Below are 115,343 nucleotides of genomic sequence, written 5' to 3' on the forward strand. Positions count from 1 at the left end.
AATGATTTCACCCTGTCAGCACATGAGATAAACGCATTCCATGCTTCGCTGACCTGATCCAAAATGTCATCGTAGTTGGCAAAGGTTCTGTTTGATAACTTATGTTGCCTCAGCCAGCTCCACACTTGTTCCATGGGATTTAACTCTGGGGAATAAGGCGGCAGCCTAATGATCACTACATTCTCTAAACCCTCTACCAAACCATCTTTGAAGTGCCAGGCTGCGCGATCCATGATGACTACTGCCATTCTTCCTGGTTGAGTCCTTTGTGATATTTGCTCCAGGTGAGAATACATGACTTCTTTATTCACTAAAGGTGAGATGAGTGCTTCTGTTTCGCCAGTCGTTGGACACACTGCGCCGAATAGATAGGTATATTCGAATTGTTGCTGCTTAACGACTCTTGGACGTGAGCCTTTTTCAGCCCATACCTTTGTTGTTGAAGTTTGCTGACCAAATCGCGCCTCATCCTGAAACCACACATCAATGCGCTCAGGAAGCAGGTGCCCCGGGGTGTGAAGGATCGTTTCCAGCTCAAAGTTTTTTAAAAGCTTCCTGGCGAGCTTGATCCGCTTTAGGGTGAATTGAACGACTGCTGATCCATGAGAAGTTTTGTCTTTTCAGCAACCTGTGGACGGCTGACAACTCGTATTCTATGTGGAAAGACTCAGAGATATACTGCTGAATATCTTCTAATGTTAGCCGACCACCTTCCGTGCGGTTTATAGAGTCGAGTACATATGCTTTAAGCTGCTTCAGCTGTGCACCATCCAGTTTACAAGGACGGCCCGAGCGAGGCAGGTCCTCCAGGCCCTCTAATCCATAGTCGAGATAGTCTTTGACCCATTTGTTCACGCTAGTACGACTGACCTTTAAATATTCAGCAATCTGATAGCGAGATTTACCTTCAAAGAAATGAGCCAGCGCAAGCATGCGCACTTTCTTTCTTGGATCTTTAGTTTGTTTGGAGAGCTTAATAAAATCAGAGGGCTGCAAAATCATTATCCCATCGATGGATATTAGATTTTGACATTAGATCATAAATTTAATCAATTTGGTATTACCTGTTACGTTGTGATGCGGCAATTTTCCGCCACTTAAATATTGGCCTTATTCTTGCTTTAATCTCATCAAGTCAAATTTTTGGAGTCGGGTTATGGCAATTAGTTTTGATAAAGCATTGGGGGTTCACCCCCACACTATGCTGATCCGCTCTCAGCGTGCGGAAATTTTGGCAAGCAACATAGCCAATGCTGATACCCCTGGATACAAAGCCAAGGATATCGACTTTGGTCAGGCTTTTAAAGCGGCAAAATCGGCACAGCTAAGCGGCAATAAGATGGTCAGAACCAATGAGAAACACCTTAGTGGTGGGACTCAGTTAAACAATGGCATTGAACAATATCGTACGCCAAATCAAGCAGATACTGGTGATGGTAACTCAGTCGATATACAGGTGGAACGAAACTTGTATGTACAAAATGCATTAGAGTACCAAGCTAGTTTGAGTTTCTTATCTGGTAAATTTAAAGGGCTTAAAAAAGCCCTTAGTGGTCAAGGTGGCTAATTATGAGTTTATATAATGTTTTCGATATAGCGGGTTCGGGCATGAGTGCTCAGAATGTTCGCTTGAATACGACCGCCAGTAATATTTCAAACGCAAACAGCGTAAGTTCAAGTCAGGACAAGGTATACAGAGCAAGGCATCCAGTTTTTGCTGCAGAATTAAATAAAGCTGCAGCTGCTCAACCGAACACTATGGGGTCGTCGGTGGGTGTTAAAGTTCTGGGTATCGTGGAAAGTGATAAACCTTTACAGGTTGAGTATAACCCCAATCACCCAAGTGCTGACAAAGATGGGTACATCTATAAACCGAATGTGAATGTGGTTGAAGAGATGACAAATATGATCTCTGCATCGCGTTCGTACCAAACGAATGTTCAGGTAGCGGATGCCGCTAAGCAGATGCTTAGCAAAACCCTGCAACTTGGCCAGCGCTAAGTGGGAGTATAGCCAATGAGTAACGAAGTCAATTCAGCAACCTCGACCTATGTCGATTCATTGCGTTGGCCTGACAAGCAGGTTCCGACAGAAAAGAATGACGAGTTGAAGCAAGAGGATTTCTTTGCGTTATTGACTCAGCAGTTGTCTTATCAGGATCCTAGTAAACCGGCTGACAACGATCAGATGATTGCGCAAATGACAAACTTCACTATGGCTGAGGGTATTTCAGACCTGAATACGAAGTTTGAAACATTGGCTGATTCTATGACCTCTAATTCTGCACTGCAGGCGTCGACTCTCATTGGCAAAAAAGCCCTGCTTGAGTCAGACACGATCGAACATGGACCGGACATGCAAGCGCGGGGCTCGATCATTGTGACCGAGCCTGTCGAGAAACTGACGGTCAGTATCCTAAATGACAAAAACGAACTGGTAAGAACCATTGATCTCAAAGATCAAAGCCCTGGTGCAGTGCGTTTTGATTGGGATGGCAAGAATAAAGAAGGCGAGATGCTTCCGCCTGGGGATTACACAGTAAAGGCTGAAGGGTCAGTGAATGGCCAGTTTACAGCATTACCAACGGCGACTTTCAGGAATATAGAAAGCGTCAATGTCAATGGTGCTAGCGGCATCGTTATTAACACTAAAGCAGGTGCCGTGCGGCTGACTGACGTCGCAGAATTGGCCTAATTAGAAAGATTTAACCTTAATAGCAAGAGGTGAGAGTATGAGTTTCAATATTGCATTAACAGGTTTAGCTGCGGCTCAGAAAGATCTGGACACGACAGCTAACAACATTGCCAACGTGAATACGACGGGCTTCAAGGAATCACGTGCTGAGTTCGCATCCGTCTATGCATCTTCGGTATTCAGTGCTGGTAAAACAAAAAATGGTGACGGTGTTCAAACCACTATGGTTGCGCAGCAATTTCATCAGGGTTCTCTGAACTTTACTCAGAACTCGCTGGATCTGGCGATTACAGGTGAGGGCTACTTTGCAATGAGTGAAGAATTGGGTTCTCAAGACTTTACTTACAGTCGTGCGGGAGCGTTTAAGCTCAATAAAGATAACTTTATTGTTGATGCCCAGGGTAACTTCCTGCAAGGCTTTCCTGTTGACCCAAGTACAGGTGATACGACATCGGTTAGTTTGAGTACGTCTGCTGCATTACAGATCCCAGATGCATCGGGTTCTCCCCGTGCAACAACAAACGTTTACACCTCGTTTAACCTGGACTCAAGAGTGACATCGCCTACATTGGCGTTTGATCCTACAGTAAGTGCTTCCTACAACAGCTCAACATCTACAACGATTTATGACAGCTTAGGTGAACCGCATACTCTCCAAATGTATTTTGTTAAAGAAGATCCTGCGACAAACCCAAATCAGTGGCAGGTTTATGCAACGCTGGGTGGGCAGTTAGTCGGTCCTGCGGGTGACGGCAGTGTCGCTGGGCCAATTACCGAGTTTGAGTTTGATTCTAATGGTAACCCTGCCTTCACAGGAGACCCGGGAGTACCAGTCTCTGGACCAACCTTTGACCCGTTCAATATCCCAGCAGGTGCTGGCGCAGGTTTATCAACATTATTGACCAATGGCGCAACCTTCCCGAGTAATATCCAGATGAACTGGCGTGATGAGGCAAACACCAAACCACCGACACAGTTTGCGAGCCGCTTTGAGGTTAAAGCGCTAGAGCAAGACGGTGCTACAACCGGCCGACTGGCAGGTATTGATATCGGCTCTGATGGTAAAATTGTTGCATCCTACAGCAACGGCGATTCGACTTACTTGGGTCAGGTGGCGATGGTCCGCTTCTCAAACTCCCAGGGCCTGCAGCAAGTGGGTAACACCGGATGGAAAAAGAGTTTAACATCGGGCGAGCCGATTGCCGGTGAACCTGGGTCGGGTACGCTGGGCACCATCAACTCATCAGCCCTGGAGCAGTCGAACGTAAATCTGACGAACGAGCTGGTAGACCTGATCAGCGCACAGCGAAACTTCCAGGCAAATTCACGGGCGCTGGAAGTCAACTCAACACTTCAGCAGAACATTCTGCAGATCCGATAATCTACTTCATCACCTCTCAAGGCCGCTCAACGCGGCCTTTTCATTTTCTTGACGATCATCTTGGCATCTATATTGCTTTAATCAGTATAGATTGAACAAGTTTAGGTCGTTCCCATGGATAAAATGCTGTATGTCGCCATGTCAGGCGCCAAACAAAACCTGGTTGGTGTCGGGCTAAAGGCAAATAACCTGGCCAATGCCAATACTACCGGTTTTAAAGCCGACTTTGCACAGGCCCGCTCAATGCAGGCATTTGGTGAAGGGCTGCCCACGCGTGTATTTGCGATGCAGGAGCGCCCGGGAACCATGATGACGAGTGGCGCTGTTACTGAAACGGGTCGCGAGCTGGATATTGCGGTGGACGAAAAATCCTGGATAAGTGTGGTAGATGGAGCTGGCGAAGAAGCCTATACCAAGGTTGGTACACTGAATATCACCGCAGATGGGGCACTGGTCACCAGCCATGGTCGTCAATTAATTGGCGAAGGTGGACCTATCATACTGCCGCTGCCGGTAGAAAAGGTGGTCTTCAGTGACGATGGCTCTATTCAGGTTCGTCCTCAGGGCGCACCGGCCAATTTTTTAGAAGTGGTTGACCGATTAAAGATTATTAACGCAGACAATAGCAAACTTGAAAAAGGCAATGATGGTTTGTTCAGGCCAAAGGAAGAGGCACTCGAGGATGGCGAGTGTGGATTTTGTGAAATTTCCCCAACCGCCAAAGTCATGAGTGGCTATCTGGAAATGTCCAACGTGAATCCGGTTCACGAGATGGTAGACATGATAAACCTTCAGCGTCAGTTCGAAATGCAGATGAAACTGATGAAAACCGCTGAAGAAATTGATGAGCGACACACTTCGCTCCTGCGTATCGTTTAAGAGAGTGAGGTATAGATTATGAACCCAGCATTATGGATCAGTAAAACCGGCCTAGATGCCCAGCAAACTGATATTTCGGTGATTTCGAATAACCTAGCGAACGCCAGCACCGTCGGATATAAGAAAAGCCGCGCTATATTTGAAGACTTACTCTATCAGAATATTAATCAGCCAGGTGGCCGCTCCTCTCAGGATACCGAGCTTCCGTCAGGCTTGATGTTGGGGGCGGGTGCCAAAGTGGTCGCAAACCAGAAAAACTTCTCGCAAGGCAATATGCTGAGCACAGAAAACTCACTGGACTGGATGGTTCAGGGGCCTGGCTTTTTTGAAATCCAGATGCCTGATGGCACCATTGCCTACACGCGAAATGGCCAGTTTACCACAGATGAAGAAGGTCGAATTGTGACCTCAGGTGCCGGCTTCCCGGTGCAGCCTGAGATGAACGTCCCGGACAATGCTAATTCCATTACCATTTCTCAGGATGGTGAGGTGTCTGTGAGTATCCAAGGGGAAGCCGCCAATACGGTCATAGGTCAGCTGGTTATCAGTGATTTTATTAACCCGTCGGGTCTGGAACCAATTGGTCAGAACCTTTACACCGAAACCGCTGTAAGTGGTGCGCCGGTTCAGGGCAACCCGGGCGTTGAAGGTCTGGGCTCAATTGTCCAGGGTGCACTGGAAACATCGAACGTTAATGTGACAGAAGAGCTGGTCAATCTGATTGAAACACAGCGAGTTTACGAGATGAACTCAAAAGTGATTAAGTCCGTTGACGAGATGCTTAGTTACATTAACCAACAGCTTTAAATGATTGGGGGTAGTATGGACAAGTTACGTACACTTGGCCTGGTAGCGGCAGGCTGTATAGCTCTGAGTGGTTGTACAACAACACAAAATAAAGATGTTAAGCGGGACGATCCTTACTACGCGCCCATGTACCCGGAAGCGGAAGCTGCACCCGTTGTGCCAACTGGCTCGTTATTTAATGCGTATGCCAACGATCTGTATTCAGATAAAAAGGCCCTTCGCACCGGCGATATTATTACGGTTGTACTGAGAGAGTCGACCCAGGCGTCAAAAGCGGCAAATTCCAAGCTGGATAAAGACAGCGAAGTGGATATCGATCCTATACTTGGGTTAGGTGGGGCGGCAGTCAACTGGGGTAATAAAAGTATTCAGCTGGACGCCGGGGCTAACTCCTCCTTCCAGGGCGATGCCCAGGCCAACCAGTCGAATAGTTTGATCGGTAATATTTCTGTCAATGTCATGCGGGTTTTACCCAATGGTAACTTGGTGATCCGAGGCGAAAAATGGCTGACACTGAACACAGGTGAAGAGTTTATCCGTCTTGAGGGCCTGGTCAGGCCGCAAGATGTGAATGCAGATAATACGGTGGAATCAAACCGTATAGCGAATGCGCGCATTCAGTACTCAGGTAAAGGCGATACTCAGGAAGTACAAAGTGCAGGCTGGCTGACGAAGTTCTTTATGAGCGCCATCATGCCGTTTTGAGGAAGCAGATTATGAAATTATTCAACATGTTCGTGCTGGCCATTGCGCTTATCGGCAGCCACTTTGCCCATGCTGAACGGATCAAAGATGTGACTATGGTTGAAGGCGTGCGCTCAAACCAGTTGGTCGGGTATGGCCTGGTGGTTGGTTTACCCGGCACAGGGGAACAAACGCGCTTTACTGAACAAAGCTTCAAAGGCATGCTCAATAGCTTTGGTATTACCATGCCCGCTAATCTCAAACCAAAGATTAAAAACGTCGCAGCGGTAGCCGTTCACGCTGAGTTGCCAGCGTTTGTAAAGCCAGGTCAAACAATTGACGTGACCGTGTCTTCCATTGGTAGCGCAGGCAGCTTGCGCGGTGGCACCTTATTGCAGACCTTTCTGAAAGGGGTCGATGGTAATGTGTATGCAATTGCTCAGGGCAGTATGATTGTCGGTGGCTTAGGGGCTGAAGGGCTAGATGGCAGCCGGGTTGTGATCAACACGCCAACCGTTGGACGTATTCCAAATGGTGGTACCGTTGAGCGCGCAGTCAGAAGCCCGTTCACACAGGGAGATCATATTACGTTCAACCTGAACCGTCCCGACTTTACAACGGCCAAGCGTCTGGCTGACACCATCAACGATCTGGTCGGGCCGCAAAGTGCACAGGCGATGGACGCAGCGTCGGTACGAGTGATCGCACCGCGAGATCCATCTCAGCGTGTCGCTTACTTATCGACTCTGGAAAATCTGGAATTTACACCGGCAGATACCTCCGCGAAGATCATCGTGAATTCACGCACCGGCACCATAGTCATTGGTAAGGAAGTCAAACTGCAACCCGCGGCCATTACCCACGGTGGTTTAACCGTCACTATTGCAGAGCAAGTGAACGTGTCTCAGCCTCAGCCCTTAGCAGAAGGCGAGACAGTCGCTACTCGTCAGAGTATTGTTGATGTTAACCAGGATGACTCTCGTGCGTTCGTTTTTGACCCCGGCTCCAGTTTGGATGATCTGGTCCGTGCTATCAATGCCGTAGGGGCAGCACCTGGCGACTTGATGGCGATCCTTGAAGCGCTAAAAGAGGCCGGCGCGATACATGGTCAATTAGTCGTCATTTAACGCTTCTTTTATAATCAAATAGTTAGCCCCATTTTATGGGGCTTTTTTTTGGCTCAATAATTGCATTGTTATTAGTTATGAATATTGATGTGTTTTTGAGCAATGAATACTGATCCGACTCGCAACCAAAGTTTCTATGACTTAACTGATTTGAACTCGTTAAGACAAGACGCGCTGAAAGGTGCTGGTGATGCCAATGCCTCTGAAGAAGCGTTGCGTAAGGCGGCTCAGCAGTTCGAATCTATTTTCACCCAGATGATGTTGTCCAGTATGCGTAAAGCAAATGAAGTACTGGAAGACAAAGACAGTCCGTTTAATTCCAGCAGCGTCAAGTTTTATCGCGATATGCATGATCAGCAGATGTCTATGCAACTGTCCAGTGAGGGGAGTTTAGGCCTTGCTGATCTCATTGTGCAGCAGCTATCGCCTAACCGCGATGGGTATATGCCAAGCTCGGTATTGCGCACTGGTGCCGAGTTGCAAAGTGATCGCATCGCCAATGCTGAAGCGAGTCAAGCGAATGTCGAAAAAGAACGCAAAGCCGAGAAGCAGCCTGAGGTGAAAGAGAGTGCGTCTGACGACGTGCGATTCGATGATCCTGAGTCTTTCATTAGTCAGCTATGGGATCATGCTAAATCTGCGGCTGCCAAGATTGGTCTGAACCCAGCGGTGATGGTTGCTCAGGCGGCGCTGGAAACAGGCTGGGGCAAGCATATTATTGCGCGTCAGGACGGTGAAAGCAGCTTTAACCTGTTTAACATAAAAGCAGACAAGCGCTGGCAAGGCGACAGCGCCAGTAAAATGACGCTCGAGTTTGAACAGGGTCTGCCCGTCAAAAAGCAAGCGAACTTCAGAGCGTATGACTCGCTTAAAGAGAGCATCAATGATTATGTCGATTTCCTGCAATCCAACCCCAGGTATCAGGAGGCCTTAACTAAGACAGACAATCCAGATCAATATCTGGATGCGCTGCAACAGGCCGGTTACGCCACTGATCCAGATTATGCAGAAAAAATTAAACGTGTGTTGGGCAGAGGAGAATTTCAGTCCATGTTGTCAGCGTCAGTGCATCAGGGAGTAAACTAAGATGTCATTTAACCTAATGAATATCGGGTCGTCAGGGATCAGAGCCAGTTCTGAGCTCTTGCAAACGACCAGTAAAAACATCGCAAACCTGAATACCAAAGGGTATGTTCGCGAACGGACTGAACATACTACCATGATCAACAATCAGGTTGGTCGTGGTGAAACCGTGCGCTTGCTTAATGAGTTTGCGCAAAGGCAGCTAAACCGGGACATTTCTAACAAGTCTTACTACGAGCAATTTGTGACTGAGGCTACGCGGGTAGATACCTTGTTTGGTGAGGAATCAAATAACCTGAATCAAAGCATCAATGCCTTGTTTAACAGCGCGCAGGAGGCGATGAACGTTCCCTCGTCGTCGGTTAATCGTTCTATATTTCTGACCAAAGCACAAAACATGCTGGATCAGATGGATAGACTGTCTGGGATCGTATTTGATCAAAACAACATTGTTAACGAACAGCTCGATATATACGCAGATGAGGCAAACAACCTGATCCAACAAATCGGCGACCTTAACACAGAAATTGCAGCCTACAACGGTAATTTTACCAGTGGTGAAGCTAATACTTTGCTTAATCAGCGGGATCAGGCAATTCGCGACCTTGCGGAGCTGGTGGATATTGAAACGCTGGATGGCGCCAACGGCAGCAAACAAGTCTTCCTTGGTTCCGGGCAATCCCTGGTGATGGAAAATGGCACCTTCAATTTGTTTTCCTTAGCTGGCGACCCTGATCCCAATCATAAAGCACTGAAACTGGATGTTCGGGTTGGTCAGGCAACAGCGTTAGATGTGGATCTCAACACATTGAAAGGCAAAGTCGGGGGGTTATTGGCATTTCGTGACGAAATCCTGGTGCCTGCGCAAACTAAGCTGGGCCAGATAGGCCTTGCGCTGACAGATGCGTTTAACCAGCAGAATCATCTGGGTATGGACCTGGATGGTAACATCGGAGGAGATATTTTTACCTTACCTACGGTGGGCGGATATCCCTATTCAGACAACACAGGCAGTGCGCAAGTGACCGCGACGCTGGAAGCTGGTATGGGAAGTAGTATACCGGCAGAGGATTTCCGGATTACTTTTACGGGGGCGAATACGGTGGAAATTGCCGCTGTAGATAGTAAAGGTAATGTGATAGGCACACCTTCTACCGCCAACGTGACCGCGGGCGTGATAGATTCAAACACCTTGCTCACTGGCGAGTCATTCGGGTTACAAATGGCGGTGACAGGTGCGGCCAATGTGGGCGACAGTTTTCTGGTCAAGCTGAATTCCGGGGCTGCGGGAAATCTTTCTCTGGCAACCAGTCGTCCGGAAAGCCTGGCGCTGGCTTCTCCTATCAGAACTTCTGCTGGGCTTAACAACACCAGTACCGCCACGATTTCTGCTGGTACGGTCACAAATACTGACCCTGCAACGAGTAACTTTGATGGTTTAAGCCCTCCGGGGCTGAGTAATGGTCAGATTAGCTTAGTTAAGACCGCCAATGCCAATGAATATCAACTTAACGACGGTAATGGTACAACGACTTTTACTATTACCCCACCGGCTGAAAATATGCTGGCTCAAGCCGGTAATCCTTATGATGCATACGGTTTTGACTTTAATATCGAAGGCACCCCCGCGACAGGCGATACCTTTGTGATTGAGTTCAACACTGGCGGATTTGATGATAACCGCAATGGTGCTGAGCTTAGCAATCTTCAGTCAAGCCAGTTGGTCAGACAAAATGTTGTGACCACGGCGACAGCCGATAACTTGAGTACCTTTAACGAGGCATATTCAGGTATGGTGACAGAAATCGGTGTCGTAGCAAATCAGGCCAAGACAAATGGTGATGCATTCAATGCGCTGGCCGCTCAGTCTGAAGCCTGGTACGAATCTATGTCCGGGGTGAACCTGGATGAGGAAGCTGCGAATCTGTTGCGCTTTCAACAATCTTATTCCGCGGCTGCACAGGTCATCACTGTTGCGCGGACCGTATTTGACACACTATTAAGTGCAGCGAGGTAATCATGCGTTTGTCTCAAAATATGATGTATCAGAATAACCTCAATTCGATACTGGATAACCAGCAGGAAGTGAACAAGGCCATGCAACAAGTCAATACGCAAAAACGCGTTATAACGGCTTCTGACGATCCTTCTGCGATGGCGCGGGCACTTTTATATACCGATAAAATACAGATCAATGAACAGCATGGTAAAAACCTGACCATGTTAAAAAACAGGTTAAGTACCCAAGAAACTGTGCTAAACGGTATTAAAGATGGGATAGACAGTGCTTACAGTAAGGCTATCCAGGCTGGTAATGGGTCGCTTGCAAATGTTGACCGTCACGCCATTGCTGACGAAATTGAGTCAATTCAAAGTGCTCTGCTGAGCCTGATGAACACTCAGTCGGAGGATGGACGTTATATCTTTTCCGGTTATCAGGACAACACCAAAACCTATCAGTTTAATGCCACCACCGGCAGCTATGATTATCAGGGCGATCAGGGGCAGCACAAGATTAAAATTGCCGAGGGAGTGGCAATTAAATCCAGTGATAACGGCTTTGATACCTTCGAGAATGTGGCTGCCCGGTTAAATGTGACCTCTAATACAGCAACGCCTGGCGCAGGGGTAACCGCAGGGACTGTGTATGTTGAAGATCAGGGCGCATTTGATGCATTCCATAAGGCCAATTATAACGCCGATCCAACAGCGCCAGCGACGGCAAATACCCTAACGTTAGACATGGCGCCAGGCACACCGAATACCTATCAGCTGAGTCAGGGCGGAACCGTTATTTCGACAGGCACTTTTGAGGGGAATGCCCTGGAAGTGGCTGGGATGGCGTTTGGGTTCAGTGGTACTTTGCCCGGCAGTATGGATTTTACGCTGGCAGCCCCGGAGAAAAAGAACATTCTGACCACACTGGAAGAGCTTACAACGGCATTGCGTGATGACACCTTAAGCGGTGACGATTATCGTCAGAGGCTGGCAGATGCTATGGTCGGGTTTGATAATGCCAAAGCAAAGGTCTCCTCAATTCAGTCCGCTCTGGGCGGGCGACTGAATACCGCCACTCTGATCTCAGACGCAAATGCGGATCAGGATATCAGTAATAAATCCGCTAAGGCAGACCTGGTTGAGCTAGATATGGCAGAAGCCATCACTGAGTTGACGAAACATGAGACCGCCTTGCAGGCCTCGCAGGCAACGTTTGGTCGACTATCTAATTTAACGCTGCTCGACTATATAAGATAGCCTTTCGTTACGAACGCCACCGACCCGGTGGCGTTGTTGTTTACAGAGGTGGCAAATTATTGCCTTAACGGCACGCAAAGTTCAGCTTTTATTCCTTTTGCCATTTGTACATCGAAATCTTCCTTAATTCTTACATTGACCATCAACTCATTGTTTATTAGTCATTAAATAATCCATAGTTTGGGATTACAGAGCGACTGAAGCAAGTCAAATAACCTCCCGCTGGCCCGCTATTTACAAATAAAAACCTATATAATTCATTTGCATATAAAAAAATCAAAAAAAATTCTAAAGGAAATTTTTGCCTGACCGATAACTTAAATAACCAAGCCGGAGAGTGAAACTGAACTCAAACGCTGAAAGATTGAAATTGAGAGTGTGAATACTCGTTTTAAAGTGGGAGAATCACCATGGCACTTTATGTAAATACTAACGTAAGTTCTTTGAACGCACAAAGACAATTAATGAATTCTGGTAACTCTTTGGATACGTCATTCAAACGTCTATCTTCAGGTTTCAGAATCAATAGCGCGGCAGATGATGCAGCAGGTCTACAAATCTCTGACCGTTTGACTTCACAGATCGATGGTCTGAACCAAGGTAACAGAAACGCAAACGACGGCATTTCACTGGCGCAAACCGCAGAAGGTGCAATGGAAGAAGTAACGTCTATGTTCCAGCGTGTCAGAACATTGGCACAACAGGCTTCTAACGGTTCGAACACAGATGAAGACCGTCTGGCAATCCAGGAAGAGATCCGCTCACTAATGAGTGAGGTAAACCGGGTAGCTGCGGATACTACTTTCGGTGGTACAAACTTGCTGGATGGTACCTATGAAGCCAGCTTCCAGGTGGGTGCAGACGCAGTACAGACCATCGGCTTCACGATGAAAGAAGTAGGCGGTACAGCGGCAGGTAACTCACTGACTGCTAATGGCGGATTTACACTGTCGGGTATCGCAGGTGCGGCTTCGACCGTAGTTGGTAAAGCACTGCACGGTGCACCATCAGTAGGTATTATCGGCACGGCACAACAAGCGACGTTGTCGGCGTTAGATTCAGCTTACACGGCATCAAACACGTTTGCTTCGGTATTCACTGAAACAGGTATCAGTGTATCGAGCCAGGTAGGTGCACAGCAAGTTATGGCAGGTATGGACGCGTTGATTGCGGTTGTTGACAAAAAGCGTGCTGAGCTAGGTGCGGTACAAAACCGCTTCCAGTCAACCATTCGTAACCAGTCGAATATTTCTGAAAACCTGTCAGCTGCGAAATCTCGGATTAAAGATACTGACTTCGCACAGGAAACAGCAAGCCTGACCAAAATGCAGATTCTGCAACAGGCAAGCCAGACCATTCTTAGTCAGGCTAACCAGCGTCCACAGGCTGCACTAAGTCTTCTGGGATAATAGGTAAAGAAAATGGTGTCTGAGCCCGATGGGGTATTTGACTCAGACACCGTATTGGACGATAAAGCGGAGGAGCTTAAATCCAATAGCGTTCATTCGAATATGAACACGTTTTTATTAATGCATAGTCCATGCCAAGTCTATGTACAAAAAATTGACTCACTCTCAATCTTAATAAGCCACCGCATTGCGGTGGCTTTTTTCCTTCTATACCTCCGCAATAAATTGTCCGGATGTTGTTAGCGCAAAACTGGCGCTGAGCCTGCATGTATAAATACTGACTTACTATCCGTAGGCGCCACTGCGTTTTCTCAGAGCCTGCGCCTTAGGTTAGCGGTTGACTCACCAACCAGGTAACTCAGGACTATAGAATGATAGGTATGACATGTTGGCACGCTATCTGCTTATTTATCGATAAGTACAATTTGGCGTCAAAGTGGCAACTGATTGCCCCCCGAAAGGTAGTCCAATGCTGATATGCCGCTTTGTCATTGTAGTGTCTAAGTCTCTTAGACCAATTTGACAAGTTAAGAGAGTGAATTATGGCTTTATTTGTAAATACCAATGTGAGTTCATTAAATGCGCAACGGCAGCTGATGAACTCAGGTAACGATCTGGATACGTCTTTCAAACGTTTATCTTCTGGCTTGCGGATCAACAGTGCGGCTGATGATGCGGCTGGTTTACAGATCTCTGACCGATTACAGTCGCAGATCCTGGGTCTGAATCAAGGCAATCGAAATGCCAACGATGGTATTTCACTGGCGCAAACCGCAGAAGGTGCCATGGAAGAAATTACCTCCATGTTTCAGCGAGTCAGAACTTTGGCACAGCAGGCGGCAAATGGCTCGAATACAGATGAAGACCGCCTGGCGATTCAAGAAGAGATCCGTCAGCTTGCTTCTGAAGTAAACCGTATCGCCAGCGATACCACTTTTGGTGGTCAGAACCTGTTAGATGGTACCTATGAAGCCAGCTTCCAGGTTGGCGCTGACGCAGTTCAAACCATTGGCTTCACGATGAAAGAAGTGGGTGGCACGGCAGCAGGCAATTCTCTTACTGCAAATGGTGGCTTTACGCTGTCAGGGATTGCCGGTGCGGCATCTACGGTTGGCGGCAAAGCGCTGCATGGTGCGCCCTCTGTTGGTATTATCGGAACTGCTCAGCAGGCCACGTTGTCAACGCTGAACTCTGCCTATACCGCATCAGATACCTTTGCAAGTGTATTTACCGAGACCGGGATCAGTGTATCCAGTCAGGTTGGCGCGCAGCAGGTACTGGCGGGAATAGATGCAATGATAGCCGTGGTTGATAAAAAACGTGCCGAGTTGGGTGCGGTACAGAACCGCTTCCAGTCGACCATTCGAAACCAGGCTAACATCTCAGAAAACCTGAGTGCGGCGAAATCTCGAATTAAAGATGCTGACTTTGCTTTAGAAACCGCAAACCTGACAAAAAATCAGATTTTGCAACAGGCAAGTCAGACGATTCTTGGTCAGGCAAACCAGCGGCCACAGGCTGCATTGAGCTTGCTGCAAGGCTAATTTCGACTTTTTTAAAATTTTTTAGAAAAAAAGCTAAAGTTTCTGCTTGTCAGGTCGATAGCCGAATTAGAGAACTAGGTTTAGAGCTCTAAATTGGTACTTGAGCAGGGTAGGGGTATCCCGCTCTCGTGCTATCACATAGATAAAGCGGAGGCTATTATGGCTTTATACGTTAATACCAACGTAATGTCCCTGAATGCGCAGCGTCAGCTGATGAATTCAGGGAACTCTCTGGATACATCTTTCAAAAGATTATCTTCGGGTTTCAGAATTAACAGCGCATCTGATGATGCGGCTGGTATGCAGATATCAAACCGTTTAACAGGCCAGATAAATGGTCTGGATCAAGGCATTCGAAATGCCAATGACGGTATTTCACTGGCGCAAACTGCAGAAGGTGCGCTGGATGAAATGACTGCGATGTTCCAACGTGTCAGAACCTTGTCACAACAAGCGGCGAACGGTACCAATACTGATGAAGACCGTTTGGCGGTACAAGAAGAGATCCGCTCTCTTGTCAGTGAAGTTAACCGGGTTGCAACGGACACCACCTTTGGCGGACAAAACCTGCTTGATGGTACCTATCAGGCAAGTTTCCAGGTTGGTGCTGATGCTGCACAAACCATTTCGTTCAGCATGAGAGAGGTGGGTGGAACCGCGGCTGGTAACTCACTCACTGCAAACGGTGGCTTTACGCTGTCAGGGATTGCCGGTGCAGCTTCTACAGTAACCGGCAAAGCTTTGCATGGTGCACCATCTGTAGGTGTTATTGGTACAGCTCAACAAGCTACATTGTCAGCGCTGGACTCTGCTTACACCGCATCAGACACATACGCATCGGTCTTTACCGAAACAGGTATCAGTGTGTCGAGTCAGGTGGGTGCACAGCTTGTAATGGCTGGTATGGATGCGCTTATCGCTGTGGTTGATAAAAAGCGTGCCGAGTTAGGTGCGGTACAAAACCGTTTCCAATCGACCATCCGTAACCAATCAAACATCTCTGAGAACCTGAGCGCAGCGCGTTCGCGCATCAAGGATACTGACTTTGCACAAGAAACCGCTAACCTGACCAAAATGCAAATCTTGCAACAGGCGAGTAGTTCAATTCTGAGTCAGGCTAATCAGCGTCCTCAGGTGGCTCTATCGCTACTGGGATAAGCAGGTAGGGCCAGGTCCAGACTTCTCGTCAGACTTGGCCTATACTTAAGGAAGTTAGATTTCAAGTGAGGTTTTTCGTATGAATGATCTAGCTTTATCACAGCAAAATGGTAACTTCTCTTCTGCTTCTCGGACGGAACTGGTAAATAACACGGAAGGTCGCAAGTTTACAGATTCTCAGCGTCCTGTAGAGCATGCGAATAAAGCAGAAGCGCAGGAACAGAAGCAAGCGCAAACGAGCGTAAACCAGCAGCTGGCTGAAGCGCAACAGGCACAAAGTGTTGACGTTAAAGCCAGTCTGGATAAGTTAAATGAAATTATTCCCGTCACTTCAACAAACTTGTCATTTGAGTTTGATGAATCGGGAGACCCACCGTTTATTCGGGTTATTGACAAAGACAGTGATGAGGTGATCCGCGAGATCCCCTCTGAAGATATCAGGGAAATTGCTAAAGCTCTGGATGACTTTGCCGATACCATAAAGGGTAAAGGGTTGATTTTTGATCACACTGCTTAATAAGCAGGAACTGGAGTATAGTTATGCCACTCATTACATCAGCAGGTATTGGTTCTGGCCTTGATCTGGAAAGCATTATTAGTGCGACCGTCAGCGCCGAAAGAAACCCAAAACTGCAGCGATTGCTGGAAAAAGAAGACTCTCTGAAAGTCGAACTTTCGTCTATTGGTGAAGTGAAGTCGGCGTTATCTAAATTACAGGATACGTTCGAAAAGCTGGCAAATATGGATAACTTTGGTAAACGTACTGCCAGCATTACTCAACCTAGTGGTGGGGACTTAATTTCAGCAACACCCACATCCAGTACTTCTACCGGTTCATTTAAGATAGAAGTACAGCAACTTGCACAGGGCAGTCGCGCCGTATCGGGCGACGGCCTGTTTACTTCTGGTGACGATGTTGTTTCTGCTTCAGGCGGCACTTTGACCTTTGAAGCGGGTGCTGATAAGTCGTTTACTCTGGACGTCACTGCAGGCATGACTTTGTCTGAACTGCGTGATGCCATCAATGATGCTGATACAAATTTTGGTGTGACTGCCAACATTGTTAATACCGGCATTGACGGTGTGGGCAGTAAGTTGGTGCTCACGTCGAATGTTACAGGAGCGGGCAATGATCTGAAGGTCACGAACGACAATGCTGAGCTGGATAATGTGTCTACCGATGCCAATGGCGGTGGGGCTGGTAGCGGTGGTATGGCCATCGACCCGGCGAATGATGCTGCGCAGGATGCCATTATTGTTGTAGATGGTATTACTATCAACAACAGCTCAAATACATTCAAAGATGCAGTACAAGATTTGACGATTAAGGCGGTGCGTGAGAGTGAGGCAGGGGAAACAGCCAAACTTAACGTAGATGTTGACCGTGAAAGTGTCACAAAATTAGTGGATGAGCTAATCACTAATTACAACAACCTGATCGGCCAGATCGGTTTGCAAACGCGGGTAGGTAAACCGCTCAATGGTGACGCCAGTATGCGCTCTCTGAGCGCGCAACTGATTAATACATTAGGGGGAACCCTCACTGATGCTGGGCCATTCGAAACGATTTTTGATATGGGGATCGGCGTTAAGAAAGATGGTTACCTGGAAAAATCGTCACTGGTGCGTAGCCTGAATGAAGCCATGGATGAAAATTTTGACGATATTGGCAAGGCTTTTGCAGGTGAAAATGGTATCGCAAAGCAGATGGAGTCCTTGCTCGAGGAGTATGTCAAGCCAAAGGGGTTGTTGAAAGAAAGAGAAAACAACCTTAATGAGCAGATTAAAGACATCGATGCAGACAAAATCGACTTAAATGAAAGAATGGGTGAACTGGAAGCAGGATTGAGAAAAAAGTACGCTGGGTTGGATGTGTTGCTTGCGCAAATGCAACAAACTCAGACTTATCTGGGTTCTCAGCTGGCCAGTCTACCAGGCTTTACCAGTTCTAAATCGTAAATAGAGAGTGTTGCCATGTATAATGCAAAAGTAAGAAATTATCAAAAAGAGGCGCTAAAAACGCGCGTAGCAGGTGCTGACCGCTACGAAATTATTCAAATGCTGATGGCCGGAGCACTAGAAAAAATGGTGCTTGGAAAAGTTGCGATTGAGAAAAAGCATTTTGAAGCAAAAGCTGAACATATCTCGAAAGCGTCAGCTATCATTGAAGCCCTCCGAGCATCTTTGGACTTCGAAGTCGGTGGCGAAGTGACAGAAAACCTGTATGCATTGTATAGCTACATGCTGGATCGCCTAGTAGATGCGACCATGAAAAACGATGCATCGATTGTCGATGAAGTGTCGGGTTTGCTCAAAGAGATTAAATCGGCGTGGGATGCCATTCCCGTTGATGTTCGCATGGAAACACTGAATCAACAGTCCAGTGAGTCAAGCTATGGTTGATATTGATGGCTTGTTTGTAAAGCTAGACGACGCAACAAAAGCCATTGAACAAGAAGAATATGGCAAGGCTCAGGAAGGAATTGTGGCAATTTCTGAGCTTTTGCATGCGATTGAGCAGCATCAATGGGTTGAGCACCAGGAAAAGATGGTGCGTTTTGAACAAGCCTTTCGAACTTTGCTCACTCAAGTTGCACAAGCGAAAGAGCAGACCAAGGATCAGTTAGGTACTTTTCGGCGCAACACTGGAAAGTTAAAAGCCTATAGAGCCAACCTTTAGAAAAAATTTGTTTTCTATCATTTAGTTGGCATTTTACTTGCTGGCATGTATGCTAATTTAAGTAAGTAATAGACAGGCTCACAACATGACCTCAGACGATAACCTCGATCTTCAACAAATGTTGAAGGCTGCAGAAGAGAAGTTGCTCGCGACACAACAGCAAAAAGAGCGTGAGCAAATCTTTGCCGACCAGGCTAATCCCCGTTTCGAGCGCAACCTTGCTGCATTTCGTAAATATTATCCAGAAATTGCCAACAGTATAGAGCGCTTTCAGACCCGCGAAGATTTTTGTATCCATGTCACGCAGTCCGGTCACGGTAACTTCTTTCCAAGAGGCAAGGATGTGCCCTTGTATGGTGACGATCCCGTTGCTCAGGCAAAAGAGCAAGTCGCACATTATACCAAGCATGCTAACTTTGGCAGGACAGATTACTTTGAGGCAACGCCCTGGCAAAGCACAGATAAACGTGTTCATGTACGTTATATGGTCAAACTGGTTGAAATACTCTCCAGTATCAAGCACACCGGTGGCAAACGTCTAGATTCATTACCCGAGGTATTTCCCAGCGCCATTGTGTTTGGCATAGGACTGGGGTACCACCTGACGGAGCTGCTGCAGCGTCATAAATTTGACTATCTTTTTATTTGTGAGCCAGATCTTGAACTCTTTTTTGCCAGTCTATTTTGTATTGACTGGGATGAAATCATTACCACCATTGATGATCAGGGTGGGTGCTTATTTTTGCACCTGGGCATAGATTATCAGGATTTTTTCAACGAAATTTTTAAAGTCGCTGAAGATATTGGTATTTTCTCTATCATTAACAGTTTCTGTTATCAGCATTATCCGTCTGATGAAATCACCAACCTGATAAAAGCATTTTTCGATAATTATTATCAGCTGCATCAAGGGTTTGGGTTCTATAATGATGCAATCACCGGCCTTGCACACGCTGTGCTCAATGCGGAGCAGGGCGCCAGCTTCTTATTTCCACGTATCAAAGGAAAGGAGCTGGCTCAGCAAATTCCGGTATTTGTTGTCGGCAATGGTCCGTCACTAGATGAATCCATTGAACTACTCAGGGCACACCAGGATGATGCGATTATCATTGCTGGTGGCACCGCGTTTCAAAGTCTGATGAAAGCGGGCATTAAACCCGATTTTCATGTATTGGTAGAACGCACCCAGGCAACCTACGATGTCTTATTGCATATCGAGCCTGAAGAAGGATATGGAGACACCAATTTATTGGCTGTCGATGTCATGCATCCCGATGTTCCTAAGCTTTATAAATGGACAGGGATCGGCCTTAAAGGCCCCGAAGCGGCTTCTGCATTTTTAACTATGGAAACGCTTAAGCGCTACGGACTAAGCGTGACCTCGTTGCCCGCCTGTGGTCCTCTGGTTTCAAACACAGCAGCGGCCTATGCCGTATCCATGGGTTTTGAAGATATCTATTTGATTGGTGTTGACAATGGCTATACGCAAAAAGGCAGCACGCACTCTAAACTCAGTATCTACAATGATGAACAGCTGAAATCCAGTTTTAAGCCAATGGCTGGTGCAACCATTAAACTGGAGGGTAACTTTGGTGATGATGTGCTTGCAACACCCTTATTGGCGCTATCTAAAGCAATGTTAGACAGACTGGCCCACAGCGCGCCTGGGTGTCGTATTTATAATGTCGGAGAAGGTGCGAAGATCCGTGATGCTATTCCACTGCGTGAAGAGCAAGTTTTAATCGCTAAGTCTTCTTTGGATAAACATCAGACTGTTGAAGCACTTAAGCAAGCACACTTTCAGCCGATCGACTTGCAGGATGCAGAGAAAAGCATGGCAATTGAAGAGTATCAAGAGCTGTGTGATTACCTCATTGAAATAGGCGAACGTCCGTTCGCAACTAGAGAAGAAGCCAATGAGCTGCTTAAAGCACAACAAAGAGTGGTGTATGCTTATCGCAAATCTGTACACCCTCACTTCTTTCACTTGATAAAAGGCACGTTGCTGTATTTCCACTGTCCGTTGATGACTATGATGTACTTTTTTGAAAACGAAAAAGAAACCATGGCGCACTTTAAACGCGGCTTTGCAATCTGGTTAGAGTTCCTCAAAGAGATCAGAGAGGACTTTGCCCTGAATTGGCATACCAAGTGTGATTTCACCTTGCCTAAGTACCGTAACGAAGATAAATAAATGGATACTTTACACCTGATTGGCCGCTCCAGCGGCCTGCTTGACGAAGATATATCGACACATCACGAAGCGCTCAGTAACCTGGTTCGCCAGTCAAGATTCTTGGTGCTGGGCGGAGCGGGCACAATTGGCCAGGCGGTGAGCAAAGAAATATTTAAACGCCAGCCAAAACTACTGCATATTGTTGATATTAGTGAAAACAACTTAGTGGAATTGGTGCGTGATATTCGTTCTTCGTTAGGATATATCGAGGGCGAATTTAAAACCTTCACATTGGATATTGGTTCACTAGAGTTTGCGGCGTTTCTGTCTGCACAGTCAGATTACGACTATGTACTGAATCTCTCTGCATTAAAGCATGTACGTAGCGAGAAAGATCCTTTCACGCTTATGAGAATGATAGAGACCAATATCTTTAACTCGCAGAAGACCCATGCGCAGTCCATTCAAAAGAATGCGAAAAAGTATTTCAGCGTCTCTACTGATAAAGCGGCTAATCCTGTGAATATGATGGGGGCGAGTAAGCGGATTATGGAGCTGTTTTTGATGCGTGGCAGTGCGAAACTGCCAGTGTCGATGGCGCGCTTTGCCAATGTGGCTTTCAGTGACGGCTCCTTATTACATGGGTTTGACATGCGACTCAAGAAACGTCAGCCGATCGTCGCACCCAAAGACATTAAACGTTATTTTATAACGCCGGAAGAATCGGGCCAGTTGTGCTTGTTATCTTGCTTGCTGGGTCACAACCTCGATATCTTTTTTCCAAAACTAAGGGATGAGCTACACCTGCAAACCTTTTCTGATATTGCCCAGCGCTATCTGGCATATTATGGCTATGAGCCTTACCTGTGTGACTCAGAGGAGCAAGCCAGAGCGCTGATGTCAGAGTTGCCAAAGGCGGGCAAGTGGCCATGTTTATTCAGTGAATCAAATACCTCTGGGGAGAAACCCCAGGAAGAATTTTTCACTGAGCAGGAAACCCTGGACTTAGCGCGCTTCACTAATCTTGGCGTGATAAAGCAACAAGCTTGCTTTGATGAGGCGAAATTAGATGCTTTTGCAACTGCAGTCAGCGATCTGCGACAATCCGGACGATGGACAAAAGCGCAACTGGTCACATTATTTGAACAATTATTGCCAGAATTTGCCCATCTGGAGTTAGGGCGCTCACTGGAAGATAAAATGTAATGTCGATTTCAAAAGAGCTGATAGCGCACATCCGCGCATACTATGAAACCAATGGCGTGATACCGCTACATCAACCTACCTTTGACCATCTCGAAAAGCAAAAGGTAATGGAGACAATTGAATCAAGCTTTGTTTCCAGTGTAGGGCAGTATGTCGATGCGTTTGAGCGGCAGCTTGCAGACTATTGTGGCGCCAGGCAGGCTATTGCGACGGTTAATGGTAGTGCAGCGCTGCATACAGCGCTTTATATGGCAGGCGTGCAACCAGGCGATCTGGTGATTACCCAGGCGCTTACCTTTGTGGCGACCTGTAATGTGATCCACCATCTGCAAGCTTCACCGTTATTCATAGATGTTAATCGTACCAGCCTGGGCTTATGCCCAGAGGCCATGGCAGACTATTTAACCCAGCATGCATTTTTGGATAGCGACGGCCACTGTCGTCATCGACAGACGAAACAGATCATTCGAGCTGTGGTGCCAATGCATACCTTTGGTCACCCCGTTCAGCTTAATGAGCTGGCGGCGCTGTGTGAACAGTGGAATCTGGTATTGGTTGAAGATGCGGCAGAGAGCCTCGGTTCCTGGTATAAAGGCCAACATACAGGCACCTTTGGCTGCCTTGCGGCGCTGAGTTTTAATGGCAACAAAATCATCACCACAGGTGGAGGCGGCGCTTTATTGTGTAATAGTGGTGAGATGGGGAGCCGCGCTAAACACCTGACCACGACTGCGAAGGTACCTCACCCATATGAGTATTATCACGATGAACCCGGATTCAACTTTCGGATGCCTAACCTTAATGCGGCGTTAGGATGTGCACAACTTAGCAAGTTGGATGCATTTCTAGCACAAAAAAGAGCATTGGCTGCGCGCTATGAAGCTTTTTTCCATGCGACTGATTATGAGTTTGTTACAGAGCCAAGCTATGCGCGCTCCAATTACTGGCTAAATGCTGTTATTTGTCCGTCCAGCGAGGAAAAAGAGGCGCTATTACGCTCGACCAACGCAGAGAAAGTATTAACTCGGCCTGTATGGCAATTGATGAATCGGTTGCCTATGTATCAAGGTTCATTAAGTGGTCCATTGACGGTGAGTGAGTGGTTGAGCGATCGCCTGGTCAACTTGCCGAGCACACCGGTACTGTAGAGCCGTTGCGTTTGGGAAGCGACTGTTTAAGTCTATTGTTATTCACAAGTCTTTGACAGGTATCAAGTTGCTTAAATGTGACTTAAGTTCTAATGGACTGGTTAAGATCATTACGAAAGGCTGTGAACAGTGATTTAAGGATTGGCTTGTGAAATGCATACCTTTGACATGACTTAGATGTGCTGTATTGCGACGTTAGGTGAACAGATGAAAGATAGTTACGACGATATTGTAGTAGGGGCTGGCATTGCCGGTATTGTGGCGGGCCTGGTAAAAGCGCAGCAGGGGCGTAAGGTACTGCTAGTCGACAATGCAACTGAGGCTGGTGGCCTGATGCGCTCGTTTCATACCCCACAAGGGCATACATTTGACTATGGCACCCACCTGCTGTGTGAATTGGGTGATGAAGCGCTGGACAACTTACTGTTTGCAGAAGTAAGAGACGGCGCGTGGATTGAATTTGATGGGCTCCAGTGTGGACATTTTGTGCATGGCCAGCTAGGGGAGGTATCTCCCGTTGTCGATGCCGCAGTTTTGCCAGAGGCCGATTATTTTCGGGGTCTTTATGAACTAACTGAAGCCACAGCATCACGCAAAGCGCACTATGCCAGCCTGGCTGAGCAGTTGCATTGCCAGTTTGGCAAAACAATCAGTGAACAACTCATGATCCCCGCTGCAGAAAAGCTATTCTTCCAGTGCGCCAGTCATTTGACCCCAGATTCGCATCTGCTATTCGGGCTGGCGCGAGTGCAGGGATACAGTGCGCAAGCGGTACGAATGCTTAAACAGTTACCCTTGCTGGATGAGGTATTGGCATATCGTTCTTTTCACGAGGGCAAAACGGGCCAGGCGCGGTTTTACCCCGAGTCAGGCGGTGTTGGTGCCTGGGTTGATATTCTGTTGGATAAGTTTGTTGCTTTGGGTGGTACTTTGTCTTTGGGAACTCAGATCTCAGACATTGAGTATCAGGAAGGGCAGATCTCCGCTTTGACCATTGGCGATCAACGCGTTGCCACACAGCTCGTGACCTGGACTGTCCCCTTGTTTGGTTTACTCAAGTTGCTACCGGTCACACTGAGCAAACCGGCCGAGCCGCTATTGTTTTTAGACTCTTATCTGATACACCTGATAGTTGACTGTCCCCCATCGACGGCAATGCATTATTATTGCAACTATGATCCGCAATATAGTCATTTCAGGACGACGCTGTATTCAAATATGCAGGGCCATGGAGATGCGGATGGCTACAGGGCAACGGTTGAGTTGTTTAGAGCTGCGGGCTCGTCTCAATCGGCACCGGATGAACAGGCGATCTTAGATGAACTTAAGGCCTGCGGCGTTTTTCCATCGGATAGCGAATTACGTTTTGCCACCACAGATTTTATCCCAAACAGCTTTCCTGTTCCGACACATGCATTCCGTGCGCTGCAAAAAGAACAACTGGAGACAGTCAAGTCTGCGGTGAGCAACATTCAGCTTTTTGGTAAAGCGCGTGGCGACATCTTTTTTATGAACGACGTGATCCTGGATGTTTATAAGCATGCCCAGAGATAAAGACAAGGTGCTTTTAGGCGTGAATAGTCGCGGTTTGCTTAATTCACGCCTGATTCGGTTTGCATTTTTTTGGTCTTAGCACAAATCTGTTAGAATAGATAAATAACTAAAAAAATTGGATTTATGTAAGCCATGAAAATCAAGCCGCCAACGCAGCTTCCGACAATCATGCTGATCACCAGCTCCCGAGCCGAGTTTGGCGTACTTTACTGGTTGATAAAAGCGTTACACGCATCTGAACACTTCAATTTTGAGTTGGTTGTAACGGGTAATCACCTGGTGCCCGAGCAGGGTTATACGCTCAACGAAATCGAAGATGAGGCAATCGAGATCACTGAGTGTGTCGATATTATGCTTGCCGGCAGCAGTCGCTGTGCGAAGGCAAAATCATCGGCTCTGGGCATGATGAGCTTTGCAGATGTGTTCGCGCGTCGCGAACCGGATCTGGTAATGGTCATGGGTGACCGATATGAACTACTGGGCATAGTGTCGGCAGCTGCGCTGATGTCTATTCCTGTGTCTCACTTCTCCGGTGGTGAAATCACCGAAGGGGTTATTGATGACACGGTTCGCCATACCCTGACCAAAATGTCGCAACTGCACTTTGTTTCTAACGAATCGCACCGCAACCGGGTGATCCAGTTAGGCGAGCCGCCCTCAACGGTGTTTAATGTTGGTGAGCCGGGGTTAGAAAATATACGCCGTTGCAGTACTTTGTCACAAACAGAGCTGGCAGAAAGCCTTGATTTTTCATTAGACAGCCCCTTCATTCTCTTTACTTTTCACCCAGTGCCTAAAGATGGTGCGCTGACAGGTGAACAGCAATTGACCGAGGTCTTATCTGCGCTCGATGCGCTGATGGCGACTTACAAGGTCATCATTACATTTCCAAACAATGATGAGGCCGGAGCAGCCTTTATTCCTTTGCTCAGTGCGTTCAGGCAACAACATAGCGAGCGCGTATGTTTAATTGCATCACTAGGGTTTAAACGTTATCTGTCAGCACTTAAACATTGTGCGATGGTGTTCGGCAATTCTTCAAGTGGGCTGATAGAGGCGCCATCATTTGGTAAACCCACCATCAATATTGGTAACCGGCAAGCGGGCCGCACACGCGGTGTTAATGTTATTGACGTTGAGGTCGATAAAAAAGCCATACTAAATGCAGTAGATAAGGCATCAGATGCACAGTTTCTGACGCAACTGAGCCGTGAGGTGAACCCTTATGGTGATGGTCACACGGTCGATAAAGTCCTTGAAGTATTGAAAAAAGTACAGTGGCCGATTAACTGCCGAAAAAAATTTTATGATATAGGTGCATAATGCAATACGAGTCCGTTTTTATCATCGCCGAGGTGGGCGTCAATCACAATGGCAGCCTTGAATTAGCAAAAAAGCTGATCGACGTGGCTGTTGAAGCCGGCGCTGATGCTGTCAAATTCCAGACTTTTGTTACCGAAGAAGAGTTAGTGAAAAGCACGCCCAAAGCGGCTTATCAGCAACAAACCACCTGTGCTGAAGAAACACAGTTCGAGATGGTTAAAAAGCTTGAGCTGAATAAACAGCAGCACATTGAACTGATCCAGTATTGCCAACAGCACGATATTGAGTTTATGTCATCTCCGTTTGACCTAATCAGCGTCAATTTATTGAATGAGCTGGATGTGAAGCGGATCAAGATCCCTTCGGGAGAGATCACCAATGTTCCGTTCCTCAGAGCAATAGCCGCTCTAAACAAGCCGGTCATTCTATCTACCGGAATGGCCTACCTGGCAGAGGTTGAATTTGCGCTCTCTCATCTTAAAGCTGGTGGACTGGATGAGCAGCAGATTGCGATACTGCATTGTACGTCCGAATACCCGGCAGCAATGGAGCTAGTGAACCTCAATGCAATGACAACATTAAAGCAACAGTTTGGTCTGCCAGTGGGGTATTCAGATCATACGCTCGGCGCTGAAGTCGCGCTGGCCAGTGTGGCACTGGGGGGGAAGATCATTGAAAAACACATCACTTTAGATAACTCCATGCCCGGACCGGATCATGCGGCATCATCTGAGCCTGAACAGTTTAAAGAAATGGTCAGGCAAATCCGAAACGTTGAGGTGGCACTTGGCAGCGACATAAAACAGCCGACGGCGCCAGAGCTGGCGACAAAGGATGTGGTGAGAAAAAAAATCGTCGCGAGACACAGCATTCGACAAGGTGAGCAACTGACTGCTGAAAACCTAACAACCAAACGCTCGCCAAAGGGGGTGGGAGCAGAGCATTGGTTTGAGGTAATAGGCGGTATTGCAAGCCAGGATTATGACCCTGATATGCCGGTCGAGATCGGCTCACATACCCTGAGCTGAGCCGCTGCCGTCATGTTTGTTGATTTAAGCACCGCACAAGCCTGGTTTGATATGCTAGATCAGGATAAGCAATACCCAACCGCCTCACCCGAATATATTCAGTTAGAGGCAATGCAATCCCGCGATCGTACGGCGGTGTTTTACTTATGTCTTGAGCAGGCTGAGTTTTACTATCTGGCCGGGTATCTCACACACAGTGAGCAAGGCTTGATTGACTTTGAAACGCCCCGGGGATACGGCGGTGTGATCACCAATGTCACGGATCCTAAAAAACTGGCTCACTTGAGCCAGGCGTGCGTTAGTGCCTTTGCAAAGCGGGGCGCATTATGTGGCTTTATCCGCACAATTCCGGCATGGCAAAATCATCGTCAGATGTCGGGAGACAGTTGGTTTGACAGGCGCACTGTGGCGATTGATTTAACCGTACCAGATCTGTTGGCAAGCTATCAGACCAGAGCAAGAACGGCTATCCGTAAGTCACGCAAGGAGCATGTTTGTGTAAAACAAGCTGCGTCTTTGCAGGAGTGGTTAGCGTTTTTTGAACTGTACCAAAGGCGTATGTCAGAGCTAAATGCCACGCAGGAGTATCTGTATGACAGGGATTACTTTACAGCCTTGTCAGGTTCAGCGCTGGCGAAACTGTATTTGGCATACCGGGATGGCCAGGTACTGGCGGGATGTATTGTATTGCAGACTGGGTTTTTTGCGGAATATCATTTATCGGCATCCACAAAAGATGGTATGAAATATGCCTGTACTCAGGCATGTGTTCATTTTGCGGCACAAGCCTGTCAGACGCAGGGGGTTAAGGTGATGCACTTGGGTGGTGGTCTGAGTAATGATGAAAAAGATCCCCTGTTCTTTTTTAAAGCGGGTTTTTCTGATCTTCATCTGGACTTCAATATCTGTCGATGGATCTTTAACTCTGCTGCATATGAAGCGCTGAGGGCACAGTATCAAGCTGCGGGAAAACCCGTTAACAGAGTAATATTTTATAGGTGAATGGCTATGGCATGGGATGATGTATGGGAACGCGTTTTTACTTCACAAGAATGGGGTAAGTACCCCGGAGAAGATGTGATCCGCTTTATTGCGAGAAATTTCTACCAGCTTGAAGATAGACGGTCCGTTAAAATTTTGGAAATTGGTAGTGGGCCTGGCGCAAACTTATGGTTTCTGGCACGCGAAGGGTTTGATGTTTATGCAATTGAAGGCTCCCCCTCGGGTGTTGAGCAGGCCAAGGCACGCCTTGATAAGGAGCTACCAGGCTGGCGTGGTGAAGTTTTGTGTGGTGACTTTAGCTCGTTGCCATACGATAGCGAGACATTTGATGCGGTAATTGATGTTGAGGCGGTGACCTGCAATCCATTTGCCGAGTCAGTGGCGATATATAAAGAAGTACACCGAGTGCTAAAGCCCGGTGGAAAGCTGTATTCAAGAACATTTGCTAAAGGCACGCTCGGCGATGAAACCGGCGAGAAGATAAGCCATAACTGTTATCTGACGGATACCGGGCCGACGGCAGGTAAAGGGCCCACTCGGTTTACGGCTGAGGATGAAATCGCCCAGTTATTAGCACCGTTCTCCAGTTTCAGTTTCGGCGAATTGGCCCGTAGTGAAGATCAAGTGTTAATTACCAAAGAATGGTGTATGACTGCGGTAAAATAAAGAGGTACCCATTATGAACGAACCCTGGACCGATTCGCTGCTGCCATTGCCGGCAACGATGCAAGATGCTATCAAAACGCTTAATGAGTCGTCAATCAAACTCGTCTGCTTGACCAATGCACAGGCACAGCTGGTAGGAGTGATCACGGACGGGGACATTCGCCGCGCTATCGTGGCGGGTAAGGAGTTGAGTACACCCGTGACGGACTTTATGTGTACCACTCCGGTTACTTTTAGTCCACAAGACAGCCGCATCGCCCGCAAAAAAGCCTTTGAGCATCACAAATTGCTTTATATCCCGGTTTTGGATGCGGAAAATAAAGTCATCAATATTGAGGTCTCTCAGTCATTATCTGTGTTGACACAAAGTAACACGGTATTTCTGATGGCGGGTGGTTATGGCACCCGGCTAAGGCCCTTAACGGAAGAGTGTCCCAAGCCATTACTTAAGGTAGGGACAAAACCTATTCTGGAAACTATCATAGAGAGTTTTGTGAATTACGGGTTTCAGGAGTTTAAGGTCTCGGTGCATTACCTCGCAGAGCAAATCAAAGACTACTTTAAGGATGGTAGCCAGTTTGGGGTCGATATTGGCTATGTAGAGGAGTCTAAACCGCTGGGAACAGCAGGTGCATTGAGCTTGTTACCTGCGCAGACCGATCCTTTGATTTTAATGAACGGCGACTTACTGACCAAAGTTGATTTCAAGGAGCTCCTGGCTTATCACCTTAGCGAGCAAGCGCAGATCACTATGTGCGTGCGGGAATATGAATATCAGGTTCCCTATGGTGTGATTAATGCGCAAGATAATCAGGTAAAAGAGATTGTCGAAAAGCCCATCGAGAAATATTTTGTCAATGCAGGGATCTACGTCATCTCGCCCGAGGTCGTCAATGCACTGGCCAAGGGCGGTCACAAAGATATGCCTGACCTCATCAATGAATGTCTTGCGAAACAAGAAAAAGTCGCGATGTTCCCAATTCATGAATACTGGCTCGATATTGGACGAATGGCTGATTTCGAGCGAGCTCAGATTGATTTTTTACATAACTTCTAGGCATTACTTTGAAGGTACTCGTTTCTGGGTATGGCAATATTGCAAAGCGCCATATCAATAACTTAATGTTGCTGGCTGACATCACACACTTAGTTGTGGTGCGCCGTTCAGCGGCACAACTGGACCAGCAGTACAGTTTTCCCGTGACAGTATATAGCGCTCTGGATGAGGCGCTGTCTGCTCATACGTTTGATATTGCATTTGTCTGCTCTCCGGCACCGCAGCATGCCCCTCAGGCCTTGCGGCTATTTGAACTTGGTATCCCCTGCTTTTTGGAAAAGCCGCTCTGTCAGACGCAGCAGCAGGCGCAAGCTTTACTGGCGCAGCACAAGCATCACCCTGTCCCAGTCATGCTGGGATATGATCTGCGCTTTACTCAGGGATATGCACAGTTAAAACGCTTACTTCAGCAGCTTAATTTGGGCACAATCTGGCGTATTTCTGCCGGTGTCGGTCAGTATCTACCCGACTGGCGACCGGGAAAACCCTACCAATCCTGCGTATCGGCACGCAAGTCCCTGGGTGGCGGTGTGCTCAGAGAGCTTAGCCACGAATTAGATTACTTGATTGGCTTGTTCGGGATTAAGCTCAATAAGGTCGGTGTATTGAAAACGGTTCATCCGAGTCTGGAGATGGACTGCGAGAACGAGGCTCAGATCCTGGCCATGGCGACGATTGACGGCCAGCAGGAACAGGTTAGTACCCATGTCAGCCTGGATATGTTGTCAAGAAAAGCGTTCAGGACACTGAAAGTGAGTGGTACCGAAGGGGAACTGGTGTGGGATGCTATCGCACAAACGCTCCTTATTCATAACGGGGTTGAGGAACGTATTGTCGAGGTATTCGAAGAGGGTAATCAGCCCTATATCAGAATGATGCAAGTATTTCTCGATAAAATTGCACACTGGCAATGCGATGATGCAGAGCTCCGTCAGGGGATTGCAGTGCAGTCACTGATTGAGCAAATCGAGCAGGAGGACGTACAAATTCATGGCTAAGATTTTTGCAGTTACATTCGCGCGAGCGGGATCCAAAGGCATTATTAAAAAAAATATTAAGCCATTAAATGGAAAACCCTTACTGGCTTATAGCATTGAATTGGCACACCAGCTTTCACAGGTAGAGGGCGTATATGTGTCAACGGACGGTGATGACATCGCACAGGTTGCCACTACTTATGGGGCTCAGGTGATCACGCGCCCTGAAGCGCTTGCCAGCGACCAGGCCAATGAGTGGCTTGCCTGGCAGCATGCTGTGGAGTATCTGCAAGCCCATTGCAACATGCAAGATGATGACTTGTTTCTGAGTTTACCGTGCACTGCACCGCTGCGTGCCCGCGAGGATATCGAACGATTGGTAAGCCAGTTTAATGAATCGACTTGCGATTTGGCACTGTGTGTGACTGAGTCAGCAAGAAACCCTTATTTTAATATGGTGCGCCTTGATGATGACGGACTGACATCGCTGGTGTGCGACGCAGGCCAGTTCCATCGCAGACAGGACGTGCCCTCAGTATATGACGTGACAACGGTCGGTTATTTGACGACGGCACGGTTTGTTTTAACAGCAACTGGGGTGTTATCAGGCAGTACATTAGGTGTGGTAATACCCAGATCGCATAGCATTGATATTGACGATCAACTTGATTTTGAATTTGCTGAACTATTAATAAAAAAACGGGAGCAAGCATGAGGACGATTGCGCAGCTGCAGGATATGCAGCACACCTGGACACTCATTACCGGCGGAGCAGGTCATGTTGGCAGAACGGCGGCTGAAACGATTCTGGAACTGGGGGGCAAGGTGATCCTGGCCGATCGCCACTCTGAGGCCCTGAATGCGGCAATAGAAGGGCAGTTCAAAGATGCGTATGCACAAAAGCGGATTGCCATCGTGAGCGTAGATTTGGCTCAGAGCAGCGACATCAGTGAGATGATGCGTGAAGTAGAGACTATCACAGGAGGCACGCTGAATTGTTTGATCAACAACGCCGCGTTTGTTGGTACAGATAATCTCACCGGCTGGTGCGTGCCTTTTGCGCAGCAATCTTTGGAAACGTTTAAGGCATGTATTGATGTTAACCTAACGGCCCCATTCCAGATCAGCCAGCAAGCATGTCAGCTGATGGCGAGGTCGGAACATAAGGTAAAGTCCATCATTAATATTTCTTCGATATACGGCGTTGTCGGGCCGCAAATGGACCTCTATGCCGGCACTGATATGGGTAACCCTGCAGCTTATGCCGCCAGTAAAGCGGGCCTAATGCAACTTACCCGCTGGATGGCACCTGTTGTGGCACCTCAGATCCGGGTTAACACCCTTTTACTGGGTGGTATTGAAAGAGGTCAGCCCGAATCGTTTAGCAAAAAATATAATAGTAAGGTGCCGCTTGACCGGATGGCGACAGAAGAAGACGTAAAAGGTGCCATTGCCTACCTTGCCAGCCAGCTGTCTAACTATATGACAGGGCAAACATTAAGTCTGGATGGCGGCTGGACAGCCGTATAGCACTCAGTATCAAACCAAACTCACTGAGCTGCCCCCCGGCAAAGGAGCTTTACACTATGCGCAGTTGGGGGTTAAAAATTAACCGTCAACTGCGTGATAAAGCCTTTAAGATTTGTGCGTATCATCATATACTGGACATAGGTATGATACGAGCGGGGGTATGCTAGTATGAAAATCGGAGCACCAAATTTTCCATCTACAACGCAAACTGAATCAGTTTCGAATAAACTAAACAATCAGCTTGCGAGTGGTAAACGCGTCACATCGGCGGCAGATGACGCCGCTGCGCTGCAAATAATTAATCGCCTGACGTCTCAGCAAGAAGGTTACAGCCAGTCTATTCGTAATGCCTACGATGGTATCTCATACTCTCAAACGACCGATTCTGCGCTATCTGGTGTTAACGATGCGGTATCGCGGATCCGTGAACTCTCTATCCAGGCGGGTAATGGCGCACTGACAGATTCAGACAGACAAGCCTTACAGGACGAAGTCTCTCAGCTTCAGTCGCAGATCACCGACACTTTTGAAAACACCACCTTTGGTGGCCAGGCCTTGTTTGACGGCAACCAAACCAGTTTCCAGGTTGGGCCAGGTGCTAATACAACGCAAGGCTTTACTGCGTCGGACGGCAGCTTTGCCAATCCTATTCTGAGCGTTGATATTTCAACGCAAGCGGGTGCGCAAACTGCCATAGATGCGGCCGATCAGGTATCGGAAGCGCTGAACACGCAAAGAACGCAGCTGGGGGCTTTTGAGAATACCCTAAGCAGCACAATACGCGGTCTGGGCACGCAAAGAGACAATATTGCTGAAAGCCAAAGTCGGATCCAGGATACTGACTACGCCAGTGCGGTGGCAGAGCAAACTGCCAATGATATTTTATCCCAGGCATCAATTGCACTGCGAGGCCAGGCAAACCAGTCCGCTTCGTCGGTGTTGGGTTTGCTGTAAGCCACCTCTCAGAACGAAACACAAGGCCAGTGAACTGACACTGGCTTTTTTAATGCATTTTCATCACTGAGCTAACGTTGTTAAGCTGAAAACCTGTTCAGACAGAAGTACATCACGCTGATCAAGACGACATAAGCACAAGCCTTTTCGAGGCTACGCGTCTCCGTTCCTGATAAAGGTACGCGTGCTTCACTTTTCTTCGTTTTAATCCTTAAGTATTGATTTAGCGCATAGGCTGCGGCGTTTTTTTGGCGTTGATGTCAAAAACTTGCCACTTAGGTATTGCATCCCCATGTCACTGACTTACAATCATTACTATTGATGTAGACGAAGAAGTTTGACCTTGCGGGCATGATTACGATCCTCGATAACAATAATAACAGAGCAACCGGACTGGCTGCGGCATTGAGCTTTGTCGGGCAGCCGGCACAGGTGATTGCAGAGCCGGAGTTTTCCTCCGAGCTATTCAGCAATCTACAAGAGCCAGTGGTGATCCTGGGTGCTCTGTCACAGCACAACCATGAGGTGCTGATAAAATCATTGCCTGCAGTGCCATTTTTGCTGATTGGGGAAACCCTAAGGCCGCTGCTTTCCCTCGCCAATGTGATTGGTCTTATCACGGAGCCGTTTAGTCAGGAAGTGACCATGCAGCTGCTGCACGATTGTCAGCAGTATTTGCGTATGTTGCCGGGCAAGTCGACTCAGCTCAATGACGCTAAATCGTTTGATGGCCTGGTAGGTGATACCAAAGCCGTTAAGGAAGTGCGCTTTTTAATCTCCCAGGTGGCTAAAACAGACGCAAATGTGTTGATCCTTGGTGAATCAGGTACAGGTAAAGAGGTGGTCGCACGCAATGTACACTTGCTGTCTAACCGCAATTCGGGCCCGTTTGTACCGGTTAACTGTGGCGCTATTCCTGGTGAGCTGCTGGAAAGCGAGTTGTTTGGTCATGAGAAAGGCGCATTTACCGGGGCAATCTCGGCGCGTAAAGGGCGCTTTGAACTGGCACAAGGCGGTACATTATTCCTCGACGAAATAGGCGATATGCCGTTGCAGATGCAGGTTAAGTTGCTACGTGTTTTGCAAGAGCGCAGCTACGAGCGCGTTGGCGGCACTAAGCCCATTCAGGCAGATGTCAGGGTGATTGCAGCCACACACCGTAATTTGGAAACCATGATCGAAGAGGGTAAGTTCCGTGAGGATTTGTTCTACCGCCTCAATGTATTTCCCATCGAGAACCCCTCGCTGCGTGAACGTGCTGATGACATTCCTTTGTTGCTCAAAGAGTTACTGCGCCGTGTTGCAGAGCAGGGCGGCAGTTCAGTCAAATTCACCGATCGTGCCATTGACAGTCTCAAGGCACATAGCTGGCCCGGTAACATTCGTGAACTGGCAAACCTGGTAGAACGCATGGCCATTATGTTCCCGGAAAAAGTGGTGGATGTCACAGACTTACCGGGTAAGTATCGTTATATCGATGTCGAGGCTTACGAACCTGAATATCCGGAAGAACTACTCGAAAAAGATGTCTTTAACGAGCTGTTCAGTGATGGATTCAGTGATTTTGAAGATGAAGAAGAATCACTTGAACAGAGCAGTGCAGAGACTGGTCTTGGGCTACTACCAGATGAAGGGATAGAGCTAAAAGAGTATCTCGCAGACATGGAAATTAGCCTGATCACCCAGGCACTTGAGCGCTACGATTATGTGGTTGCCAGAGCTGCAGAGATTTTGGGTGTACGCCGCACCACGCTGGTCGAAAAAATGAAAAAATACAACCTAAACCGCGACTAGCCATGGTGCCAGGAAATTAGAAGAGCGGCGCTTTGATAGCGCCGTTTTTTATGGTTTTGAGAAAGCAGCCTCTATGTACCATATTTCTGATTACTCAACTGTGCTTTAATATCTAATTGCTGATACATCTCTAAAATCGGCGCTTTACAAAAGCAGTCGTCGTGATGATCATTGACCATGCCACAGGCCTGCATGTGGGCATAGACTGTGGTGGGTCCGAGGAATTTAAAACCTCGTTTTTTCAGGTCTTTTGCGAACTGGGTGCTGATCTCTGTGGTGGCCTGATAATCCTGCGGGCTATGGATAGTGCTCACGATTGGTTCAAAGTTAACAAACTGCCACTGGTAGTAAGCAAAACTACCAAATTCTTGTTGTATCTCAATAAACCGCTTGGCGTTATTGATTGTGGCCTGAATTTTTAGTTTGTTACGGATGATCCCCGCGTTATCCATCAATTTAATGACATCCTCTTCTGTCATCGCTGCGACCTTGTGTGGGTCAAATTGATGAAACGCCGCCCGGTAGTTGTCGCGCTTTTTCAAAATGGTGTACCAGCTCAGACCTGCCTGTGCCGATTCCAGTGTAATAAATTCGAATAACTTAGTGTCTTCCAGTACGGGTTTTCCCCATTCCTCATCGTGATAGGCGACATAATCAGGCTTGCTCAAATCGACCCAGTGACAGCGTGTGGTCATGATATTGTCCTTAATGTTGATGTTAGGTTGGCTTCAGTGTAGCGCATAATGAATGGCTGTACAAATAAACAGTGTCAAACTTTTGAAGGGTAACAACATATTATAATCTATTGAATTTATTGGAAATTAAAGTTGGCATATCAATTGCTTTATCACAGTATCTAAGTTTACGAGAGCAACATCATGGCGTTAGCAAAAGTGATCAATCCACAATTTGTGCCAACCACTCAGTATAACCCTTGCTTGTTACAAGAGGCGTATATGGGCGAACTGAGCGATCTGCGTCAGCAGGCCAGCTGGTTGAGTCACCTGGTCGATACCATGCCAGCTGGTGTGGTGGTACTGGATGGTCAGGGCATGATAGCCAAGGCCAATCAGATAGCGATAGACATGCTGGGCGAGCCTCTGGAAGGAGAGAAATGGTTCAGCATTATTCAGCGTTCATTCTGTCCTCAACAGGATGATGGCCATGAAGTGTCTCTCAAAGACGGACGCCTGATCAAACTCGATATCACCGCTCTGACCCCAGAGCCCGGGCAGCTGATCCTGATGACCGACTTAACGGAAACAAGACGCCTGCAAGCTCGTGTTGCCCATATGCAGCGCCTCAGCGCGCTGGGTAAAATGGTCGCCTCATTGGCACACCAGGTGCGCACGCCTTTGTCTGCGGCCATGCTGTATGGCGCAAATTTGGGCAGCAGCAAGCTTCCCGCGCAGTCGCGAAATAAATTTCACACTAAGCTGATGTCGCGCCTTAAAGATCTAGAAAACCAGGTCAACGACATGTTGTTGTTTGCCAAAAGTGGCGAGCAACAGGTGATTGAGCGTGTTTCAATGCAACAGCTTTTAAGCGAGGTCAAAGCCGGCGCAGATGCGATGGTTTCACTGCACAAGGCAGAATTAACCGTGGTCTTGCCTGAGCCGGACATCGAAATTCTGGGCAACAAAACGGCACTGGCCAGTGCCATTCAGAACCTGATCCACAACAGTGTGCAGCATATTGGCGCGGGCGCCAAAATAGAGATCTGTGCCAAACGCGAGTCTGGCACAGATACCGTTCGTATCAGCGTGTCTGACAACGGCCCGGGTATTGACCTGAGTCAGGCAAGCAAATTATTTGAACCCTTTTATACGACTAAATCTCAGGGCACAGGCCTGGGCTTAGCCGTGGTAAATTCCGTCGCCCATGCTCACAAAGGTCGGGTAGACGTGAACAACAATGAAAGCGGAGGCGCATGTTTTAGCATGTTACTGCCCATTTCCAGCGAACATTCAACATTACAGGAGGCCGTATGAGCAACAAGATTCTGGTTGTAGAAGACGATGCCGGGTTGCGCGAAGCACTGATTGACACCCTTGAAATGTCGGGGTTTGAGTGCGTCGAGGCAGATAGCGCTGAGCAGGCAGTCATATTGCTAAAAGAACAGGTATTTTCACTGCTGGTCAGTGATGTACAAATGGGGGCCATGAGTGGCCTGGACTTGCTCAGAACGGTGAAGCTGAATTATCCCGAGCTGCCTGTGCTGATGATGACCGCCTATGCCACCATAGATGACGCAGTCGAAGCAATGCGACTCGGGGCTATTGACTATATGGCGAAACCCTTTGCGCCTGAAGTTCTGCTTAACATGGTCAGCCGTTACATGCCCGAGAAAGAGAAAGACACCGATGGCCCGGTTGTGGCCGACAGCAAAAGTCTTGAGTTGCTTGAACTGGCCAAAAAAGTGGCTCGCTCTGACGCCAGTGTCATGGTGTTGGGCCCCAGTGGTTCAGGCAAAGAGGTACTGGCTCGCTACATTCACGATCGTTCAGAGCGCGCGGAACAGCCATTTGTGGCCATTAACTGTGCGGCGATCCCCGAGAACATGCTCGAAGCCACGTTATTTGGCTACGAAAAGGGCGCTTTTACGGGCGCGATTGCCGCGTGTCCGGGTAAGTTTGAGCAAGCGCAAAAAGGCACCATTTTATTGGATGAAATCACTGAGATGGACCTGGGCCTACAAGCTAAACTACTGCGGGTACTGCAAGAAAGAGAGGTAGAGCGCCTTGGCGGTCGTAAAACCATTGAGCTGGATGTTAGAGTGCTGGCAACCAGTAACCGCGACCTCAAAGAGGCGGTAAAAGATGGCGTATTCCGGGAAGACCTGTATTACCGGCTCAATGTGTTTCCTTTGACCTGGCTGCCACTGGCAGAGCGCAGTGGCGATGTGGTACCACTGGCTGAGCACCTGTTGCAGCGCCACTGTGACAAAGCCGGAAAATTGACACCTACGCTCTCGCAGTGTGCCAAAGACAAGCTACTTAGCCATGCCTGGCCTGGTAATGTCAGAGAATTAGACAACGTGGTTCAGCGAGCGCTGATCCTGCAGCAGGGAACATGCATTACTGCTGATGATATTTTTATAGAGAATTTTGCGCCCGTTGTAAGCGCCAAAGTGCAGCAGCCCACGGAGCAAACGATGGTGTTCTCTGCGCCTGAAGCCGAATCCGTTAGTCAGGCTGATATCAATACAGCTGAGGATGCTGAAGGTTTGAACTATAAAGAAGAGTTGCAGGACAAAGAGCATCAGATCATCCTCGATACGCTGAGCCGTTGCAATGGTAAGCGCAAGGATGTGGCTGAATTGCTTGGGATCAGTCCAAGAACACTCAGATATAAGCTGGCCAGAATGCGCGATTTGGGGCTACCCGTGCCAGCGTGAGTTGCAAACCATTCCATCCGGGCAATCATTGCCCGGATCTCTTTGATTTCTGTGATGCAATTTATCACTGTCAAAAATCCGACCCGCCGAAAACTGCTTTAAGTTATTGAATTTCATTGATTTTATTTTGGCATGTTTTGTGCTTAATTCAGGTTATGTATAACTCACAAAGTGAGCCAGACCATGAAAATTCAATCTACCGGACTTTACCAGGAAATGCAGGCCATGGCCTCAGAAGCTACTCGCGTCAAACCTCAGGACCCGAATAAGCTACCCGTTCAGGTAACAGCTGCAACATCTAGTGCCCAGTTTGGCGATTTACTCAGCGATGCACTGAACACGGTTGCTGGATTACAGCGCGATGCCAAAGAAAAGGTTACGGCCGTTGAAATGGGCGATCGCAGTGTGTCTCTGGCAGAGGCGATGATTGCCAGAAACAAAGCGTCAGTTGCTTTTGATGCGACCATGAATGTCAGAAATAAGCTGGTAGAAGCTTACAAAGACATCATGAGCATGCCGGTATAAACAGAGCTTAGTGGAGAGTAATCGTGGCTAACAATCAATCAACCGATCTGGCACTTGCTGATGGACAAACCGTTCCTGGTGCAGGTGGCGATGCAGATACGCAACAAGAGCAAAAATCTGGCTACTTTAGTGCTTTGAGCGGTGTTGATATGCTCCGCCAGGTTACTTTGGTTATCGCACTGGCCATTTGTCTGGCAATTGCGATCTTTATCATTATCTGGGCCCGTCAGCCCGATATGCGCCCGCTAGGCCAGTACCCGACTGAAGAGCTGGTTCAGACGTTGGACTTTCTCGATGCCCAGAAAATCGAATACGAGCTGGATGGTAATACCATCATGGTGGCAGAGTCCGACTATCAGGATATCAAGCTGAGAATGGCCCGTGATGGGTTCAGTCAGGCGCCCAGCAGTGGTACCGATATTCTCATGCAGGATATGGGCTTTGGCGTGAGTCAGCGACTGGAGCGTGAGCGTCTCAAGCATAGCCGTGAACAACAGCTGGCCCGTACCATTGAAGAACTGCAAGACATTAACCGTGCTAAGGTATTACTGGCTATTCCCAAAGAAAACGTCTTTGCACGCCGTGAAAAGCAGCCTTCGGCAACAGTGGTGGTTACTTTAAAACGCGGTCGCACACTGGACAGTGAAGAAGTGGATTCCATCGTTGATATCGTTGCTTCTGCCGTGCAGGGGCTGACGCCGGCACGCGTCACGGTAACGGATCAGAATGGCCGCTTGCTAAATTCCGGTTCTCAGGATTCGCTGGCCGCACGCTCTCGCAAAGAATATGAAATTGAGCGTAAGCGCGAGCAGGAATACCTGGAAAAAATCGACAGCATTATGATCCCCGTGGTAGGACTGGGTAAGTATACTGCGCAGGTTGACCTGACCATGGATTTCAGCGCGGTAGAAGAAACCCAGAAACGCTTTAATCCGGACTTACCTGCGGTACGCAGTGAAACCACCTTTGAAGAGAATAATGTCGGTGGTCTGGCTGTGGGGATCCCGGGTGCGCTAACAAACCAGCCGCCGGTGGACTCCAACATCCCTGAGGTGGCCGGGCAGGGTAACGGTACGGGCACCACGCCTTCGCGTATCCACAAAGAAGCAACACGTAACTATGAGCTGGATACCACCATTTCACATAAGCGTCAGCAAACCGGTGTGATCCGTCGCATCAGTGTCTCGGTCGCGGTGGACTATATGAACAAACCAGATGCCGAGGGCAATATGGTGATGACACCACGCTCTCAGGAAGAGCTGAACAATATTCGTCGCTTGCTGCAAGGTGGTGTAGGCTTCGACATGCAACGTGGTGACGCGCTGGAAGTGGTGACAGTACCATTTGTTCGCGAAGACATCCTGACAGAAGGCGACCTGCCGCTGTGGGAGCAGGAATGGTTTATGAAAACCATCCGTCTGGTGATGGGCGCCCTGGTTATCATAGTGCTGATATTAGCTGTTGTCAGACCTATGCTGAAACGTCTGATTTACCCAGAAGATACGCTTGAAGAATATGATGAAGATGCACTAACCTCAGGGGTAGACCTTGGCGACAGCACTTTAGATATGCTAAACAATGACTTTGATGAATCAGCAGTTGGCTTCTCTTCCGATGGTACATTACAATTGCCAGACTTACATGGTGACGAAGACTTGCTTAAAGCGGTTCGTGCACTGGTTGCCAATGAGCCAGAGCTGTCTTCTCAAGTAGTTAAAGCATGGTTAACTGAAGATGAGTGATGAAGAACAAAAACAACTGCCGCCGGCATTTGATGTAGACAAACTGGATGGGGTCGATAAGGCCGCCATCCTGCTACTGAGCCTGACGGAAGAAGACGCTGCCCAGATCCTGAAGCATCTGGAACCCAAGCAGGTGCAAAAAGTGGGTATGGCGATGGCGGCACTCGATGACTTATCGCAGGCCAAAATCAGTGCGGTGCACAACCTGTTTATCGAGCAGATCCAAAGCTTCAGTACCATCGGCTTCCAGTCAGAGGACTTCATTAAGAAGGCACTGACGGCGGCACTGGGTGAAGATAAAGCAGCCAGCCTGATCGACCAGATTGTGATGGGCTCAGGTGCTAAAGGTCTGGACTCATTGAAATGGATGGACTCCAAACAGGTGGCTAACATCATCCGTAACGAGCACCCGCAGATCCAGACAATTGTATTGTCCTATCTGGAGCCAGAGCAGTCCGCCGAAATACTCGCTCAGTTCCCGGAGAAGGTTCGTCTCGACCTGACAATGCGTATCGCCAACCTCGAAGAAGTACAGCCTGCGGCACTGCAAGAGCTGAATGAAATCATGGAGAAACAGTTTGCCGGTCAAGCAGGTGCGCAAGCTGCGAAAATGGGCGGCCTGAAAGCCGCTGCGGACATTATGAACTACCTGGATACCAACATCGAAGGCCAGTTGATGGACTCTATCCGTGAACATGACGAAGAAATGTCACAGCAAATTCAGGACCTGATGTTTGTCTTTGAAAATCTTATGGATGTTGAAGATAGAGGGATTCAGGCGATTCTGCGTGAAGTACAGCAGGATGTGCTGATGAAGGCCATCAAAGGTGCTGATGATTCACTGAAAGAGAAGATCATGAAGAACATGTCCAAGCGTGCCGCAGAAATGATGGCCGATGATCTGGAAGCCATGCCGCCAGTGAGGATCAGTGAAGTTGAAGCCGCGCAGAAAGAGATCCTGGCTACAGCCAGACGTCTTGCCGACTCGGGTGAAATTATGCTCGGTGGTGGTGGTGGTGAGGAGTTCCTGTAAGCCATGGCTGAGAAAAAGTTATATCGGGGTAAACCAGTCAGCTCCGACGCGTTGGATGAACTGTTAGAGAACTGGCCAATCCCGGATGTAGAACAGGACCTGAGCAAGTACTCCGGGCGTTCAACGGCAATGGGGACGCCTCTTGAGGAGATTTACCAGCAAAAAGTCAAACACGCCGAGCCTGAGCCAGAGGAAGAAGCGGTGCCAACACTGACGCTAGAAGAGCTCGAGCAGATCAGACAGGACGCTTATGAAGAAGGCCTCAAGCAGGGTCATGAACAGGGCTATATTGAGGGGTTTGACAAAGGCGTTAGTGAAGGCAAAGAAGCTGGCTACAAAGAAGGTGTCACGCTTGGTAAAGAGCAGGGCATAGAAGAAGCAAAACCGCTGATTGAAGAGCGATTGCAGTCATTGTCTGCGTTACTGGATGCCACCCAAAACCCCCTGCGTCAGATAGATGAAGCCGCTGAAAAACAGTTATTACAGCTCGTCAATTTATTGGCAGAGCAAGTGATTTTTGAACAGGTTAAGACGCGCCCGGAGCTGATTTTACAGGCGCTGAAGAAAGGGATTGACGCTTTACCTTTGCACGATACGCAGATGCGGATCAATTTGCATCCCGATGATCTGGCGCTGGTCAAAGAAGCGTATGGCGAAGAAACCATTGCTGAGCAGCACTGGCAACTGGTGCCTGAGCCGACCCTGGAACGCGGTGGCTGCCAGATCAGAACGCCGGAGTCGTCCATTGACTTAAGCCTTAAAAACCGCATCAGTGAAGTGCTTGGTAGCTTTTTACAGGGTAGCGGCGTAGACACCTGAGCCACATCATAGTGCGGTGTAGCAAACTGAGCATCGCACTAAACTAAATGTTGGTTAGATTTTTGCATGTGTGAGTTATCTGAATTTTTTCGCCGATAGCAAATGACCGTATCCAGTTCGACACAACAGCCCCTGGCTGACCGCCTGCAAAAATTTCAAAAACATATTCAGCCCTATGGCGTCGCTGTTGCGGGCAGCCTGACTCGCGTAGTTGGTCTCACGCTTGAAGCGAGGGGCCTCAATGCCCCGGTTGGCAGTCAGTGTAAGATCGAAACCATCCGGGGGTTTGTCGATGCCGAAGTCATCGGATTTAACCAGGATACCCTCTATCTGATGCCCAATGATCATATTTCCGGTGTCCTGCCGGGTGCCCGTGTGATCCCACAGATCAAAGAGGCTGGCTTGCCTGTGGGAATGAGCCTGTTAGGTCGAGTAGTCGACGGACTTGGGCGCCCACTGGATGGTCTCGGACCGATTGAAGCAGAAACCCATCTCAAATTTGCTCAGGCGGCCATAAACCCGCTGGCCAGACGCCCAATCAAAGAGCCGATGGATGTGGGTGTACGCGCCATTAATTCCATAGTCACGGTCGGTCAGGGGCAGCGGATGGGCCTGTTTGCAGGTAGTGGTGTGGGTAAATCTGTGTTGCTTGGCATGATGACGCGCGGCAGTGAAGCAGATGTCATTGTGGTCGGCCTGGTCGGTGAGCGGGGCCGGGAAGTAAAAGAATTCATAGATGAGATCCTGGGTGTAGAAGGGCGACGACGCTCTGTGGTGGTTGCCGCACCGGCTGATGCATCGCCGCTGATGCGGCTCAAGGGCTGTGAAAGTGCAGTAACCATTGCGGAATATTTTCGCGATCAGGGGCTGAACGTCCTGTTGCTGCTCGATTCGGTGACTCGCTACGCCATGGCTCAGCGTGAAATTGCCCTGGCAGTGGGTGAGCCTCCGGCGACCAAAGGGTATCCGCCTTCTGTATTTGCTAAGTTGCCTGCGCTGGTAGAGCGTGCTGGTAACGGTGGTGAGGGGCAGGGCTCAATCACGGCCTTCTTCACGGTACTGAGTGAGGGGGATGACATGCAGGATCCCATTGCCGACTCTGCCCGGGCTATTCTTGATGGACACATCGTGTTGTCACGGGACTTGGCGGACAGTGGTCACTATCCGGCTATTGACATTGAAAAATCGATTTCGCGGGTGATGCCGCAGGTGGTGTCTGAGAGCCATATGCAACAGGCTCGGGTGCTTAAACAGGTTTATTCTATGTACCAGCAAAATAAAGACATGATCACTTTAGGCGCTTATCAACAGGGCAGCGATCCTATGCTGGATCAGGCCATCAACATGATGCCGAATATTAATGCCTTCTTGCAGCAGGGAATGAAAGACGTGCTGCATTATGACGAATGTCTGCAAGGTCTGGCACAACTTCTGGGACAAGGCTAATGGCAAATAACAAACTCGATTTGCTTTACAAACTCGAAAGCGACAAAGAAGAAAAACTGCGCCTTAACTTTATTCAGGCAGAGCAGAACTTTCATGCCAACCAACAAAAACTCAATGGCTTGAATGATTTTCGCCTTGAATATAGTCAGCAGCTACATCAAAAAGCTCAGCAAGGTTTATCGAGCGCCGGGTTTGGCCAGTACCACGCCTTTATTAACAAAATTGAACAGGCTATCGCGCAGCAGGCGAGCACAGTGGCAACGGCTAAGCGCGTGGTCGACCAGCGTCGCAAGTTATGGCTGGAGCAACAAGTTAAGGCCAAAGCAATTGCCAAGCTGATAGAGAAAAAAGCGCTAGAGCAACAGCAAAAGCTGGCCAAAGCCGAGCAGAAGATGCTGGACGAGTTTGCCACCAATATCTTTATGCGGCGCAAACAAGCACAATAAATGGCCTGTTTTTTGCAGCATCAACCTCGTAAATCAATTTAATCCGGTTAGCGGCGCTAACTTGCCGCATATGAAGGTGACAGTATGGTCAATGTTTCGCTAGAAGTAGCAATCAATAACGGAGTTTCGGCGAAGGGAAAGGATCAAACGGAACAGTCCGAGGACTCGGGCTTTCTCGCTATGTTGGCTCAGGCAGAGCAAGATAGTAGCGATGAGGCTTCACACTCAGACACCGATGAGACGCAGGAATATATTCCTTTACCGGGGGGGCTTGACCGCCGTCTGGGCCTGGATAACAGCGAGTTACCGGCAAACAAAAAAGCTGCGCCGGACGAACCATTAAAACTCGATGATTCTGAGCTGCCTGGTCAGACAGTGGGCCAATCGGGCGCAGCTGCTGGCACAAACAGCGATGCCGACGATCTGCTTGCTCAGATCACCTCATCCAATGCACAAAGCACTGAAGTTGCACACAACCTGGCACCTGTGCCTAAGGCATTGAAAGACTATTTGGGCAAAGAAGCCCTGGTAATGCCACCTGAAGGTAAGCAGCCTGTTGATAATATCGGTCCAGTCGTACCTGCACCTGCAGGACAAGGTGATGAAGCCCAGGACCCTGAACTTGCTGATGCAAAAGCGCCACTGACAAGCGCAACTACCCAAGCGGGTACAAAATCTATGGAAGGTAAAGCGCTGGTTGAGGGGTCTGAGGAACTGGTGATTGCCAAACGGGTTGAGCGAGCGGGACCGGTGATTACGCAACCAAGCGATGCTGCTTTGCCTGTACAAACGGATAATCAGCCTGTGAAAGGAGAAGCAAAGGCTGACGGGCTTACAGAAGCATTAAAGTCAGGTAGCACAGAGGGCACTAAAAACGCGGTAAGTTTGACGTCGACCGATGAGCAGAAGAACGCAGCACAGACTAAGCCATTGCAAGCTGAGCAGGCACTATCAGCGGGTAAACCTGTGACCTCAGAGGCTTCGTCAGTAACGGCCAACCCGGCAGAAGATAAAGCGGCGGTGTTGCATGAGCAAGTGTCAACACACAGTGCAGCACATAAGTACGCGGGCGAGGCACAACCTTTGACTGGTAAAATTACTCAGCGCCCTGCTGACCAAATCGGCCCGGTGATCACAATGCCACAGGGCGATGGAGCACAGAGCATGGTGAGCAATGAAGCTCAAGGGGCAAGTGCAGACAAGACAGCCAAAACACCTCAACCAGCACAGCTCGGCAGTACACCCGGTACACGCGATCTGAAAGGGATGGTTGAAGCACTAACGCCGCAGCAAAAGCAGACACTGGCGACTAATCTTCAGTCACAGCTGGACAGTGGTGAGCTGAGCGAGCCTGAGCATCGCGCTAAAGCCGAGCAACTGTTACAAGAGTTAGGTGTTAAACCCCAATTGACGGGGGCAAGCAAAGCACAGGAAATGACAGCGACGGTGGCCAGGCAGCCAGCTGAAACGGATAAGGAAGTGCAAAACAATAAAGCAGAGCAGCTTGTGACATCCGAAAAAGACAGTAAAGCTACAAAAGTAACCGATCCGCTTGCACCAGATAAAGTCAACAAACAGAGCGCTGTGGTAAGTCAGTCAGCTGTGGGTAATGCAGAACAAAAATCGCAGCAAAAAGACGCTCAGCAGCAAGTGGTTGCTAGCGACCCGCTCGATGGTGAACACCCAGAGTTAGCGCAGCTCAAAAAAGGGGGAGGACAGTCTGAGCAGCAAAATTCGCAGCAGCGTAGCGCGATGCCAGCACCCATAGAAAATATCTTTAAGGCCATTCGTGGCGAGCGCGCAGAGGATGGCATGAAGCATGAGTTTAATGAAGTGTTGGCGCAGGTAGAGCAGGTTCGGCAAAGTCAGCAGGTTAACCAGCAAAGTGCGGTGAACCAAAAAGCCATGCAAACCGATCCTGCTATCACCCAGGCCATTAATATTGCCAGAAATGATGCTGTTAAAGCCTTGCAAGAGCGTGTCAATATGATGCTCAATATCAATAACAAGGAAGCCGAGATCCGTTTAGACCCGCCTGAGCTGGGCAGCATGCAGATCCGTATCCGTTCTGAGGGCGAACAGGCACAGGTCAACTTCATTGTGCAAAATCAGCAGGCCAAGGAGCAGCTAGAACAATCCATGCCGAAGCTCAGAGAGATGCTGGCCGAGCAGGGGATCCAGTTGGGTGAAAGTAACATTCAGCAGGATCAGGGTGGAGATCAGCACCAGCAGGAAGCATCCCAAGGTCATGGAACACTTGCTAATAATGGCAGTGAAGCGCAAAATAACGACCAACAATCAACGACTAGCAGACGGCAAAGTGATTCAGCAATAGATTACTATGCGTAACAGCTGCTATGATTAAGGTTAGTGTGACTTAAAGAAGCGCGAATATGGCAGAAGAAAGCGATTTAGAAATAGAAGAAACCGGTGGCTCGAAGAAAAAGTTGATCATTATTATTGCTGCTGTGGTTATTGTTTTAGCCGCAGTTGCAGGCTACTTTTTATTTGCAGGGTCAGACGAAGCGCCCGAATCGCTGGCAGAAGAAACGACCGAACAGCAAGTGCAGGCTTCGCAGCAAAATGCCGCTCAAGCTGGCAGTGCATTGTACGTTGCTATGCCTCGTCCTTTTGTGTTTAACGTGCCGGGCGCAAGCCGCGACCGCATAGTGCAAATTAAAGTTCAGCTGTTGGTACGCGGGGACGTCAACGAGGAGGTAGCCAAAAAGCATATTCCTCTGATTGAGGGCACCCTGCTAAGTGTGTTTTCCACCACAACCGCTGATGAACTGAGTACCAGCGCGGGTAAAGAGACTTTACGTTTGAGTGCGCTAGATAAAGTACAAGCCGCAATGGAAAGCGTTGAAGGCAGCAAGGTGGTTGAACGCGTATTATTTACCGGTTTTGTAATGCAGTAGGAAGAGTCAGTGAGCGACTTATTATCACAAGACGAAATCGATGCCTTATTGCATGGCGTCGATGAAGTCGAAGAAGAAGAGGTCTCGGATAGTGACGATGGCGGGACCAGTAACGCCCTGCAATACGACTTTTCGTCACAGGACCGTATCGTCCGTGGTCGCATGCCAACGCTGGAAATCGTTAATGAACGATTTGCCCGGCATATGCGGATCAGTCTGTTCAACATGATGCGTCGTACCGCTGAAGTGTCAATCAATGGCGTACAAATGCTCAAATTTGGTGAGTACATTCATACTTTGTTCGTACCAACCAGTTTGAATATGGTGCGTTTTCGCCCACTCAAGGGGACTGGACTGATCACCATGGAAGCCCGCCTGGTGTTTATTCTGGTAGATAACTTCTTTGGTGGTGATGGCCGCTATCACGCAAAAATTGAAGGGCGAGAGTTTACGCCAACGGAGCGGCGGATCGTTCAGATGCTGCTTAAAATCATCTTTGAAGATTATAAAGAAGCCTGGGCGCCGGTCATGGATGTGTCGTTTGAATATCTGGACTCGGAAGTTAACCCGGCGATGGCCAACATCGTGTCGCCAACAGAAGTGGTGGTGATCAGTTCATTCCACATTGAGCTGGACGGCGGAGGCGGGGACTTCCATATCTCCTTGCCTTATTCGATGCTTGAACCCATTCGTGAACTGCTCGACGCCGGTGTTCAGTCAGACACTGAAGACACCGATCTGCGTTGGAGTAAGGCATTACGTGATGAAATTATGGATGTTGAGGTTGAGTTGTCTACTCAGCTGCTTGAGGTCGACTTGTCCCTGGAGCAGATCATGCAGTTGAAAGCGGGTGATATTATCCCTGTTGAAATGCCTGAGCATATCACAGTGTTTGTAGAGGAGCTGCCTACTTTCCGGGCTAAAATGGGGCGCTCTCGTGATAATGTGGCATTGCAGATCAGCGAAAAAATTAAACGCCCTGAATCGGTGAAGTCTGAGCTTCACGTCTTTACAAAGGGTGGCAAGAAGCTGGACTCGGATGCCGAGCTGGCAGAGTTAGAAGAAGATCTGCATCTGTCTGAAGGTGTGGATTTAGATTGGTGATGAAGAAGTTAATTAAGGTAGTCAGTGCATGAGCGATGATCAAGATACAATGGACGAATGGGCGGCTGCACTCGCAGAAGCCGAGGAAGCCGACCAGGACGGTGCTGAAGCCGAAGTTGCGGAACTGGAAGAGTTACAAGACAGTAGTGCTTCTTTGAGTGCCGATGAAAAGCGCAAACTCGATACAATTTTAGACATCCCGGTCACCATTTCGATGGAGGTGGGGCGCTCTAAGATCAATATACGTAACTTACTTCAGCTGAATCAGGGATCTGTTGTCGAATTAGACCGGGTTGCTGGTGAGCCTTTGGATGTGCTGGTCAATGGCACGCTGATAGCCCATGGCGAAGTGGTTGTGGTAAACGACAAGTTTGGTATTCGCCTGACTGACGTGATCAGCCAGGTTGAACGCATCAAGAAATTGCGTTAATCGTCTGGTGATGAGTGCTTTGATGTTCTCCAGTGTGGCTGCGGCGCAGCCACCAAGCGGGCTCAGCAGTGAGCTATTGTCTGTTGGCCTGTCGTTGGCGTTGGTGGTGTTGGCGATTATATTTTTGGCCTTGCTGGTAAAACGCTTTAATCCTAACCTGGGCAACAGTCAGGATTTCAAGGTGATCCGCAGCTTACCACTGGGCAGCAAAGAGCGGTTACTGGTCATTGAAATTGATGACAAACAGCATTTGCTCGGCGTGACCCCACACAGTATCAATTATTTATATCAGTTAGAGTCGCCACTGGAAGCGACACCTACGGCCCCATTTGCTAAAGAGCTCAGCCGTTTAATGTCTGGCGCAAATAACAATAAGAAATGAACCTATGATCCGACTTTTACTCCTCATCACTGTGTTACTGTTTGCTCCAGCTGCGCTGGCTGATGGTATTGAGGCATTGAGTATAACAACCAACCCAGATGGCTCTCAGGAATACTCAGTAACCCTGCAAGTGCTGGCCATCATGACGTCACTGAGCTTTATTCCTGCTGCGGTGATTATGATGACCTCCTTTACGCGTATCATTGTGGTACTGGCAATATTGCGTCAGGCTATTGGCTTACAGCAATCGCCGTCTAATCAGGTATTGGTCGGCATGTCTTTGTTTCTGACCTTTTTTATTATGGCGCCCATCTTCAATCAGATTAATGACCGGGCCGTTCAGCCCTATTTGAATGAAGAATTAACGTCGATACAGGCCCTGCAAGAAGCCAAAGAGCCGGTTAAGGCGTTTATGCTTTCGCAAACACGCATAAAAGATCTGGAAACTTTCGCCAAAATAGCAGGCTATGACAAGCTGGATAGCCCTGAAGATACTCCGTTTGTGGTGATTATCCCGGCTTTTGTCACCAGTGAATTGCAGACCGCTTTCATCATCGGCTTCATGTTCTTTATTCCCTTTTTGATAGTTGATCTCGTTGTTGCCAGTGTTCTGATGGCCATGGGTATGATGATGCTCTCGCCCATGATAGTGGCTTTACCCTTCAAGATTATGCTGTTTGTGCTGGTGGATGGCTGGTCTCTTATTATGGGCACGCTGGCGCGAAGTTTTGGCTTAGGAGTCTGAGATGGAACCAGAAGTTTTTGTCGACGTACTCAGTGACTCTTTGTTTATCGTCATAAAACTGGTCGCGGCCATTGTACTTCCCGGGCTTTTAGTCGGATTGGTCGTTGCGGTCTTTCAGGCGGCAACGTCAATTAACGAACAAACCTTAAGTTTCCTGCCAAGGTTGATCATCACTATTTTGGCTCTGATTGCCGGGGGACACTGGATGACTCAGGTATTAATGGACTTTTTCCTTCAATTGGTTATGCAAATACCTGAAATTGCAGGTTAAATATTATGGAATACCCGCTGCCGTTACTAATGCAATGGTTGAGTGATTACACGTTACCTTTTGTGCGGATCAGCTCAATGATTATGATCATGGCAGGTCTTGGGGCGCAAAGCGTTCCTTCACGCGTGAAGCTGGCATTGTCTGTTGTGGTTACGGTTGCGGTCGCACCAGCCATCCCTCAGACACAATTTACCAACCTGTTTTCGTTTGCCATGGTTCTGGTGGTGCTCCACGAACTGATCATTGGCGTGGCCATCGGCTTTGCATCTGTGCTGTTACTTAATACGTTTATTGTGGCAGGTCAGATCCTGGCGATGCAAACCGGCTTAGGTTTTGCGTCCGTCGTGGACCCTGCTAATGGCTTGAGCGTACCAGCTGTGGGCCAGTTTTATCTGATCCTCGCCACCTTACTCTTTTTTGTGTTTAATGGGCACCTGATGATGATCAACATGGTGATTTACAGTTTCCAGACCTGGCCGATAGACGGTAGTTGGTGGGTAACGGATAACTACTGGTTGATAGCAAACTGGGGTTCATGGATGTTTGCGACGGCGCTGGCGTTGTCACTTGCCCCACTGACGGCCATGCTGGTGATTAACTTGTCTTTCGGCATTATGACGCGCGCGGCGCCACAGATGAATATATTCTCGGTGGGGTTTGCATTTACCCTGGTCGCCGGGCTGACTATCATCTGGGCAACGATGGGTAACTTTATCATTCAGTACGAGTTTCAGTGGTTAAAAATGACTGAGTTAATGTGTAACCTGATCGGTTGTACCGTTTAGATCTAACCGGAGAGTGACTAGATGGCAGAAGATTCAGGTCAGGAACGTACCGAAGAACCCACGGATAAAAAAATCCGTGAGTCCAGGAAAAAAGGCCAGGTCGCCCGTTCTAAAGAACTGGGCACCACATTCGTGTTGTTATTTTCCGCAGTTGCGCTGTTACTTTTTGGTCCTGACATAGCAAAAGGGTTGTATAACATCATGGGGCGTATGTTTACGCTAAACAGAAATGAGACCTATGATACAACCAAAATGTTCTCTGTCTGGGGAGAGGTGTTCTCCGAGCTGATTTTCCCACTGTCTATGTTCGTATGTATCATTTGTGTGGCCGGGATCATTGGTAATACCTTGCTTGGTGGCTTTAATTTTAGTTGGGAGGCGGCTGCACCCAAGGCGAGTAAAATGTCGCCCATGAAAGGCTTTAAGCGCATGTTCGGTGCACAGGCAGCTGTTGAATTACTAAAATCTATTCTTAAGTTTGTCCTGGTATCCGGGTTTGCAATCATCCTGATCAATATGTTCTTTTACGAAATCCTGCATCTCAGTATTGAACAGATCCCAAGCAGTATTTTGCATGCACTGGAGATCCTGGCCTGGATGTTCTTAGCACTCAGTTGCACCATGATCATTATTTCTGCCATTGATGCGCCTTATCAGAGTCACAACCACCACAAACAGCTAAAAATGACGCTGCAGGAAGTAAAGGACGAATACAAAAACTCGGAAGGTGATCCGCAAATCAAGGCGCGTATTCGCCGTACGCAGCGTGAAATGTCGCAGCGACGCATGATGCAGCAAGTGCCGGATGCTGATGTGGTGGTCACCAACCCAACGCATTACTCTGTGGCACTCAAATATGACACAGATAAAGCGGGCGCACCTATGGTTATCGCCAAGGGCGTCGATGAGATGGCGATGCAGATCCGTAAAATTGCCAAAGGGAACGAAGTTCCGATTGTTGAGTCACCTGTGTTAACTCGATCTTTGTATCATACCACTGAGGTGGGCGACCAAATCCCCCAACAGCTGTTTACTGCGGTTGCGCAGGTGCTGGCTTACGTTTTTCAGCTTAAAAAGTTCAACAAAGGACGAGGTAAACGACCCGTCGCGCTTAAAAAAGATCTGCCGATACCAGACGAACTAAAACATTAAGAGAGCCTGCTTTATTGGTATCAAACTTGCTTTATTGTAACTGCGTCAATAATTTGTGGTTCGTAAGTTATGGATTTTAAAGCGGTTTTACAGCAAATCAATCGAGATAAAAAAGAGTATGCAAAGGGCATAGGAACTCCTGTGCTGGTACTGGCGGCACTGGGAATGGTTATTCTCCCTATGCCTCCATTTTTGCTCGACATTTTATTTTCATTCAATATCGCACTGGCACTGGTGGTCTTGCTGGTGACGGTTTACACCATGAAACCGCTTGAATTCGGTATGTTTCCAGCTGTGCTGCTGATAGCCACCATTTTGCGACTGGCATTGAATGTGGCCAGTACCCGGGTTGTTTTGTTAGAAGGTCATAACGGTGGTGACGCAGCCGGTAAAGTGATTGAGGCCTTCGGCTCCGTGGTGATAGGCGGCAACTACGCGGTTGGCCTGGTGGTGTTCCTTATCCTTATCATTATCAACTTTGTGGTTATCACCAAAGGTGCCGGCCGTATTTCAGAAGTATCGGCTCGTTTCACTTTGGATGCCATGCCAGGTAAGCAGATGGCCATTGACGCCGACTTAAATGCCGGGTTTATTTCAGCAGAAGACGCCAGAGCCCGTCGTGAAGAAGTAACTCGTGAAGCCGATTTCTATGGCTCTATGGACGGTGCCAGTAAATTTGTTAAAGGCGATGCCATCGCGGGGATTGTGATCCTGGTGATCAACATTATTGGCGGCTTGTTCGTTGGTATGGTGCAACACGGATTAAGCTTTGGAAATGCCATGGAAGTGTACACTTTGCTGACCATAGGTGATGGTCTGGTCGCACAGCTTCCGTCACTATTACTGTCAATTGGTACCGCTATTGTCGTTACCCGTCAGAATGAATCGCATAATATGGGCGATCAGTTCAAGGCACAGCTCGGTAATGAAAAATCTTTGTCTATTGCTGCTGGCATCTTGATTGTGATGGGTCTGGTACCAGGTATGCCACATGTCGCATTCCTGGGGTTGGGCGGACTCCTTGGTTTCCTGGCTTATTATTCACACCAGCAAAAGATCAAAGCCGAAGAACAAAAAGCAGAGGAATCGAAAGGCGGTGCCGTTGCTTCTCAGCAGCAGGAACAAAAAGAGCTGGGCTGGGACGATGTACAACCAGTCGACGTAATTGGTCTGGAAGTGGGTTATCGCCTTATTCCGCTGGTTGATCAGTCGCAAGGGGGGGAACTGTTAAATCGCATTAAAGGGGTGCGTAAAAAGCTATCTCAGGAGCTGGGCTTCCTGGTGCCACCTGTTCATATACGCGACAATCTGGAACTGGACCCGAATGCTTATCGTATTACGCTAATGGGCGTTGGCTCCGGCGATGGTGAGCTGAAGCACGGCGATGAACTGGCAATTAACCCAGGCCAGGTGTTCGGACCAATTAATGGTGTGGCGACCAAAGATCCGGCATTTGGTTTAGAAGCGGTGTGGATCAAACCCGATCAAAAGGACGAGGCACACTCACTAGGTTACACGGTTGTTGATGCGTCCACTGTGGTTGCAACACACATCAGTCAGTTATTGACTAACAACGCTTCATTGTTGCTCGGTCATGAAGAAGTACAAAACCTGCTGGATATGCTGGCCAAGAGTCATCCTCGTCTGGTTGAAGGCTTAGTGCCAGATATCTTGCCTCTGACAACCATAGTAAAAGTGTTGCAAAACCTGCTTAACGAGGGCGTGGCAATTCGTGATATGCGCTCGATTGTACAAACCCTGGTGGAGTATGGACCACGTAGTCAGGACCCGGATGTATTAACGGCTGCGGTACGTATTTCACTGCGCCGACTCATCGTTCAGGATGCCGTTGGTGGGGCCGAAGAAATCCCTGTCATAACATTGGCGCCCGAGTTGGAACAGATGTTGCATAAATCACTTCAGAACGCAGGTGATGAGGGGGCAGGCATAGAGCCAGGCCTTGCAGAGCGGCTTCAAGGTTCATTAAGAGAAGCCCATCAAACGCAAGAAATGCTCGGCGAGCCGTCCATCTTATTAACCTCAGGTATGTTAAGAAGTGTGCTGTCACGATTTGTAAAACACACCATCCCGGGACTCAGAGTGATGTCGTATCAGGAAGTACCGGATGAGAGACAAATTAAGATAGTGAGCTCAGTTGGACAGTAGAGGACTAAAAGGGGCTGACCATGAAAATTAAACGTTTTTTTGCAAAAGATATGCGTACGGCTTTGAAAGAAGTGAAAGAAGAGCTAGGTGCAGACGCGGTGATCATGTCGAATAAAAAACTGGCTGACGGCGTAGAAATTGTCGCTGCGGTAGATAATGACCGTACACCTGCACCTCAGGCCGCGCAGCCTGCTCCTCAACAGGCAGCGCCTCGTCAGGCGGCGCCTCAACAAAGTGCGCAAACTGGTTACGGCCAGCCTGCAAGAATGGTCCGTCCTCAACCACGTCGCCCAGAGCCACAAAAACAGGCTCAGGTTGCTGACAGCCTGGAAGCCTTGCTTGAGCGTCAAGCCCCTCGTCCTAAGTCGCCCGAGCTTGCTTCAATGTTTTCTCAGTCTGGTATTAACACCGATGATATGTTTGGTGTGCAGTCGCGCAAAGAAGCGCCAGCTAAAGCTGCGCCTCAGAGCGCACGTCAGCCTCGTTTTGAGGCATCAAGTCATGATTTTGACGGCCGTGAAAGCGCTTCCTCGTGGGAGTTTGGCGACGACCTGGATCAGGGCTTCGGTGATGAGCCAGCCGCGCAGAAAAAAGTCAACGAAGATGAAATGTCTTCCATGCGCGATGAGATGAATGCTATCCGCCAGTTGCTTGAGTTCCAGCTGTCCGGACTGATGAATCAGGAAATGGCGCGTCGTGACCCAACTCGCGCTTGTCTGGTTGACCGTCTTAAAGGCATGGGCATTGGCGCTGAAGTGGCTGAGCAAATGGCGTGCTTTATTCCTGATGACGTGTCTCGTAAAGAAGCATGGAATGCGCTACTTAACATGGTCGTTAATCAGATGCACACAACTAACAACGACATTTTGCGCCAGGGTGGCGTGTATGCCATGGTTGGGCCTACAGGGGTTGGTAAAACCACCACAGTTGCAAAATTAGCAGCGCTGGGTGCACAAAAATATGGTGCTGATAATGTGGCACTGATCACCACAGATACCTACCGTATCGGCGCTTATGAGCAACTGGCAACCTATGGTCGGATCATCGGCTGTCCTGTCAAGCAAGTAAAAGATGCTAATGAACTTGCCGAGGTTCTTTATCATTTACGTAATAAGCGTCTAATATTAATAGACACGGCAGGTATGAGTCAGCGTGATTTGCGCCTGACAGAGCAATTAAACACGCTGATGCGTAGCAGCCGTGTTGACATTCGCAGCTACCTGGTATTAAGTGCAACTGCACAAATGCATGTACTGCAAGAAACCGTCAATCACTTCAAAAAAGTCAATTTAAGTGGTTGTATTTTTACAAAACTTGATGAAAGTCTAAGTTTAGGTGAGATAATTAGCATAGCGATTCAAAATCGTCTGCCAATAGGGTATCTTACCAATGGTCAGCGAGTGCCTGAAGACATTCGCGTGGCAAACGCTCAGAAGTTAGTCAAAAAGGCTGAGCAATTGTATTTAAAGAGAACAAAAGCACAACATTCGCGACGTGTACCAGTGGCGTCCCAGACAGTAGGAATGTATGATTAATACAGTTTTAGATCAAGCAAGTGGCCTGCGGAGAATGAACCAGAAAAATAACCACAGTGTAAAAGTAATCGCAGTGACTGGTGGTAAAGGTGGAGTAGGTAAAACCAATGTATCCCTCAACACTGCCATCGCGTTAGGACAGCAGGGTAATCGGGTCTTGGTGCTTGATGCTGACTTAGGTTTGGCTAACTGTGACGTTATGCTGGGCTTAAGGGTCGAGAAAAATTTATCGCATGTATTGTCTGGCGAATGTGAACTAGACGAAATACTGGTTGAAGGCCCGGCTGGGATCCGCATTGTTCCGGCAACTTCAGGGTCGCAGAGTATGGTTGAGTTAACTCCTGCCGAACATGCAGGCTTAATCCGTGCGTTTAGCGAGCTGAGTAGCGAATTTGACATCTTAATCGTCGATACTGCGGCGGGTATCTCTGATATGGTTTTAAGTTTCTCACGTGCAGCCCAGGATGTTCTGGTTGTGGTGTGTGATGAGCCAACCTCCATCACCGATGCCTATGCACTGATCAAAGTCTTGAGCCGTGAGCATGGCGTATACAAATTCAAGATTGTCGCCAATATGGTGCGCAGTCTACGTGAAGGGCAAGAGCTGTTTGCCAAGCTTTCAAAGGTAACCGACCGCTTTTTGGACGTTGCTTTAGAGCTGGTTGCCACGATCCCATTTGACGAAAACATGCGTAAGTCATCGCGCCGTCAAAAAACCATCGTTGAGCTTTTCCCTAATTCACCTGCTGCCGTGGCATTCAGAGGCCTGGCCAGCAAAGCTGTCAAGTGGCCCATTCCCCATCAACCTTCAGGTCATTTGGAATTCTTTATTGAGCAACTGGTAAACGGTTAACGATGGCTTCACCGGTCAACCGCATGGCGGGATATAAAACGACGGACCATCTTAGTAAGGTGGTAGAGCGTCATACGCCTTTGGTAAAAAAGGTGGCCTGTCATTTATTAGCAAGGTTACCAGCCAGTGTTCAGTTAGACGATTTAGTCCAATCGGGCATGATTGGGCTAATTGAAGCGTGCAAAAATTTTGACGCCAGTAAAGGCGCAAGTTTTGAAACCTTTGCCGGTATTCGAATTCGCGGTGCAATGATTGACGAGATCCGCCGTGGCGACTGGGCTCCCCGCTCTGTACACAAAAACGGCCGGATGGTTGCAGAAGCCATTGCTGAGCTTGAATCACAGCTTGGGCGGGAACCAAAAGATACTGAAATCGCTGAAAAACTTGATATTACGCTAGATGAGTACCATCATATTTTACATGATGTCAATGCGAGTAAAGTTATCGGCATTGAAGACCTGGGGGTCGACGAAGACGTAATTTCTCCCGCAGGCAACGATTTTGCGCTAGACAAACCATTCAATAATGTTAAAAATGAGCGCTTTAACGAGTCGTTAGTCAATGCTATCAAGACTTTACCTGAGCGAGATGCCTTGGTGTTGTCTTTGTATTATAACGACGAGATGAATTTAAAAGAGATTGGCGCGATCTTAGAGGTCAGCGAATCTCGAGTGAGTCAGATTCACGGTCAAGCAATGATCAAGCTCAGAGCGAAGATCAATGACTGGATCAATTAGAGTTAGTTTTACAATATAGGTTCAAACCTCACCGGAGGAAGTTTTGGATAAGAACATGAAAATTCTCGTGGTTGATGATTTTTCTACGATGAGAAGAATAATCAAAAACCTGCTAAGAGACTTAGGCTTTACCAATGTTCAAGAGGCTGATGATGGCAGTACGGCACTTCCAATGTTGCAAAATCAGGAATTCGACTTTGTCGTAACTGACTGGAATATGCCCGGCATGCAAGGTATCGATTTGTTACGTGCAATTCGTGCTGACGACAAGCTTAAACACATCCCAGTGCTCATGGTAACAGCGGAAGCGAAGAAAGAACAAATCGTTGCTGCTGCCCAGGCTGGAGTTAATGGTTACATCGTTAAACCGTTTACGGCAGGAACCCTGAAAACCAAACTAGAAAAAGTGTTCGAGCGTTTAGGCTAGTATTGATAAGGGTAGGCTTATGTCAACATCTTCTGTGCCACAGATAACTCTGGAACAGGCTAAACTGCTCGTTGAATACCTAGAACAAGGTGAGCAGGAAAAGGCTGATGAGATATTAATTGAGGCCACTAATAAAGAACAATCAGAGCTTTTTGCTGAAGTAGGTAAGCTGACTCGACAACTTCATGAATCACTGAAGAACTTTGAGTTGGATACGCGCTTAGCAGATCTCACGACAGAAGCCATTCCAGATGCCAAGCAGCGCCTCAATTACGTCATGGAAATGACCGAAAGTGCTGCGAACAAAACCATGGATGCCGTAGAAGCGAGTCTTCCCTTAGCCCAAGAACTTGCCGATGAACTCTCTGAAATCAAGCCCACCTGGGACAGGCTAATGAGCCGGGATATCCAGCTCGGAGAGTTCAAGTCTTTGTGTCACGATCTTGACAGTTTTATGCAGTCGTCAAAAGGCCGTACAGATGAACTACAGAATCTGATGACCAATGTTTTGATGGCACAGGATTATCAGGATTTAACCGGACAGGTGATCCGGCGTGTCATTGAGCTGGTTCGTGAAGTTGAAGACAGCCTAATTCACTTGTTGACTGTATTTGGCAGCGCTGATGAAAGTCAACAAACTGCAGCCCAGCCGCAGTCACAAACTAAAGCCACCCCCGTTGCTGATGAGTTATCAGGTCCTGAGGGTCCAATTATGGACGCTGAGTCTCGAGATGATGTCGTATCCGGGCAGGACGAAGTTGATGACCTGTTGTCGAGTTTGGGCTTCTAATAGGAGAGTATGCGAATGAGCTTTGAAGTCGATGAAGATATCTTACAAGACTTTCTTGTTGAAGCTGGGGAAATACTCGAACAGTTATCTGAGCAGCTTGTCGAACTAGAGAATAATCCGGAAGACAAAGAGCTGTTGAACGCGATTTTCCGTGGTTTCCATACTGTTAAAGGGGGCGCTGGCTTCCTGAGTATGACGGAACTGGTGGATGCTTGTCACGGTGCGGAAAACGTGTTCGATGTTTTGCGTCAGGGCCAGCGTCAGGTAACAGCAGAACTGATGGATGTCATTTTGCAGTCACTCGACACCATCAATGAAATGTTCTCATGTATTCAAAATAGAGAGCAACCTGAGCCCGCAGACCCGCATTTGCTGGAAGTGTTGCATCAGCTTAGCCAACCACAATCAGCAGACGAAGAAATTTCAGCCCCAGCAGCTGAGCCAGAACCGGTTGTTTCAACGCCCAGTGCAGATGATGTGCTGTTCGATGCACCATCGGACCCCGTCGACGCAGTCGATGGAGAGAGCTCAGACAGCATAGATGAAATTTCAGAAGAAGAATTTGAAAGCTTACTGGATGAGCTGCACGGCTCCGGCAATGGTCCTTCAGCAGCCTCTGACACACCTGCTGCACCCAAAGCGACACCCGCTCCATCGAGCAGTGACGACGGCGATATTACCGATGACGAGTTTGACAGCTTGTTAGACGAGCTGCACGGAGTTGGACAATTTGGTGCAACACCTGCCGCTGCGCCTACACCGGCACCTGCACAACCCGCAGCCTCTGAGAAGGCACCTGCGTCGGGTGGCGGTGACGATGATGAAATCAACGACGACGAATTTGAAGCTTTGCTGGATGAGTTGCATGGTAAAGGGCAAGCGCCAAAGTCAACAGAAGCGGAAGTAGCTGCACCCAAAGAAGAACCAAAAGCACCGCCAAAACCTGAACCTAAGCCGGCGGCGCCTGCGACAAAAGCGCCAAGTGCACCTGCTGCCAAACCTGCGCCAGCACCGGCGGCTAAGCCGCCAGCAGAGAATAAACCCGTGGCTGATAAAGCGGCGGCTAAAAAGCCTGCGGCACAAGCTGAGACAACCGTTCGCGTTGATACCAAGCGTCTCGATGAGATCATGAACATGGTCGGTGAGCTGGTGTTGGTGCGTAACCGACTAGTGAGCTTGGCAAATAACTCCAATAGCGAGTCTATGGGCAAGGCTATCTCGAACCTGGATGTGGTCACGGCAGACTTGCAGGGCGCGGTAATGAAAACCCGGATGCAGCCCATCAAGAAAGTATTTGGTCGCTTCCCTCGGGTTGTTCGTGACTTAGCGCGCAGTCTTAAAAAAGACATTAGCTTAGTATTGGAAGGGGAAGATACCGATCTGGATAAAAACCTGGTTGAGGCACTGGCCGATCCCTTGGTTCACTTGGTGCGCAACTCGGTAGACCATGGTATTGAGATGCCTGACGTGCGTGAAGCCGCAGGTAAATCCAGAACCGGTACTGTCACCTTATCCGCTTCGCAAGAAGGCGACCATATTCTGTTGACCATTCGCGATGATGGTGCGGGTATGGACCCTGAGAAACTGAAAAAGATTGCGATCAGCAAAGGGGTTATCGACTCCGATCAGGCAAGCCGCCTGTCGGACAATGAAGCTTACAACCTGATTTTTGCACCTGGTTTCTCAACCAAAGAACAAATTTCTGACATCTCTGGCCGGGGTGTTGGCATGGACGTGGTTAAGACCAAGATCACCCAGCTTAATGGCTCTGTTAATATCCAGTCTGAACTGGGTGTAGGTACCATACTGGAAATCAAAGTACCACTGACATTGGCCATTTTGCCCACACTGATGGTAATGATTGGCCAGCAGACATTTGCACTGCCACTTGCCGGGGTGAGCGAAATATTCCACCTGGATTTGACTAAGACCAATGTGGTTGATGGCCAATTGACTATCATAGTGCGTGAAAAAGCGATCCCTCTGTTCTATCTGGAACATTGGTTAGTGAAAGGCGCAGACAGAACAGCCCGCAAAGCCGAAGGGCATGTGGTCATTGTTCAGATGGGCACTAAGCAAGTTGGATTTGTGGTGGATTCACTGATTGGCCAGGAAGAGGTGGTGATCAAACCACTGGATGCCTTATTACAAGGCACACCCGGTATGGCAGGTGCAACCATCACATCTGATGGTGGTATCGCGCTGATTCTGGACGTCCCCAGCATGTTAAAATATTACGCCGGTAAGTAAATAACTGGCGTTTATACCGACAAAGTGGTGTCTTTGACACCACTTTTCGGATCTGTAACGAATAAAAGAGCAATGCCAATGGCAGTTAAAGTATTAGTTGTAGATGACTCGAGCTTCTTTCGTCGCCGAGTGAGTGAAATACTAGAAAAAGATCCTGAAATTCAGGTGATTGACTTTGCGGTAAATGGTCAAGAAGCGGTTGATAAAGCAGCCAAACTCAGACCGGATGTCATCACCATGGATGTGGAAATGCCAGTGATGGATGGGATCAGTGCGGTAAAGCAGATCATGCAAAGCTCGCCGACTCCCATTTTAATGTTTTCGTCATTGACCCGTGAAGGTGCAAGCGCCACCTTAGATGCACTGGATGCCGGTGCTGTCGACTTTTTGCCGAAAAAGTTTGAAGACATTGCCCGCAACAGTGAAGACGCGATCCGCTCTTTGCAAAACAAGGTGAAAGAGATTGGCCGACGTCGTGTGAGCCGTTTTACCCGGCCTATTAGTTCATCGCCGGCACCTGCGCCTGCGCGCAGCACCCCAGCCTCATCCGGGCTGCGCTCAACGGCTAAACCGATAGCGCAACCAGATCGCTCCTTCTCACGGCCTGCGGCGGATACGCCCAGTTCAGGGGCGTCGTTTAAGGCGTCAGGAAAAAAATACCAAATCGTTGCTATTGGCACGTCTACGGGCGGGCCGGTTGCACTTCAGACTATTTTAACCCAGTTGCCTGCAAACTTTCCGCACCCAATATTGCTGATCCAGCATATGCCTGCGGCATTCACACCGGCATTTGCACAGCGTTTAAATAGCCTGTGTAAAATCAAAGTGAAAGAAGCGGAGCAGGGCGATCGCTTGCAACCTGGTGTTGCTTATCTCGCGCCTGGTGGCCAGCAAATGTTGGTTGAATCCAGAGGCGGCAGTAAAACGCTTAAAGTGTTTGAAGACGACAGCCCGCGTATTACCTATAAACCCAGCGTTGATGTGACTTTTGCCAGTACTGCGAAAGCCTACGGCGGGGACGTCTTAGCAGTCATACTCACGGGCATGGGCGCGGATGGCAGAGATGGTGCCAGAATGTTGAAACAAAGTGGTGCGACTATCTGGGCTCAGGATGAAAAAACCTGTGTGGTTTATGGTATGCCGCAAGCCGTTGCCAGTGCGGGCATTTCATCGGAGGACATTGCCTTACAGGATGTGGCGCTGAGAATAAACAAAGAAATAGGCTGCGCATAATTCAACTATGCCCCAATGCGTGTCTGTGTTTGGCCGAAGGAATAAAAAAATAACGTGAAAATCTGGACGGTAGCGAACCAAAAAGGCGGGGTGGGTAAAACCACCACCACAGTGAGTCTCGGTGGGATCCTGGCGCTTCAGGGGAAGCGTGTATTGCTGATAGACACAGATCCGCATGCATCATTAACATATTACTTCGGCATAGATTCGGAAGAGTTGGAAGTCAGCGTGTATGATATTTTTATTCGTGGCTCCAATATGGCCAGTGAGGAAATTCTTCAGGCTCTGTGTCCTTCAACCATAGAAAACCTGGATATACTGCCGGCGACCATGGCGATTGCGACGCTCGATCGCAGCATGGGCAACCGCTCTGGCATGGGACTAATACTGAAAAAAGCCCTGGCCAAGATTAGTGAGCATTACGACTATGCTATTCTGGATTGTCCGCCCGTACTTGGTGTGCTGATGGTGAACGCTTTGGCCGCGAGCGAGCGTATTTTGATCCCGGTGCAAACCGAGTTTCTGGCGTTGAAGGGGTTGGATCGCATGATGCGCACAATGTCATTAATGCAAAGTTCGCATTCCAAGCAATATCAATATACTATAGTACCAACTATGTATGATAAGCGCACCAAAGCATCGCTTGAAGCCTATAAGTCTTTAGTCGAGACCTATCAGGATAAAGTCTGGCCTGGGGTGATCCCGGTTGATACTAAATTCAGAGATGCCAGTTTGGCGCAGCAAGTGCCAGTGCAATTTTGTCCAAAATCGCGTGGTGTCTATGCTTACCGTGCCTTACTGGATCATCTGGCAGAAGTGGATAGAGGTAGTAATGAGTAAGCATCTGTTTGCCAATGAACAGGTCATGAAGCAATATCTGGGCGCCTTGTTACGCGAAGAAGAGGAAGACGAGGTTGCGCTCGCACCGGTGGCTAAGCTGCTGGAATCGGTGCCAGAGGCCAAAGAAGAGCATGTTGCAACGCGTCATGCTGTGTCAAGTTCAGAGGATGCCGTTACACAAGAGCCATCTGAGCAAGCTGTTGTACAGGCTCAGGCCGAAACAGCAACGCCCCAGGAAATCGCCGAGGAAGAACCCGTAATAACCCCGGCCGATGATCTTGAGATAACTGAAAATACTACTATTATCAAAGAAGAAGCAGAGCAGGCTATGCCAGCTCGTGCGCGTGATGCGTACCTGGAAAATGAATTTCAGGCGTTGTTCTTCGAAGTAGCCGGGCTGACTTTGGCAGTGCCTTTAAAGTCGCTGGGTGGTATACATCAGCTTACCGAAGTTAATCAATTGTTTGGTAAGCCAAAATGGTTTAAAGGCGTGATGCTTAACCGGGAAGAAAAACTCAATGTGGTCGATACAGCCCGCTGGGTGATGCCGGAGAAGTTCACACCTGAGCTGGAAGAAAAGCTGGATTACCAGTACTTGATCATGCTGGGCGATAGCCAGTGGGGCTTGTTGGCCGAAAATCTGGTTAATAATATTACGTTGAAACCAGAAGACGTTAAATGGCGAACGGCTGATGGTAAAAGGCCATGGCTGGCGGGCGTCATTAAAGAAAAAATGTGCGCACTGATAGATGTTGAGAATTTAAATCGATTGCTAGAGCATGGCCTCGATAGCCGAGAGCAGTAACTAGCATCTAACTGGAGTAAAATCATGAGTCAAGAGAGAATACTTTCGGCTGATAAAAATGCAGATAGTAATGATGAAGTCCTTCAGTGGGTTACCTATAAGCTAGAGGATGAAACCTACGGCATTAACGTAATGCAGGTACAAGAAGTATTACGCTATACCGAGATTGCCCCTGTGCCGGGCGCGCCAACTTACGTGCTTGGTATCATCAACCTACGTGGTAACGTGGTTACGGTTATCGACACGCGCTCTCGCTTTGGGCTGCCAAGCTCAGAGGTCACTGATAACTCTCGTATCGTGATCATCGAAGCTGAAAAACAAGTTGTCGGCATTTTGGTCGACAGCGTAGCCGAAGTGGTTTACCTGCGCAGCTCCGAGATTGATAGCGCGCCAAACATTGGTACTGAAGAGAGTGCTAAGTTTATTCAGGGCGTGTCGAATCGCGAAGGTGAGCTACTGATCCTGGTTGATTTGAACAAACTACTCAGCGATGATGAGTGGGATGAGTTGAGTCATATATAACCCGTGCAAGCAGTAACCCAAAACGAGATTTTATTGCTCCTGGTCATTGCCTCAAGCCTGCTATGTTTAGTGTGCTTGGGGTTTATTTTTGCGCTGAGTAAAAAAGTACAACGACAAAACAATGAACATGGCAAACTGCTTCAGCATATGAAGCGAGAAAATGAACAAGTGGCTATTTTACGTAGTGAAATTGCTGAAGTTCGCGCCAGTGTACTAAGTATTGGTAAACGCCTGGTTGCCTGCGAGAACTACGCAAAGGACTTGGCCCAGCAACAGGCTGCGCAAAAGTACGACGACCCAGACGCCAAGATTTATTCACGCGCAGTTAAAATGGTAGAACTGGGCGCAGACATAGAAGAAATCATGCGCGAGTGTGAACTACCCCGCGCCGAAGCCGAACTGTTAATGTCCCTACACAACAAGCAATCTTAGGGTTGCTCATCACCAGCCAGCGACAAACGCCAGAACATATCTGCATTTTCGTTGGCTGTGTACTTTCTTACATCTCGATTCTGCGCAATCGAGAACCCCTGAGAAAGGGGGTCAGGCCTTTATATTCAGCTTGCCCTGAAAATGTTTCCAGCCGGGTGGAAATTTACCACGTAGAACATAAGAGAAAGCGATTAGCTCTGCAATCACATAGTAGAGCTCTTTGGGGATTTCTTCGTGCAGGTCGAGCTGGCTGAGCGTTTGGACCAAAGTAGCATCTTCATGGATCATGATGTCTTTTTCTTTGGCAAGTGCAATGATCTCTTCGGCAAGCTCGCCAAAACCCTTGCAAACAACTTCGGGCGACTTACCCGCTTCATATAACAGGCCAATGGCGGTTTTTTGTTCCATAACATTTAACGACTACAGACATCTTAGTATCAAAGTAGCATGTAACACCGTCAGATAAAAACCCCTTACCCGGATTTATATCCGGATAAGGGCTGCCAGTTTAGTTATTATAACACAATCTGCCATTTACCCAGGTCTGGCGGACAGGCACATCTCTCAACCCGACTGCAGGGCGTGTTAAGGGATCTTCATCCAGAATAACCAGATCGGCCTGTTTACCAACCACCAGTTCACCGATCAGGTGGTCCATATGACACTGCCAGGCGGCATCATAGGTTGCGGCGCGCAGGGCCTGGGCCATGGTGGCACACTCTTGCTCATTGAGAATTGGCGGGTGGCCATTTTGATAGGCTTCCTCAGGGGCGTCCTCCATCATGCGGGTTACGGCCTGCTCCATCATACGCAGTGGCCCAATGGGTGAAACAAAATGGTCACTGTGCAGGGTATAGCGCAGTGCATGTTGAGCCGCAGAGGCGGTGCGATCCAGATGTTCAACAACCGACTGCTGAGGAAACACCTTATGCTTGAAGGTATAGCCCCAGTAGCCCACGTGTCCTATCAAAAAGCTTGGCGACAGGCCCAGATAGTCCATATCAGCCAGGTTCTGATCGCTCAGTAAAGAAGCATGCTCAATGCGATGGCGTTTTTCCAGTCCCGCTTTTTCCTGGTTATGGAGTGCATCACGATACGCCATGATGGTATTATTTATAGCATGTGTGCCGTTAGCGTGGATCATCAATGACCAGCCGCGCGTGTCTAACTCACTCACCAGTGCCAGAAACGGAGATTCAACTTCATGATCCGCTTCACCATCCGGTGGATTGAAATTCCAAACACCATAGGGGAATTCATCGTTAATATTGCTGTCCGGGAATTGATATTTGGTGAGCTGATATCCGGTCAGACCCTGGTTAGAGCCATCGCTGACGATTTTGGCATGGGCAATATTGAACCAGTTCGTATGGTAATGGCTGGGTTCGGTTGGCGTGATTTTGCTCCACTGATCAGCCGTGGTATAGAATAACGCACCGCCAAGGCGCAATCCGGCAAGGCCGCTGCTGGCCATTTTACTTAATATCTCCAGCTCAGCGTTTTTCAAAGACGCGCCAAGAGCCGCATCCCACATAAGGGTGACACCTCGTGATAGCGCGAGCTTAAAGATCTTTTGTAAATTGCCAAACAGCTCAGTGATGCCCTGAGGGTGTTCTACAAAGTACTGCTCCAGCGCGACTTTGATCACCGGGCCAATCTGATCCGATTCAAGTAAGATACCATTTTCGTTGACGGGCAGTTCGCCTGAGTGCTGCGCGCGTTGCACAGCTTTAAGCGCATTGGTGTTGACGTAAGCAACATGGCCAGATGCATTCATAATAAAAATACAAATATCATCGTCTTTGCCTGAGCGTGCCTGTTTGCTGATGTCGTCCAGCTCAGTACAGTTGAAGTCCTCCCAGGGCGTTGGACTGACAGAGCCGTCCGCAGATGTTGTGGTGATAGGGTTAAACTGGCTGGGGTCGACTCCAAAGGCCAGCAGCCATTTGCGGTGAGAGGGGAGTGCTTTTGCTGCTTTGAGCAACAGCGCTGACACTGACTTCTTGTTGTAGTCTTTGCCAATTAAATACTGATCATTGTTATCACCGCCACTTTCTACGCCTTCTCTGAACGGTGCGAGCTGCAGCCAGGCGTTAAAAGATGCTGTGGGAGTCAAATGAACATGTGGTTCAATCAGCCCGGGTAACATGCAGGCCCCTTGTAAATCTTCAGATTCGGCGTGTGGATACTGGTTTTGACAGTCAGTCAGGCTACCCGTATGGACTATCTGCCCATGCTCGATGACAACGGCTTCAACGGTTTTGTTTACATCACCGCTTTCGAGCGTACGAATAGTACCGCCGTAAAAAATCCTGTGCTGCTGAGGGGGCCTGACAAACTGATTGGCAATGTAATCATCTATGTAATGCTCTGCGGCAATCAGCAGTTTATCGAGATTGAAAATCCCCTTATCTGACTGGTTATTATCGCTTTGTACGGCATGGCCAAACAATTGGTAGTTACAGCAGGCACAGCCAAGGTGCGGGTGGTGCGAAGACATAGCGTTCTCCTTTGCATATGTGATGTAGTGTTAGGCAAGTCAGACTTGCGCTACAACTGTAGAACATATGGTCAAAAGTGAAAGCTGCCCGGACATGCCGTGATCCTGACGAGTAAAATTTGGGTTACACCTGAATACTCACAATGGCGTGGCTGTCGTAAAAATGCTTCACCTGAGAGGCATCTTCGCGTAGCTCTATCTCCCCCACCTGAAGACCATGTGCGGCCAGCTTGCTGCGCAGTGCATCCAGGTGGGGCTGGGCCAGCTGGCAAACAGACGCACTGTCGCCAACAATCTCGCAGTCGACGGCTTTGTCCATCAGCTCCGCTTGTACACTTAACTGGCCAAGCTTGGCGTAATCAAAGTTAAGCCGCACAAACCACACTTGTTTTTCCGGCATACTGGCTTTGGCGGGTTTCTTATACTTGCCTATCTGTAGTTCACTCTGGCGACATTCCTGCGGCAATTTGAGGGGCATAAATAAGTTGATCAGCAACTGGCTTTCGCTATCGAATTTTTGCGCCAGCGGTTGCGGACTGGCATTGTTAGCCAAGTTGTTTTGCAACAGCGCCAGGTCGTCCATCAGACGAGACTGAGCTTGCTGAGTCACCGCCTGAATAAACTGACCGGGAGACGAGAGTTTGGTGCCGGGTTGCAGGGTTTCGACCAGGGCCGCAACACGCTGCTCCAGACTGATTTGTGGCGGTAAGTCCTGGGCTTTGGCAGTAAGCTGAGTACCCAGTAAAGTCACTATGAGCTTGTCCAGTGCCTGAGCAAAGCTATTATTGGTCAGAGCGGGTTGGATCTGGCTGGCAAGCGCCGGCAGTCGTGCAAACAGCTCATGACTGACCTGCTCCGGGGAGTGGCGTGTTTCGTCCATCATTTTACTGAAGGCCTGATGCACCAGGCGCATCAGGTCTGCCGATTGCGGGCTGCGAAATTGCTGTGTCGCGGACAGGGTTTCGCTGAGCTGCTGTTGCAGTAGGGGACCAGATTGTGTCGGTGTTGCTTCTATCTGGCGCAGTGTTTTACTCAAAATCTGGGCGATTGGTAAAGATAAACTGGGTTTGGCCGATGCTGCCTGCTCAGCTTTTGCTAAGCTCGTTTGGCTTGGCTGGTTGTCAGCGGGTTTAGCTGCCGACTCGTCACTCAGTGTCTGTGCCTGTTGTAACTGAGGGTTTATAAGCTGTGCGCTGTAAGGCTTTTGTTGAGGAACCACGGCAGCAAAGACCTGTTGAAGTATTGCCAGGCGTTGAGTAAACGCGCTGGACGGCTGCGAGGCAACAGCGGGTTTGTCTGTTGTCGCAGGTGCGAGCGCTTGTGCCTCTTTGGCTTTGGCAGCAGAGGCGGAGGCCGGTATCGGCGCAGGTGCTTGTGACAAAGCCTTACTGATTTTGCCGGGTTCCTGTGGCGTTGCCCCGGCTGGTGCCGAGCCGGTATTGCGTTCAGCGACTGGGCTACTTGAAGCTGATAAAGGGGCCTGCACGTTACCTTTAGGAGTAGCCTGCTTAGTGATGTTAGTAAATACTTGCTCTACGTTATCCAGCAGCTGTAAAAGGGGTTGGCTGTGTACCGGTGTCATGCTTTTTAGTACCAGCGCTGCATTGTTGGCTGCAATCTGAGGTAAAGTCGCATTCGGTGATTTTGCAGCCGTGGTAGGCGGTTGAGTGGCAGTCGGTGCTTGAGAACCCTGGACTTGTTTGGTGTTGAAAAAGGGCCTGGACAGTAGCTGTCCCAGGGCTTGTTTAACCGTTTGTTTAATGTCTGCCATTGATACGTTGAGCAAAGGCTTGTCGTAGCTGAGTGTCGATTTACTGTCAGGTGCTGGGCTAATGGCTTTTTCCAGCTCAGCGGCGAAACGTTGTGTGGCCAGCTTGGGCAGTGCCTGTTGCAAAGGCGTGACCAGTTTTACCTCAGTTGATTGCCTGGCTACGCCGATTTGCAGTCCGTCCGGCTGGGCTTTTAGCTGAGCATTGAACCAGCTGTTGAGCTTCAGCGCACTCTGGGCTTCAGGGGTTTTTACTTCGACCTGCTGGTTGGCAAGCTGTAATGTGGCGCTGTTGCGGCCAAGCTTAATCTTGGGTTGCTCCTGATTGCCAAGTTGCGCAAGTAAAGAGGTCAGTTTGTGTTTACTAACCGGGGCTTTCATCAGCTCATCACCAAAGGCATTAAAAATCTGCAGCAGCAAGTTATTCTGCCGTGCACTGAGATTGGCGACGAGTTTATTCTCTTGTTTGAGTAAGTCTGCCAGGGCAGGGGGGACCGGCAGCGCCAGGCCAATTTTTTCCAGCATCAAGGTCGACTGGTTGTTGCCTTTGAGTTGCGCATCCAGCTGCAACGCACTTTGCCCGCCAAGCCCTTTGATCAGACTCAGCAGGCTCAGCAAAGTTTGCGCGGGTTTGATCTGTAGTTTCAGTTCTGGTGTGCTGACCGTCAGCAGTGTGCCATCGGTACTGAGCTTAACCTCGGCTTCGGGTAATTTCAGCGGCTGCTGTAACTGGCTCTGACTGGCCAGTCGTACGCCTTGCCAGCGGCCATCTATGGTCACCTCCATTTGAATGCTGTCGGGTTTGATCACCAAGTTGCGGGCATTGAAGGTCTGTTCAGTCGCTGCGGTCGTGTTTGCTGATGACCCGCGTTCATTCAGCTGTGATGTGGCCAAATGTGCATTGTTTTGAATAGAAATCGTCGGCTTATTCATTATTTTAAATCAAATTTTCGTTGATCGGTCGCATCCAATTATTCGTATTACCCTACCATTATGATAGACTAACGCCCAATTTTTTAGCGTCAGAGAGTCGCGCCTTGCTAGAGATTAAGTCCGTCACGTGTGTAAAACAGGACCGCTGTTTATTTGAGTCATTGAGTTTTTCGCTTCAGGCGGGTCAGATCATGCAAGTTGAAGGCCCAAATGGTGCAGGTAAAACGTCTTTATTACGTATTATCGCGGGTTTTGCCCGTGCCGACGAAGGCCAGATCTGTTTTGAAGGCCACGACATCAGTCGGGACTACGACACTTTCGCCGAGTCTTTGCTATTTATCGGACACAAAACCGGTGTAAACCAGCAACTGACTGCCTATGAAAACGTCCAGTACTGGTTACAGGTGCACGGTTACGGAGCAGGTGAAGAAGAAATCTATACGCTGCTAGGCCAGCTTGGCCTGGTTGGGCTGGAAGACGTCCCCGTGCGGACCCTCTCCGCAGGCCAGCAACGTCGGGTCGCGCTGGTGCGGCTATGGTTGAATAAAGCCCGCCTGTGGATCCTCGATGAACCCTTTACTGCGCTCGACAAAAAAGGTGTCGCGCTGCTGCAACAGCAGTTTGAATCGCACCTGGCAAATGGCGGCGCTATTTTACTGACTACCCACCAGGATCTGACGACTCAGTTCAGCTCCCTGAAAACCCTGGCTCTGGAGTACCGCCATTAATGAAGGTTGAGCATTCTTACTGGCATTTATTTGTCGCTGTTTATCGTAAAGATGTTACTTTGGCTTTTCGCCAACGCGCCGAAATCGTAAACCCGCTTCTGTTTTTTCTGATAGTTATTTCGTTATTTCCGTTGGCAATTGGGCCCGAACCGGCCTTGCTGGGGCGCATGGCTGCAGGTATCATTTGGGTAGCCGCGTTGCTGTCGACCATGCTGGGTTTGGACAAGCTATTTCGCGATGATTATGCCGACGGATCGTTGGAGCAAATGATAGCTTCACCCTATCCTATGTCTTTGTCTGTGCTGGCCAAAGTGGCCGCGCACTGGACCATCACCGGATTGCCTATGGTGCTGATGGCACCGTTATTTGCGCTGTTGATGAACCTCGACAGCCAGGCACTGGGCGCAACCATTCTGACATTGTTGATTGGAACGCCGTTATTAAGTTTTATTGGCGCCATAGGCGCCGCATTAACCGTGGGTCTGCAAAAAGGCGGTATTTTGATGAGTCTGCTTGTTTTGCCTTTGTATATCCCGGTTCTGATTTTCGCAACCTCTGCCATTGATACCGCCAGTATGTCGGTCGCTTATGGCGGACAACTTGCGATCCTTGGTGCCATGCTGGCCGTTGCCATCGTCACGGCGCCAATTGCCATATCGTCAGCTTTAAGAGTGAGTGTAAGTTAAAATGTGGAAGTGGTTACATCCCTATGCAAAAGCGGAGCGTGCTTACCAATTGTGTAACACCTTGCTTCCGTACTTTGTTACCGTGACGGCGGTCTGTATCGCCGTAGGATGGATCTGGGGCCTGGCATTTGCCCCGGCGGATTATCAGCAAAAGGACAGCTATCGCATTATCTTTATTCATGTGCCTTCGGCTATTTTGTCGATGGGGGCGTATTCTTCTATGGCCATTGCCGCAATCGTTGCGCTGGTGTGGCAAATTCGTAATGCTGAACTGGCCGTGATTGCCATTGCGCCGGTTGGCGCGGCGATGACCGCCATTGCTCTTATCACGGGCGCTGCCTGGGGGAAACCTATGTGGGGTGCCTGGTGGGTTTGGGATGCGCGTCTGACCTCTGAACTGATCCTATTGTTTTTGTACTTTGGTGTACTGTCTTTGTATCACGCCTTTGAGGACAAAAAATCCGGTGGCAGAGCGGCCTGTATTCTGGCCATTGTTGGGGTGATCAACTTACCGATTATTCATTTCTCTGTTGAGTGGTGGAACACGCTGCACCAGGGCTCAACCATCACCAAGTTTGATACCTCTGCCATCGATCCGTCTATGTTATGGCCGTTGCTGATCAATATTTTAGGGTTTGCCGCCTTTGTAGGTGCGCTGTCACTGGTCCGTCTTAAAAACGAGATCCTTCAGGTCGAGAAGCACCGCCCCTGGGTGCGCCAGCTGGTTAGTCGAGGTTAAGTATGCAGTTTGAATCTTTGAGTGACTTTTTTCATATGGGCGGTTACGCCTTTTATGTCTGGTTATCGTTTGGTAGCTGTGCCTTTATCCTGCTGGGCTTGGTATGGGCGTCGTTAAACGATGCTAAGCGTATTAAGCGTGAAGTCGATGCGCAAATGAAGCGTGAAGCACGTATCAAGCAGGCCCAAGAGGAGGCTAAAGCATGAACCCAAGACGTAAAAAACGCTTATTTGCCGTATTGGCCGTGATATTCGGGATCGGCTCAGCAGTTGGTCTGACCCTGTATGCGTTACAAGAAAATATTAACCTCTTTTATACGCCCAGCGAGCTGATTGAAGGTAAGGGCCCCGATAAAGAGCTGCCATATATTGGCCAGAAGCTGCGCATCGGCGGCATGGTTGTGCCTGGCAGTGTGGACCGAGAAGAAACGTCTCTGGATGTGACCTTTAAGCTCATTGACACCGGCCCTATGGTTACCATCAAGTACCACGGTATTTTGCCTGATTTGTTCCGAGAGGGTCAGGGTATTGTTGCGCAGGGCACACTGGTTGAACCTAATGTCATTGAAGCATTTGAAGTGCTGGCAAAACACGACGAAGAGTATATGCCAGCCGAGATAGCTGAGGCCGTGAAAGGGATCAAGCACGAAAAACCCAAATATAATTTAAACAGCGAGAACTAGTATGATCCCTGAGATAGGTTATTTTTCATTGGTTCTGGCCATGGGCCTGAGCCTGCTGTTGTGTATTTTTCCTCTCTGGGGCGCTTATACCGGCAACTTACGCCTGATGCGTACAGCGCCTTCACTGGCCGTGGGTCAGTGTCTGCTGGTTTTGTTTTCTTTTGGTGTATTGATTTATATCACTCTCACCGATGACTTTACTGTGGCTTACGTAGCGCACCATTCCTCCAGTACGCTGCCCTGGTATTACAAGGTTACGTCGACCTGGGGTGGCCATGAAGGTGCTATCCTGTTGTGGCTGGTAATGCAGGCAAGCTGGACGGCTTTGGTCGCCATGATGTCTAAATCTCTGCCCTGGGTACTGCGCGCGCGCGTACTCGGTGTGCTGGGCTTTTTGGGCGTGGGCTTTATGCTATACACCCTGTGGATGTCGAGCCCGTTCGAGCGTTTGCTGCCTTACTACCCGGTAGAAGGCCGCGATTTGAACCCGCTGCTGCAAGACCCTGGCATGATCATTCACCCCCCTTTGCTCTATATGGGCTATGTGGGACTATCTGTGTCTTTCTCTTTTGCAATTGCCGCACTGTTAACTGGCAAGCTGGATAACACCTGGGCTAAATGGTCGCGTCCCTGGACTATGGCCGCATGGGGCTTTTTGACTTTAGGTATTACCATAGGTAGCTGGTGGGCTTATGCAGAACTAGGCTGGGGTGGCTGGTGGTTCTGGGATCCGGTTGAAAATGCCTCTTTGATGCCATGGTTGGTGGCAACTGCACTTCTGCACTCGCTGGCTATTACAGAGAAACGCGGCGTGTTCAAATCCTGGACTGTTTTATTAGCTATTGCCGCATTTAGTTTGTGTCTGTTAGGTACGTTTATTGTTCGTTCCGGCATCATCGTATCGGTACACGCGTTTGCCACCGACCCCGATCGTGGTTTGTTTATTCTCTCTTTCCTCGCCTTAGTGGTGGGCGGCAGTCTGGCACTTTATGGGCTACGTGTGAGCCAGGTGTACAGCGAAGGCCGCTACAAGCTTGTGTCACGCGAAGTTGGCTTGTGGGTGAATAACATCTTTCTGGTTGTGGCAACTCTGATTGTATTGCTGGGCACGCTCTTGCCAATGATCCATAAAGAGCTGGGACTGGGTTCCATCTCGATTGGTGTACCTTTCTTTAACCAGATGTTTGCCATCCTGATTGTGCCGTTTGCCATCTTAATGGGTATCGCGCCTATGTTGCGCTGGAAGCAAAACAAGTTGCCACCGCTGGCTAAAAAGTGGGCCGCTATTTTTGTTGCCACTATCGTGATCACCAGCACCTGGCTGTTCTCCAGCTTTGATGACATCAGCACGCTGACTTATCTGGCAACTGCACTGGCAGTGTGGATCTGTATCGCCACTGTGGTTGATCTGGTTGAAAAAGTGAGTGTGCACCCAAGCACGGCTCAGGGTCTGAAACGTCTGGGCATGAGCTATTGGGCGATGGTGCTGGGCCATGTGGGTATTGCATTTGTGATTGCCAGTGTGACCCTGACGTCAGCGTATTCAGTTGAACGCTCAGTGGTGATGAAAAAAGGTGAAACCGCAACGTTGAATGAATATGAGTATCGCTTTGAAGGCGTGAATGAGATCCGTGGCCCTAACTATGGCGGCCATGCCGGTGAAGTCACCGTATTTAAGGACGGCGAGTATGTCACCCTGTTGCATGCAGAAAAACGTTTGTACGATGTGGGTATGCAGTTTATGACCGAAGCGGCAATTGACGATGGCTTCTATCGTGACCTGTACTTGGCGCTGGGCGAGTCCATGGGTAATGGTGCCTGGTCGCTGCGTATTTACCATAAACCTTATGTTCGCTGGATGTGGCTGGGCGGTATTCTGATCTCCCTGGCGGGCTTTATTGTCCTGGCCGATAAGCGTTATCGTCGCCGTAAGCAACCCTCTGTGGAGCACGCATAATGAACAAGAAGTTTTTAGGCCTGGTGCCACTGCTGATCTTTGTATTGTTGTGTGTGTTCTTGTATCAGGGCTTGTTTGGCAATCCCAGAGAGCTGCAAACCGGCCGCCTGGGTCATACCATGCCGGCGTTTGAGTTGCCCGATCTGATGGATGAACAAAAGCGCTGGACCGATCAGGACCTGCTGGGTGAGGTATACCTGCTGAATGTGTGGGGCACCTGGTGCCCGACCTGTATTGCGGAGCTGGGTTATCTGACTGAGCTGCGCGAGCAGGGCGTGCGGATCATCGGTTTGTACTATGAGCAAGCCTATGATCCCGATTTTGGCGATCAGTTCGACATAGACTACCTGCGTGCCGACGTACAGCAAATGCTGTCTCGCGCAGGTGACCCTTACCAGTTTAATATCCTCGACCTGGAGCGCACATTGGCGCTGGATCTGGGGGTTTCGGGCGCGCCGGAAACTTTCCTGGTAGATAAAAACGGTAAGATCATTTTACACCACACCGGCGACATTAATCCGCGCGTGTGGCGCAGCAAATTTGCTCCGGCAATTCAGGAGTTGCAACCATGAAAAAACTAATGCTGGCATTGGCATTACTGGCAGGCCTGTGGTCGCTCAGTGCCCATGCTGTTGAAGATAAATACCAGTTCAAAAACGCCGAACGAGAGCAGACCTTTAAAGAGCTGGTGCAGGAACTAAGATGTCCTAAGTGTCAGAACCAAAACATTGCGGATTCTGATGCCGTGGTCGCCAAAGACCTTCGCGACCGTGTGCTGGACATGGTTCAGGAAGGTAAATCTAAGCAGGAAGTCATCGACTTTATGATTGACCGCTACGGTTACTTTGTTCATTACCAGCCGCCCGTTACCCCGGCCACCATCGTATTATGGGTGATGCCTGTGGCGATCTTGGTGCTGGGTTTTGGCTTTATTGTATTCAGACAGAAAAAAGCTGCCCGCAAGCAAAGCTGGAGTCCGGAAGATGAACAAAAACTGGCTGAACTAATTAAACAAAGCCAGCGTAAGGAGCGTACTTCATGAATGACATGATGCAAATGTGGGGCATGTTTGCGCTTTTGACTGTGCTGGCAGGCCTGTTTGTGGTGATGCCGTTTTTCCGTCGCGACAAGCTGGTCGCTGTGGACCATGATGCCAATGCCGAGCGCATAGACATTTATCAGCAGCGTTTACAGGAGCTGGCTGAAGAGCTGGCCAATCAGCGTATTGACCAAAGCAGCCACGATGAATCTGTGCTGGAGCTCAAGCGTCGACTACTGAACGAGCTGTCACCGGAGCGTACGCTCGACACACGTGGTAACAACCTGGTGCTTGCCGCCACAGGTGTGGCATTCCTGCTGGTCGTCAGTGCGGTATTCTACTCTTTTACCGGCAGCCAAAAACAAATTGCTGACTGGTATAAAGCCGTTGATATGCTACCCGAGTATGGCCAGCGTGCGGTGATGCAAACGGGTGAGCCACTGAGCCCGAATGAGCTTCAGGCGTTTGCACTGGGCCTGCGTACTAAACTGGCAAACAGCGGTGACGATGCGGTTGCCTGGATGCTTTTGGGCCGTGTTGCAATGTCGCTGAATGACTTTGAAATGGCGATGCAGGCATTTGATAAAGCGCTGGCAATGCAACCCAATAACAGCAATGTTAAGGTCAGCTATGCCCAGGCGCTGCTGGTTGAGGGCTCTGAAAACGCTATGAACCGCGCTGCCCGCATGTTGTCTCAGGTGCTACAACGTGAGCCACGTAATATCGATGCGATTTCTTTGCTGGCGCTGATCGCTTATGAGCGTCAGGACTGGAAAGAGTCTAAAGCAGCCTTCGAAGTCTTGCTTGCGAGCATGACGCAGGACGACCCGCGTTATGCAATGATCAAGCAACGTATCGCCGATCTGGACGACAAGCTGAGCACAGCACAAGCGACACAGCCTGCGATGCCGGCGGATGGCTTGCAGGTGTCGGTGACGCTTGCGGATGAGCTGAAGGATAAAATTCCCGAAAATGCGACGCTATTTGTCTTTGCTAAAGCGGCTGAGGGCCCGCCTATGCCACTGGCGGTGGCCAAACTTACAGATTTTAACTTGCCATTAAGTGTCAACTTGGACGATAGTATGGCGATGATGCCTAACCTGAAGCTATCTGGGTTTAAAGAAGTGGTTGTTACAGCACGTATTTCAGTGGACGGCAATGTGGGATTGCAAAGCGGTGAGCTAGAAGGCGTGACCCAGACCATTACCCTGACTCCAGAAGCACAGCAGGTGGCGGTCACTATCAGTCGTGTTATAACCAGCACAGGAAGCTAAATGTATAAAAAACTTGTTGGCGCCACTTTGGCGCTAATTTTATCAGGGTGTGCGCAAGTCCCCGAAGAAAAACAAGACGCACGAGATCCGCTCCAGTCAATCAACCGTCCGTTGTATGACTTTAATATGGACGTACTGGATGCTTATATCCTGCGCCCCGCTGCGAAAGGCTATATTGCCATCACACCGGCGCCGGTACGCAGCAGCTTGGTTAACTTTACCACCAACCTCGCCGCACCCACTGATGCCGTGAATGCTGCCTTGCAGGCTAAACCGGGCGATATGGGTGTCAATGTCGCGCGCTTTTTGGTGAATACAACCGTGGGTATTTTTGGTCTGTTTGATGTGGCTAAGACGCTGGGCCTGGAACACAAAGATGAAGACTTTGGTCAGACGCTGGGTGTTTGGGGGGTTGGGGATGGTGCTTATCTGATGATCCCAGGTTATGGCCCCTCAACGGCTCGTAACCTCACCGGTGATGTGGTCGATAACGTTGTGCTGCCAGAAATTGCGCTGTCTACGCCGCAAACTATTCTGGTATTTGCCCTGCGCGCCGTTGAGGCAAGAGCCAGCCTGATGTCACAGGAAAAGCTCCTTAACGAGTCGCTCGACCCGTATATTTTCCTCAAAGACGTGTATTTTCAGCGTCAGCTTTATGAGCTCCACGATGGCAACCCGCCCGTTGAGGAGGAGCCAGAAGAGTTCGATGAGGATTTCCTCGAGAATCTGTAGCCTTTTATCAAGCCGGCCAGCATTCACTGACCGGTTTTTTTATAGGTGCTTATGCGACTAAAAAGTGGTTTTCTATCCCTTTTGCTGATAGCTCTAGATGAAATTTAGCCATCACCTGATTGACGTGGTTATGATATTCACTAGCTAACTTTTCTCGAATAACAGGATTCTTATGTAAATGTACACATGCCTGACAAATATGATCGATTTGACCTACTTCACGAGTAATGAAATCTTCATCGCAAAGCTGGCGGATTATATTCATGGGCCCTTCCACTTTGATCCAGTACTTAAGAAAGTCCTCCAACTGATTATTGAAAGCTGCTCCTATTGAATCGTGCTCCAAATCTCCAATCTTCATTTCAGGAATGTGTTCATGCGTCAAACCACAACAAGCGGAAACTAAATTGTGTGGAGTGACCACAATATTCTCAAATACCTGACTACACCCCTCATTTAAATTAGGCCCGGACGATTGATCACCCCTTGATTCGAAGTCTTGCTTGAATGGCATCCAAGCATTTGACTTTACAGTAAGCAAAGAACTTGCTGAAATTTTTCCAAAATCAGGGTGATTGTACAAATCGTTCAATACTTCACTCGATTCGCTGTCTTTTTCAACGATAATCAGGGTAGTGATGCCATGCTCAATACACGCCAATGCTGCATTTATCACACTTTGTAGCGTCACAAACTGACTATGGTCCAATCCTGTACTAAAGTTGATTTCATTTAGGCCTGCTTTTGCGATTTTCTTGGCGACGGAGTGGGCGTTATCCAAACTCTTTCCCCAATAACCATTGCTGACACAACGAGTTGCTAACCCTAGTCGTGATGCTTTTTCAATTGAACTGTATAGATCCTCTTTAAGAGTGAAACATTCACCGCCAGAGAAAACGACCATTTTCAATGCAGGAAAGCTCTCTTTTGCAGAATCGATTGCATGTTCAATTTCATCTAGGCTCAGGCGGCCTTTTACCTCAGGTGATGATTCAAAGCAGCACTCTTTACAGGCTGCGGTGCATCTGTAAGTGGGTAAAATGGTCATGGAGTTTGGGTAATGAGCCAGTACCAGATCACTGTTCATTGACTTTTTGCTCCATAAGATATGTTTGCTTGATATGTTCAAATATGCCCCTGACCAATAGATCTCTGTCCTCTTCTGTAGCGATTAGGCCAACTTCATATGCAGCGTCGTAGTAGGCAAAGATTTCAGCTTTTACTATATCTAAGCTAACTTCTTTCATAAGTTGCTCAGAGCCAATGTTGTTAGCTAAGCGATACGCAAACTCTTTATTGTCACGAATGTTGTCGTCGCTTAGCGCAAGCTTGCCGACATACAAGCCTTCTTCGACACCTGGCCCAGGTAACTGGCAACCCCATGCTTTGACACCACACCATGCAACGGCAACGGCAACGGCAAACGCATTAGAAACTGCGGCTGCGTTAGCAACGGCAAGGCAGAAGCTAAAAGCGGTACAAAAATAGGACGGAGTGATTTCCGAAGTACTGCTAAGCAGGCTTAACGAATCATTCAGGCTTAGCTTATTGTCCTGTAATATTCTTACATCTTTAATCAGGGCTTCCCTGATAGAATGATCCTGAGAAAAGACCACTTTAAAATTGTCTTTCAGTCGAGTTAGGTCGTCAGCGCCTAAGAAGCCATGTGCCTGGAGTTCAATGAGAACATTTCTGTAGTCCCGGTTAACCATAGCCATACGGAAATTATCTTGCGCAAATAGGCGCAAAGCGCGAACGGAGTCTAAGTTTTTAATGGAGGCGTAATCAAGTCCCTTAGATGAAAAGAAGTGCTCCTCGTCAGTGAGGAATGCCTGTCGGGAAGCCTCATCAAGTAAGATTTTATTGCCCAATTCAGAAATTTGTGCAACTTCATTCTTTTGCTCCGGGCTAAAACCTAATCTTAATTTATTTTGTTGGTAAACTTGTTTAGCTTCAGCTGTGGTTTTGAGACTTGTTGGTTCTCCGTATAGTCGGCCTTCGTCTGCCTGTACACCGGTGACAGCAACGGTAGGTATGATACTTGCTAAAAATTTTGCCTTTTTCATTTACTATGTATTCCTTTGACGATAATTAAAAATGACGGGTTTCATTGACCCCAAAAAAACTACGGATTATATTAATCAAAATAAAATGTTTTTTTCAACTTTTTTTAACGGAGGTTAATGATGGAAAATTCAAATGCAGGTGCCATTGTCGTGTTTATTGTGGCGGCGTTACCCTGTCTGATAGGGGCATATCTGATTGGGGTAAAACACTGTATGTTTTTAATTGCAGGGTGGGATCCGGATAAATACCATAGCCACAACGCCATTGCGCAGATCTTTGGCTGGGGGTTATTTGTTGGCGGCCTGATGATGAGTGCCGCAGCCTTGCTCGAGTATTTGAGTCTTCTCGGCGAGGAGCAATCCGTTATCCTGATTTTGGCAGGCGTGACTACTGTGATAGCAACGGGGTTTTACTGTAACGTTAAATTTCGTATCAAACCGCAGTAATGCAGGTCGTTGTGGTGTTACACAAGCAACCAGCTTGCGGAGCAGAAGGAGCCTGGTGTAGCCAGGCTCCCAAAACGCTTTGAGATTAAAAACGCCAGTTCATATTGGCCCACAGCGTGCGGCCTGCTTCGTTGACTTTATCAATCTGCGCATAGCCGCTGACCATAGCGCCGGCGCGGCTGAGGTGCTCTGCGTAAGCCTTATCCAGCACATTATCGACGCCGAGACTCAATAGCAGCTCGTCAGAGTAGCTATAAGACGCATTCAGTGCCAGCGCGCCAAAGCCATGGCTGGGCCCAATGTCCTGACCTGCAATGTTGCCCTGGCCGATGGCAACGCGGTTCTGGCTTTTTACAAGACGCCACAAGCCGCCAACCTGCCATTTATCCAGCGTGTAATCCATGGCAAAGCGTGCCTGCAGAGGAGGCTGCTGTGCAAGGGCCGTATGATCCGTTTTATTGCTGCCGCGCACATAGTTGATACTGGTGGTGAAGTTCAGGCGTTTACTGAGCGTTACCCGGGTTTCCATTTCCAGACCCATGGTCTGGGCGTCAATGTTGCGGGTCACAGCCAGTGTTTTGTCCATCACTTCATATTGGTTATCGGTTAGCAGGTAATCATCAATACGATTGTAAAACAGCGAGACTGAGGTGGTCATCACCGACTTTTGCAACATCCAGCCGATATCCAGCTGATTGGTTTTCTCCGGCTCTAATAAGAATGCGCTGATGCTATCTACACCACGGCGCCCGCCGCCCATTAGCTCCCAGTAATCCGGGAAGCGCTCGCTATGACCTGCGCCAATGTAATAGCTCATATCCTGGTGCTGAACCTGATAGCGTGTAAAGCCGCTCCACAGGGTGTCGTCTCGGGTGTGATTGGCCGTGGGGTTAACCATTGGCATCATCATGGAGCCAAGTTGCTGGCGCTTATCGGTTGCAGACCAGTCATCAAGTCGCAACCCGCTCACCCACTGGCTGCGTATTGGGCCTTCTGTGCGCAGTGCGTATTCCAGCTCGCCGAATAGTCCGGTTTGCTTAAACTCGGCGTTGTCGCGGCGCGGCATTGTCTCTACTGGCATTTGTGGCTGGTTCATACTGCCACGAGTACGGTGGCGGTTTTGCTGATGATCTAAACCATAACTCAGGGTGTGTTGCGTGTTGATGGTTGAGGTTAGCATCAGTTTGGCACCCCAGGTACGGCGGTCCGGGTTGGATGAAGTGGGGTTTTTCATCATCATATTAGGTGTAAAAGGGCGCAGGCTATGATTGTCCATAATATGGTCAATGTGGTTGTAATAGACGTTGGCCTCTAATGCATGAGCAAACCCGGAGAGTTCATCCAGTTCAACATTGAGCGCGACATGATTACGGTCGAATTTACTGCCATCCATCATGCGGTCGGCATAGGCAACCTCACCGTCGCTGCGACCAAGGCTCAGGCTGTAGAGGCTGTCGTCATCCGGGGTGTAGGCAAATTCTGAGTCCAGGTTCCATTTATCATACGCGGAGTGAATGGACTGGCCTTCGCCATCCTCATAGTCATCGGCATCGCTCTTACTTGCTGCAATACGGGCATAATAGTCCTCTGTGCCGCCTTTCACATCGGCATTCACCATACGTTTGCCAAAACTGCCCAGGGTTGCATTGGCAAAGCCTTGCCAGCCTGTCTCACTCAGGCGCTCCGATTCGCGCTCAAAAATCACCGTAGCAGCGCTATTGCCCGGCCCATACAAGACGGTTTGTGGGCCCTTGATCACGGTCAGGGTATCGTAGGTTTGTGGTGTGATGTAGGCCGTGGGCGGGTCCATACGGCCACCGCAGCCACCGAGTGTCAGACCACCGTCGGTAATAATATTGAGGCGCGACCCGGCCATCCCACGAAACACAGGATCGCTGCTGGCGCCGCCTTTTTTAACCAAAGAGAAACCGGCAATACTGGATAACAGATCGGCACCATCCTGTGCGGGTAAAGGCTGTCTGGGTGCCTTTGGGTCGGTTTTAATGTCTAAAGGACTATGCATGGGCGCGATAACAACGATGCGCTCCAGGTTGTCTGTGTGCGTGTCGTGTTGTATATCCTGGCTGTGTGCAGAAAAAGCGGCGGTTATTGCAAGCCAAATAAGGTTTCTGGTCATGATCCATCCCAAAGTGTTTTCACGTTTTTATTGAGCGGAATTTTACTTGTCAGATAAGCGCCTGGGATGTGACAAATTGTCGCACTTCAGCGGATTTGGCAAGGGATGACACAAAACATTGACCTAAAACAAATACAGCCACCGAGTGGTGGCTGTATTCAAGGATTGAATCCGCCAAAGGGCTAGATTGCCATGACTTCCATTTGCTGGTCGCACCATTGCAGCGCTTCATGGTAGTAATCGGGCAACAGGTCCGGGTCCAGAGCCAGTTGCTTTGCCGCTTCATTGGCGCCTTGCCAGTCGGCTTGCTCGTACTGTTTAATCAGCGCCAGGTAGCTGGCAAGTGTGCCTTCTTGCTTTAATAACGCGTCTTTGATCTCAATGGCCAGCGGTAGTTTGCTCATCACGCTTTCCATGCTTTCATCCAAAATAGCATCCATGAGCGACATCATACCTGCCAAAAAAGCCATGCCGGTGTCCTTTAGCTTATGATGCTTAATAGCCAGCAGTTCGGCAAAGCGTGCGCGGGTGAGTGACAGACGTACCAGCTCCAGCGGTTTCTCCGAAGACACTTGCGAGGCAAACAGCAACGACAGAAACTTTTTAAGCTCCTGATTCCCGAGCACGACCAGCGCTTGTTTGATGGTTGATATTTCGGCGCGGCGCTTGAATGCGGCAGAATTGGAATAACGTAGCAGTTTATAGCTGAGATTAACATCGCGCTCGAATACCTGAGTAATGCGTTTTAAATCCACATCGACACTGGAGGTTTCGTACAGCAGCTCCGCCAGCGCCATCTCAGAAGGGGGTAGGGTTTTACTTTGTACCACCTCAGGTTTGGCGAAAAAGAAGCCCTGAAAATAGCTAAACCCAAGTTCCAGTGCCTGTTGGTACTGTTCATGGGTTTCGACTTTTTCTGCAACCAGCTCAATATTTTTAAACGGCGCGATGGCTTCTTTGATCTCTTCAATGGTGGCCACATCTGTGGTCAGCATATCTATCTTGATCTGATCAATAAACGGATAAAAGTGCCGCCATACCTTCTGGTGCTGATAATCGTCCAGCACTATGGTGTAACCCTTTGCTTTGAGATCCTGCACTGCGCTCAGCAGGCGCTTGCCTGGCTGCACAGTTTCAAGAATTTCTACCACCAGTTGCTCACGCCCCATCATGGTCGGATACCCTTTTAGTATGGTTTCCAGCGTGAAGTTGATATAAGCGGGTTTGTTATCGGTTAAATCTTCCAGACCAAAGTTAAACTGGCTGCCTTCAATTAATCTTGAGGTTGCCTCTGAGCCATCGATTTCCGGGAAGACATTGTCCAAACCGTCACGAAATAACAGCTCATAGCCCACGAGTTCTTTGTTTTTGTTTAGGATTGGCTGCCTGGCGGCATAAAAATACATGAAAGATACACCTGACTGAATACTTCTACTGCACAACAATATAAGTCAATCTCAGGCATATTTCATTAACTAATTCAGCTTGTTTCAGCTTTTGGTATTAAGGTATGAGAGGAGCTACGCTCAATTCATGCTCACTTCATCTTGTGTAACTTGGGTGGTGATCTTTGCCATGTTATAGTGGGCCTTTCGCAATGGCTTTTGTCCCAATCTCAGCTAACAATAAAACAGTATCTGATATTGTGGAGAGGAGCCCGAACTAAAGGAGGTAATTTTGGAAACTGGCACTATGATCTCTCTTGCCATGTATTTCATCGCCATGCTGGGTATCGGACTGTATGCGTACCGTAAGTCTACCAGCGACGTGTCGGGTTATATGTTAGGTGGCCGCAGCTTGCCACCCAGTGTCGCGGCTTTGTCTGCGGGCGCCTCAGATATGAGTGGCTGGATCCTGATGGGCCTGCCCGGCGCTATGTTTGTAAGTGGCTTCAGCAGTACCTGGATAGCCATAGGCTTAGTCATTGGCGCATTTTTGAACTATTTGCTGGTGGCACCGCGACTGCGGGTGTATACCGAGCTGGCAAACGATGCAATCACTATCCCTGACTACTTTGCTAATCGATTTGAAGACAAAGGCAATGCATTGCGTATTGTATCCGCACTGGTGATTATTATTTTCTTCACCCTGTATACATCTGCTGGGGTGGTATCCGGCGGCAAGTTATTCGAAAACTCGTTTGGCATGAGCTACGAATCTGGCCTGTATATCACAACTGGTGTGGTGGTACTGTACACTTTGTTTGGTGGCTTTTTGGCAGTGAGTCTGACCGACTTTGTGCAGGGCTGTATTATGTTTTTGGCATTGATCTTAGTGCCTGCGGTGACTTACTCATTACTGGAGAACCCACTGAGTGTAACGCTTAATGATATTAACCCGCAGCTGCTTACCTGGATTGGCGCAGGTGGTGCAATCGGCATTATCTCGGCTATGTCCTGGGGCTTGGGGTATTTCGGTCAGCCACATATTATTGTGCGCTTTATGTCGGTGCGCAGTGTAAAAGACATGCCAACCGCACGTCGCATTGGTATGAGCTGGATGCTGGTAGCGACGATGGGTGCCATTACAACGGGTTTGTTTGGTGCGGCTTATGCCCATGAAAATGGCATTGTGGTCGAAGACCCTGAAACCATCTTCCTGATCTTATCCGAGCTGTTGTTCCACCCGCTGATCGCCGGTTTCCTGCTGGCTGCGATTCTGGCAGCCATTATGAGTACCATTTCATCGCAGCTGTTGGTGAGCTCCAGCTCATTAACCGAAGATTTTTATAAAATCTTCCTGCGTAAAGACGCCTCAGACAAAGAGCTTGTACTGGTAGGACGTATCAGCGTCGCACTGGTTTCACTGTGTGCCATCTACCTGGCTTATGACCGCGATAGCACCATTCTGAGCCTGGTCAGTAATGCCTGGGCCGGGTTTGGCGCTGCATTTGGCCCGCTGGTACTGCTTAGCCTGTTCTGGAAGCGCATGAACTTTGCCGGTGCGCTGTCTGGCATGATTGTAGGGGCGGCCACGGTATTATTCTGGATCTATGGACCTGTGACCATTGATGGTCAGCCACTAAGTGCCCTGATCTATGAAATTGTACCAGGCTTTATTGCTGCAACCATTGCAATTGTTGCTGTGAGCTTAGCTACGTCAGAGCCCAGTACAGAGATCACAGATAAGTTCGAGGAAATGCAGACGGCACTGTAGTTGTTGTGTCCGCTGTGTGAATCGGAAAAGCCGCAGCCATAAAGGCTGCGGCTTTTTTGTGTTACGTATAGAGTTGTTCCCAGATTGATAAAGATATGTTTGCCAAGTATAAAAAAGGCATAAGTCTGCGCAGTGCTGCCCGATTTACAACCAAGCCCTGGCAGAGCCCGTCGTTTTGTTGTTCCAATTTTTCTAATTTTCCTTATCATGGTCCATACCATGATTGGGTCAGCAGTGAGCTTTTGGCATTCTCATGGCTTACGAGACCGTCCACAATTAAGTGAATTTAAGACAATTAATGCTTGTTACTATATGGCAATAAGGTTAACATGTGTGCAACCTTGAGTGGGTGGTCCTTTCAAAAATACAGAAGGACGGAAAATATGAAGTTTTTTACTAAACGCTTGAAGAAAAAGTCAAACACAATCCAACCGGACAGAGCCTTGAGCCTGATTGATGCAGATGCGCAGTTAGTGTCTGGTGGAAATAGCGGAGGAAGCGGTGCGCAACCTCGCGTTCAACGTTTTTCTCCTGAAGCTGCGAAATTAGTTAGCGGGTAAATAGTAGGGTTTTGGCCGAGCATGAATGAGTTTTATTTAGTCACTTCGTGGATCATAATAGCATTGGAATTGTTTATTGTTTTTTTCCTGCTGTATAGTTTCAAGAAGCATCGCTTTGGATTGTTTTTCGGTGGCAAAAGCACTCTGAAAAAGCAAGAAGACCATGAGCTGCATTCATGCTTTCTTTCCTGTCTGGCCGTTCTGGTGTTTTACCCAGTGAGTGCGAATTTGGGCGCATACATTCTTAATCTTCCTCTTGAACTGATACAAATGCGCCAGGTATATTATTTTGCTCTGGTATGTACTGGTGTGTCTTTCATTACTGTTTTATATTTGCTGCATGTAATCCGCGGCTGTAGTTTTTCTGCCACATCACGCCTCGTGGCTTACATATCATTTATGCTGATGTGTCTGAATTTTTCGCAGCTTATTTTGCGTGGTTATTTGGATATTCATATATTGTATGAAGTGTATGGACCATTTGTAGTGAGTTTCAATATTTGCACGTTTATTGCGTTATCTAGATATCCGTTTTATAAGTTGATGGAATCAAGACTTACCAAAGGAGCCGTATGATATGGAACTCATTGTTATTGGTAGTATGCTCATCGTTGTTTCACTGATTTTTGTCGTAGCCATGGTTGTTAAAGGGCTTCGTCTCAGTCCCGTTGAGTTGCGAGTGAAAGAGCTGGTTAAGGCTAACAAAGACAGTGCAGAAGAAGTCGAAGACAAATACACCGAAGCCTATGAAATTGTTATGGAGTTCGGTGACTTACTGGCGGCCGAGAAAAACCTCGAGCAATATTACGGCGTAAAAGATATTTACGATCGTGTTGAAGAGTTCAGAGCCGAGAACAATCAATCAGTTGAGCAAAAACCAGCGACCCTCAAGGTGGTTAAATAGTCTCATTACTTGTGAGCGCTCAAGGCCTGTCTGTATTCAGTAGGGTCCCAAAGTTTATTTGTACTGACAAATAAGAATGTCATATCAACACAGGTGTGTGTAACTCAGGCTGACCTCAGAGCTTGCTCTATGCGTTATATTAACTCCTCCAGCCAGGCTATAAACTTCATCGCGTTATTCGTTCTGAAGCGTGTTTTATTGGGAATGTAATAACACAGCTCAGAAGCAATATTACTGTCCCCCACAGGCTTAAGCAGGCCGCTAGAGCACATACCCCGCACCAGGAGCTCTGAACAAAACACCAGCGCGTTTTCTGCCACCGCTTGCTGGATCCCAAATAATTCCTGATCAAACTCTCTGATAATAAAGTGGTCTCTTCTTAAAGCGTTACTGGCCAGCCAAGCGTCCAGTGGCGGTTTACACAGTGCAGGGTTTTTCCAGCGTGTAGTGTAAAGCACAGGGCGCTTTGATGACGTCCGAAAAGCTGTGATATCCGCGCCCGTGAATACATTGTACTGTTCCACGTTGAGCCGGTCCTCAACGGCAATATCCTGGATATTGCCCAGGCGCACAGGAATAGAATAGGGAGGGCTGTTCGCTTGCTCGCCGCTTGAAACGTGCATTGAAACATTCGGGTAGGTAGCCGCAAAGGTATGTTGCGCGGGTAGCAAAACCTGGGCGGCAAAGGAGGAGGTGGTATCCACCCTTACAACTTCATTTAACTGCTGAATATCAGCCAGCGCGCTTTCAATTTTGGCAAATCCTTCGGAGGTCGCTTTGGCCAGTTGTTGCCCTGTATCGGTGAGTTGTACTTGCCTGGGCCGACGCTCAAACAGGCAAACGTTGAGGCGGTCTTCTAGCTTACTGATATGGTGAGAAATCGCCGTTGGTGTTAAGGCAAGCTCCTCTGCTGCGAGTTTAAAGCTGCCATGGCGTGCCGCGGCTTCGAACGCTCTGAGTGCCTGTAATGAAACAGATAAGGGCATAGTAACGACTCAGTGAATAAGACTATAGATGATTTTAACTCATCTATGGGTGCAAGAGTATCGTTTGTCTAATCGGGCGCTGAAACGCACACTGTTATGGTTTATTAATTAATAAGGTAATCAGCATGAGCACAATTTTACATATAGACTCGAGTGTCAGGGCGATCAAAAACCATAAACCGTCGCATAATTCAATTTCTAAAAACATTGCGCATCAGTTTATTGAAAGCTGGCAACAGGCAGGCTCTATAGATGAGTATATTTATCGTGATGTTGGCATAAATCCGCCGCCATTTATCACTCAGGACTGGATAGGGGCGGTGTTCACTGCCGAAGACAAACGCACAGAAGCGCAAAAGCAGCAGCTGGTGTTATCCGATACTTTGATCAATGAACTGGTACGTGCCGACTTTATTGTGATTTCAACACCTATGTACAATTATGGCATGCCAGCACAGCTTAAAGCCTGGTTTGATCAGGTGGTCCGGGTTAACAAAACCTTTGACTTTGACCTGAATCGCGGGGACTTCCCTTTGCAGCCTTTGCTGTCGGGTAAGACACTGATCGCGATAGCCTCATGCGGTGAGTTTGGTTTTGAAGCGCCTGAGATAAGGGCTAAGAGTAATCACCTTATGCCACATTTGCGCACGTTGAGTCGTTACCTGGGGGTCGAAACTATGTATGAGATAGTGAGTGAATATCAGGAGTTTGCCGACAGCAGGCATCAGGCATCACTAAGACAGGCGTATCAGCGCGCACAAACTTTGGCTCAGGAGCTGGCGGGCGATCAGCAAGAAAAGCAGGGCAGCATCTTAACCGCATAGGGCACGGTGACCAATTCGCATATGCAAAATAATCAAAAGTGATCGCTTTGGGTTACTTTAGATTTCTTACTAACCCAGGGTGTTACGCGCGTCTTTTATTTTCATGCTCACTCGTAACAGCGCCCTGCTGGAGCAGGGGTTTCAGGTCGCGCAGGATGATATGTCCGTAATCCTGATAGCCGGCCTGTGAACCCGGTGTAAACCATTTCATATGTGCAATAAACTCAAGAGAGCTGGCAATACTGCCAATCAGGCTTTGTTCCATGTCAGAGTGGTAGGTCATTGGTGGCTCAGTTCGTGCCTGAGACGCGGCGTTTTGCAGGGAATGCTCGCCAGTTAGTAGCCATAGCGCATTATCTTTGGTGACGGGGTGCAAAAAGAATTTACTGATCACAGACAAAGTGGGTTCTCTAACATCTTTTTCATACTTTCGGTAAGACGCAGTGGGAATATCCAGCAATTCTGAAAAACCAACCTGAGAATACCCCAAGTTGATACGTAACTGTTTTAATCTTGTAGCAAAAGTATTTGACATATGACCCAATCCGGTTAATTATTTATCCACCTGACCCGTTCAGACTACATGACTCTCAGTCAAATGTCTAACCGGGACGAAAAATTAAGCACTTTTTTGGCATTGACGCCAGCTAAGTAAAAATTCAGACCTGTGTTTAGGGGCTTGTAAATCGATTGGCTTTAGGCACAAGGCTGTAGGTTTGTAAGACACTGTGATTTGATAATAAGCGGATATGTTATGACTACTGTAAAAAGAAATGAATCTGTGCGTAAAGCACACACCATAGCAGCCAGGAAGCAAATTCAAACTGCGATCCGTCGCCTGCGCAGAGAAATGAACTTAACTCAGGCTGAGTTAGGTAAAAAGCTTGTCACACCGGTTGACCAAGCAACCATCTCCAACTGGGAGTGCGGTAAGTCTGACTTATCTGCCTGTCAATTATTGGATATCATGATGATTTTTGGCCAGCCAAACTTTATGAGTTTGCTGGAGCAAGGGGCCCAAAGCGACTTAATCGACGAACCTCAGTTTGCCTAAAGCGCTTAACTAAACCGCTGGCAGGGCATACTGTCGGTTGGTCCCCCTAAGCTAACATATCGTGTTGTCTGGGCACACTCGTGCCCGCTTTCCTTTTTTGTTCGTCTATTTGCCGATCCTGTACTAACTTTCCATTGGGAGCGAGAGTTTAGACTCGTTTGTTTCTTTTCGGATCAGTTACTAAAGCGTGTAGTTGTTAGAAAAGATCAGGCTCTTTTGCTGGTGGTCCCGCCTCGTCACGCTCATTACCTTTGACTACTCAATGGTGCTCGAGCGCAATCAAGCAAGTACAAGGAACTATTTTATGTCGTCACCTAAATCTCGTCTCGGGTTTGATCAAAACCAACGCAAAATCATTATCGGTGAACATCAGGACTCGGAGCTAGGCCCTTTGTGTCACCTCCCTGGAACATGGAAGAACACAGGTCATCTCGAAGGCCATGGATGGAATATGATAGCTCTGCCATTTGCAGCAGGAGAGCTGGATTATCGGCTGCTTATGAATCAGTATAACGAGGAGCTGACCTTTAATTTGGTTGATAAAGGCGTGCCAAATCGTGGCATACCCGATGATCAATCCGTTGCAACACTCGATTACACCCAAATCATTAATCAGATAGCAGCAAAGGATTACCCACCTTCCGGTCTCGAAGGTAAACCAGGCCTGGCAATTCATCATGAGCCTGGTTTGTGGCTGCACATGCGTGACCAGTTGACGGATGATTTGGATATCGCCCGTCTGTCCAGTATTCCTCATGGCGATGCAGTGATCGCATTGGGTAAGAGCGCACAATCACAGTCTGGGTTTGAAATCCCAGCCCTGAATGGCTTGCCCATAGGTGTGTCGGGCGATATTGACTCAAATCCTTACCTGGTGCCTTACAAGCACTTTAGGGATCAGCCTTTCGAAGGTCTCTTTGACCCCACTCAGGCCAATGCGCTGCTGCAAAAAGCCATTGCTCCCTTATTCAGTGACGGCAAAGTGAAAAATACGACCAAACTTGAAGTTCGCACAACTGCGGCGTCGGGCTCTGTCAACAATATCCCTTTTGTCACGCGCCAGGCGAATGCCGCTGAGGTACATTCTACATTCTGGATTTACGAGCTAACAGAGACTGATAGAAGTGGTAATCCGAAACTTTGGTTACAGTATTCCCAGACAGTGATTCTAGACTTTTTTAATCGTAAAGACAGGCCCGGTGAGCTGATCCGTTGGCCGCATATCAGTATTAATACTCTGGAAAAGGTGGATATCTAAATAATTGCCTCTTTAGGGAAGGGAGGTGTTTGCGGTTAATACCATTATAAGTGCGGAGCGTAATAATATCAGGGGACCAAATATCCCCTGAGACTAGTTCAAGTTGGGCGTATAATGCGCGTTACTTGATATAGATTGAATCGCTCCAGTACCCAAACGGCGATGCTGTTGAGTTAGAAGAGGTGTTAAACTGGCCACTTTGTTGACCGCTAAAATCAAAGTAATACAGGAAGCCTGTCACGGTTTCTCCCGTATTGCAGATATGCAGGTTACTCATAGAACCACACAAATATTCGCGGCTGTTATAGCTCTTTTGCTGGCCATTCATGGTTGCCTGATTTGGGTTTCCATATCCATACTGGATCACTGCGACCAGCAGTTGATTGCCACCATGATCTTCTGTCGTTGAAAACTGTGATGCAGGTGGATATTCCCAGCCTTTATCTGTTGAACCGACCGCAAAGACTTCGTAATAGCTGATGCCACTGGCAGGTCCCATTATGGTCACGTCTGATTTACTGGCCTTAGACTGTGTACGACCCTGCAGATGGCTCAGGTCAAGTTGCATACCGTTCAGGGTTGGCAATTTTACTTCCTGGACATCAACGGCAACACCACGTTCAACATTTGCGGCGGTGGCCTGACCGGCAATAACTGAGCTGCTCAGCAGCGCAATACCAAGTGATACTTTTTTAAAATTAAACATAAATTTCCTCTTAATATGGTTTTTCCTTGGATAAACACAGTCATTATTTAATAAAGTAATACAGGTAAATTATTGAATTTACTGGGCTTGAAGCGACTTTGTTCGCTGTTTTTTATGTTTTCACAATGTTTATAAAAAGTAAATTAAAATTTAATGTAATTGTGGTTCAAAATATGCACTGTGTTGATTGCGATCAATAAAAGTACAAAGGTGTACTATGAATATTCAAGGAATGGGGCAAAACTTTGCCGTCACAAACACAAATCAATACAGCACGGCCGGCAAATCTCAGGTGTCGGCTTATCAGCAAACTGACGCTGCCAAGACTTCGTCGGGCGGTCAGGCCGAGCAGACGATTGATATGCACAATATTTCTCCTAATCAATACAATGCTCTGGTACGTTCGGGTGTTGCCGACTTGGCTGTTCCTATGGTTTTACCCGGTGGCCGGGTACACCTGGATGGTCAGCAGGCCCAAATGGGCGATGTAAAAACAGACTATATTGGGCAGATTGAACAGTCCATCGAGTTTAGCGAGAGCATTGGTGATTTGGGTCAGGTGGATTTTTTGAAGGAAAGGCTGGCGGCTGTTAGGGCGCTACACGGGCAAAGCTACATGCCGTCAGAGGCTAGCGAGGGGCTTAATGTCACGGCATAGTTGTGATCCCGGGCTCTATAACAAAGCCCGGGATGCGTATTAATCCTGCACTGAGCGAAGCAGGGCGTTAATACCAACTTTTTCGCGTGTCTGCTGGTCCACTTTCTTCACGATAATGGCCGCATACAGGCTGTGTGTGCCATCTTTGCTTGGCAAAGAGCCCGGGACGACCACGGCGCCAGCTGGCACTCGACCGTAGTGGATCTCGCCGGTTTCACGGTCGTAAATACGGGTACTTTGTGAAATATACACGCCCATAGAAATGACAGCGCCTTCTTCGACAATCACGCCCTCCACAATCTCAGAGCGGGCGCCGATGAAGCAGTTGTCTTCAATGATGGTAGGATTGGCCTGCAATGGTTCCAGCACACCGCCAATACCCACACCGCCTGACAGGTGCACATTTTTACCGATCTGCGCACAAGAGCCAACGGTGGCCCAGGTATCAACCATAGTGCCTTCGTCAACGTACGCGCCAATATTCACATAAGAGGGCATCAGGACTACGTTTTTGCCAACAAAGCTGCCCTGACGTGCGACGGCGTTAGGCACAACACGCATGCCGCCTTGCTGAAACTGCTCTGGCGTATAGTCGCTGAATTTAAGCGGCACTTTATCGTAAAACTGGTTAACGCCATCATGCAGCGGCTGATTATCGCGAATACGAAATGACAGCAGAACCGCCTTTTTCAGCCACTGGTGTACAACCCACTCGCCACTGATTTTTTCAGCAACACGGGCGGCACCCGAGTCCAGCATGGCCAGCGCATCAATAATGGCATTTTTAACCTGAGGTGACACATCACTGGGTGTGATGGTGTCGCGTTGTTCCCAGGCCTGTTCAATTATGGTTTTTAAATCCGACATAGTGTCCTCATTTATTCAGATTCTGCATTGAGTTTTTTCATCAGTGAACGGTGTAACGACGCTTTGGCATCTTCACTGAGACGTTGATAATCTTTGTCCGAAACCACAAAGAAATCCTCCGCACGTTCGCCCACTGTGGTAATACGTGCGGCGTGAATATGCAGTGAATGCAATTGAAATACCTCGGCTATTTTAGTCAACAAGCCGGGAATATCCACTGCCTGGATCTCTATCAAGTTTCTGTCACTACGGGCGTGGGGGCGGACCACTACCTTAGGTTTAATATTAAAGTCTTTAAAGCGCTGAGAGCGGTTCTTTTTAAGCCGGATTTTCTTTTTCGGATCGGTCAGGATCACTTCCAGACTGCGGCGCAGGGCTTTGGCCCGGCTGCCACTGATAGGGCGGCCATCGACTTCCAAAATGACAAAGCTAAAGACCACATAGCCATCTTTGGTGGTCAGCACCTGAGCATGCTGGATCTGGGCTTTTTTGGAGCCAATCACCGCCACGAGTTTAGCAAACAGGGTGGCTTCATAAGGCGCATAAACAAAGACCTGGGTGCCGCCGTGCATCGGTTGTTCTGAGACCACCACGCAAGGCTTACTTAAATCGTCGCGGCCGAGCAGGTACTCGGTATGCCAGGAAATTTGCTGCTCGCTAAAGGCAGTAAAATAGTTGGCCTTAAAGCGCGCCCAGATCATATCAATCAGATCTTCGCGATAGTCTTTATTAATAAGCCGCTGCTTCGCCTGTTGCTTTTTATCGCGAATTTGATCTCGCATATCCATGGGGTTCTCAAGCCCCAGTCGCAATGCACGCTGCGTATGTAAATACAACTCCCGCAGCAGGGTGTTTTTCCAGTCATTCCAGAGATTGTCGTTAGTTGCACGAATATCCGCCACCGTCAGACAATAGAGATAATCAAGCTGGCGCTCATTTTTGATGCGAGAAGCAAATTCGTTGATCACATCCGGATCATTAATGTCCTTACGCTGCGCGGTAACCGACATCAGCAGGTGATTTTCAACCAGCCACGCGACCAGTTTGCTGTCGGACGAGGAAAAACCATGCATACGTGCAAACGCCGAGGCATCAACCGCCCCCAGCTCCGAATGGTCGCCACCACGACCTTTAGCAATATCGTGGAAAATCCCCGCCAGATAGAGTAGTTCGGGTTTATCCATGCGGGTGACAATTTCCGAACACAGCGGAAACTCATTTTGATGTTCATGGCTGAAGTAGCGATAAATGTTGTTGATCAGCTTATGGGTGTGTTCATCCACGGTATAGGCGTGGAACAAGTCGAACTGCATCTGGCCAAAGATGTTACGCCACTGTGGCAAATAGGCGGCGATGATCCCGTGCTTGTGCATCAGGGTAAATGCGCGGCCCATGCCGTTGGGATGCTTGAGTAGCCGCATCAGTGCGTCGCGACAGGCGGCATAATCCTGTAAGTCACCGAGCAAACGGCGTCTTACCTGGCGCACCGTGCGTATGGTGCTAGGGTCGATATCTGTGATCTCAGGGTTGTCGGCAATGTGCTCGAACAATAAGATCAGGTTTTCCCGACGAAAGAACACAGAGGGGTTCTTGACCCGGATTCTTTTGCCAACACGCTCAAAGTGGTTATCGAGTGGCACTACGGTCTGTTCGCTTTGATCCGGTAAAATGCTCTGCTCAAAATAAGATAGCAGCATCTGATTCATTTCCCGCACCCGGCTCATGATCCGAAACAGGCGTTTCATCATACGCTCAACCGAGGCTTTACCTTCGGAGCCAAACCCTAATAGCTCCGCGGCATGAGGCTGATAGTCAAACAGTAGGCGGTTTTCGCTGCGTCCGGCGGCCAGATGCAATGCAAAACGGATGTTCCAGAGGTTTTCCAGGCACTCCAGCAGCTCCTGATATTCTTCATGGGTCAGGTAACCATGGCTTATAAGCTCTTCCAGCGTTTCGGCGTGAAAGTGCTTTTTAGCCACCCAAAAGATGGTCTGAAGGTCGCGCAGGCCACCGGGGTTCTCTTTGATATTAGGCTCAAGGTTATAAGCCGTACCGTGGCATTTTTTGCGTCGCAGACGCTGCTCTTTGACCTTGGCGATAAAGAACTCATCCGACTGCCAGATGGGCGTTTCGACAATATGGCTTTTCAGTCGCTCGAACTCTACGTGATTACCACAAATCAAGCGGCTTTCCAGCAAGCTGGTGGTAAAGTGCACGTCTTCGCGTTTTTGTTCCAGCACCTGCTCGTGGGTTCTTACGCTGTGGCCAATATCCAGGTTCAGATCCCACAGCAACGTCATAAATGACTCCAGCGAGCCGGTTAGTTCTGCGCCGGGCTCTTGCTTACACAGCAGCAGGAAGTCTATGTCGGAATACGGGTGCAACTCGCCACGGCCATAGCCTCCCACACCAATCAGCGCCAGATCCGGGAACTGCGCCAATCCGGTGTCGGAGTAGAGCTTGATCAGCAGCCTGTCTATAAACTCAGCTCGGCCATTGATCAACTGTCTGACGGGTTGTTTGGAAAACTGATTATTCAGCCACTTGTAAAAATAGGCCTGGCAGTTTTTATAGTCATTCAAGGTTTGCGCTTCGTCGAGAAGCGTTTTTACTTTGTTTGGTAGTGCCACCTGGGCTCCCTATGTTGCGCGCAAAACTCACAGCTCAGTTTTACACTAAGTGGCAAAAAAATGCGAGAAAGTGATAGAGAGTGGGTGGTTAACTGGGTGAAAAGCCAGCATACAAGTCAGTAAAGCAAAACGCCACCGGCTGGTGGCGTCTCAGGGTTCAATTAAGCGGTGTGCTCGATTATCCGCTCAATGGTGTCATCGCTGCGCAGCGTCAGAACTTCTACGCCGTTTTCAGTCACCAGCAGAGTGTGTTCCCACTGGGCAGACAGGCTGCGGTCTTTCGTTACTACAGTCCAGTCGTCTTTGAGCAGTTTACAGTGGCGCTTGCCCGCATTGACCATAGGTTCAATAGTCAGACACATGCCGGCTTGCAGGGCTTCACCTGTGCCTGGCTTGCCATAATGAACAATTTGCGGCTCTTCGTGGAATTCGGCGCCAATGCCATGGCCGCAATATTCACGCACGATAGAGTAGTTAAAGCCCTCGGCATATTTTTGAATCGCAGCGCCAATGTCGCCAATGCGTACGCCCGGTTTCACCATACGGATGCCGATATACAGGGCTTCCTGAGTCACTTCGCTCAGGCGCTTACCCTGAATGCTGGGCTTACCTACAAAGAACATTTTTGAAGTATCGCCATGGTAACCGTCTTTGATGACTGTCACATCAATGTTGATGATGTCGCCTTCTTTAAGCGGTTTGTCGTTTGGAATACCGTGGCAAATTACGTGGTTCACTGAGGTACAAATAGACTTAGGGAAACCGTGGTAGTTAAGTGGTGCCGGCACTGCCTGCTGCACATCCACAATATAATTATGACAAATGGTATTCAGCTCATCAGTTGTCACCCCTGGTTTGACATAAGGTTCAATCATTTCCAATACTTCAGCGGCTAACTTACCGGCAACACGCATTTTTTCGATTTCTTCAGGGGTTTTGATCACTGCACTCATTGAGACTCCAAGTCATAGTTTCGACGCGACAACACCAGGCTAGTTTATGAACGATTTTTAGCCCAAACGTTGAGTTAATTTCTTTTATATGGTATAAAGCGCGCCGTCTTTTTACAAATAAATCTTTCAGGCCGATTTGGTCCACAGGTTGTTTGTAACGAAGACAACACGAAATTTAATTTTAACACACACACATATCGACACATACACTTGGGTGCAAGCTTGGAACAAATTATCGGGTAACCGAATTTTCGAACTTGTTGGTGTTATGGGATATGTGGAGGCCTAACCCTAACTAAATTAGAGGAAAATACAAATGGCAAACGTTTCAATGCGCGATATGCTTCAAGCTGGTGTTCACTTCGGTCACCAGGCTCGTTACTGGAACCCTAAGATGAAGCCTTTCATCTTCGGCGCTCGTAACCGTGTACATATCATCAACCTGGAAAAGACTGTTCCTATGTTCAACGATGCACTTAAGTTCCTTTCGAACGTTGCATCTAACAAAGGTAAAATCCTTTTCGTAGGTACTAAGCGCGCTGCAAGCGAAGCAGTTAAAGAAGCAGCTATTCAAAGCGAGCAGTTCTACGTAAATCACCGTTGGTTAGGTGGTATGCTGACTAACTGGAAAACAGTTCGTCAGTCAATCAAGCGTCTTAAAGACCTTGAGACTCAAAGCCAAGACGGTACTTTCGAGAAGCTGACTAAAAAAGAAGCTTTGATGAAAACTCGTGAAATGGAAAAGCTTGAGAAGAGCCTTGGTGGTATCAAAGATATGGGCGGTCTTCCAGACGCTATCTTCATCATCGATGCTGACCACGAGCACATCGCTATCCGTGAAGCAAACAACCTGGGCATTCCAGTAGTATCTGTTGTTGATACTAACTCTAACCCAGACGGCGTTGACTTCATCATCCCAGGTAACGATGACGCGATCCGCGCTATCCAGCTTTACACTGGTGCTGTTGCAACTGCTATCACTGAAGGTCGTGAAAGCAACATCGTTGCTCAAGCTGAAAGCGACGACTTCGTAGAAGCTGAGTAATAGATTACAAACCGTGCCACTGGCAACACAGGTGTGCGGGTGGCCGGTTGTAACGCACTAAGCTGTCATCAAGTCTTCATCTTATTTTTCCGAAGACTTGATATTCTTTACAAGCGGTAATTCGCTTATCAAAAAACCGAATTCAGAATTGAGGATATTCTAATGGCTGTAACTGCTGCCCTAGTTAAAGAACTTCGCGAGCGTACTGGCGCTGGCATGATGGATTGTAAAAAAGCACTGACTGAAACTAACGGTGACATCGATCTGGCGATCGAGAACATGCGTAAGAGCGGTGCTGCTAAAGCGGCTAAAAAAGCTGGTAACATTGCTGCTGAAGGTACAATCCTGATCAAGCAAGGTGAAGGTTTCGCTGCACTTCTTGAAGTTAACTGTCAAACTGACTTCGTTGCTAAAGACGAAAACTTCCTGGGTTTCGCTAACGCTGTTCTTGACGCTGCTGCTGAAGCTAAGACAGACATCGAAACTTTGAAAGCTCAGTTCGAAGAAACACGTGTTGCACTAGTTGCTAAAATCGGTGAAAACATCAACGTTCGTCGCGTTGAGTACATCGACGGCGAAAACATCTCTGCATACCGTCACGGCGACCGTATCGGTGTTGTTGTAACTGGTGATGCTGACGAAGAGACTCTGAAGCACGTTGCAATGCACGTTGCTGCTTCTAAGCCTGACTACCTAAACCCAGAAGACGTACCTGCTGAGGTTGTAGAGAAAGAAAAAGCGGTTCAGGTTGAAATCGCTATGAACGAAGGCAAGCCTGCTGAAATCGCTGAGAAAATGGTTGTTGGCCGCATGAAGAAGTTCACTGGTGAGATCTCTCTTACTGGTCAAGCGTTCATCATGGAGCCTAAGAAGTCTGTTGGCGAGTACCTGAAAGAGAAAGGTGCTTCTGTTTCTTCATTCATTCGCCTTGAAGTTGGTGAAGGTATCGAGAAGAAAGAAGAAGACTTCGCTGCTGAAGTTGCTGCTCAAATCGCAGCTGCGAAAGGCGAATAATCACGCTTAGGTGATTAAGTGATGCAAAAGCCCCCTCGAGATGAGATTTGCTTTTGCGTCACTGCACAAAATTCTCTAAAATAACCGCGCATTTATGTCTTTCATAAGCGCGGTTATTTTGTATCTCACTTTTAATTTGGCCCGGAAATTATGACTATCAATCGAAAACCTGTTTTTAGACGCGTTCTTCTTAAACTTAGCGGCGAAGCTTTGATGGGAGATGAAGGCTTTGGAATCGATCCTAAAGTATTGGATCGTATGGCCCAAGAAATAAAAGAACTTGTAGAACTCGACGTAGAAGTGGGTTTGGTTATCGGCGGCGGTAACTTCTTACGTGGCGGCTCTTTGGCCGAAGCGGGTATGAACCGCGTAGTGGGTGACCACATGGGCATGCTGGCAACTGTGATGAATGGTCTGGCGATGCGTGACGCACTGCACAGAGCGTTTGTGAATGCCCGTCTGATGTCTGCCATTCCACTCAATGGTGTATGTGATGCATACAACTGGGCAGAAGCAATTAGCTTGTTGAAATCAGGCCGCGTCGTGATCTTCTCTGCAGGTACTGGTAATCCGTTCTTCACCACAGATTCAGCAGCCTGTCTGCGCGGTATCGAAATTGAAGCCGATACGGTGATCAAGGCCACTAAAGTAGATGGCGTATTTAGTGATGATCCGGTGAAAAATCCAGAGGCAGAATTACACCGTCACCTGACGTACAATGAAGTGATTGAAAGAGAATTAAAGGTTATGGACCTGGCGGCATTTACCCTGGCTCGTGACCACAACATGCCTTTGAGCGTATTCAACATGAACAAACCAGGCGCGCTAAAGCGTGTTATCATGGGTGAAGAAGAAGGCACTTTAATCAGTACACAACCAGCTGCGGAGTAAGGGCTTAGGCGATAAGCCTTTGCAAAACAGTAATTAAACTCGCCAGCTGAGTCCGATTAATACAGTAAAGAATAGGATAGCACTGTGATTGATGATATTAAAAAAGATGCGCAAGAGCGTATGACTAAAAGTGTAGCTGCGCTGGCAAGCCAGCTGTCTAAAATCCGCACTGGCCGTGCACACCCGGCACTACTTGATGGTATTTCAGTATCTTACTACGGTGCTGATACGCCTCTGAACCAGGTTGCCAACGTGACAGTAGAAGACTCTCGTACTCTGGCTATCAGCGTATTCGACAAGTCTCTGGCACAAGCGGTAGAAAAGGCCATTATGGCATCTGACTTGGGTCTTAACCCAATGTCTGCCGGTACGGTTATCCGTGTACCTCTGCCTCCGCTGACGGAAGAGCGTCGTAAGGACCTGATCAAGATCGTACGTGGCGAAGTAGAAGGCGGCCGTGTTGCGGTTCGTAACATTCGTCGTGACGCCAACGGTGACGTGAAGTCATTGCTGAAGGATAAAGAGATTTCTGAAGACGAAGCACGTCAGGCAGAAGACGAGATCCAGAAGCTAACTGATAAGTTTATCAAAGAGATGGACACCCAGCTGAGCGCCAAAGAAGCCGAGCTGATGGAAATCTAAGCAGCCACAAATTTATTAGGTTTGCAGCGCCGTCTAAGGTATACTAGACGGCGTTTTTTTTTACTTAAATAGGCATTATGATTTTAACCGCTGACGCAATTTCACAGCAATCTCTGCCCAAACATGTCGCTATCATTATGGATGGAAATGGCCGCTGGGCCCAGGCGCGTAAGCGTCCCCGTGCATACGGACATAAAAAAGGGGTAGATTCAGTTCGCAATGCTGTGCAGTTTTGCTCTAAGCTAGGGATAGAGTCATTGACGTTGTTCGCTTTCAGTAGTGAAAACTGGCGTCGTCCTGAGGACGAGGTCAGCACTTTGATGGAATTATTCCTGTTTGTATTGAGTAAAGAAGTTAAGAAGCTTCATAAGAATAATGTGAAGCTGACAATCATTGGTGACATCTCGCGTTTTCCTGCCGGGTTACAGCAAAAAGTTGCCGATGCAGAACAATTAACCGAGCACAACTCGGGGCTAAAGTTGAATATTGCGGCCAATTATGGTGGTCGCTGGGATATCATGCAGGCAGCCCAGTCATTGGCTGAGCAGGTCGCTGATGGCGCCATCCAGGCGAGCGACATTACTGAAGACGCGATTTCATCGCAGCTCACCATGGCGGATCAAAGCCCGCTTGATCTATTGATCCGCACCGGTGGAGATTACCGCATCAGTAATTTCCTACTGTGGCAGGCAGCGTATGCTGAGCTCTATTTTACCGAAACATTATGGCCCGACTTTAATGAAGAAGCGTTTTCAGAAGCGCTGGCCTGTTATGTGTCCAGAGAACGACGTTTCGGTTGTACCGGCGAACAAATAAAACAATTACTCGCCGAGCGCAAAACAACAAGTTGAAGGTATAAAGTTTGTTAAAACAACGTGTTATGACGTCGGTGGTGCTGGCGCCACTGGCTTTACTATTGGTGTTTTTTACACCGCTTAATTTATTTAGCGTGATCGCCGGCGCCATTATCTTAATGGGTGCCTGGGAATGGGCCGCATTTATTGGTTTGACTAACCGCATGCACAAAGGTGTTTATGTTGCCATGATGGCCGCCGTTTTGGCTGGCCTGCATATGCACTGGCCGATCACTGAGCTGTGGCACCAGGGCCGTCTGGTCGCCGACGCAAATTATGTCTTTACATTAGCCGCCGCCTGGTGGCTGGTCGCAACCATCCTGGTTATGAATTACCCGCGTATGGCCAGAGCCTGGAACGACGGCATGATCATGCGTACCATCGCCGGATTCCTGACGCTTATTCCCCTGTGGCTGGCACTCAATGTGCTGCGCAGTGCGGAGTATCATCAGGCAGAGCAATATGGCTCAGTGCTAATTATGGTGGTGCTGGGCATTGTCTGGAGTGCCGACATCGGCGCTTACTTCGCCGGTAAAAACTTTGGCAAACACAAACTGATGCCCAATGTCAGCCCGAATAAAACCATTGAAGGCTTGCTGGGCGGTTTACTGACCTCTGTCGTGTTTGTCGTCATCTTCTGTTATTGCAGCGATGTAGAGCAGCACCAGTGGTTGCTGTATGCCGGGCTGACTGTTGTGATTGCCTTGTTTTCTGCAATTGGCGATCTGCTCGAGAGCATGTTCAAGCGCGAAGCCGGTTTAAAAGATTCAGGTAAATGCCTGCCAGGACATGGTGGCATTCTCGACCGTATCGACAGCTTAACGGCTGCCGCGCCGATTTTTGCTCTGCTGTATGCCTGGACGGTAACCTTATGAGTGACAAAAAAAACCTGGTTATTTTAGGGTCTACAGGCTCTATTGGCACATCAACGCTGGATGTCGTTGAGCGAAATCAAACGCGATATCAGGTTTTTGCGCTGGTTGCCGGGCGCAACGTGGCGCGGGTTGTTGAGCAGGCGCTAAAGCATCAGCCCCGTTATGTTGTTATGGGCTCAGAACAGGCTGCCAAAGAAGTGATTGCGGCTTTGAATTCGTCGCAAATTGAGGTGCTCAGTGGCACTGGGGCCATGTGTGATATGGCGGCTCACCCCGACGTCGATATCGTGATGTCGGCCATCGTCGGTGCGGCGGGATTATTGCCAACACTGGCGGCGGTAGAGCAGGGCAAAAAAGTGCTGCTGGCCAATAAAGAATCTCTGGTCATGTCTGGCCAGCTGTTTATGGACAAAGTAGAGCGCCACGGTGCCACTTTGCTGCCCATAGACAGCGAACACAATGCCATCTTTCAGTGTTTGCCAGGCTCACTGCAAAACGGTGACAACACCGCCCTGGATGCACAAGGGATCCGCAAAATCCTGCTAACCGGCTCCGGTGGACCCTTTTTAAACCGCGACATTGATACGCTGGCTGATGTGACCGTGGCTGAGGCTGTCGCACATCCTAACTGGTCAATGGGGCAGAAGATTTCGGTGGATTCTGCCACCATGATGAATAAAGGGCTGGAATTTGTCGAAGCAAAGTGGCTGTTTCATTGCCAGGCCGACGACATAGAAGTGGTCATCCACCCGCAAAGCATGATCCATTCCATGGTGCAGTACATCGATGGCTCGGTGATCGCGCAAATGGGTCAGCCCGATATGCGCACGCCCATTGCTTATGGTCTGGCTTATCCTGAGCGTATTGAAGCGGGCGTCAGGCCGCTCGACTTTGCCGATATCGTCGACTTCACCTTTACTAAGCCCGATTTCAACCGTTATCCAAACTTAAAGCTGGCAATCGATGCCTGCCGTAGTGGTCAATCTGCAACAACAACATTAAACGCGGCAAATGAAATCGCTGTCGCGGCCTTTTTAAGCGAGCAAATTGGTTTTTGCGATATTTATCGCATTAACGCCGAAGTGCTTGAACGTTGCCACCTGGAGCCTTTACACTCTGTGGACGCGATTATGGCACAGGATGCGCAAGCCCGCAGACTGGCCAGGGAACTGATCACTAAGTAGGAGTCATTATGTTGGAATTTTTCTGGAACCTGGGTTCTTTCATCGTCGCGCTGGGGATCTTGGTGGCCGTACATGAATATGGCCATTTTTGGGTTGCCAGAAAAGCCGGCGTGAAAGTGCTGCGTTTTTCCATCGGGTTTGGTAAACCCCTGATCCGTTGGTATGACAAGCTGGGCACTGAATATGTCATTGCCGCTATTCCGCTCGGTGGATACGTTCGCATGTTAGATGAACGTGTCGATGAGGTACCCGCTTCAGAGCAACATCTCTCATTTAACAACAAGCCTGTACTGTCCAGAATCGCCATTGCCGCAGCCGGACCCCTTGCTAACTTTTTATTCGCTATCTTGGTCCTCGCGGTGATGTACATGATTGGGGTGCAAAATGCCAAACCGATCGTCGGCGGGGTGGCCGAAAACAGCATCGCCGCTCAAGCTCAGGTGCAGCCGGGCGATCGCATTATCAGTGTTGATGAGCAGCTTGTTCAGTCTTGGCAGGAAGTTACCTTTGCACTGATGAGCGGCCTGGGCGAATCTGAAATCATACTCAAAGTACAAGACAGCAAAGGCCAACTGGCATTGCGCCAGCTCGACACTCGACAGTGGCGGCTGGACGAGCAGGACGTCCCCCCGTTGACCTCAGTTGGCGTTCAACCCTACCGTCCGGACCTTAAACTGGAAATTGCACAGGTAGCTAAAGGCTCTGCTGCTGAGCAAGCCGGATTAGCCAACGGCGACAAGCTGCTGCGTTATAACAATGAAGCTCTGCATTCCTGGGAGCAATTCGTTCAGCTGGTACAAACCTCAGCACAACAACGCAGCCATTTGGTGGTGCAAAGAGCCGGCGAAGAGGTTGATCTTTACCCGACGCCTCAGGGCCGTGAAGATAATAACGGTATCCTCATCGGCTATCTGGGCGTGGTGCCGGTGCTTGAGCCCTGGCCAGAAGGGTATATTGAAACTAGACAATACGGGGTGTTCGATAGTATCGTGCTGGGCGTTAAAAAGACCTACGACTTAACGGCGCTCAGTTTTGAGATGATTGGTAATTTATTGACCGGGCAGGTATCGGTTAAAAATCTCAGCGGGCCGGTTGGTATTGCCGTTGGGGCCGGAAATAGTGTCAGTTACGGGTTTGTCGCATTTTTAGGCTTTTTGGCTTTAATCAGCGTCAACCTGGGGGTTTTTAACCTTTTACCCCTGCCGGTCTTAGATGGCGGGCACTTAATGTATTACTTTATTGAACTTATTCGCAAAAAACCGGTCTCTGAAAAGACACAAGAGTTAGGCTACAAGGTGGGTGCAGTTGTGCTCCTGGCGCTAACTTGTTTTGCACTACTTAACGATGTATCGAGGCTTTAGGCCGCAAGGTGCGATAGCAATTGAGGCGCACTGTTCGCCGTAAGCTGTAAAGGATAAAGATAATAAAATGCCTATAAAAAAACATTTAGCTGTAACGAGTTTACTGGGCGCGAGCTTTGCTGCTCTGGGGCAAAACTCCTTTATCGTAGAAGATTTGAAAGTTGAAGGCCTGCAGCGCGTTGCGCTGGGCGCGGCGTTAACACATATTCCTATTAACGTGGGTGATCAAGTTGATGACTACACGGTGTCCAAGACAATTAAGGCGCTGTTTGCGTCTGGTCACTTCGACGATATCTCTGCATACCGTGACGGCAATCAGGTTATTTTCAAAGTTAAAGAGCGTCCAACCATTGCATCAATCGAATTTGATGGTAACAAAGACATCAAAGATGAGCAGTTGCAGGAAAGCTTAGATCAGCAGAATATCCGTGCCGGTGAAACCCTCGACAGAACGGTCATCGACAGCGTCGAAAAAGGTCTGATCGAGTTCTTTCATAGTATCGGTAAATACAATGCCAAAATTGAAATGAGCATTGTTGAGCTGCCTCGTAACCGAGTCCGCTTAAAGCTAGACTTCAAAGAGGGAGATGCAGCATCGGTCAGGCAGATTAACCTGGTTGGTAACGAGTTATTCTCTGACGAAGAATTATTGAAGCTGGTTGAATCGCAACAAGACTTACCCTGGTGGAAGTTCCTGTCGAGCGACCGATACCAGAAGCAAACCATTGAAGGCGATCTGGAAAAGATCCGCAGCTACTATCTTGACCGTGGCTATCTGCGTTTCAATATAGATTCAACTCAGGTATCCGTGAGCCCAGAGCGTGAGTCTGTCTATGTCACTGCCAACCTGACCGAAGGCGAGCAGTATATGGTTAAAGACTTCGAATTCATTGGCGATCTGCTGGGCCGTGAAGACTTGATCCGCAGTGTTGTGCCACTGAAAAGCGGCGAGCTTTACAATGGTTCAATCGTAACGGCCACCGAAGAATTCATCAAAAGCTACCTGGCACGCTTTGGTTATGCTAATGCCGAGGTACGCACCGTGCCCGACATTGATGACGAAAACAAAGAAGTAAAACTTACCCTGGCAGTTGATCCCGGCAAGCGTGTTTACGTGCGTCGCATTGCGGTTAATGGTAACCAGGTCACTGCCGACCACGTAGTGCGTCGTGAAATGACACAGCTTGAAGGCGCCTGGTTGTCTAACCAGAGCCTGGAGCGCTCTAAACTGCAGATCCAACGTCTGCCCTACATGGAAAGTGTTGACTTTGAAGTTAAGCCTATTCCAGGCATTGACGACCAGGTTGACGTTGACTTTAAAGTGAAAGAGCAGCCTGCGGGGAGCTTCCAGGCCGGTGTGGCCTACGGTTCATACGGCGGCTTGCAATTTAACGTTGGGGTCAGTGAATCTAACTTCCTGGGTACGGGTAATCAGCTGGCGTTTAACATTAACACGGGCCGCGGCTCGAAGCGTTATACGGTGTCTTATACTAACCCTTACTTCACGCCGGATGGTGTGTCGCAGGGTAGCAGCATCTTCTACAGCGACTTTGACGGCAGCAAGCTGGGCCTGATCGATTACGACCAGACTAACTATGGTATTGGCACCAATTTCGGTTTCCCAATCGATGCGGTGAACCGGATTAACTTTGGTGTACGCTGGATTGAAGAAGAACTGGATCGTATCCCGGATTACGAGCAATCACGGGTGATGCGTTTGGCCTTTACCGATCCGGAAAACCCGGATGCAGGGTTCGACTTTACCAAGTACGAGCTGAGTGTGGGCTGGTCACGGATCACGGTTAACCGTGGTATGTTCCCGACAGACGGCTCTCGACAGAGCGCCACTTTCAGGGTGACAACACCTAACTCGGATCTGAACTTCTTCAAAGTAAACTATGATTCACGCTTCTACTGGCCTGTCAGTAACGACCATCGCTGGGTATTCTCTGCCCGCGCGGGACTTGCTTATGGTAATGGTTACGGCGAAATCAATGGCTTTGAACAAACCTTGCCATTCCAGGAGTTCTATCGCATTACCGAGATGGAATTGCGTGGCTTTGACCGTAATACCATTTTGCCGCGCGCATTGCAGCGTTCACCTTCCTCAATTGGTGGCACACCGTTACCTGATGGTACCGTGCCTGGCTCAATTGGTGGCGATCCGCAGTTTGACAACCTGATCCAGGGTGGTCGTATCGGTGGTAACGCAAAAGCGCTGGCCGGTATTGAGATGATTGTACCGACGCCATTCATGGATGAGGAAAATACCAGTTCAGTACGTACCAGCTTCTTTGTTGATGCTGCGAACGTCTGGGATACCGAGTTCGATGCTGACCGTTATACGAACTTGTCACCAGATGTATACAAAACATTATCAGACTACTCAGATCCAAGTCGATTCAGAGTGTCTACAGGCTTATCTGTACAGTGGATCTCGCCAATGGGACCTATGTTGATCAGCTTTGCCTACCCACTGAAAAAAGAAGAAGATGATGAAACTGACTTCATCAGCTTTAACATAAGTAATACTTTCTAAGGAGCTAATTGTGAAAAAACTATTCAAAACTTCGGCCATGGCGCTGATGGCAACACTCATGATGGGGGCTTCTGCGTCTGCTTTTGCACACAAAGTTGGCCTGATCGACATGCAAAGCATTTACTCAAAACTGCCGCAAATGGCTAAAATTGAGCAAACGTTAAAGTCAGAGTTCGCCGAGCGTCGTCAAGAACTAGAAAAACTACAAGGTGACATTCGTTTCGAAGCTGAAAAGTTCAAGCGTGAAAGCGCAACCATGAGCGAAGATCAAAAAACAGCACTGCGTCAGAAAATCCAGGGCATGCAGCAAGAGCTGGCTGAAAAGGGTCGTCCTTTAGAGCAAGAAATCAAAACGCGTCAAAATCAGGAACTGGCAAAAGTACAGAAACTGATCGTTGATGCCATTGAAGAAGTTGCCAAAAAAGAAAAATACGACGAAGTTCGTGTAAAAGATACGACAATTTACTTTAACCCTGATAAAGTTTCTGACCTGTCTGATAAAATTGTTGAAGTAGTCAGTAAAAAGTAATGACCAAACACTACACTTTGTCGCAATTGGCTGACGCTGTGGGCGCCGATTTACAGGGCGATCCGTCTCAGCCAATTGAGAAAATAGCCACTTTGCTTAATGCAGGTGGCCAGGATATCGCGTTCCTGGCAAACAAAAAATACCGCAGCCAGCTTGCCACTACGCAAGCAGGGGCAGTCATACTGGCGCCCTCTGAGGCTGAACACTTCCCGGGTAACAAGTTAGTCTGTGACAACCCTTACGTCGCGTATGCCAAGCTTGCGCAATATATGGATACCACGCCAGATTCTGCGCAGGGAATTCATGAGCGAGCCTCAGTCCATGAGTCGGTGACACTTGGGAAAAATGTCAGCATTGGTGCAAATGCCGTGATAGAAGCAGGCGTTGAACTGGGTGATGACGTACAGATAGGCCCGGGTTGCTTTGTTGGTAAACATACCCGTATTGGTGCAAAAACTAAGCTCTGGGCTAACGTGACGATTTACCATGAAGTGGTTATCGGCGAGTCGTGTTTATTTCAGTCTGGCGCTGTGATCGGTAGCGATGGCTTTGGTTATGCTAACGAAGGCGGCGAATGGATTAAAATTCCTCAGCTTGGCAGCGTCATTATTGGTAACCGTGTAGAAGTCGGGGCGAGCACGACCATAGATCGTGGTGCGCTGGATGACACGGTGATCCACGACAATGTGATTTTGGATAACCAAATTCAAATCGCACACAATGTTGAGATTGGTTATGGTACCGCCATTGCGGGGTGTAGCGTGATGGCCGGTAGCGTGAAAATCGGCAAACATTGCCAAATTGGCGGTATGGTAGCTGTCAACGGACACAATGAAGTGTGTGACGGAGTCGTCATTACAGGCATGAGCATGGTAACCAAGGGGATCTCCGAGCCGGGGATTTACTCATCAGGTATGCCACACACCACAAACAAAGAGTGGCGTAAAAACATTGCTCACCTGCGTAACCTTTCGGATTTTAAGGCGCGATTAAAAGCGCTGGAAAGCCTCACTGAACAGCTTAAACATACTGATAACTAAAGGATGTTATTTTGGCCAACGAATTAAATAGCTTCGATATTCAAGAAATCCTCAAGCTACTGCCTCATCGTTACCCGATGCTGCTGGTAGACAAGGTCATTGATTATAAACCTGGCGAATACTTACATGCAGTCAAAAATGTGACTGCTAACGAGCCTATTTTTACAGGCCACTTTCCTGATCAGCCTATTTTCCCAGGCGTGATGATTTTAGAAGCCATGGCTCAGGCGACTGGCCTGCTTGGGTTTAAGACCGTCGAGAATCGCGGTGATAATGAACTATACTTGTTTGCAGCGATAGATAATGCGCGCTTCAAGCAGCCGGTCGTACCGGGTGATACCATGCATTTGCATGTTGAATTTGTGAAAGAGCGCCGCAATATTTGGAAGTTTTCTGGTGTTGCAAAGGTCGACGGCAAGGTCGTATGTAGCGCTGAACTAATGTGTGCAAGAAGAGAGTTTTAAGCGTGATCCATCCTACTGCAATTATTGAGTCAGGTGCTCAACTGGGCGACAACGTATCGGTTGGTCCCTATAGCTATATCGGCAACGATGTTGTTATCGGAGACAACTGTAAAATAGAGTCTCACGTGGTGATCAAAGGACCCAGCTTGATTGGTTCTGGTAACCATATTTTTCAGTTCGCATCAGTCGGCGAAGCCTGCCAAGATAAAAAGTACAAGGATGAACCCACCAAGCTGGTGATTGGTGACAACAACATTATCCGCGAATGCGCCACTATCCACCGTGGCACCATTCAGGATAAAGGCATCACTCAGATAGGCAGCAATAACCTGTTTATGGCATACACCCATGTTGCGCACGATGCTGTCATTGGCAACAACGTGATTTTCGCTAACAATGCGAGTGTGGCTGGGCATGTACATGTCGGCGACTTTGTGATTTTAGCTGGTAATTCAGGTGTCCATCAGTTCTGTAAAATCGGCGCTCATGCCTTTGTTGGCATGTACAGCGGAGTGAATCAGGACGTACCGCCATTTGTAACGACCACCGGCACGCCTGCGCGTCCCGCAGCTGTAAATACAGAAGGGTTGAAGCGCCGGGGCTATGAATCGGATGAGATCATGGCCATTCGTCGTGCTTATAAGACTTTGTTCCGTAAAGGTCTTAAGCTGGATGAAGCGCTGGAAGTCATGCGTGAGGATGCCGCAAAGTTTGCCGGTGTTCAGGACATGATTGACTTTATTGCGACCTCAGAAAGAGGGCTGGTACGTTAAATTTTGATAACGGCCGATAACCTTTCTACATCGCATATCTGTATCTGATATACTAACGCCATACAGCCTGTATGGCGTTTTTTTATTCTAAAATGAATCACATGGCCAACGAAAAAGAAATTACGATAGGGATTGTTGCCGGCGAGCTGTCTGGCGACATCTTAGGTGCTGGGCTTATCCATGCACTGCGCGAACATTATCCTAATGCCCGATTTATCGGTATTGCCGGTCCAAAAATGCTGGCGGCCGGATGCGAAACCTTATTCGATATGGAAGAGCTGGCCGTGATGGGCCTGGTGGAAGTATTAGGGCGTTTGCCACGCTTGCTGAAAATCCGCAAACAACTGGTCGAGCATTTTATCGCTCATAAGCCGGATATTTATATCGGTATTGATGCGCCCGACTTCAACCTGCGCGTAGAAAAGCCACTTAAAGCGGCCGGCATTAAAACTGTCCAGTACGTCAGTCCGTCGGTCTGGGCCTGGCGACAAAAACGCATTTTTAAAATCGCAGAAGCCACCAACCTGGTGTTATCCCTGCTGCCATTCGAAAAAGCTTTTTACGATAAGCACGAAGTGCCGTGTACTTTTGTGGGCCACACGCTGGCGGATGAAATCCCGCTGGATGTGGATGTGTCAGCCGCACGCGCGAAGCTGGGCCTGAAAGACTCAGATACTGTGCTGGCTTTGTTGCCAGGCAGTCGCGGCTCAGAAGTGAGCCAGCTCAGTGAAACCTATTTACTGACCGCCAAAGCGTTGGCGGATAAGATCCCCAACCTGAAAATTCTTGTGCCTCTGGTGAACGACAAGCGCAAAGCGCAGTTCCAGGCTATTCAGGCCCAGGTTGCCCCTGAGCTGAGAACCATTTTACTCGATGGTCAGTCCTCGCTGGCGATGACGGCGGCAACAGCCGTTTTGCTCGCCTCGGGTACAGCAACACTGGAGGCCATGCTGTATAAAAAGCCAATGGTGGTCGGTTATAAGCTCAAGCCGCTCAGTTATTGGATTTTTAATACCTTTTTTACCTTCAACATTAAGCACTTTTCTTTGCCAAATCTGTTGGCAGATGAAGCCCTGGTTGAAGAGTTTTTACAACAGGATTGTAACCCCGATGCACTCACAGATGCATTGCTGCCTTTGCTGAAAGGAGACAACTCAGCGCTTATCCAACGTTTTTATGATATTCACCAGAATATTCGCCGTGACGCCAGCAAACAGGCGGCACAGGCTGTAGTGGAGTTAATTGATGCAAATTGAACGTCCTGATGTGCAGTATATTGCAGGCGTAGATGAAGTAGGCCGTGGCCCTTTGGTGGGTGATGTGGTCACAGCGGCGGTGATCCTGGACCCGGCCAACCCGATAGAAGGGCTTACGGATTCCAAAAAACTTACCGAGAAAAAGCGCTTGCTGCTGGCTGAGGAGATCAAACAAAAAGCACTGTGCTACCACGTGGCACGTGCTACGGTGAGCGAAATTGATGAGCTGAATATCCTGCATGCCACTATGCTGGCCATGACGCGCGCGGTAGAAGGCTTAGCAGTGAAAGCCGAGTTTGTATTTGTTGACGGCAATCGCTTGCCCGAACTGAGTGTGCCTGCTCAGGCGGTGGTTAAAGGCGACAGCCTGGTCGCCGAGATCAGTGCCGCCTCTATCCTGGCAAAAGTGACCCGCGATCAGGAAATGCTGGAGCTGGATAAGCAATATCCACACTATGGTTTTGCGGCGCACAAGGGCTACCCGACCAAAGCACATTTTGCAGCGCTCAGCGAACACGGCGCAACACCGCATCACAGAACCAGTTTCAAACCGGTACAGCGTATTCTGGCGGAGAAATCTTAGTTATGGCAGCACCTGAGTTTGTTCATTTAAGAGTACACAGCGACTTTTCTATGGTCGATGGGCTGGCAAAAACCAAGCCCATCGTGGCGCGTGCCGCCGAGCTGGGCATGCCCGCGTTTGCCATCACCGATCAGATGAACTTATGTGGCCTGGTGCGCTTTTACGGCGCGGCCCACGGTGCGGGTATTAAACCCCTGGTTGGGGCCGACTTCTGGCTTAAGAGCGATCAGTTTCCGGACGAGCCTAGCCGCATTGTGGTGCTGGCCAAAAATAACGAAGGGTATAAAAACCTCACCTTATTGATCTCCGAGGCTTATTTACGGGGTCACGTATTTCACCGCCCTGTGATAGACAAAGCTTGGCTGGCCAAATACAAAGAAGGCCTGATCTTATTGTCCGGTGCCAAAGACGGCGACGTGGGTAAAGCGCTATTAAAGGGCAACCCGCAACTGATTGCCGACACGGTGGAATTCTACGAAACCCATTTTGCCGACCATTATTATCTTGAACTACACCGAACCGGACGTGAGCAGGAAGAGGAATACCTGCATGCGGCGGTCGCGCTGGCGACAGAAAGAGGCTTGCCGGTTGTGGCAACCAACGAAGTGGTGTTCCTCCATGAACACGACTTCGAACCCCACGAAATTCGTGTGGCGATCCACGACGGCTACACACTGGAAGATAAAAACCGCCCCAGACGCTTCTCCAAAGAGCAGTATCTGAAAACCCCTGAACAAATGCAGGAGCTATTCAGTGATATTCCGGAAGCGCTGCAAAACACAGTGGAGATAGCCAAGCGTTGTAACGTCACCGTTCAGCTGGGCACTTACTTCCTGCCAGATTATCCGACCGGCGATTTAAAAATCGAAGACTTCCTGGTGAAGGTGTCCCGTGATGGTCTGGAAGAGCGTTTACAGTTTCTATTCCCGGACGATGCCGAGCGCGAAGAAAAACGCGGTCCGTATGATGAGCGTCTGCAAATTGAGCTCGACGTAATCAACCAGATGGGATTCCCGGGCTACTTCCTGATCGTAATGGAGTTCATTCAGTGGAGTAAGGATAACGATATACCGGTAGGGCCGGGGCGGGGTTCCGGTGCGGGCTCACTGGTGGCGTATGCACTAAAAATTACCGATCTGGACCCGCTGGAATTTGACCTGCTATTCGAACGTTTCCTTAACCCGGAACGTGTCTCGATGCCTGACTTCGACGTCGACTTCTGTATGGACCGCCGGGATGAAGTCATCGACCACGTATCTAAGTTGTATGGTCGTCAGGCGGTATCCCAGATCATCACCTTTGGTACTATGGCCGCCAAGGCGGTAATTCGCGACGTGGGTCGGGTGCTTGGTCACCCTTATGGTTTTGTCGACCGTATTTCTAAGCTCGTCCCGGGCGATCCGGGTATGACCCTGGCCAAAGCCTTTGAGGTGGAGCCGCGTCTGCCTGAAGTGTACGACGGCGATGAAGAAGTTCGAGAGCTGATAGACAAGTGTCGTATTCTTGAAGGTTGTACCCGTAACGCCGGTAAGCACGCCGGGGGCGTGGTTATCTCGCCGACCAGTATCACCGACTTTGCCGCGCTGTATTGCGATGAAGAAGGTAAGTTTCCGGTCACCCAGTTTGATAAAAACGACGTTGAAACGGCCGGTCTGGTTAAATTCGACTTCCTGGGTCTACGTACACTGACTATCCTGCAGTGGGCGCTCGATATGACCAACGAGCGACTGGCGCGCGATGGCATTGAGCCGGTCGATATAGCGGCTATTCCGTTAGATGATCCGGCCAGCTTCGAAGTGCTGCTCAGAGCCGAAACCACCGCGGTATTCCAGCTGGAATCGCGCGGGATGAAAGACTTGATCCGCCGTTTGAAGCCGGACTGCTTCGAAGATATGATCGCACTTGTAGCCCTGTTCCGTCCGGGTCCGCTACAATCGGGGATGGTAGATAACTTTATCGACCGTAAGCATGGCCGCGAAGAGATCTCTTACCCGGACGCACAGTATCAGCACGAGAGTCTGCAACCTATCCTGGAGCCCACTTACGGGATCATCCTGTATCAGGAGCAGGTAATGCAGATAGCCCAGGTCCTGGCAGGGTATAGCCTGGGTGGCGCAGACTTGCTGCGTCGAGCCATGGGTAAGAAAAAGCCCGAGGAAATGGCCAAGCAGCGTAGCACCTTCGAAGACGGTGCCAGAGACAACGGCGTTGACGGCGAACTGGCAATGAAGATCTTCGATCTGGTAGAGAAGTTCGCGGGTTACGGCTTTAACAAGTCACACTCTGCTGCATATGCACTGGTATCATATCAGACGCTGTGGATGAAGACCCATTATCCGGCCGAGTTTATGGCAGCGGTAATGTCGGCGGATATGGATAACACCGACAAAATCGTGACCCTGGTAGATGAATGCGAAAACATGAAGTTGACGCTGCTGCCACCGGACGTCAACGCGGGTGTGTATAAGTTTGCGGTAAACCGCCAGGGCGAAATCGTCTATGGTATCGGCGCCATCAAAGGCGTAGGTGAAGGCCCGGTTGAAGCCATTCTGGAAGCCCGTGAGCAGGGCGGCCCATTTAAAGACTTATTCGATTTTTGTGCCCGGGTTGACCTTAAACGCCTGAACCGCAGGGTGATTGAAAAACTGATTTACGCAGGCGCGCTGGACCAGCTGGGTCCGGAGAAAACCCAGCCAGGGCGTGCCACCTTATTGGCTAGCCTGAAAGACGCCATGAAGTCTGCTGAGCAACACCATAAGGCCGAGTCACTGGGGCAAAGCGATTTGTTTGGCCTGCTGGCCGTTGAGCCAGACGAAGTTGAGCAGGCATTTGTTAAAGCGGCCCCGCTGTCGGATGATGAATGGTTGCAGGGTGAAAAAGACACCCTGGGCTTATATCTGACCGGTCACCCAATAAATCAGTACAGAAAAGAGTTAAAAAATTACACTTCTGGTCGTCTAGTAGAATTACAGCCGACGAATCGCGATGTGCAATCGACGGCTGCGGGATTGGTTATCAATGCAAGGGTATTGGTCAACAAAAAAGGCAAGCGTTGGGGTCTGATAACTTTAGATGACAAGAGCGCACGAATTGATGTACGCTTATTCCCTGAACAGTTTGAAATGTACCAAGATATGCTGCAAATGAA

The 115,343-nt window shown here is 48.7% G+C and carries 111 protein-coding genes (1 of these 111 running past the window's edge); 96 read left to right on the top strand and 15 right to left on the bottom strand.

The window, feature by feature from the left end; all coding sequences use genetic code 11:
• A protein-coding gene (locus tag C3B51_RS11810) for an IS630 family transposase (protein ID WP_430929841.1) occupies positions 1 to 1,002 on the bottom strand; the annotation gives its coding sequence in 2 pieces (ribosomal slippage) (positions 1 to 546 and positions 545 to 1,002; 1,004 coding nt annotated over the 2 pieces). This gene is flagged as partial in the annotation.
• 154 nt (positions 1,003 to 1,156) lie between these two features.
• Here C3B51_RS11810 and flgB point away from each other — a divergent pair.
• The 32 genes from flgB (at position 1,157) to C3B51_RS11970 (ending at position 35,116) form a co-directional block, all read left to right on the top strand.
• Positions 1,157 to 1,567 carry a flagellar basal body rod protein FlgB gene (flgB, locus tag C3B51_RS11815; protein ID WP_125720705.1) on the top strand — a complete coding sequence of 137 codons (411 nt, stop codon included), beginning with the start codon at positions 1,157 to 1,159 and terminating at the stop codon, positions 1,565 to 1,567.
• A gap of 2 nt (positions 1,568 to 1,569) precedes the next feature.
• The gene (gene flgC, locus C3B51_RS11820) at positions 1,570 to 2,001 is read left to right on the top strand and encodes a flagellar basal body rod protein FlgC (protein ID WP_125720707.1); all 432 of its coding nucleotides are present in this window, start codon (positions 1,570 to 1,572) and stop codon (positions 1,999 to 2,001) included.
• Positions 2,002 to 2,016: 15 nt separating this feature from the next.
• On the top strand, positions 2,017 to 2,694 hold the full coding sequence (locus C3B51_RS11825; protein WP_125720709.1) for a flagellar hook assembly protein FlgD: 678 nt from the start codon (positions 2,017 to 2,019) through the stop codon (positions 2,692 to 2,694).
• 37 nt (positions 2,695 to 2,731) lie between these two features.
• Positions 2,732 to 4,075, top strand: a complete 1,344-nt coding sequence (gene flgE / locus C3B51_RS11830) for a flagellar hook protein FlgE (RefSeq protein ID WP_125720711.1) — start codon at positions 2,732 to 2,734, stop codon at positions 4,073 to 4,075.
• A gap of 114 nt (positions 4,076 to 4,189) precedes the next feature.
• A complete protein-coding gene (locus tag C3B51_RS11835) occupies positions 4,190 to 4,954 on the top strand; it encodes a flagellar basal body rod protein FlgF (RefSeq protein WP_125720713.1) in 765 nt (254 codons plus the stop codon).
• 18 nt (positions 4,955 to 4,972) lie between these two features.
• Positions 4,973 to 5,761, top strand: coding sequence for a flagellar basal-body rod protein FlgG (gene flgG / locus C3B51_RS11840; protein ID WP_010385605.1), 789 nt, complete (start codon positions 4,973 to 4,975; stop codon positions 5,759 to 5,761).
• A 15-nt stretch (positions 5,762 to 5,776) separates the two neighbouring features.
• Entirely contained in the window at positions 5,777 to 6,466 is a 690-nt protein-coding gene (gene flgH, locus C3B51_RS11845) for a flagellar basal body L-ring protein FlgH (RefSeq protein ID WP_130245177.1), read from the top strand.
• A gap of 11 nt (positions 6,467 to 6,477) precedes the next feature.
• Positions 6,478 to 7,572: a flagellar basal body P-ring protein FlgI gene (locus C3B51_RS11850; protein ID WP_130245178.1), complete on the top strand. Its 1,095-nt coding sequence runs from the start codon at positions 6,478 to 6,480 to the stop codon at positions 7,570 to 7,572.
• A 102-nt stretch (positions 7,573 to 7,674) separates the two neighbouring features.
• Positions 7,675 to 8,658, top strand: coding sequence for a flagellar assembly peptidoglycan hydrolase FlgJ (gene flgJ / locus C3B51_RS11855; protein WP_130245179.1), 984 nt, complete (start codon positions 7,675 to 7,677; stop codon positions 8,656 to 8,658).
• A gap of 1 nt (position 8,659) precedes the next feature.
• Positions 8,660 to 10,672, top strand: a complete 2,013-nt coding sequence (flgK, locus tag C3B51_RS11860; protein ID WP_125720721.1) for a flagellar hook-associated protein FlgK — start codon at positions 8,660 to 8,662, stop codon at positions 10,670 to 10,672.
• Positions 10,673 to 10,674: 2 nt separating this feature from the next.
• Positions 10,675 to 11,910, top strand: coding sequence for a flagellar hook-associated protein FlgL (gene flgL / locus C3B51_RS11865; RefSeq protein ID WP_130245180.1), 1,236 nt, complete (start codon positions 10,675 to 10,677; stop codon positions 11,908 to 11,910).
• A gap of 410 nt (positions 11,911 to 12,320) precedes the next feature.
• Positions 12,321 to 13,319 carry a flagellin gene (locus C3B51_RS11870; protein WP_125720725.1) on the top strand — a complete coding sequence of 333 codons (999 nt, stop codon included), beginning with the start codon at positions 12,321 to 12,323 and terminating at the stop codon, positions 13,317 to 13,319.
• A 542-nt stretch (positions 13,320 to 13,861) separates the two neighbouring features.
• Positions 13,862 to 14,863: a flagellin gene (locus tag C3B51_RS11875; RefSeq protein ID WP_125720727.1), complete on the top strand. Its 1,002-nt coding sequence runs from the start codon at positions 13,862 to 13,864 to the stop codon at positions 14,861 to 14,863.
• 159 nt (positions 14,864 to 15,022) lie between these two features.
• Positions 15,023 to 16,021, top strand: a complete 999-nt coding sequence (locus tag C3B51_RS11880) for a flagellin (protein WP_125720729.1) — start codon at positions 15,023 to 15,025, stop codon at positions 16,019 to 16,021.
• A 79-nt stretch (positions 16,022 to 16,100) separates the two neighbouring features.
• Positions 16,101 to 16,538 (top strand): flagellar protein FlaG, encoded by a 438-nt coding sequence (locus C3B51_RS11885; RefSeq protein ID WP_125720730.1) that lies wholly within the window; start codon positions 16,101 to 16,103, stop codon positions 16,536 to 16,538.
• A gap of 23 nt (positions 16,539 to 16,561) precedes the next feature.
• The gene (fliD, locus tag C3B51_RS11890) at positions 16,562 to 17,980 is read left to right on the top strand and encodes a flagellar filament capping protein FliD (protein ID WP_125720732.1); all 1,419 of its coding nucleotides are present in this window, start codon (positions 16,562 to 16,564) and stop codon (positions 17,978 to 17,980) included.
• A gap of 15 nt (positions 17,981 to 17,995) precedes the next feature.
• Positions 17,996 to 18,424, top strand: coding sequence for a flagellar export chaperone FliS (gene fliS, locus C3B51_RS11895; protein WP_125720734.1), 429 nt, complete (start codon positions 17,996 to 17,998; stop codon positions 18,422 to 18,424).
• The gene (locus C3B51_RS11900; RefSeq protein WP_125720736.1) at positions 18,417 to 18,701 is read left to right on the top strand and encodes a hypothetical protein; all 285 of its coding nucleotides are present in this window, start codon (positions 18,417 to 18,419) and stop codon (positions 18,699 to 18,701) included. Before fliS ends, C3B51_RS11900 begins: the two co-directional genes overlap by 8 nt.
• A gap of 85 nt (positions 18,702 to 18,786) precedes the next feature.
• Complete coding sequence (locus C3B51_RS11905; RefSeq protein WP_130245181.1) at positions 18,787 to 20,895, top strand: motility associated factor glycosyltransferase family protein; 2,109 nt, start codon at positions 18,787 to 18,789, stop codon at positions 20,893 to 20,895.
• Complete coding sequence (locus C3B51_RS11910; protein WP_125720739.1) at positions 20,896 to 22,083, top strand: UDP-N-acetylglucosamine 4,6-dehydratase; 1,188 nt, start codon at positions 20,896 to 20,898, stop codon at positions 22,081 to 22,083.
• Positions 22,084 to 22,088: 5 nt separating this feature from the next.
• Positions 22,089 to 23,231 (top strand): LegC family aminotransferase, encoded by a 1,143-nt coding sequence (locus tag C3B51_RS11915; RefSeq protein ID WP_125720904.1) that lies wholly within the window; start codon positions 22,089 to 22,091, stop codon positions 23,229 to 23,231.
• 207 nt (positions 23,232 to 23,438) lie between these two features.
• On the top strand, positions 23,439 to 24,785 hold the full coding sequence (locus C3B51_RS11920) for an NAD(P)-binding protein (protein ID WP_165389147.1): 1,347 nt from the start codon (positions 23,439 to 23,441) through the stop codon (positions 24,783 to 24,785).
• A gap of 132 nt (positions 24,786 to 24,917) precedes the next feature.
• Positions 24,918 to 26,108, top strand: a complete 1,191-nt coding sequence (neuC, locus tag C3B51_RS11925; RefSeq protein ID WP_130245183.1) for a UDP-N-acetylglucosamine 2-epimerase — start codon at positions 24,918 to 24,920, stop codon at positions 26,106 to 26,108.
• Positions 26,108 to 27,136, top strand: a complete 1,029-nt coding sequence (gene neuB, locus C3B51_RS11930; protein ID WP_130245184.1) for an N-acetylneuraminate synthase — start codon at positions 26,108 to 26,110, stop codon at positions 27,134 to 27,136. Before neuC ends, neuB begins: the two co-directional genes overlap by 1 nt.
• A 12-nt stretch (positions 27,137 to 27,148) precedes the next feature.
• The gene (locus C3B51_RS11935; protein ID WP_130245185.1) at positions 27,149 to 28,138 is read left to right on the top strand and encodes a GNAT family N-acetyltransferase; all 990 of its coding nucleotides are present in this window, start codon (positions 27,149 to 27,151) and stop codon (positions 28,136 to 28,138) included.
• A 6-nt stretch (positions 28,139 to 28,144) separates the two neighbouring features.
• On the top strand, positions 28,145 to 28,804 hold the full coding sequence (locus C3B51_RS11940; protein WP_125720749.1) for a class I SAM-dependent methyltransferase: 660 nt from the start codon (positions 28,145 to 28,147) through the stop codon (positions 28,802 to 28,804).
• A 13-nt stretch (positions 28,805 to 28,817) separates the two neighbouring features.
• A complete protein-coding gene (locus C3B51_RS11945) occupies positions 28,818 to 29,861 on the top strand; it encodes a nucleotidyltransferase family protein (RefSeq protein ID WP_125720751.1) in 1,044 nt (347 codons plus the stop codon).
• A gap of 8 nt (positions 29,862 to 29,869) precedes the next feature.
• Positions 29,870 to 30,859 (top strand): Gfo/Idh/MocA family protein, encoded by a 990-nt coding sequence (locus C3B51_RS11950; protein WP_165389148.1) that lies wholly within the window; start codon positions 29,870 to 29,872, stop codon positions 30,857 to 30,859.
• Entirely contained in the window at positions 30,852 to 31,553 is a 702-nt protein-coding gene (locus C3B51_RS11955) for a cytidylyltransferase domain-containing protein (RefSeq protein WP_130245187.1), read from the top strand. The genes C3B51_RS11950 and C3B51_RS11955 overlap by 8 nt, the downstream gene beginning before the upstream one ends.
• On the top strand, positions 31,550 to 32,368 hold the full coding sequence (locus tag C3B51_RS11960; protein ID WP_125720757.1) for an SDR family oxidoreductase: 819 nt from the start codon (positions 31,550 to 31,552) through the stop codon (positions 32,366 to 32,368). Before C3B51_RS11955 ends, C3B51_RS11960 begins: the two co-directional genes overlap by 4 nt.
• A gap of 168 nt (positions 32,369 to 32,536) precedes the next feature.
• Positions 32,537 to 33,322 (top strand): flagellin, encoded by a 786-nt coding sequence (locus C3B51_RS11965; protein WP_125720759.1) that lies wholly within the window; start codon positions 32,537 to 32,539, stop codon positions 33,320 to 33,322.
• 351 nt (positions 33,323 to 33,673) lie between these two features.
• Positions 33,674 to 35,116: a sigma-54 dependent transcriptional regulator gene (locus tag C3B51_RS11970; protein ID WP_130245188.1), complete on the top strand. Its 1,443-nt coding sequence runs from the start codon at positions 33,674 to 33,676 to the stop codon at positions 35,114 to 35,116.
• Between the two features lie 71 nt (positions 35,117 to 35,187).
• Here C3B51_RS11970 and C3B51_RS11975 read toward each other — a convergent pair whose 3' ends face one another.
• Entirely contained in the window at positions 35,188 to 35,811 is a 624-nt protein-coding gene (locus tag C3B51_RS11975; RefSeq protein WP_125720763.1) for a DNA-3-methyladenine glycosylase I, read from the bottom strand.
• 183 nt (positions 35,812 to 35,994) lie between these two features.
• Between C3B51_RS11975 and C3B51_RS11980 the strand changes: the two genes are divergently transcribed.
• The 29 genes from C3B51_RS11980 to C3B51_RS12120 all read left to right on the top strand — a co-directional run bounded on the left by C3B51_RS11980 (position 35,995) and on the right by C3B51_RS12120 (position 64,901).
• Positions 35,995 to 37,107 (top strand): sensor histidine kinase, encoded by a 1,113-nt coding sequence (locus tag C3B51_RS11980; RefSeq protein WP_130245189.1) that lies wholly within the window; start codon positions 35,995 to 35,997, stop codon positions 37,105 to 37,107.
• Positions 37,104 to 38,513, top strand: a complete 1,410-nt coding sequence (locus C3B51_RS11985; RefSeq protein WP_125720767.1) for a sigma-54-dependent transcriptional regulator — start codon at positions 37,104 to 37,106, stop codon at positions 38,511 to 38,513. Before C3B51_RS11980 ends, C3B51_RS11985 begins: the two co-directional genes overlap by 4 nt.
• Positions 38,514 to 38,696: 183 nt before the next feature.
• Entirely contained in the window at positions 38,697 to 39,038 is a 342-nt protein-coding gene (fliE, locus tag C3B51_RS11990) for a flagellar hook-basal body complex protein FliE (protein WP_125720769.1), read from the top strand.
• Between the two features lie 20 nt (positions 39,039 to 39,058).
• Complete coding sequence (gene fliF, locus C3B51_RS11995) at positions 39,059 to 40,780, top strand: flagellar basal-body MS-ring/collar protein FliF (protein ID WP_125720771.1); 1,722 nt, start codon at positions 39,059 to 39,061, stop codon at positions 40,778 to 40,780.
• Entirely contained in the window at positions 40,773 to 41,813 is a 1,041-nt protein-coding gene (gene fliG, locus C3B51_RS12000) for a flagellar motor switch protein FliG (RefSeq protein ID WP_125720773.1), read from the top strand. Before fliF ends, fliG begins: the two co-directional genes overlap by 8 nt.
• A 3-nt stretch (positions 41,814 to 41,816) precedes the next feature.
• A complete protein-coding gene (gene fliH, locus C3B51_RS12005; RefSeq protein WP_125720775.1) occupies positions 41,817 to 42,632 on the top strand; it encodes a flagellar assembly protein FliH in 816 nt (271 codons plus the stop codon).
• 102 nt (positions 42,633 to 42,734) lie between these two features.
• Entirely contained in the window at positions 42,735 to 44,078 is a 1,344-nt protein-coding gene (gene fliI, locus C3B51_RS12010; RefSeq protein ID WP_125720777.1) for a flagellar protein export ATPase FliI, read from the top strand.
• Positions 44,078 to 44,524, top strand: coding sequence for a flagellar export protein FliJ (gene fliJ, locus C3B51_RS12015; RefSeq protein WP_125720779.1), 447 nt, complete (start codon positions 44,078 to 44,080; stop codon positions 44,522 to 44,524). The genes fliI and fliJ overlap by 1 nt, the downstream gene beginning before the upstream one ends.
• An 84-nt stretch (positions 44,525 to 44,608) precedes the next feature.
• Positions 44,609 to 46,873 carry a flagellar hook-length control protein FliK gene (locus C3B51_RS12020; protein ID WP_130245190.1) on the top strand — a complete coding sequence of 755 codons (2,265 nt, stop codon included), beginning with the start codon at positions 44,609 to 44,611 and terminating at the stop codon, positions 46,871 to 46,873.
• 44 nt (positions 46,874 to 46,917) lie between these two features.
• Positions 46,918 to 47,442 (top strand): flagellar basal body-associated protein FliL, encoded by a 525-nt coding sequence (fliL, locus tag C3B51_RS12025; RefSeq protein WP_125720784.1) that lies wholly within the window; start codon positions 46,918 to 46,920, stop codon positions 47,440 to 47,442.
• A gap of 9 nt (positions 47,443 to 47,451) precedes the next feature.
• Positions 47,452 to 48,546, top strand: a complete 1,095-nt coding sequence (fliM, locus tag C3B51_RS12030; protein WP_125720786.1) for a flagellar motor switch protein FliM — start codon at positions 47,452 to 47,454, stop codon at positions 48,544 to 48,546.
• A 28-nt stretch (positions 48,547 to 48,574) separates the two neighbouring features.
• On the top strand, positions 48,575 to 48,976 hold the full coding sequence (fliN, locus tag C3B51_RS12035; RefSeq protein ID WP_125720787.1) for a flagellar motor switch protein FliN: 402 nt from the start codon (positions 48,575 to 48,577) through the stop codon (positions 48,974 to 48,976).
• Positions 48,977 to 48,986: 10 nt separating this feature from the next.
• Entirely contained in the window at positions 48,987 to 49,358 is a 372-nt protein-coding gene (fliO, locus tag C3B51_RS12040; RefSeq protein ID WP_125720789.1) for a flagellar biosynthetic protein FliO, read from the top strand.
• Between the two features lie 4 nt (positions 49,359 to 49,362).
• A complete protein-coding gene (gene fliP, locus C3B51_RS12045; RefSeq protein ID WP_125720791.1) occupies positions 49,363 to 50,103 on the top strand; it encodes a flagellar type III secretion system pore protein FliP in 741 nt (246 codons plus the stop codon).
• Between the two features lies 1 nt (position 50,104).
• On the top strand, positions 50,105 to 50,374 hold the full coding sequence (gene fliQ, locus C3B51_RS12050) for a flagellar biosynthesis protein FliQ (protein WP_125720793.1): 270 nt from the start codon (positions 50,105 to 50,107) through the stop codon (positions 50,372 to 50,374).
• A gap of 5 nt (positions 50,375 to 50,379) precedes the next feature.
• Entirely contained in the window at positions 50,380 to 51,159 is a 780-nt protein-coding gene (gene fliR, locus C3B51_RS12055) for a flagellar biosynthetic protein FliR (RefSeq protein WP_125720795.1), read from the top strand.
• A 21-nt stretch (positions 51,160 to 51,180) separates the two neighbouring features.
• Positions 51,181 to 52,311: a flagellar biosynthesis protein FlhB gene (flhB, locus tag C3B51_RS12060; RefSeq protein ID WP_125720798.1), complete on the top strand. Its 1,131-nt coding sequence runs from the start codon at positions 51,181 to 51,183 to the stop codon at positions 52,309 to 52,311.
• Between the two features lie 69 nt (positions 52,312 to 52,380).
• A complete protein-coding gene (flhA, locus tag C3B51_RS12065) occupies positions 52,381 to 54,477 on the top strand; it encodes a flagellar biosynthesis protein FlhA (RefSeq protein WP_125720800.1) in 2,097 nt (698 codons plus the stop codon).
• Between the two features lie 20 nt (positions 54,478 to 54,497).
• Entirely contained in the window at positions 54,498 to 56,012 is a 1,515-nt protein-coding gene (gene flhF, locus C3B51_RS12070) for a flagellar biosynthesis protein FlhF (protein ID WP_130245191.1), read from the top strand.
• Positions 56,005 to 56,865, top strand: coding sequence for a MinD/ParA family protein (locus tag C3B51_RS12075; RefSeq protein WP_046003902.1), 861 nt, complete (start codon positions 56,005 to 56,007; stop codon positions 56,863 to 56,865). The genes flhF and C3B51_RS12075 overlap by 8 nt, the downstream gene beginning before the upstream one ends.
• A gap of 2 nt (positions 56,866 to 56,867) precedes the next feature.
• Positions 56,868 to 57,602, top strand: coding sequence for an RNA polymerase sigma factor FliA (locus C3B51_RS12080; RefSeq protein ID WP_125720804.1), 735 nt, complete (start codon positions 56,868 to 56,870; stop codon positions 57,600 to 57,602).
• Positions 57,603 to 57,645: 43 nt separating this feature from the next.
• Positions 57,646 to 58,029, top strand: coding sequence for a chemotaxis response regulator CheY (cheY, locus tag C3B51_RS12085; protein WP_010385696.1), 384 nt, complete (start codon positions 57,646 to 57,648; stop codon positions 58,027 to 58,029).
• A gap of 19 nt (positions 58,030 to 58,048) precedes the next feature.
• Entirely contained in the window at positions 58,049 to 58,819 is a 771-nt protein-coding gene (locus C3B51_RS12090) for a protein phosphatase CheZ (RefSeq protein WP_125720806.1), read from the top strand.
• A 15-nt stretch (positions 58,820 to 58,834) separates the two neighbouring features.
• Positions 58,835 to 61,069 carry a chemotaxis protein CheA gene (locus tag C3B51_RS12095; protein ID WP_130245192.1) on the top strand — a complete coding sequence of 745 codons (2,235 nt, stop codon included), beginning with the start codon at positions 58,835 to 58,837 and terminating at the stop codon, positions 61,067 to 61,069.
• A gap of 78 nt (positions 61,070 to 61,147) precedes the next feature.
• Positions 61,148 to 62,302 carry a protein-glutamate methylesterase/protein-glutamine glutaminase gene (locus C3B51_RS12100; protein ID WP_130245193.1) on the top strand — a complete coding sequence of 385 codons (1,155 nt, stop codon included), beginning with the start codon at positions 61,148 to 61,150 and terminating at the stop codon, positions 62,300 to 62,302.
• Positions 62,303 to 62,356: 54 nt separating this feature from the next.
• Positions 62,357 to 63,142 carry a ParA family protein gene (locus C3B51_RS12105; protein ID WP_046003897.1) on the top strand — a complete coding sequence of 262 codons (786 nt, stop codon included), beginning with the start codon at positions 62,357 to 62,359 and terminating at the stop codon, positions 63,140 to 63,142.
• The gene (locus C3B51_RS12110; RefSeq protein WP_125720814.1) at positions 63,135 to 63,947 is read left to right on the top strand and encodes a chemotaxis protein CheW; all 813 of its coding nucleotides are present in this window, start codon (positions 63,135 to 63,137) and stop codon (positions 63,945 to 63,947) included. Before C3B51_RS12105 ends, C3B51_RS12110 begins: the two co-directional genes overlap by 8 nt.
• A 24-nt stretch (positions 63,948 to 63,971) precedes the next feature.
• A complete protein-coding gene (locus C3B51_RS12115; RefSeq protein WP_010385708.1) occupies positions 63,972 to 64,469 on the top strand; it encodes a chemotaxis protein CheW in 498 nt (165 codons plus the stop codon).
• A 27-nt stretch (positions 64,470 to 64,496) separates the two neighbouring features.
• Positions 64,497 to 64,901 carry a DUF2802 domain-containing protein gene (locus tag C3B51_RS12120; protein ID WP_430929757.1) on the top strand — a complete coding sequence of 135 codons (405 nt, stop codon included), beginning with the start codon at positions 64,497 to 64,499 and terminating at the stop codon, positions 64,899 to 64,901.
• 111 nt (positions 64,902 to 65,012) lie between these two features.
• Here C3B51_RS12120 and C3B51_RS12125 read toward each other — a convergent pair whose 3' ends face one another.
• From C3B51_RS12125 to C3B51_RS12135, 3 genes are all read right to left on the bottom strand, one after another.
• Positions 65,013 to 65,309, bottom strand: a complete 297-nt coding sequence (locus tag C3B51_RS12125; RefSeq protein ID WP_010385716.1) for an EscU/YscU/HrcU family type III secretion system export apparatus switch protein — start codon at positions 65,307 to 65,309, stop codon at positions 65,013 to 65,015.
• A 100-nt stretch (positions 65,310 to 65,409) separates the two neighbouring features.
• Positions 65,410 to 67,401, bottom strand: a complete 1,992-nt coding sequence (locus C3B51_RS12130) for an amidohydrolase (RefSeq protein ID WP_130245194.1) — start codon at positions 67,399 to 67,401, stop codon at positions 65,410 to 65,412.
• Between the two features lie 124 nt (positions 67,402 to 67,525).
• Positions 67,526 to 70,102: a flagellar hook-length control protein FliK gene (locus C3B51_RS12135; protein WP_130245195.1), complete on the bottom strand. Its 2,577-nt coding sequence runs from the start codon at positions 70,100 to 70,102 to the stop codon at positions 67,526 to 67,528.
• A gap of 104 nt (positions 70,103 to 70,206) precedes the next feature.
• Here C3B51_RS12135 and ccmA point away from each other — a divergent pair, with 104 nt between their 5' ends.
• From ccmA to C3B51_RS12185, 10 genes are read left to right on the top strand one after another with little or no spacing between them, the layout of a single operon-like run.
• Positions 70,207 to 70,830, top strand: coding sequence for a cytochrome c biogenesis heme-transporting ATPase CcmA (gene ccmA, locus C3B51_RS12140; protein ID WP_130245196.1), 624 nt, complete (start codon positions 70,207 to 70,209; stop codon positions 70,828 to 70,830).
• Positions 70,830 to 71,516, top strand: a complete 687-nt coding sequence (gene ccmB / locus C3B51_RS12145) for a heme exporter protein CcmB (protein ID WP_046003892.1) — start codon at positions 70,830 to 70,832, stop codon at positions 71,514 to 71,516. The genes ccmA and ccmB overlap by 1 nt, the downstream gene beginning before the upstream one ends.
• Position 71,517: 1 nt before the next feature.
• A complete protein-coding gene (locus tag C3B51_RS12150; protein WP_125720824.1) occupies positions 71,518 to 72,255 on the top strand; it encodes a heme ABC transporter permease in 738 nt (245 codons plus the stop codon).
• Positions 72,256 to 72,257: 2 nt separating this feature from the next.
• Positions 72,258 to 72,461, top strand: a complete 204-nt coding sequence (gene ccmD / locus C3B51_RS12155) for a heme exporter protein CcmD (RefSeq protein ID WP_054015643.1) — start codon at positions 72,258 to 72,260, stop codon at positions 72,459 to 72,461.
• Entirely contained in the window at positions 72,458 to 72,937 is a 480-nt protein-coding gene (gene ccmE / locus C3B51_RS12160) for a cytochrome c maturation protein CcmE (protein WP_125720826.1), read from the top strand. The genes ccmD and ccmE overlap by 4 nt, the downstream gene beginning before the upstream one ends.
• A gap of 1 nt (position 72,938) precedes the next feature.
• Positions 72,939 to 74,894, top strand: coding sequence for a heme lyase CcmF/NrfE family subunit (locus C3B51_RS12165; RefSeq protein ID WP_130245197.1), 1,956 nt, complete (start codon positions 72,939 to 72,941; stop codon positions 74,892 to 74,894).
• Positions 74,894 to 75,466, top strand: coding sequence for a redoxin family protein (locus C3B51_RS12170; protein WP_130245198.1), 573 nt, complete (start codon positions 74,894 to 74,896; stop codon positions 75,464 to 75,466). Before C3B51_RS12165 ends, C3B51_RS12170 begins: the two co-directional genes overlap by 1 nt.
• The gene (locus tag C3B51_RS12175; protein WP_130245199.1) at positions 75,463 to 75,936 is read left to right on the top strand and encodes a cytochrome c-type biogenesis protein; all 474 of its coding nucleotides are present in this window, start codon (positions 75,463 to 75,465) and stop codon (positions 75,934 to 75,936) included. The genes C3B51_RS12170 and C3B51_RS12175 overlap by 4 nt, the downstream gene beginning before the upstream one ends.
• Positions 75,933 to 77,207 (top strand): c-type cytochrome biogenesis protein CcmI, encoded by a 1,275-nt coding sequence (ccmI, locus tag C3B51_RS12180; RefSeq protein ID WP_430929842.1) that lies wholly within the window; start codon positions 75,933 to 75,935, stop codon positions 77,205 to 77,207. The genes C3B51_RS12175 and ccmI overlap by 4 nt, the downstream gene beginning before the upstream one ends.
• On the top strand, positions 77,208 to 77,939 hold the full coding sequence (locus C3B51_RS12185) for an MlaA family lipoprotein (protein WP_130245200.1): 732 nt from the start codon (positions 77,208 to 77,210) through the stop codon (positions 77,937 to 77,939).
• 49 nt (positions 77,940 to 77,988) lie between these two features.
• Here C3B51_RS12185 and C3B51_RS12190 read toward each other — a convergent pair whose 3' ends face one another.
• Positions 77,989 to 79,026 carry a radical SAM protein gene (locus tag C3B51_RS12190; RefSeq protein WP_130245201.1) on the bottom strand — a complete coding sequence of 346 codons (1,038 nt, stop codon included), beginning with the start codon at positions 79,024 to 79,026 and terminating at the stop codon, positions 77,989 to 77,991.
• A complete protein-coding gene (locus C3B51_RS12195; protein WP_130245202.1) occupies positions 79,016 to 80,005 on the bottom strand; it encodes a hypothetical protein in 990 nt (329 codons plus the stop codon). The genes C3B51_RS12190 and C3B51_RS12195 overlap by 11 nt, the downstream gene beginning before the upstream one ends.
• 117 nt (positions 80,006 to 80,122) lie before the next feature.
• On the opposite strand from C3B51_RS12195, the gene C3B51_RS12200 reads away from it, so the two are divergent.
• Entirely contained in the window at positions 80,123 to 80,452 is a 330-nt protein-coding gene (locus C3B51_RS12200) for a hypothetical protein (RefSeq protein WP_130245203.1), read from the top strand.
• Positions 80,453 to 80,537: 85 nt separating this feature from the next.
• Here C3B51_RS12200 and C3B51_RS12205 read toward each other — a convergent pair whose 3' ends face one another.
• Both C3B51_RS12205 and C3B51_RS12210 read right to left on the bottom strand, forming a co-directional pair.
• Complete coding sequence (locus tag C3B51_RS12205) at positions 80,538 to 82,589, bottom strand: TonB-dependent copper receptor (protein ID WP_130245204.1); 2,052 nt, start codon at positions 82,587 to 82,589, stop codon at positions 80,538 to 80,540.
• Between the two features lie 182 nt (positions 82,590 to 82,771).
• Complete coding sequence (locus C3B51_RS12210) at positions 82,772 to 83,995, bottom strand: EAL and HDOD domain-containing protein (RefSeq protein WP_130245205.1); 1,224 nt, start codon at positions 83,993 to 83,995, stop codon at positions 82,772 to 82,774.
• Positions 83,996 to 84,266: 271 nt separating this feature from the next.
• On the opposite strand from C3B51_RS12210, the gene putP reads away from it, so the two are divergent.
• The 4 genes from putP (at position 84,267) to C3B51_RS12225 (ending at position 87,209) form a co-directional block, all read left to right on the top strand.
• Positions 84,267 to 85,745, top strand: coding sequence for a sodium/proline symporter PutP (putP, locus tag C3B51_RS12215; protein WP_130245206.1), 1,479 nt, complete (start codon positions 84,267 to 84,269; stop codon positions 85,743 to 85,745).
• 383 nt (positions 85,746 to 86,128) lie between these two features.
• The gene (locus C3B51_RS23580) at positions 86,129 to 86,305 is read left to right on the top strand and encodes a hypothetical protein (protein ID WP_165389149.1); all 177 of its coding nucleotides are present in this window, start codon (positions 86,129 to 86,131) and stop codon (positions 86,303 to 86,305) included.
• A 21-nt stretch (positions 86,306 to 86,326) separates the two neighbouring features.
• Entirely contained in the window at positions 86,327 to 86,881 is a 555-nt protein-coding gene (locus tag C3B51_RS12220; RefSeq protein WP_130245207.1) for a hypothetical protein, read from the top strand.
• Between the two features lies 1 nt (position 86,882).
• Entirely contained in the window at positions 86,883 to 87,209 is a 327-nt protein-coding gene (locus C3B51_RS12225; protein WP_130245208.1) for a hypothetical protein, read from the top strand.
• A gap of 134 nt (positions 87,210 to 87,343) precedes the next feature.
• Here the strand turns inward: C3B51_RS12225 and C3B51_RS12230 are convergent, their stop codons facing one another.
• On the bottom strand, positions 87,344 to 88,195 hold the full coding sequence (locus tag C3B51_RS12230) for a LysR family transcriptional regulator (RefSeq protein ID WP_130245209.1): 852 nt from the start codon (positions 88,193 to 88,195) through the stop codon (positions 87,344 to 87,346).
• Between the two features lie 125 nt (positions 88,196 to 88,320).
• Between C3B51_RS12230 and C3B51_RS12235 the strand changes: the two genes are divergently transcribed.
• Positions 88,321 to 89,019 (top strand): FMN-dependent NADH-azoreductase, encoded by a 699-nt coding sequence (locus tag C3B51_RS12235; protein WP_130245210.1) that lies wholly within the window; start codon positions 88,321 to 88,323, stop codon positions 89,017 to 89,019.
• 82 nt (positions 89,020 to 89,101) lie between these two features.
• Here C3B51_RS12235 and C3B51_RS12240 read toward each other — a convergent pair whose 3' ends face one another.
• Positions 89,102 to 89,554, bottom strand: coding sequence for a helix-turn-helix transcriptional regulator (locus tag C3B51_RS12240; RefSeq protein ID WP_130245211.1), 453 nt, complete (start codon positions 89,552 to 89,554; stop codon positions 89,102 to 89,104).
• 219 nt (positions 89,555 to 89,773) lie between these two features.
• On the opposite strand from C3B51_RS12240, the gene C3B51_RS12245 reads away from it, so the two are divergent.
• Positions 89,774 to 90,073 carry a helix-turn-helix domain-containing protein gene (locus C3B51_RS12245; protein ID WP_125720849.1) on the top strand — a complete coding sequence of 100 codons (300 nt, stop codon included), beginning with the start codon at positions 89,774 to 89,776 and terminating at the stop codon, positions 90,071 to 90,073.
• 304 nt (positions 90,074 to 90,377) lie between these two features.
• Complete coding sequence (locus C3B51_RS12250; RefSeq protein ID WP_125720851.1) at positions 90,378 to 91,331, top strand: heme-binding protein; 954 nt, start codon at positions 90,378 to 90,380, stop codon at positions 91,329 to 91,331.
• A 121-nt stretch (positions 91,332 to 91,452) separates the two neighbouring features.
• On the opposite strand, the gene C3B51_RS12255 is transcribed toward C3B51_RS12250, so the two are convergent.
• Positions 91,453 to 92,037, bottom strand: a complete 585-nt coding sequence (locus C3B51_RS12255) for a DUF4879 domain-containing protein (RefSeq protein WP_240657449.1) — start codon at positions 92,035 to 92,037, stop codon at positions 91,453 to 91,455.
• Positions 92,038 to 92,254: 217 nt separating this feature from the next.
• Between C3B51_RS12255 and C3B51_RS12260 the strand changes: the two genes are divergently transcribed.
• A complete protein-coding gene (locus C3B51_RS12260; protein ID WP_125720853.1) occupies positions 92,255 to 92,695 on the top strand; it encodes a hypothetical protein in 441 nt (146 codons plus the stop codon).
• Positions 92,696 to 92,734: 39 nt separating this feature from the next.
• On the opposite strand, the gene dapD is transcribed toward C3B51_RS12260, so the two are convergent.
• The 3 genes from dapD to map all read right to left on the bottom strand — a co-directional run bounded on the left by dapD (position 92,735) and on the right by map (position 97,145).
• The gene (gene dapD, locus C3B51_RS12265; protein WP_046003875.1) at positions 92,735 to 93,562 is read right to left on the bottom strand and encodes a 2,3,4,5-tetrahydropyridine-2,6-dicarboxylate N-succinyltransferase; all 828 of its coding nucleotides are present in this window, start codon (positions 93,560 to 93,562) and stop codon (positions 92,735 to 92,737) included.
• A gap of 11 nt (positions 93,563 to 93,573) precedes the next feature.
• Positions 93,574 to 96,192, bottom strand: coding sequence for a [protein-PII] uridylyltransferase (glnD, locus tag C3B51_RS12270; protein WP_130245212.1), 2,619 nt, complete (start codon positions 96,190 to 96,192; stop codon positions 93,574 to 93,576).
• A gap of 161 nt (positions 96,193 to 96,353) precedes the next feature.
• Positions 96,354 to 97,145, bottom strand: coding sequence for a type I methionyl aminopeptidase (map, locus tag C3B51_RS12275; protein WP_130245213.1), 792 nt, complete (start codon positions 97,143 to 97,145; stop codon positions 96,354 to 96,356).
• Between the two features lie 316 nt (positions 97,146 to 97,461).
• On the opposite strand from map, the gene rpsB reads away from it, so the two are divergent.
• From rpsB to dnaE, 16 genes are all read left to right on the top strand, one after another.
• The gene (rpsB, locus tag C3B51_RS12280; protein ID WP_049866374.1) at positions 97,462 to 98,190 is read left to right on the top strand and encodes a 30S ribosomal protein S2; all 729 of its coding nucleotides are present in this window, start codon (positions 97,462 to 97,464) and stop codon (positions 98,188 to 98,190) included.
• Between the two features lie 162 nt (positions 98,191 to 98,352).
• The gene (gene tsf / locus C3B51_RS12285) at positions 98,353 to 99,204 is read left to right on the top strand and encodes a translation elongation factor Ts (RefSeq protein ID WP_125720861.1); all 852 of its coding nucleotides are present in this window, start codon (positions 98,353 to 98,355) and stop codon (positions 99,202 to 99,204) included.
• A 150-nt stretch (positions 99,205 to 99,354) separates the two neighbouring features.
• Positions 99,355 to 100,095, top strand: coding sequence for a UMP kinase (gene pyrH, locus C3B51_RS12290; protein ID WP_130245214.1), 741 nt, complete (start codon positions 99,355 to 99,357; stop codon positions 100,093 to 100,095).
• A gap of 84 nt (positions 100,096 to 100,179) precedes the next feature.
• A complete protein-coding gene (gene frr, locus C3B51_RS12295) occupies positions 100,180 to 100,737 on the top strand; it encodes a ribosome recycling factor (protein WP_010385751.1) in 558 nt (185 codons plus the stop codon).
• A 77-nt stretch (positions 100,738 to 100,814) separates the two neighbouring features.
• Positions 100,815 to 101,588, top strand: a complete 774-nt coding sequence (locus tag C3B51_RS12300) for an isoprenyl transferase (protein WP_130245215.1) — start codon at positions 100,815 to 100,817, stop codon at positions 101,586 to 101,588.
• 11 nt (positions 101,589 to 101,599) lie between these two features.
• Positions 101,600 to 102,466, top strand: a complete 867-nt coding sequence (locus tag C3B51_RS12305; protein WP_125720865.1) for a phosphatidate cytidylyltransferase — start codon at positions 101,600 to 101,602, stop codon at positions 102,464 to 102,466.
• Positions 102,463 to 103,650: a 1-deoxy-D-xylulose-5-phosphate reductoisomerase gene (ispC, locus tag C3B51_RS12310; RefSeq protein ID WP_130245216.1), complete on the top strand. Its 1,188-nt coding sequence runs from the start codon at positions 102,463 to 102,465 to the stop codon at positions 103,648 to 103,650. The genes C3B51_RS12305 and ispC overlap by 4 nt, the downstream gene beginning before the upstream one ends.
• 8 nt (positions 103,651 to 103,658) lie before the next feature.
• On the top strand, positions 103,659 to 105,011 hold the full coding sequence (gene rseP / locus C3B51_RS12315; RefSeq protein WP_130245217.1) for a sigma E protease regulator RseP: 1,353 nt from the start codon (positions 103,659 to 103,661) through the stop codon (positions 105,009 to 105,011).
• A gap of 67 nt (positions 105,012 to 105,078) precedes the next feature.
• Complete coding sequence (gene bamA, locus C3B51_RS12320; protein WP_125720871.1) at positions 105,079 to 107,550, top strand: outer membrane protein assembly factor BamA; 2,472 nt, start codon at positions 105,079 to 105,081, stop codon at positions 107,548 to 107,550.
• Positions 107,551 to 107,560: 10 nt separating this feature from the next.
• Complete coding sequence (locus tag C3B51_RS12325) at positions 107,561 to 108,079, top strand: OmpH family outer membrane protein (protein ID WP_125720873.1); 519 nt, start codon at positions 107,561 to 107,563, stop codon at positions 108,077 to 108,079.
• Positions 108,079 to 109,119: a UDP-3-O-(3-hydroxymyristoyl)glucosamine N-acyltransferase gene (gene lpxD, locus C3B51_RS12330; RefSeq protein ID WP_125720875.1), complete on the top strand. Its 1,041-nt coding sequence runs from the start codon at positions 108,079 to 108,081 to the stop codon at positions 109,117 to 109,119. Before C3B51_RS12325 ends, lpxD begins: the two co-directional genes overlap by 1 nt.
• Before the next feature lie 11 nt (positions 109,120 to 109,130).
• A complete protein-coding gene (gene fabZ, locus C3B51_RS12335; protein ID WP_046003863.1) occupies positions 109,131 to 109,583 on the top strand; it encodes a 3-hydroxyacyl-ACP dehydratase FabZ in 453 nt (150 codons plus the stop codon).
• A gap of 2 nt (positions 109,584 to 109,585) precedes the next feature.
• The gene (gene lpxA, locus C3B51_RS12340) at positions 109,586 to 110,356 is read left to right on the top strand and encodes an acyl-ACP--UDP-N-acetylglucosamine O-acyltransferase (RefSeq protein ID WP_130245218.1); all 771 of its coding nucleotides are present in this window, start codon (positions 109,586 to 109,588) and stop codon (positions 110,354 to 110,356) included.
• A 101-nt stretch (positions 110,357 to 110,457) separates the two neighbouring features.
• Complete coding sequence (lpxB, locus tag C3B51_RS12345) at positions 110,458 to 111,612, top strand: lipid-A-disaccharide synthase (RefSeq protein WP_430929776.1); 1,155 nt, start codon at positions 110,458 to 110,460, stop codon at positions 111,610 to 111,612.
• The gene (rnhB, locus tag C3B51_RS12350) at positions 111,602 to 112,195 is read left to right on the top strand and encodes a ribonuclease HII (protein WP_125720882.1); all 594 of its coding nucleotides are present in this window, start codon (positions 111,602 to 111,604) and stop codon (positions 112,193 to 112,195) included. The genes lpxB and rnhB overlap by 11 nt, the downstream gene beginning before the upstream one ends.
• Before the next feature lie 2 nt (positions 112,196 to 112,197).
• On the top strand, positions 112,198 to 115,343 hold the 5' portion of the coding sequence (dnaE, locus tag C3B51_RS12355; protein ID WP_130245219.1) for a DNA polymerase III subunit alpha. It continues 346 nt past the right edge of the window; only the first 3,146 of its 3,492 coding nucleotides appear in the window; the start codon lies at positions 112,198 to 112,200; its stop codon lies off the right edge, out of view.

The sequence above is a fragment of the Pseudoalteromonas rubra genome (assembly GCF_004212645.1).
Lineage (GTDB): Bacteria > Pseudomonadota > Gammaproteobacteria > Enterobacterales > Alteromonadaceae > Pseudoalteromonas > Pseudoalteromonas rubra_G.

Bases quoted from the DNA above. Each gene is read 5' to 3' on its own strand.
- flgB (WP_125720705.1), top strand. From the start codon at position 1,157: ATGGCAATTAGTTTTGATAAAGCATTGGGGGTTCACCCCCACACTATG.
- flgC (WP_125720707.1), top strand. From the start codon at position 1,570: ATGAGTTTATATAATGTTTTCGATATAGCGGGTTCGGGCATGAGTGCT.
- C3B51_RS11825 (WP_125720709.1), top strand. From the start codon at position 2,017: ATGAGTAACGAAGTCAATTCAGCAACCTCGACCTATGTCGATTCATTG.
- flgE (WP_125720711.1), top strand. From the start codon at position 2,732: ATGAGTTTCAATATTGCATTAACAGGTTTAGCTGCGGCTCAGAAAGAT.
- C3B51_RS11835 (WP_125720713.1), top strand. From the start codon at position 4,190: ATGGATAAAATGCTGTATGTCGCCATGTCAGGCGCCAAACAAAACCTG.
- flgG (WP_010385605.1), top strand. From the start codon at position 4,973: ATGAACCCAGCATTATGGATCAGTAAAACCGGCCTAGATGCCCAGCAA.
- flgH (WP_130245177.1), top strand. From the start codon at position 5,777: ATGGACAAGTTACGTACACTTGGCCTGGTAGCGGCAGGCTGTATAGCT.
- C3B51_RS11850 (WP_130245178.1), top strand. From the start codon at position 6,478: ATGAAATTATTCAACATGTTCGTGCTGGCCATTGCGCTTATCGGCAGC.
- flgJ (WP_130245179.1), top strand. From the start codon at position 7,675: ATGAATACTGATCCGACTCGCAACCAAAGTTTCTATGACTTAACTGAT.
- flgK (WP_125720721.1), top strand. From the start codon at position 8,660: ATGTCATTTAACCTAATGAATATCGGGTCGTCAGGGATCAGAGCCAGT.
- flgL (WP_130245180.1), top strand. From the start codon at position 10,675: ATGCGTTTGTCTCAAAATATGATGTATCAGAATAACCTCAATTCGATA.
- C3B51_RS11870 (WP_125720725.1), top strand. From the start codon at position 12,321: ATGGCACTTTATGTAAATACTAACGTAAGTTCTTTGAACGCACAAAGA.
- C3B51_RS11875 (WP_125720727.1), top strand. From the start codon at position 13,862: ATGGCTTTATTTGTAAATACCAATGTGAGTTCATTAAATGCGCAACGG.
- C3B51_RS11880 (WP_125720729.1), top strand. From the start codon at position 15,023: ATGGCTTTATACGTTAATACCAACGTAATGTCCCTGAATGCGCAGCGT.
- C3B51_RS11885 (WP_125720730.1), top strand. From the start codon at position 16,101: ATGAATGATCTAGCTTTATCACAGCAAAATGGTAACTTCTCTTCTGCT.
- fliD (WP_125720732.1), top strand. From the start codon at position 16,562: ATGCCACTCATTACATCAGCAGGTATTGGTTCTGGCCTTGATCTGGAA.
- fliS (WP_125720734.1), top strand. From the start codon at position 17,996: ATGTATAATGCAAAAGTAAGAAATTATCAAAAAGAGGCGCTAAAAACG.
- C3B51_RS11900 (WP_125720736.1), top strand. From the start codon at position 18,417: ATGGTTGATATTGATGGCTTGTTTGTAAAGCTAGACGACGCAACAAAA.
- C3B51_RS11905 (WP_130245181.1), top strand. From the start codon at position 18,787: ATGACCTCAGACGATAACCTCGATCTTCAACAAATGTTGAAGGCTGCA.
- C3B51_RS11910 (WP_125720739.1), top strand. From the start codon at position 20,896: ATGGATACTTTACACCTGATTGGCCGCTCCAGCGGCCTGCTTGACGAA.
- C3B51_RS11920 (WP_165389147.1), top strand. From the start codon at position 23,439: ATGAAAGATAGTTACGACGATATTGTAGTAGGGGCTGGCATTGCCGGT.
- neuC (WP_130245183.1), top strand. From the start codon at position 24,918: ATGAAAATCAAGCCGCCAACGCAGCTTCCGACAATCATGCTGATCACC.
- neuB (WP_130245184.1), top strand. From the start codon at position 26,108: ATGCAATACGAGTCCGTTTTTATCATCGCCGAGGTGGGCGTCAATCAC.
- C3B51_RS11935 (WP_130245185.1), top strand. From the start codon at position 27,149: ATGTTTGTTGATTTAAGCACCGCACAAGCCTGGTTTGATATGCTAGAT.
- C3B51_RS11940 (WP_125720749.1), top strand. From the start codon at position 28,145: ATGGCATGGGATGATGTATGGGAACGCGTTTTTACTTCACAAGAATGG.
- C3B51_RS11945 (WP_125720751.1), top strand. From the start codon at position 28,818: ATGAACGAACCCTGGACCGATTCGCTGCTGCCATTGCCGGCAACGATG.
- C3B51_RS11955 (WP_130245187.1), top strand. From the start codon at position 30,852: ATGGCTAAGATTTTTGCAGTTACATTCGCGCGAGCGGGATCCAAAGGC.
- C3B51_RS11960 (WP_125720757.1), top strand. From the start codon at position 31,550: ATGAGGACGATTGCGCAGCTGCAGGATATGCAGCACACCTGGACACTC.
- C3B51_RS11965 (WP_125720759.1), top strand. From the start codon at position 32,537: ATGAAAATCGGAGCACCAAATTTTCCATCTACAACGCAAACTGAATCA.
- C3B51_RS11970 (WP_130245188.1), top strand. From the start codon at position 33,674: ATGATTACGATCCTCGATAACAATAATAACAGAGCAACCGGACTGGCT.
- C3B51_RS11975 (WP_125720763.1), bottom strand. From the start codon at position 35,811: ATGACCACACGCTGTCACTGGGTCGATTTGAGCAAGCCTGATTATGTC.
- C3B51_RS11980 (WP_130245189.1), top strand. From the start codon at position 35,995: ATGGCGTTAGCAAAAGTGATCAATCCACAATTTGTGCCAACCACTCAG.
- C3B51_RS11985 (WP_125720767.1), top strand. From the start codon at position 37,104: ATGAGCAACAAGATTCTGGTTGTAGAAGACGATGCCGGGTTGCGCGAA.
- fliE (WP_125720769.1), top strand. From the start codon at position 38,697: ATGAAAATTCAATCTACCGGACTTTACCAGGAAATGCAGGCCATGGCC.
- fliG (WP_125720773.1), top strand. From the start codon at position 40,773: ATGAGTGATGAAGAACAAAAACAACTGCCGCCGGCATTTGATGTAGAC.
- fliH (WP_125720775.1), top strand. From the start codon at position 41,817: ATGGCTGAGAAAAAGTTATATCGGGGTAAACCAGTCAGCTCCGACGCG.
- fliI (WP_125720777.1), top strand. From the start codon at position 42,735: ATGACCGTATCCAGTTCGACACAACAGCCCCTGGCTGACCGCCTGCAA.
- fliJ (WP_125720779.1), top strand. From the start codon at position 44,078: ATGGCAAATAACAAACTCGATTTGCTTTACAAACTCGAAAGCGACAAA.
- C3B51_RS12020 (WP_130245190.1), top strand. From the start codon at position 44,609: ATGGTCAATGTTTCGCTAGAAGTAGCAATCAATAACGGAGTTTCGGCG.
- fliL (WP_125720784.1), top strand. From the start codon at position 46,918: ATGGCAGAAGAAAGCGATTTAGAAATAGAAGAAACCGGTGGCTCGAAG.
- fliN (WP_125720787.1), top strand. From the start codon at position 48,575: ATGAGCGATGATCAAGATACAATGGACGAATGGGCGGCTGCACTCGCA.
- fliO (WP_125720789.1), top strand. From the start codon at position 48,987: ATGAGTGCTTTGATGTTCTCCAGTGTGGCTGCGGCGCAGCCACCAAGC.
- fliP (WP_125720791.1), top strand. From the start codon at position 49,363: ATGATCCGACTTTTACTCCTCATCACTGTGTTACTGTTTGCTCCAGCT.
- fliQ (WP_125720793.1), top strand. From the start codon at position 50,105: ATGGAACCAGAAGTTTTTGTCGACGTACTCAGTGACTCTTTGTTTATC.
- fliR (WP_125720795.1), top strand. From the start codon at position 50,380: ATGGAATACCCGCTGCCGTTACTAATGCAATGGTTGAGTGATTACACG.
- flhB (WP_125720798.1), top strand. From the start codon at position 51,181: ATGGCAGAAGATTCAGGTCAGGAACGTACCGAAGAACCCACGGATAAA.
- flhA (WP_125720800.1), top strand. From the start codon at position 52,381: ATGGATTTTAAAGCGGTTTTACAGCAAATCAATCGAGATAAAAAAGAG.
- flhF (WP_130245191.1), top strand. From the start codon at position 54,498: ATGAAAATTAAACGTTTTTTTGCAAAAGATATGCGTACGGCTTTGAAA.
- C3B51_RS12075 (WP_046003902.1), top strand. From the start codon at position 56,005: ATGATTAATACAGTTTTAGATCAAGCAAGTGGCCTGCGGAGAATGAAC.
- C3B51_RS12080 (WP_125720804.1), top strand. From the start codon at position 56,868: ATGGCTTCACCGGTCAACCGCATGGCGGGATATAAAACGACGGACCAT.
- C3B51_RS12090 (WP_125720806.1), top strand. From the start codon at position 58,049: ATGTCAACATCTTCTGTGCCACAGATAACTCTGGAACAGGCTAAACTG.
- C3B51_RS12095 (WP_130245192.1), top strand. From the start codon at position 58,835: ATGAGCTTTGAAGTCGATGAAGATATCTTACAAGACTTTCTTGTTGAA.
- C3B51_RS12100 (WP_130245193.1), top strand. From the start codon at position 61,148: ATGGCAGTTAAAGTATTAGTTGTAGATGACTCGAGCTTCTTTCGTCGC.
- C3B51_RS12110 (WP_125720814.1), top strand. From the start codon at position 63,135: ATGAGTAAGCATCTGTTTGCCAATGAACAGGTCATGAAGCAATATCTG.
- C3B51_RS12115 (WP_010385708.1), top strand. From the start codon at position 63,972: ATGAGTCAAGAGAGAATACTTTCGGCTGATAAAAATGCAGATAGTAAT.
- C3B51_RS12125 (WP_010385716.1), bottom strand. From the start codon at position 65,309: ATGGAACAAAAAACCGCCATTGGCCTGTTATATGAAGCGGGTAAGTCG.
- C3B51_RS12130 (WP_130245194.1), bottom strand. From the start codon at position 67,401: ATGTCTTCGCACCACCCGCACCTTGGCTGTGCCTGCTGTAACTACCAA.
- C3B51_RS12135 (WP_130245195.1), bottom strand. From the start codon at position 70,102: ATGAATAAGCCGACGATTTCTATTCAAAACAATGCACATTTGGCCACA.
- ccmB (WP_046003892.1), top strand. From the start codon at position 70,830: ATGAAGGTTGAGCATTCTTACTGGCATTTATTTGTCGCTGTTTATCGT.
- C3B51_RS12150 (WP_125720824.1), top strand. From the start codon at position 71,518: ATGTGGAAGTGGTTACATCCCTATGCAAAAGCGGAGCGTGCTTACCAA.
- ccmD (WP_054015643.1), top strand. From the start codon at position 72,258: ATGCAGTTTGAATCTTTGAGTGACTTTTTTCATATGGGCGGTTACGCC.
- ccmE (WP_125720826.1), top strand. From the start codon at position 72,458: ATGAACCCAAGACGTAAAAAACGCTTATTTGCCGTATTGGCCGTGATA.
- C3B51_RS12165 (WP_130245197.1), top strand. From the start codon at position 72,939: ATGATCCCTGAGATAGGTTATTTTTCATTGGTTCTGGCCATGGGCCTG.
- C3B51_RS12170 (WP_130245198.1), top strand. From the start codon at position 74,894: ATGAACAAGAAGTTTTTAGGCCTGGTGCCACTGCTGATCTTTGTATTG.
- C3B51_RS12175 (WP_130245199.1), top strand. From the start codon at position 75,463: ATGAAAAAACTAATGCTGGCATTGGCATTACTGGCAGGCCTGTGGTCG.
- ccmI (WP_430929842.1), top strand. From the start codon at position 75,933: ATGAATGACATGATGCAAATGTGGGGCATGTTTGCGCTTTTGACTGTG.
- C3B51_RS12185 (WP_130245200.1), top strand. From the start codon at position 77,208: ATGTATAAAAAACTTGTTGGCGCCACTTTGGCGCTAATTTTATCAGGG.
- C3B51_RS12190 (WP_130245201.1), bottom strand. From the start codon at position 79,026: ATGAACAGTGATCTGGTACTGGCTCATTACCCAAACTCCATGACCATT.
- C3B51_RS12195 (WP_130245202.1), bottom strand. From the start codon at position 80,005: ATGAAAAAGGCAAAATTTTTAGCAAGTATCATACCTACCGTTGCTGTC.
- C3B51_RS12200 (WP_130245203.1), top strand. From the start codon at position 80,123: ATGATGGAAAATTCAAATGCAGGTGCCATTGTCGTGTTTATTGTGGCG.
- C3B51_RS12205 (WP_130245204.1), bottom strand. From the start codon at position 82,589: ATGACCAGAAACCTTATTTGGCTTGCAATAACCGCCGCTTTTTCTGCA.
- C3B51_RS12210 (WP_130245205.1), bottom strand. From the start codon at position 83,995: ATGTATTTTTATGCCGCCAGGCAGCCAATCCTAAACAAAAACAAAGAA.
- C3B51_RS23580 (WP_165389149.1), top strand. From the start codon at position 86,129: ATGAAGTTTTTTACTAAACGCTTGAAGAAAAAGTCAAACACAATCCAA.
- C3B51_RS12220 (WP_130245207.1), top strand. From the start codon at position 86,327: ATGAATGAGTTTTATTTAGTCACTTCGTGGATCATAATAGCATTGGAA.
- C3B51_RS12225 (WP_130245208.1), top strand. From the start codon at position 86,883: ATGGAACTCATTGTTATTGGTAGTATGCTCATCGTTGTTTCACTGATT.
- C3B51_RS12230 (WP_130245209.1), bottom strand. From the start codon at position 88,195: ATGCCCTTATCTGTTTCATTACAGGCACTCAGAGCGTTCGAAGCCGCG.
- C3B51_RS12235 (WP_130245210.1), top strand. From the start codon at position 88,321: ATGAGCACAATTTTACATATAGACTCGAGTGTCAGGGCGATCAAAAAC.
- C3B51_RS12240 (WP_130245211.1), bottom strand. From the start codon at position 89,554: ATGTCAAATACTTTTGCTACAAGATTAAAACAGTTACGTATCAACTTG.
- C3B51_RS12245 (WP_125720849.1), top strand. From the start codon at position 89,774: ATGACTACTGTAAAAAGAAATGAATCTGTGCGTAAAGCACACACCATA.
- C3B51_RS12250 (WP_125720851.1), top strand. From the start codon at position 90,378: ATGTCGTCACCTAAATCTCGTCTCGGGTTTGATCAAAACCAACGCAAA.
- C3B51_RS12255 (WP_240657449.1), bottom strand. From the start codon at position 92,037: ATGTTTAATTTTAAAAAAGTATCACTTGGTATTGCGCTGCTGAGCAGC.
- C3B51_RS12260 (WP_125720853.1), top strand. From the start codon at position 92,255: ATGAATATTCAAGGAATGGGGCAAAACTTTGCCGTCACAAACACAAAT.
- dapD (WP_046003875.1), bottom strand. From the start codon at position 93,562: ATGTCGGATTTAAAAACCATAATTGAACAGGCCTGGGAACAACGCGAC.
- map (WP_130245213.1), bottom strand. From the start codon at position 97,145: ATGAGTGCAGTGATCAAAACCCCTGAAGAAATCGAAAAAATGCGTGTT.
- rpsB (WP_049866374.1), top strand. From the start codon at position 97,462: ATGGCAAACGTTTCAATGCGCGATATGCTTCAAGCTGGTGTTCACTTC.
- tsf (WP_125720861.1), top strand. From the start codon at position 98,353: ATGGCTGTAACTGCTGCCCTAGTTAAAGAACTTCGCGAGCGTACTGGC.
- pyrH (WP_130245214.1), top strand. From the start codon at position 99,355: ATGACTATCAATCGAAAACCTGTTTTTAGACGCGTTCTTCTTAAACTT.
- C3B51_RS12300 (WP_130245215.1), top strand. From the start codon at position 100,815: ATGATTTTAACCGCTGACGCAATTTCACAGCAATCTCTGCCCAAACAT.
- ispC (WP_130245216.1), top strand. From the start codon at position 102,463: ATGAGTGACAAAAAAAACCTGGTTATTTTAGGGTCTACAGGCTCTATT.
- rseP (WP_130245217.1), top strand. From the start codon at position 103,659: ATGTTGGAATTTTTCTGGAACCTGGGTTCTTTCATCGTCGCGCTGGGG.
- bamA (WP_125720871.1), top strand. From the start codon at position 105,079: ATGCCTATAAAAAAACATTTAGCTGTAACGAGTTTACTGGGCGCGAGC.
- lpxD (WP_125720875.1), top strand. From the start codon at position 108,079: ATGACCAAACACTACACTTTGTCGCAATTGGCTGACGCTGTGGGCGCC.
- lpxB (WP_430929776.1), top strand. From the start codon at position 110,458: ATGGCCAACGAAAAAGAAATTACGATAGGGATTGTTGCCGGCGAGCTG.
- rnhB (WP_125720882.1), top strand. From the start codon at position 111,602: ATGCAAATTGAACGTCCTGATGTGCAGTATATTGCAGGCGTAGATGAA.